The following is a 115,343-nucleotide window of genomic DNA, read 5'->3' as shown; positions in this document are numbered from 1 at the left end:
GGACGTTGGCCGCGACCGAACCCGCCCCTTGTGTCGACGGTTCCGTGACCTTGCCGGGGACAAGGATAGGGCGCGGCTGATGTGCGGCCGGTTGCTTCGCCTTCATGACACGTTGTGTAGGTTCGGTGAAGCGGTCTGATAATCGCAGGCAGGTGCGAATGTCGCACCAGTTTTGCCGCCTCAGCCGACGGCTGTTGTGCACTCGTTATGCCGGTGTCTCTTCCGGCCCTTCTGTCCCGTTCCGGCCTTCTTGCGGGCCGAATGATGTGAACCAGGCGGAATACGCTTCAAAAACCCATCAAAATGGGGCATTCTGCCACTGTGGCGATCTTGGATGTACGGCCCGAACTCCTCGACGCGCTGTCGGCGCTGCGCGGCTGCGTCGCGGACGCGCGCTTTCCGCTCCCCCTTCCCGGAACCGAGCGGGCCCGCCGCACACGACAGGAACTGCTGGCGCAGCTCGACGACTATCTGGTGCCCCGGCTGAAGGCGCCCGAAGCGCCGCTGCTGGCCGTGGTGGGCGGTTCGACGGGCGCGGGGAAGTCCACGCTCGTGAACTCGCTGATCGGGCGCCGGGTGAGCGACGCGGGCGTGCTGCGCCCCACGACGCGCACACCGGTGCTCGTGTGCCACCCCCAGGACCGCGCGTGGTTCGCCGATCCGCGGGTGCTGCCGGGCCTGGCCCGCGCCTGGGCGCCGCGGCCCCGGACCGCGGCCGACGCCGACGGGGCCGAGGGTGCGGACGGGAACGACGAGGAGCGCGAGGCGGAGGAGACCAGGCTGTGGCTACGCCTGGAGACCGACGACACGCTGCCGCGCGGCCTCGCCCTGCTGGACGCGCCCGACATCGACTCCCTCGTCTCCCGCAACCGCGAACTCGCGGCCGAACTGCTCTGCGCGGCCGACATCTGGATCCTGGTGACCACCGCGTCGCGCTACGCCGACGCCGTGCCGTGGCACCTGCTCCGTACGGCCAAGGAGTACGACGTCACCCTGGCCACCGTCCTGGACCGGGTGCCGCACCAGATCGCCGAGGACGTCTCCCAGCACTACGCGGCGCTGCTGACCCGCGCCGGGCTCGGGGACGTGCCGCGCTTCACCGTTCCGGAGCTGCCGGAGTCCGCCGGGTCCGGCGGGCTGCTGCCGCACACCGCGGTGGCGGCGCTCGGCAGCTGGCTCGCGCACTGCGCCGAGGACCCGGCGGCACGGCACCAGGCGGTGCGGCGCACCGCGTCCGGCGTACTCGGCTCGCTCGGGAACCGGCTCCCGGAACTGGCCGGCGCCTCGGCCGCGCAGCACGCCGCGGCGGTGCGCCTGACCCGTCATGTGGACGAGGCCTACGACGAGGCCGAATCGCGCGTCCAGGAGGCCGTCGGGGAAGGGGCGCTGCTCGCCGGTGAGGCCCTGGCCAGCTGGCGCGGCTATCCCGACTGCGGCCCGGCGGCCCTGGCGGCCGCCCTGGCCGACAGCCTGGCCGCGCTGCTGCGCACCGAGGTCGCGACGGCGGACGAGCGGACCCTCGACGCCTGGCGCGGCGACCGCGCCGGCGCCGTCCTGGCGGAGGACACCGAACCGGAGGCGGCGGCGGACGAGGCGGCCGAGCGGATCGAGGAGGCCGTCGACACCTGGGGGTTCACGGTGAACCGCCTGGCGCACAAGGCGGTGCGCGGGAGCGCCGAGGGCGCCGATCCGCAGCACGCGGCGGCGCTGATCGCCGTCGCCGTGCTCGGCGGCCGCAAGGGCACGGTCGCGGGGGAACGGCTTGCCTCCCTCGTCGGCGCGCACGCGGCGCTGCGGGCGGGCGACCGGGCGCGCGAGGAACTGGACCGGCTCGTCGGCGACGTGCTCGACGCCGAGCGGGAACTGCGGGTGCTCCCGGTGGAGGCCCTGGATGTGACGGCGGGCCAGCAGGCCGCGCTGATCGCGGAGCTTTCGGTCGTGCAGAAGTCGTACGGACTGCAGGAGAGGTGATCAGGTGCTCACGGAGCGGGTGGACGCGCTGTCGGAACTGCTCGGGCTGTCGCGCACCCGCGTGAGCCACGAGGCGCTCGACGGGGCGGGGGAGCTGCTGGAACGGGTCGGCGACCGGCGCCGGCTCTCCGCCGACCACACGGTGGTGGCGCTCGCCGGGGCGACCGGCAGCGGCAAGTCGTCGCTGTTCAACGCGCTGACCGGACTGGAGCTGTCGAGGATCGGCGTCCGGCGGCCCACGACCTCCGCACCCGTCGCCTGCGCCTGGGACCCCCGGGGCGCCTCCGGGCTGCTGGACCGGCTCGGCATCGCGCCCAAGGCCCGGTTCGCCCGGCACAGCGCCCTGGACGCGGTGGCGGAACGGACGGACGACGGGCCCGCCGGCCTGGTCCTGCTCGACCTGCCGGACCACGACTCGGCGGCGACCGCCCACCGCGACCAGGTGGACCGGGTGCTGAAGCTCGTGGACGTGATCGTGTGGGTGCTCGACCCGGAGAAGTACGCGGACGCCGCGCTCCACGAGCGCTACCTGCGGCCGCTGGCCGGGCACGCCGACGTGACGATCGTCGTCCTCAACCAGATCGACCGGCTCCCGGAGGAGGCCGTCGAGCAGGTCCTGGACGACCTGCGGCGCCTCCTCGACGACGACGGGCTCGCCGTCGGCGAGCACGGCGAGGACGGCGCCATGGTGATGGCCGTCTCGGCGCTGAGCGGCGACGGCGTCCCGGAACTGAGGGCGGCCGTCGGCCAGGTCGTGTCCGAGCGCGCCGCCGCGAGCCGGCGGCTGTCCGCGGACGTGGACGGGCTCGCCGAGCGGCTGCGCCCGCTGTACGTCGCGGAGGGGGTGACGGGGCTCACCGACCGGGCCCGCGAGGACTTCACGGCGAGCCTCGCGCATGCCGTCGGCGCCGCGGCGGCGGGCCGGGCGGCGGAGCGCGCGTGGGCCAGGGCCGCCGACGAGGCGTGCGGCACCCCGTGGCGGCAACTGCGCCGGGTCCGCGGCGGCGGGTCGGGCGACGACGCCTTCGACGGCCGCCGCCCGGCGCTGTCGGCGTCCCGCGCGTCGGTCGACGAGGCGGTGCGGTCGGTCGCGGCGGAGGCCGTGGCAGGGCTGCCCGCTCCATGGGCGCAGGCGGTACGGGAAGCGGCGCGCCGCGGTGGGCGCACGCTCCCGGAGGCGCTGGACACGGCGGTGGAGCGGGCGGCGCCCGACGAGCCGCTGCGTCCCCGGTGGTGGTCGGCGGTCGGCACGGCGCAGTGGCTGCTGGCGCTGCTCGCGACGGCGGCGCTGGTTTCCGGGACCGTGACGGCGGCGGGCGCGCTGCGGCTGCCGTGGTGGCTGCCGCCCGTGCTGCTGGCCGTGGGCGCTCTGGGCGGTCCGGTGCTCACCCGGGTGAGCCGGTTCGCGGCCCGGGGCCCGGCCCGGCGGCACGGTCAGGCCGCGGAGCGGCGGATGGCCGACGCGGCGGCCGACTGCGGGCGGGCGCGGGTGCTGGAACCGCTGGCGGCGGAATTGCTGCGCTACCGGGAAGTGCGGGAGCAGTACGGGGTGCTCACCGGAAACCACTTCCGGATGACGGAGTTGTCCACAGCGGGCCAGTAATCCACAGGTTGAATCCGATTCCTCCACGGGGGGCGCGGCGGGCGCACCATGGAGCCATCGCGGGGCCGGCGGCAGGGGGTCGCCGGCCGGCGACGGCAACGGGGGAGCATCGGCAATGAACGAGACACTGGTCACCGTCGTGGGGAATGTCGCCACCAGGCCGGAATTCCGCAAGACGCCCACGGGCGTCCCGGTCGCCAGGTTCCGCCTGGCCACGACAGCGCGCCGCTGGGACCGGGAGCGCGGCGGCTGGTCGGACGGGCACACCAGCTTCTACACGGTGTGGGCCTGGCGGCAGCTGGGGGAGAACGTGGTGGCCTCGGTCGGGGTCGGCGAACCGCTGCTCGTCCAGGGCCGCCTGAGGGTGCGTGAGGAGGAGCGCGACGGTCAGCGCTGGATCTCGGCCGACGTCGACGCGATCGCCTGCGGCCACGATCTGACGCGGGGCACCTCGGCGTTCCGGCGGCTGTCCGCGGCCCGGCCGGAACTCATGGTTCCGAATTCCGCGGCCGGCGCCGGGGAGTCGCCGGCCGGTGATCCACTGGCCGCACTGTCCGGATAAGCCGGACAGCTGCGCATTCGCCCTGCGGTAAAACGTCGATGATTTATCGACAATTTCACGTTCATGCCTACGCACGGGTAACGATTGCGATTCGAATTCTCGGGCGGCCGTGAATCCCGGTGGCTTTGGTGCGGTTGGTTCCTAGGATTCAGCGGTACCCCGGCTTTCCGCGGGGATCCACAGCTGACGGCGAGGCGTGCCCCCACGACCAGCCTCGCCCGGAGGGGAAATTCATGTTCACTGTACGGAGGCGGGGAGCTGCCCGTCTTTCCGTTGCGATGGTGGCCTCCGGCCTCCTCGCGGCGGGTTCCATAGCCGTTGCCGGGTCCGCCATCGCGGACGACGCGACCCCCACCGCGCCCGGTGCGACGGCGACGCTCGGCGGCCTGAAGACCGCCGACAAGGCCGTCATCAAGGAGGAGGGCAAGGCGGAGGAGCACGTCAGCGCCGGCCTCTTCGAGATGTCCGTCGACGGCGGCGGCACGATCCAGACGTACTGCATCGACATCAAGAACCCCACGCAGACCGAGGCGAAGTACAAGGAAGTCTCCTGGGACCAGTCGAGCCTGCACGACAACGACGATGCGGGGAAGATCAACTGGATCCTGCAGAACTCGTACCCCCAGGTCGACGACCTCTCCGCCCTGCAGAAGACGGCTGAGATCGAGGACGGCGCGCTGACTCCGGAGCTCGCCGCCGCCGGTACTCAGGTGGCCATCTGGCGCTTCTCCGACAAGGCCGACGTGACCGCGGTCAACCCGGTCGCCGAGCAGCTCGCGGACTGGCTGGAGGGGAACGCCAAGGACCTCAAGGAGCCCGCGGCGTCGCTGACCCTCGACCCGCCCGCGGTCTCCGGCAAGGCCGGTGACCTGCTCGGTCCGATCAAGGTCGGCACCAACGCCGCCACCGTCCAGGTGAGCCCCGCGCCCGGCAACCCCTCCGGCGTCAAGGTCACCGACAAGAACGGCACCGCGGTCACCTCCGCCAAGGACGGCGACGAGCTCTACTTCGACGTCGCGGCCGGCACCCCCGACGGCACGACCTCGCTGACCGCCACGGCCAACACCAAGCTGCCGGTCGGCCGCGCTTTCACGGGCGTCGACAGCACCACCCAGGTCCAGATCCTCGCCGGCTCCAGCGACAGCTCCGTCTCCGCGACCGCGACCGGCACCTGGGCCGCCAAGGGCCCGATCCCCGCGGTCTCCGCCGAGGTCAACTGCGCCAAGAACGGCCTGGACGTGACGGCCGCCAACGAGGGCGACCAGCCGTTCACCTTCAAGCTGGCCGACAAGGACTACACGGTCGAGGCCGGCAAGTCCGAGACCATCACCGTGCCGGTGGCCGAGGACCAGCACTACAAGGTCACCATCTCCGGCCCCGAGGGCTTCGAGAAGACCTTCGAGGGCGTTCTCGACTGCCAGACCGCCGGCAACGGCGGCGGCACCCCGTCCTCCTCGCCCAGCCCGGCCACGGCCGGCGGCTCCTCCGAGGGCACGGGTGACATCGGCTCCACCACCGGTGGCGACCTCGCCGAGACCGGGTCGAGCAGCGCCACCCCGGTGATCGCCGGCATCGCGATCGCCCTGGTCGTCGTCGGTGGCGGCGCGGTCTTCTTCCTCCGGAAGAAGAAGGCGGCCCCCTCCGCCGAGTGAACTGACCCCGCAGGCCGCTCCTGAGTGAAGGGGGCGGAGGTCGACAGACCTCCGCCCCCTTCGCAGTTCCCCGGCACGCCCGCCGTCGCCGGCGGGACCCGGCGGCAATCGATCCAGGCCGACAAGCCCTGGCCTCTTGCCCGGTAGGGTCTGCGCGGTCACCGACGCGTCAACTGCACGGCAACGGCAAGAGGACACCCCTGCATGGAGGATCGCGTGCGCAGAACGGCAATCAACCTTGCTCTCCTGGTCGTTGTGGCGGCCGGATCAGCCGTGACGGCCGGGTGCGACGCCCCCTGGGTGTCCAGGCCCGCCCCCGACGAGGTCATCACCGTCTCCACGCTGCCTCCCGACGACGACCCCGAGGCATCGCGGAAGGCCGCGCGGTCGTTTCTCCGCGAGCGCGCCGATGACGGCACCATCTATGCGCTGGCCGATGCGATCAAGGCAATCTCCGGAGGCTGGGAGAAGGGCACCGACCGCGCGTTCGTCGCCACGGACCTCAACGGCGCACGGGCCACGTCCGAGAACGGCAGGCTGATCGCCAACGCGTTCGCGAGCTGGACCAACAGCGAGACCGGGCGCGGGCGGGTCAGCGTCTTCGCCGAGAACGGCGAGCTGCTGTACGCGGGTCACTTCTGACGCGCGCCGCGGGCTCACGATCCGACCGTGCGGCCACGGCCACGGCCACGATCACGGCCCGGCCCGACCCTGGGCCGAGCCGGGGTCGTCCCGTACGGACCGGCGACGGCCGGTGACGACGGGGCGCCGGACGGTGGGGCCCAGGTCGCGGGCGTGAGGGACGTCGCCCGGGTACTCGTTTCCGCCCGGGGGTGGACGGCTGGCAAGATGGGGTGTATCTGCCCACACATCGAATGCCGGACGGTTTCTCTTGGCTGAGTTCATCTACACCATGCGCAAGACGCGCAAGGCGCACGGCGACAAGGTGATCCTCGACGACGTCACCCTGAACTTCCTGCCCGGCGCGAAGATCGGTGTCGTGGGACCCAACGGTGCCGGTAAGTCCACCGTGCTCAAGATCATGGCGGGTCTGGAGCAGCCGTCCAACGGCGACGCGTACATCTCGCCTGGATACTCGGTCGGCATCCTGCTGCAGGAGCCCCCGCTGGACGAGTCCAAGACCGTGCTGGAGAACGTCCAGGACGGTGTGGGCCCGGTCAAGGCCAAGCTGGACCGGTTCAACGAGATCGCCGAGCTGATGGCGACCGACTACTCCGACGCGCTGCTCGACGAGATGGGCAAGCTGCAGGAGGAGCTGGACCACGCCAACGCCTGGGACCTGGACGCCCAGCTGGAGCAGGCGATGGACGCCCTCGGCTGCCCGCCCGGCGACTGGCCCGTGGTCAACCTCTCCGGTGGCGAGAAGCGCCGCGTCGCGCTCTGCAAGCTGCTGCTGGAGGCCCCCGACCTGCTGCTCCTCGACGAGCCCACCAACCACCTGGACGCCGAGTCCGTGCAGTGGCTGGAGCAGCACCTGGCCAAGTACGCGGGCACCGTCGTGGCGATCACCCACGACCGGTACTTCCTGGACAACGTCGCCGAGTGGATCCTCGAGCTCGACCGCGGCCGCGCCTACCCGTACCAGGGCAACTACTCCACGTACCTGGAGACCAAGCAGTCCCGCCTCAAGGTCGAGGGCCAGAAGGACGCCAAGCGCGCCAAGCGGCTCAAGGACGAGCTGGAGTGGGTCCGCTCCAACGCCAAGGGCCGCCAGGCCAAGTCCAAGGCCCGCCTCGCCCGTTACGAGGAGATGGCCGCCGAAGCCGAGAAGATGCGCAAGCTCGACTTCGAGGAGATCCAGATCCCGCCGGGCCCGCGTCTGGGCAGCATCGTGGTCGAGGTGAACAACCTCTCCAAGGCGTTCGGCGACAAGGTCCTCATCGACGACCTGTCCTTCACGCTGCCGCGCAACGGCATCGTGGGCGTCATCGGCCCCAACGGCGCCGGCAAGACCACGCTCTTCAAGATGATCCAGGGCCTGGAGGCCCCGGACTCCGGGTCGATCAAGGTCGGCGAGACGGTCAAGATCTCCTACGTGGACCAGACCCGCGCCAACATCGACCCCAAGAAGACCCTCTGGGCGGTCGTGTCGGACGAGCTGGACTACATCAACGTGGGCCAGGTCGAGATGCCGTCCCGCGCGTACGTCAGCGCCTTCGGCTTCAAGGGCCCGGACCAGCAGAAGCCAGCCGGCATCCTGTCCGGCGGTGAGCGCAACCGCCTCAACCTGGCGCTCACCCTCAAGCAGGGCGGCAACCTGCTGCTCCTCGACGAGCCGACGAACGACCTCGACGTCGAGACCCTGTCCTCGCTGGAGAACGCGCTGCTGGACTTCCCCGGCTGCGCCGTGGTCGTCTCCCACGACCGCTGGTTCCTGGACCGGGTGGCCACCCACATCCTCGCCTACGAGGGCGAGTCCAAGTGGTTCTGGTTCGAGGGCAACTTCGAGTCCTACGAGAAGAACAAGATCGAGCGGCTCGGCGCCGACGCGGCCCGGCCGCACCGCGCCACCTACAAGAAGCTCACCCGGGGCTGATCGGCAGATGGCGCGTCACATCTACCGCTGCCCGCTGCGCTGGTCGGACATGGACGCCTTCGGGCACGTCAACAACGTGGTCTTCCTCCGCTACCTGGAGGAGGCCCGGATCGACTTCATGTTCCGGCTGGCGCCCGGGGAGGGCAGCGAGTCGTTCACCGGCGGGTCGGTCGTCGCCCGCCACGAGATCGACTATCTGCGCCCGCTGGTGCACCGGCACGAGCCGGTGACCGTCGAGACGTGGGTGACCAAGCTGACCGCCGCCTCCCTGACCGTCGCGTACGAGGTCAAGGACGCGGAGGCGGTCTATGTGCGCGCCTCCACGGTCGTGGTGCCGTACAACCTCGAGAAGGGCCGGCCGCGCCGGATCACGGCGGAGGAGCGGTCCTTCCTCGAGGAGTACTTCGACGACAGCGCGAGCGGCTCCGGCGCCGCCGGCAAGGAGGCAGTCGCCGCATGACGGCACCCCTGCGCCTCGTCGACGCCAGGGAGGCGGACGGTTTCGCCGCCTTCCTGGTCCGGCTGCTCCGCTGGGACAAGGCCGCCGTCGTCCGGCTGCGCGCCTCGGGCACGGTGCTCGCCGTGTTCGGGCAGCCGCCCTTCGGCGGCGGGGTCCTGGCCGTCCGTACCGCCGAGCTCGACGGGGCCGCCGGCGACCTGGACTCGACGGTCTCCGCCGGGCAGTTGCTCGACGGCATCGACGACGTGACGGGCACGGTCGCCGTGCCCCCGGCCGTCACCGGTCCGGCCTGGGCCGGGCTGCTTCCGCCGCGCGGCGGCTGGGAGCAGGTACAGGGGCTGCCGTCCGCGGAGGACGTACGCGCCGTGGCCGCTGCCGCGGTGACCGAGTTCCGCGACCGCAGCGAGGCGCTGCGGCCCGAGAGCCGCACCCGCGCGGAGCTGGACGCCATCGCCGACGACATCTGGTCCCGGCGGCTCGGCGCCACCGGTCTGCCGCTGCGGGTGGTGCACGCCGCCCACGCGCTGGGCTTCCTCCGCCCGGTGCGCACGGCCGTCCCCGCACCGCGCGCCGCCGAGCAGCCCGCGGTGCTGCTGCTCGCCGCGGGCCCGTGGCTGCGGCTGCGCACGCCGTACGGCTCGGTCGCCGTACGGCGCGGCCTGCCGGGGCTGTCGGTCAGCCCGATCCGCTAGGCCCGATCCGCTAGGCCCGGTCCGCGAGCCCCGGTCCGTCAGGGCGCGACGACCGTCGCGAGCCCGGTGAGGGCGGCGAGCAGCGAGGGCATGGGATCGCGGTGCTCCGGCGCACGGCGCGGCGGCTCGCCGCCGCCCGTCCGCGCGACGTCGGCGCAGAAGACGAGGGGCCGCCCGGGCTGCCAGTCGCTGCGGATCCGGCGCGGCAGGACCGCCGCGATGAGCATGATCAGGGCAGCCCCTCGACAGCAGATCGTCGCGCGGGCCGTGCTCGAGCCCGGCGGGACCAGGGACGCGGTCGCCGAGCGCCGCGCCGGTCGTCGCCCGCCCCCCGATCGCCCGTCGAGGGCACACCAGAACGGTCAGGGGAAAACGGTCCGTGCGGGCGCAGTCCCGGACAGTGACACATCCGGGCACATCCGGGGGCGGGATCAGCCCGCGGTGTTCACCATCGACGCCGCCGCGTACACCAGGTAGTCCCACAGCTGCCGCTCGAGGTCCGGCTCCAGACCGAGCTCGTCGATGGCCGCGCGCATGTGCAGCAGCCACGCGTCGTGCGCGGCCTGGTCGACGCGGAAGGGCGCGTGGCGCATCCGCAGCCGGGGGTGGCCGCGGTTCTCGCTGTACGTGCGGGGGCCGCCCCAGTACTGCATGAGGAACAGCCGCAGCCGGTCCTCCGCGGGGCCGAGGTCCTCCTCGGGGTACATGGGGCGCAGGATCGGGTCCTCGGCGACGCCCTCGTAGAAGCGGCGGACGAGCCGCCGGAAGGTCGGCTCGCCGCCGACCGCCTCGAAGAACGTCTGCTGCTCCAGGGTGCCCTGCGGGATCTCGTTCACGCCCCCCATGCTCTCAGACGGCCCGCGTTGTCCGGAGGGGGTCACCGTCGCAGAGTGGTCGTATGACGGATGGCGACCGGTACGCGGCGGCGGCGGTGCCGCTGCGGGCCCGGCTGGTGCGCCGGATCGCCGCGGCCGGCGGGCCGGCGGACCCGCGGTGGCGGGCGGCGTTCGAGGAGGTGCCGCGGCATCTGTTCGTGCCCGTCTACCACCGGCCCCGCTCGGACGGCGGGTTCACCCGGCTGTCGGCCGACGACCCCGATCCGCGCGGCCGGTCCCGCTGGCTGTCCGGCGCCTACGCCGATGTGCCGCTGGTCACCCTGGTCCGGGGCGGGGAGCCGGTCTCCTCCAGCAGCCAGCCCTCGCTGATGGCCGCCATGCTGGAGGCGCTGCGGGTGGAGGACGGGCAGCGGGTGCTGGAGATCGGCGCCGGGACGGGGTACAACGCCGCGCTGCTGGCGCAGGGCCTGGGCGCCGGGGCGGTGACCACGGTGGACCTCGACGCGGAGATCACCGAGGCCGCACGCGCGCACCTGGCCGCGGCCGGGCGTCCGGTGACCGTGGTCACCGGGGACGGGGCGCTGGGCTGCCCGGAGCGCGCGCCGTACGACAGGATCGTCGCCACCTGCGAGCTGCCGTCGGTGCCGCGGGCGTGGCCGCGGCAGTGCCGGCCCGGCGGGCTGATCCTCGCGCCCTTCGCGGGCGGGCTGATCGCGCTGCGCGTCACGGGCCCGGAGCGGGCCGAGGGGCGCTTCCTGCACACCCCCGCGTACTTCGTCTCGCTGCGGGGCGCCGGCGCGGCCCCGCGCCGGGAGGCCGCCGGCGCCGGCCCCGATGCCGGGCGCAGCCGTGCCGGCGACACCCCGCCGCGGGTCCTGGAGAACGAGCTGTTCCGCTTCCTGCTCGGCCTGTACGCCGGGGACGCCGAGGTCCACTGGACCGCCGGCGGTCCCACGGTCACCGCCGCCGACGGCTCGGTCGCGCACGCCGCCCCGGACGGCACCGTCCGGCTCTCCGGGCCGCGGGACCTGTGGGCCTGCGTCGAGGAGGCGTACGGCCTGTGGTGCGACGAGGGCCGGCCGGCCCGGGACCGCTTCGGCATGAGCGTGGCGGACGGCCGCCAGTGGACCTGGCTGGACCGCCCGGACGGGCCGCACCGCTGGGAGCTGCGGCCCGTGCCGGGAACGGACGGGGTCAGTCGCGGACGATCGTGATCGTCGTCCAGGCGCCGACGTGGACGCGGTCGCCGTCCGTGAGCGGGACGGGCACGAAGGGGTCGATGGGGTCCTCGCCGCCGTTGACCGTGGTGCCGTTGGTCGAGCCCTGGTCCACCACCGACCAGCTGCCGTCGGGCTGTTCCACCAGCACGGCGTGCTTGTGGGAGACCCCCGGGTCCTCGGGCGCCCGGGACAGGTCGATGTCCGGGGCCACGCCCGTGCTGTGCCGGCGGCGGCCGACGGTGACCTGCGGGCCCGCCAGCGGCATCCGCTGCTCGGGGGAGTACGAGGGGAAGTACAGCCCGCGTGCCTCCGGGCCGCTGCGGGCCATCATCCCGGTGAAGTACTCCCGGTCGGCGGCGATCACCGCGGTCCAGGTGCGCGGGCCCGCCTGCCCGGCGCCGGGGTCCGGCAGGCTCGGCGGTGTGAGCAGGAAGTCGCCCGAGCCGGAGGTCACCGACTCCGGGGCCAGCGGCTCCGCCGGGCGGTTGATCTGCGACGGGCGGGACAACTGCGACTCGTAGCGCTCGTACGGCGGCCCGTCCGGCGGGTAGCCGGGGGAGGAGGGCGGCGCCGACGGGACGAAGGTCGTCCCGGCCTGGGTGACGAAGTCGTAGCGGCACTCCTCGCAGAACTGGGCGTAGCCCTCGCGCGGGGTACCGCAGTTGGGGCAGGGCTCGGCCGCCGCGGTGGCGTCCGGGTCGTAGCCGAAGCCGCCCTGGCCGCGGCCGTACCCGGGGTCGTACGCCGGGTCGTAGGCGGGCTCGTAACCGGGCGTGTAGCCGGAGGAGTAGCCGCCGGAGTAGGGCGGCGGGGGCGGTGGCGGACCCGGCGCCGCGTACGTGGACGGTGGCGGCGGCGAGGCGGGGACGGAGGGGGACGGTGGCGCGGACATGCGCATTCCGCACACCTCGCACCAGTCGTCCGTCGCGGACTGGTGACCGTTCGGGCAAGTCGACATGTCGCTCTCTCCCCCTCTGCCCCGCTGTGTCCCGCTGCTCTATTTCTTCACACGGACGGTCTTCGTCGAACGTGTCTCGAGGGTCATCTCGTCGGCGTCGGCCACCCGGGCCTTCAGCCGCACAGTACCCGTCACCGCGTCCACCACGTCCACGACCTTGGCCAGCAGCTTGGCGGTGTCGTCGTTGCCGGAGGCGCTGGCCAGCTGAACCGCCCGGCCGAGCTTGGCGGTCGCGGAGTCGAGGTCGCCCTGCTTGCGGGCCTCCAGGCCCTGCTGGATGACCTGGGCCAGTTCCGCCTGCCCGGTGTAGTGGGCGACCTGCGGGTTGATCCGCGTCGAGGCCGCCATGTCGTCCGTCCACAGCGCCCGCACCAGCCCCTGGCCCAGGACGCGCGGCGTGCCGTCCGGCTGCGGCAGGACGAGGGAGATCCGGGCCGCGAGCATCTCCTGGCCGACACCGGCCGCCGGCACGACGACGTTGACGTGGTAGTCGCGCGACTCGTCGCCCCAGGAGCCCGTCGGGTAGTCACCGGCGCGCGGACCGGCCTCGGTGCGGCGGGCGGTGAGGTCCTCGACGGTCGGCGCGACCTGCTTGACGTACTGGATCTCCGCGCCCTGCGGGGTCCACACGCGCAGGGCCACGTCGGCGACCTCCTTGCCCATCGCGGTCTCCATCATCCGCCGGAAGTCCGCCTCCAGGCCCGAGGGGTCGGCGACGATGTCCACCGTGCCGAGCAGCGCGGAGGCGATCCCGGTCAGCTCCTTGACCTCCCAGTCGGTGCCGACGCCGCGCGCGTCGCAGGTGAAGCGGCCCGCGCAGGACTCCAGCGCGGCACGCAACTGCTCCGGCTTCTCGTGCTCGTTGCGGCCGTCGGTGAGCAGGATGCCGTGCCGTATGGACACCTCGGCCGTGGACAGCAGCCGGTTGGCCAGCCGCAGCCAGGAGCCGATCGCGGTGCCGCCGCCCGAACCGAGCCTGCGCAGCGCCTCCTTGGCCTGGTGCCGGGTGGCCGGGTCGGCGACGGCGAGCCCGCCGTTCGCCGGGTAGACCTCCTTGGCCTGGTGGGTGCCGGCGACCACGGCGAAGGCCACGCCGTCGCGGATGGTGTCGATGGCGGCGGCGGTCGCCTCGCGGGCGCTGCGCATCTTGGTCGGCGGGTAGTCCATGGAGCCCGAGCAGTCCACCATGATCACCACGGCGGCCCCGGGCGCGCCCGCCGGGGAGCCCGGCACGTCGCCGGGCCCGTGGGTGGCCAGCGGCAGCCCGCCGGTGGTGCCGCCGCCGGTGGAGGTCACGGTGACGATCGCGTTGACCTCGCGCCCGCCCTCCGGCAGGAACTCGTTCTGGTAGATGTCGACGGAGAACTGCGGCACGTTCGACTTCGAGAAGTTGGCCATCGGGTGCGCTCCTTGCGCTTGTGCAACCTTCGGAAGAGAGCATCAGGGAGAGGTCACGCGGCCGGGAACGGCAGCACGGCGACGGTGATGTTGTCGTGGCCGCCGCCGTCGATGGCGACCCCGACCAGGGTGCGGGCGCAGTGCAGCGGCCGGGTGCGGGCGTCCTCGGGCACCACGGAGGCAAGCTCCGCGGCCGACTCCGCGTAGTTCCACAGTCCGTCGGTGCACACCACCACTACACCCGGTTCGTCCGGTTCGAAGGAAGCGGTGTGCGGGTCCAGTTCCACGGCGTCCGCGCCGAGCCAGCCGGTGATGGCGTGGGCCCGCTCGTCCGCGTACGCCTCGGCCTGCGTCATCAGGCCCATCGACACCATGCGTTCGGCCCACGAGTCGTCCTCGGTCAGCCGGGAGGCGGGCGCGGAGCGGTCGTCGGGGATCCAGTAGGCGCGGCTGTCCCCGATCCAGCCCACGGTGAAGGTCTTGCCGGAGGTGATCGCGCTGACGCAGGTGCACGCGGGCGCGTTGTGGTGGCGCCGGGCCTCCTCCTCGGGGGTCTCGGCCGCCAGGTCCGTCACCGCCTGGGCGGCCACGAGCAGAGCGTCGCGCATCGCCTCCTCGGGGCGGGCGCCGCGGGCCAGGGAGCGCGCGAGGGAGCCGCTCGCGGTCCCCGCCGCCGCCTCCGAGGCGTCGTCGGGACGGTACGCCGAGGACACCCCGTCGCACACCACGGCGACGACGGCGGGCGTGCCGTCGGGCAGCGCGGTCGTGGCCAGCGCGAAGGCGTCCTCGTTGCGGTGGTGCCGCAGGCCCCGGTCGGTCACGGCGGCCACGCCGTCGAGCTCCTGCTCCTGGTGGTCGCGGGGCCGGGGCTGCGCGTGCCCGCAGTGCTCGCAGTAGCCGTCCGGGTCGACGTCGCCCATCCCGCAGGCGACGCACCGGGGCGAGGACGCCGAGGGCCCGCCCGCGGACGGGTCCAGCCGGGGATCGGTGATCCGCGCCCGGGGCAGGTCGGCGGTGCCCAGGCCGAAGGGGAGGGTGTCGGTGTCCCTGCCCGGCGGGGCCAGCTCGTACGACTCCGGCTCACCGCCCGGCGGTTCGGGTACGGCGGCGGGGTCGGGCGGCGCCAGTTCGTACGCGTCCGGTTGCCGGGGCGCGGACAGGTCGGCGCCGCAGACGCCGCAGAACTTGTCGTCGGGTTCCAGAGGCTCGCTGCACTCCGGGCAAACGGTCTCGTGCGGCATGGCGGTTACACCCACGTCCGGGGGCGGAGGCGGTTGGCGCGCTCCACCAGTTCGATCCTTGTGCGGCCCTGGTCGGCGAGCCGGGCCAGTACCCGGTACGAGTGTTCCAGGCCGAAGCGCAGCCCCCGTTCGTCCAGGTCCCGGCCCAGGAGCCCGGGCGTGGCGGATTCCGCGGACGGGACGGACGGGACTCCCGCCGCGCCCTGCTGCCCGGCCAGCACCCAGTCCAGCGCGCTGCCCAGCACCTCGGTGGAGAGCTGCTCGCGCAGCCGCGTGTCCAGGCCCAGCCGCTGCAGGTCCTCGACCTGCCGGGCCGCGGCCCGCAGGTCGTCCAGGAGGGGTTCCTGCGGGGCGCGTCCGCGCAGCCGGGCGCGAACGGCCGCCACCCGCGCGGCCGTGTAGTGGATCGAGGACTCGGGGACCGACTCCAGGGCGGCCACCGACCCCGCGCGGTCGCCCGCGGCGAGCAGCACGCGGGCCAGGCCGAAGGCCGCGCTCACAAAGCTCTGGTCGGTGGTCCACACGAGCCGGTAGTACTCGGCGGCGTTGTCCAGCTGGCCCAGGACCTCGGCGCAGACGCCCAGCGCCAGCTTGGGGGCGGGTTCGCCGGGGAAGGCGTCGTAGACCGCGTCGAACGACAGCGCGGCGGTGCCGTCGTCGCGGGTGACGAGCGCGGTCAGGCCGCGGTGCCACACCACGCGCCAGTCGTCGGGATGCTCCTCCTGCACTCTCCGCAGCTCCTCGACGGCCGCGGGCGCGTCGTCACTGTCGAGCCGGGCGCGCACCCTGCGCAGCCTCAGTTCGGGGGACTGCACCGGCGCCGCCTGGAGGGCGGCCACCAGCTCCGACGGGGCGGCGGCCGCGAGACCGGCCAGGAAACCGGCGTTGGGGTCGGCGGGGTCGACGTGCGGCACGGGCAGCGAGAGCGCCGCCGTCCTCACGTCGAGCGACGAGACGGCCGGCCCGGCCGCCGGGAGCGCCGGGCCGGTCCGCTGGGCGGGGACAGTGAACGGCGGGCCCGGCACGGCGGAGCCGTACCCGCCGGGGCCGGGCACCGCAGGCGACGACGGGGGCAGGACGGGCCCGGCCGGGCGCGCGGCGGGCAGGACCGGCGCGGCGCCCCTGCGCCCGCCGTTCGCGCCGCGGTCGCCCAGGGCCGAGGCGTCCTGGGCGGGCGCCAGCAACTCGGTGTCGGCCACCCGCAGTTCCGGGCCGAACAGGGTGGACAGCGCGGGCCGCGGCTTGCCGGAGCCGAGCGCCACGACCTCGCGCAGCACGCCCAGCAGTTGCTCGCTCATCTCCTCCGCGGAGGCGAAGCGCCGGCCCGGGTCGGGGTCGGTGGCCCGCACCAGCAGCCGGTAGAAGGACTCGTAGCGGGAGAAGACCTCGATGCCGTCCGGGTCCGGCAGGCTGTCCACGAACACGTTCGTGTAGCCCTGGAAGTCGAAGGTGAGCACGGCCAGCGTCCGCGCCACCGTGTACAGGTCCGAGGCGACGGACGGGCCGACCTCGGGCACCTCGGGCGCCTGGTAGCCGACCGTCCCGTAGATCGGGCTGTCCTGGTCGTCCGTCCTGCGGACGGCGCCCATGTCGATGAGTTCCAGCCGGTCCTCGGTCTGAATGGCGTTGTCGACCTTGAAGTCGCAGTAGAGCAGGTTGCGGCTGTGCAGGTGGCCGAGGGCGTCCAGGGCCTCGATGGCGTAGGCGATGGCCTGGTCGACGGGGAGCGGCTCGCGTCTGCCGTCGGGGCCCCGGCGCTCGTTGGCGATCTCCTTGAGGGACTTCCCGCCGACGTACTCCATGACGATGTAGCCGTCGAGGGTGCCGCCCCGCGGGTCGAGGTGCTCGACGAAGTTGTAGATCCGCACGATGTTGGGGTGCTCGATCTCGGCGAGGAAGCGGCGCTCGGAGACCGCCGCGGCCAGCGCGTCCTCGTCGCCGGTGTCGAGCAGGCCCTTGAGCACCACCCAGCGGTCGCTGACCGCCCGGTCCACGGCCAGGTAGATCCAGCCCAGGCCGCCGTGCGCCAGGCAGCCCACCACCTCGTACTGCCCGTGCACCACGTCGCCCGCCCGCAGCTTGGGGGTGAACGAGTACGGGTGGCCGCACTTGGTGCAGAAGCCCTCGGTGCGCCCGGGGTGGTCGCCGCGGCTGCGCCCGACCGGCGCGCCGCAGTCGCCCCTGCTGCAGAACCGCTTCCGCTCGGGTACCTGCGGGTCCTGCAGCACGGCGGCGGCCGGGTCGGGCCGGGGGATGGGCGGTACGTTCACCAGGCCGGCGCCCAGCTTGCCGCGGGTCGGGCCGCTGGAGCCGGAGCGCGAACTGCGCACGGAGACGGAGGCGGTGCTCGTGCCGCCGCTGAGCGAGCGGGACAGCCGCCCGGACACCGAGCGGCGCGAGGAGCGGGACGTGCCCGAGGTCCGCGAGGAGCGCGAGGAGGCGGCGGAGCCCGGGCCGGTCCCGGTGGCATGTGACGGCTGTGAGGTCGGTGACGGCTGCGACGAGCCTCCGGCGCCCCGGCCGGCGGCCGTCCCCGCCGCGGCGCCGAGCGGCGCCAGGCCGCAGGTGTCGCAGAACAGCTCACCCCCGCCGACGTCCTCGATCGTCCCGTCGCACCCCGGACGCTGGCAGTTCATCGTGCATCCCCCCTGTGGTCGGCAGGTTCCGCCTGCCCCGGCACCAGCAATTCGGCGACCGCCCGCTGATAGCGCAGCACCGCGTTCTCCGCGGCGCGCAGGTCGCACGGCGCGCTCCACAGCAGACGCCGCGCGTGGTCGTACCGCTCCATCAGGAGCGGGTCCTCGGCCATGCCGTGCCGCGCCACCTTCGCCCGGTAGGCGTCCAGCCGGCCGCGCAGTTCGGCGCGGACGGCCAGCGGCGCGGTGACCGCGGTCAGCGACTCGCGGGCGCGCAGCAGTTCCTCGTCGGCGCGCTGTTCGAGACCGTCCAGCAGCGGTGAGAGCCGGTGCCACTGGCCGGTCCTGCGGAAGTCGACCGCCGCGGAGAGCTGTTCGTGCAGTGCGACCGGCGCCCCGCTGACCGCGGGCACCTCCGAGGCCGCGATCTTGGCCAGCACCTCCACCCGGGCGCTGCGCGCCTCGGTGAGGGTGCGGTCGGCGCGCGACAGGACGTCCCGCAGCCGCATCAGCCGGTGGTCGGCGTCGTCGCGGACGTGCAGCACGGCCTCGACCTCGCGCCGTATGTCCTCCAGGGTCCGCCCGGCCCGGTCGTAGCGCCCCGTGTCGGGCCGGCCGCCAGACCAGAAGGCGAGCGGGTCGCAGACCACCTCGGCGCGCAGCGCCGCCAGCGAGTCCAGCATCCCCGCGAGGTCGTCGCCCGACGGATGGGTGCCGGGACGCACGCCGACGGACTCGGCGAGCGAACGGACCCGCTGCGCCTCCGCGACCAGCAGGTCGATACGGGCGGGCAGCGCCGACCACACCGCGTCGGCGGCGGACACCACGTCCATCACCCGCGCGTACCACTCGTTCATCCGCGCCAGCAGCTGCTCCAGGCTGATCCGCTCGCTCAGCCGGGCCGGACCCGTCAGGCCCCGCGCCGCCTCCGGCACGGCGCCGCCGGAGACGGTGACGCCGGAGCCGCGCAACAGCTCGGTCAGCTCCCGCAGTTCGCTCTGGGTGGGCCAGCGGCGGCGGCCGCGCAGCCCCCGGGCGGTGGTCAGGGCCTCGGTGTAGGTGTCGAAGTGCGCCCACAGCAGGGCGATCGCCTGCTCGGCCGCCGCCCAGCGCTCCTTGGTGGCACCGCTGAGCGCCGCGCCCTCCAGCAGCCTGCGGCCGGAGTGGTCCTGCAGCGCCAGCAGGGACGCCTCGATCGCGTCCCGCTCGTCACCGAGCCGTGCCAGGGCACGGTCGACGTCCTCACGGCTCATCGCCGGTCCGGATGGTCCCGCGACCGCCATCGCACCTTCCTTCTCTCCCGCCGGTCCCCGTGCTGCCCGTCAGTCCTTGTAGAGCGGTTCCGGCGGCCCCTCGATGCCGGGAAGGTCCGCCTCCAGCCAGGTACGGTACGCCTGCATCCAATGGCTGTCCGGGCCACCGCTGCGGTAGTCCTCCAGCACCTTGTTGACCCGGCGCACCAGGTCGGTGTCCTGCTCGTTCATCGCCACGCCGTAGTACTCGGTGGTGACCGGCCTGCCCACCAGCCGCACCGCCGGGTCCTGGGCGGCCTGGCCGGCGGCGAGCGCGTTGTCGGTGAAGACGGCGTCGGCCTCGCCGAGTTGCAGCATCACCAGGCAGTCCAGCTGGTTCGCCACGAGGAGGACGCGGGGCCGCAGCCGATCCTTCTCCTTGTCCAGCTCGGCCTGAGCGGTGCTCCCCTCGGCGACGCAGATCCGTTTCCCCTTCACGGAGGCGTCGAACCCCTTGACCGCCGAACCCTGACGGGGGACCAGCAGTTGCTGACCCGCCTTGAAGTAGGCGGTGGAGAAGGCGATGTGCTTCTCCTTGATCCGTTCGCAGGTGATGCTCACGGTGCGCACCAGCAGGTCCACGTCGCGGTTGTTGACGGCGTCGAAGCGCTTGGCGGTCGGCACCGTCTTGTAGAGGATGGCGTCCTCGCTGCCGAGGATGTCCTTGGCGATGGCCTTGGCCAGGTCGATGTCGAAGCCGACGATCTTCCGGGAGACCGGGTCGCGGTAGCTCCAGCGGTAGCCGTTCTGGTCGACACCGATGACGAGTTTGCCGCGCTTCCTGATCCGTTCGACCGCCGGACCGCTCGCGGAGGACGGCCGCAGGCTCGCCTCCGGGTGCCCGCCGCAGTCGTCGTCCGCCGACGCCTTCCCCGGCGCGGCGGCGGGTGCCCCCGTGGCCGTCGTCCCGGCCCGCGGCCCGCCGTCACCGTCCCTGCCGTCCTGCAGCGGCAGCACGGCGCCGGCCGCCGCGGCCGCGACCAGCGCCGCCGCCGAGACCACGGTCGCCCAGCCCCGCACGCGCCACCCACGCTCCTCGCGTCCCATCAGCGGCCTCCCCCCGCTCACCGGTACTCCGACAGCCGGCGCCCGATGCCGAGCACCGCGCCCGCGGCGCCGAGCACCGCCAGAGCCGCGGCCCCCGGCACCAGCCCGCCCAGCGCGCCGCGCCCGTCGGCGGCGGCCCGTTCGAACTCCTGCTGCTCATGGGCGACGGCACGTTCGAGGTTGGTGTCGACCTGGTCGAAGCAGAAGCCGGTGTACTGCTCGGGCCGCTTGCCGTCCTCGTACGTGCCGCCGATCGTCTGGGCCACGGCGTCCAGGTAGTTGCCCTCGTCGTCCTTCGTGCGGGCCTCGCCGTGCAGTCCCCACCAGGCTTTCGCGGCCTCCATCGCCGAGGTGATGCTCTTGCGGCCCCGGTCGTCGTCGGCGAGGTCGAGTGCCTGCGCCAGCAGGCCCGTCCTCCCGTCGGCGTCCGTGCCCGCCAGGCCCTGCAGTTGCTTGTCGTAGGCAGCGCTGTAGGCGTCCCCGCCGCCGCGGGCCACGAGCGTCAGATTCTCGTTGCCCCGGGCCTGCAGGGTCTGGATCCGGGCCTCGTTGAGGACCTGCAGCGACTGCGCCCCGTGCGCGTACGATTCGTCGAGCTTCGCGCGGGCGACGCCGTGCCCGGCGACCAGCCACAGCAGCACCACGGCGGTGGCCACCGTGCCGGCCACCATGCCCGGGTTGAACACCCGGTGGGTGCGCCGGTACGAGCGCCGCTGCGCCCACACCAGCGCGCCGAGCCCGACGGCGCCGAGCGCCCAGGCGGCCAGCGGCAGGGCCTTGGCGTCCTCGTAGTCCTCACCCAGCCGCGCGGTCTCGATCGTCCACAACTGCTTGGCGTCCGGGAGGATCTCCTCGTTCATCATCCTGTTGGCGCGCCGCAGGTACGCCCCGCCGACGGGGAAGCCCTGGCGGTTGTTGGCGCGGGCCCGCTCGACCAGGCCGGTGTAGACCGACAGCCGCTGGTTCAGCCGCTCCAGGCGGGCCCGCGCCTGGGCGGAGTCCTCGGAACTGGCCGCCGCTTCGGCGATGTTCCGCGAGGCGATCTCGATGTCCCGGGCGTACCGCTCGCGGTCCTGCTCGGGGTCGTCGCCGCCGGCGAGGAAGCCGCCGGCGGCGGTGGCGTCCGCGTCGGCGAGCGAGCGGTAGATGTCCGCGGCGCGGGCGCTCAGCGGCCCGCTGTGGTGGATCACGTCGTCGGCCGCGGCCGAGCGCTCGGTGATCTGCCAGGCCGTCACCGCGCCGAACGCGACGACGAGCAGGGCCAGCAGCGCGCCCACGATGCGCAGCCTGCCCGGTTCCGTGGTGGCCGCGGCGCGCCACGCGCGTGGTTGCTCCACCCACGCCCGTGGTCGCCTGCCGCCGGGTGCGGGGGTGTCCCCCCGCACGGTCGGCGACTCCGTCTCCATCGGCGTCCGTGTCACCTGCCGGCCCTCCCCCCGACCCGTTCGCCCGCGCGTACGCGCGACGAGCCCATGACCAGCAGTATGGCCGTCGTCACCGGCATCCACCCAGGGATTGCGTGGATCTTGCCGTCCGACACCGCCCGTCTGCCGCCCGTGGGGTCCCCCCGCGCGCCGCCCGCTCGCAGCTCACCACGCACGGGGGAGTGTGTTCGGTTCCCCCGGCGTGCGCGCCGGTCACGACACGGAGCCCACCGATTCGTAGTGCGCCCGCAGCCGCGCGTGCGCCTCGGCCGCCGCTCCGGTGCGGTCCAGGCCCAGCAGGGCGGCGCCCAGCACCGGCGGGGAGGTGACCACCTTGGGGACGGCCTTCGGCGCCGCAGCGGCCAGCAGGGCGGTCACGGAGTCCATCAACAGGGGGTGACGGGCGGCCAGCACACCGCCTCCGAGGACGACGTCGGCCTCCTCGTCGAGGAGGCCGAGCCGGCGCAGCGCGACCGTGGCCATGACCACGATCTCCTCGGCCTGCCGCTCCACGATCGCCCGGGCGACCGGGTCGCCGTCCTGTGCGGTAGCGAAGAGGACCGGCGTCAGCTCGTGCTTGCGGGAGACCGCGATACGGCCCAGGTGCACCGCCTCGATCAGCGCGTACATCGAGGTCAGCCCGAAGTGCGCGGGGAGCGCGGCGGCGAGCGCGGTGGCGCCGCCGCGGCCGTCCTCGGCGCGCGCCGCCCACCACAGGGCCTCGTCGGCAAGCCCCGCCCCGCCGCCCCAGTCGCCGGAGAGGTGGCCGATGGCCGGGAAGCGGGCCGTACGGCCGTCCGGGAGCATGCCCGCGCAGTTGATGCCGGCCCCGCACACCACGGCGACCCCGCGCGGCCCGTCGACGCCCGCGCGCAGCAGGGCGAAGGTGTCGTTGGCGACGCGGGTGCCCTCGCCCCAGCCGCGGGCGTGGACCGCGAGTTCGAGCTGCTGCTCCTCGACGGGCAGGTCGGCGTTGGCCAGGCACGCGGAGACGTGCCGCACCAGCGGCTCGCCGGGCCGCGGGGACAGGCCGGCGGCGTCCGCGGCCCGCTCCACGATGCGCGCGATCACCTCGACCGCCGCCTCGGTGCCGACGATCTGCGGCTGGAACCCGCCGCCGCGGGCGGTGCCGAGCACCGTCCCGTCGGCGGCGACGAGGGCCACGTCGGTCTTGCTGTTGCCGGCGTCGACGGCGAGCACGCCGTCGGCGACGAGAGGGTTCAGGCCCACGCGAGGTGCTCCCGGTTGTGCGCGATCAGACGGTCGGTCAGGGCCTCGGCGTACTCGTACTGGCCGACGAGGGGGTGCGACAGCAGGGCCTTGAACACCCGGTCGCGGCCGCCGTGCACGGCGGCGGTCAGCGCCAGGTCCTCGTAGGCGGTGACGTTCGCGACCAGACCGCCGAACAGCGGGTCCAGGGGCGGGACGGGCAGCGGGTGCGTCCCGTTCGCGTCCACGGTGGCCGGGACCTCGATGACGGCGTCGTCGGGGAGGAAGGGGAGGGTGCCGTTGTTGAGTGTGTTGACGACCTGGACGTCGCCGGTGTCCCGCAGGAGGGAGGAGGCGAGTGCCACGGCGGCCTCGGAGTAGTAGGCCCCGCCGCGCCGGGAGAGCAGCTCCGGCTTCTCGTCGAGGGTCTCGTCCCCGTACATCTCCAGCAGTTCCGCCTCGATGGCGGCCACCTCTGCGGCCCGGGAGGGCTTGGTCCGCATCTCCCGTACGACCTCGTCGTGGGCGTAGTAGTAGCGCAGGTAGTACGAGGGCACCACGCCCAGCCGGTCCAGCACCGCGCGGGGCAGGTGGAGGTCGCCGGCGATGCCGTCGGCGTGCTCGGCGAGCAGTTTCGGCAGGACGTCCTCGCCCTCGGGGCCGCCGATCCGGACTCCGCGTTCCCAGGTGAGGTGGTTGAGGCCGACGTGGTCCAGGTGGACCTGCTCGGGCGTCACGCCGAGCAGCCCGGCGAACCTGCGCTGGAAGCCGATGGCGACGTTGCACAGCCCGACGGCCCTGTGGCCGGCCTGCAGCAGGGCGCGCGTCACGATGCCGACCGGGTTGGTGAAGTCGATGATCCAGGCATCCGGGGCGGCCCGGCGGACCCGCTCGGCGATGTCCAGAACCACCGGCACCGTGCGCAGCGCCTTGGCGAGGCCGCCCGCGCCGGTGGTCTCCTGGCCGACGCAGCCGCACTCCAGCGGCCAGGCCTCGTCCTGCGCCCGGGCGGCCTGGCCGCCGACGCGCAGCTGCAGCAGTACGGCGTCCGCGCCGGCCACGCCCGCGTCCAGGTCGGAGGTGGTGGTCACGGTGCCGGGGTGGCCTTGCCGGGCGAAGATCCGCCGGGCGAGCCCGCCGACCAGCCGCAGCCGGTCCTCGGCCGGGTCCACCAGGACCAGCTCCTCGATCGGCAGCGTCTCCCGCAACCGTGCGAAACCGTCGATGAGTTCCGGGGTGTACGTGGACCCGCCGCCCACGACCGCCAGCTTCATCCCTTGACTCCCGTCAACGTCACGCCTTCGATGAAGGCCTTTTGCGCGAAGAAGAAGACGACGATCACGGGTGCCATGACCAGCACCGTCGCGGCCATCGTCAAATTCCAGTTGGTGTGGTGGGCGCCCTTGAAGGACTCCAGGCCGTAGCTGAGGGTCCAGGCCGCCGGGTTCTCGCTCGCGTAGATCTGCGGGCCGAAGTAGTCGTTCCAGCAGTAGAAGAACTGGAACAGCGCCACCGCCGCGATGGCCGGCTTCGCCATCGGCAGCACGACACGCAGCATCGTGCGCAGTTCGCCGCAGCCGTCGACCCGGGCCGCGTCCGTGTACTCCTTGGGGATGGTCAGCAGGAACTGCCGCAGCAGGAAGATGCTGAAGGCGTCGCCGAAGGCCATCGGGATGATCAGCGGCCACAGCGTGCCCGACATGTGCAGCTGCTTCGCCCAGAACAGGTACATCGGCACGATGACGACCTGCGGGGGCAGCATCATCGTGGAGATCACGAGCATCATCGACAGGTTGCGGCCGCGGAAGCGGAACTTGGCCAGCGCGTAGGCGACCGGCGTGCTGGAGACGACGGTCAGCACCGTGCCGAGGCCCGCGTACAGCAGGGTGTTGCGCCACCAGGTGAGGAACCCGGGGGTGTCCCAGACGGTGGTGAAGTTGCCCCACTCCCAGGTCCTCGGCCACAGGTCGCGGGTGAGGGCCTGGCTGTCGCTCATCACCGCGGTGAGGAAGACGAAGACGAACGGCAGGACGAAGAAGAGCGCGGCGGCGATGCCGAGGGCGTGCACCGCGATCCAGTGCAGCGCCGCCTTGCGGGCCGCGGCGCGCCGCGCACCGGAGGGGAGACCGGTGGCGGGCGCCGTGGCGGAGGGGGCGAGGGTGGCGTGGGTGGTCATGGGCGTCAGTCCTCCGCCGTCAGGAAGCCGCTGCGGCGGCGCATGAGGAGCGCGGTGAAGGCCATGGCGAGCGCGAAGAGCACGAGGGCGATCACACAGGCCGAGCCGGTGTCGAAGCGCTGGAAGCCGAGGTTGTAGACCAGTTGCGGCAGGGTCAGCGTGGACTTCTCCGGGTAGCCCGGCTCGAACTGCTGGCCGGAGCCGCCGATGACGCCGCTGGCGACCTTCCCCGCGACCAGGGGCTGTGTGTAGTACTGCATCGTCTGGATCACGCCGGTCACGACGGCGAACATCAGGATGGGGGAGATGTTCGGCAGCGTGACGTAGCGGAACCTCGCCCAGGGCCCGGCGCCGTCCAGCTCGGCGGCCTCGTACTGCTCCTTGGGCACGTCGAGCAGCGCGGCCATGAAGATGACCATGAGGTCGCCGATGCCCCACAGCGCCAGCAGCGTGAGGGCCGGCTTGGACCACGTCGGGTCGTTGAACCAGCCGGGCGTCGGCAGTCCGGCCTTGCCCAGCAGGTGGTTGACGGGTCCCGTGCCGGGGTTGAGCAGGAAGGCGAAGGCCATCGTCGCGGCCACCGGCGGGGCCAGGTAGGGCAGGTAGAAGGCGGTGCGGAACAGTCCCGCACCGGTCTTGATCTTCGTGATCAGCAGTCCGATCCCCAGACCGAACACGACCCGCAGGCTGACCATGACCACGACCAGCCACAGGGTGTTGCGCAGCGCCGGCCAGAAGAACGGGTAGTCGTTGAAGACGTACGACCAGTTCCTGACGCCGTTCCAGGTCGGGGCGGCGAACCCGTCGTACTTCATGAAGGAGAAGTAGACGGTCGAGACCAGCGGGTACGCGAAGAAGACGCTGAAGCCGATCAGCCAGGGCGACATGAAGGCGAGGATGCGAAGCGCCTCACGGCGGCGCTTCGCCCTCAGCATCGGGTGGACGGCGCTCATCAACGGGCCTGCGCGATGTCCTTGTCGACCTGCTCGTCGACGCCCTTGAGCCCCGCCGCCAGGTCGCTCTGCTTGCCGGCCTCGTAGGCGTAGCCGAAGTCCTGCAGGGTCAGCTGGTAGGTGCCGCCGTTGACGCTGGCGGGGGTGGTGGTGCTGTTCGGGTTCTGCGCGATCTCCACGAAGGTGCGGAAGAGCGGATCGGCGTCCAGGTCCGGCGACTTGAGCGCGGCGAGCGTGGACGGCACGTTGTGGATGGCGTTGGAGAAGGCCACCACCGCGTCGGTGTCGGTGGCCATGTACTTCACCAGTTCCCAGGCCGCGTTCTTCTTGGCGCTGGTGTTGGCGACGCCGATGATCGTGCCCGACAGGTAGCCCTTGCCGTAGGTGTCGGCCTGGTCGTCCGGCACGGGGAAGGGGGCGACGCCGATCTCGAACTTCGTGCCCGCCTCCTTTGCCATGCCGGCCCGCCACTCCCCGTCGATGGCCATGGCCACCTGGCCGGTGTGGAAGGGGTTCTTGGCGCCCCACTCGTCACCGAAGCCCGACCGGTACTTCTCCAGCTTCTTGAAGCCGCCGAGCGCCTTCACCATGTCCTGCTGCCAGGTGAACATGGCCGCGAAACCGGGGTCCTTGGCGACGTTCGACGTGCCGTCCGCGTCGAAGTACTTCGCGCCCCACTGCGCGGCCAGGTGCGTGGTGGTGGACTCGTAGCCGTGGAAGTTCGGCATGAAGCCGAGCTGGGAGTAGGAGTCGCCCTTGCTCTTGGTGAGCTTGACCGCGTCGGCCTTGAACTCCGAGAGCGTCTTGGGCGGGGAGGCGATCCCGGCGGCCTTGAAGGCGTCCTTGTTGTAGTAGAGGCCGTAGGCGTCGCCGAGCAGCGGCAGCGTGCAGCGCTTCCCCTCGAACTGGGTGTACTCCAGCATCGGCTTGGGGAAGGTGGCGGCCGGGTCGATGCCGGCCTTCTTCAGGAACGGGTCCAGGTCGGCGAAGGCGTTGGACGAGCAGAACTTGCCGACGTTGTCGGTGGTGAAGGAGGAGACGACGTCCGGGGCGTTGGGGCCGCCGGCCCGCAGCGCCTGGTTGATCTTGTCGTCGGTGATGTTGCCCTGCACCTTGACGTGGATGTTGGGGTGGGCCTTCTCGAAGGCCTTGACGTTGGCGTCGATCGCCTTCACCTCGCTGGGCGCGGACCAGCCGTGCCAGAAGGTGATGGTCACGTCCTTGCTGGGGTCGTCGCCTGCGGTGTTGTTGGCGGAGCCTGTGCACGCGCTCGTCAGCAGGGTTATCGCGGCGGCGGCCGCGACGGCGGCCGCGGCCGTCTTGGTGGAACCGGACACTTCGCTTCCTCCGGGGGACTTCGGGCGGTTCGAGGGTGTGCGAGACCGGCGGAGGGACCCGGGGCGGGTCCGTCCGCTGTGTGTGCGGGTGGGTGGGATGGGTGGGCTGTTGCGTTCAGCGGGAGGTGTCGAACACCTCGTCGCGGGTGGTGGCGAGGGCGCTCTGCAGCGCGCCGGACAGGACGGGGTCGTCCGGTACGCCGCCGAGCACCAGCCGGGGCCGGGGCACGGCCAGTTCGGCCAGTTCGGACTGGACCAGGGAGCGCAGCGGCTCCCCGCCCGCGGCGATCACCCCGCCGGCCAGGACGATCAGTCCGGGGTCGAGGACGGTCACCAGCGAGGCCAGCCCGATGGCGAGCCCGGTGGCGAAGCGTCTCAGCAGTTCCGCGTGCGCGCCGTCACCGGTCCCCGCCGCCGCGGCGAGCAGCGCCGAGGCACCCTCGGCCTGCGTCCCCCGCGGTACGGTCAGTCCCAGTTCCCGCGCGATGCGCAGCACCGCGTTGCAGCCGGCCAGTTCCTGGAAACCGCCGGCGTTGGCCTTGGCGACGTGCCGGACCAGGGGCGTCCCGGGCACTGGCATGAAGCCGACCTCGCCGGCGCCGCCGGTCCAGCCGCGGTGCAGCCGGCCGCCGATCACGATGGCCGCGCCGATGCCCTCCTCGTTCCACAGCAGGACGAAGTCGTCGTGGTCCCGGGCCGCGCCGAGCCGCTGCTCGGCGACGGCGGCGAGGTTCACGTCGTTGTCGTACTCCAGGGGGACGGGCAGGGCGGCGGCCAGCTCGTCCAGCAGGGTGGGGGAGTGCCAGCCGGGGAGATGGCTGGCGTAGCGCAGCCGGCCGGTGCTGGGGTCGAAGGCGCCGGGGGTGCCGACGACGATCCGGTGCAGGTCGGTGCGGTGCAGTCCGGCCGCCTTGACCGCGCCGTCGACGGCCTGGACGACCTGCTCGACGGCGCCGCCCTGCCCGCGCCGGCCGCGGCCGGGGGTGGCGAGCTCGAACCCGCCGGCCACCCGGCCGGTGATGTCGGCGACGGCGGCACGGATGCGCTCGGTCGTCACGTCGAGGCCGGCGACGTGCGCGGCCGCGGGGTTGACCGCGTACAGCTGTGCGTTGGGGCCCGGGCGTCCGGCGGTCGTGCCGGTGGCCAGGACCAGCCCGGCCGCCTCCAGGCGGGCGAGCAGCTGGGAGGCGGTGGGCTTCGACAGGCCGGTGAGCTTGCCGATCCGGGTCCGGGAGAGCGGGCCGTGTTCGATGAGCAGGTCGAGCGCGGCACGGTCGTTCATCGCCCGCAGTACGCGCGGTGTGCCGGGGGTGCCAGGTGTGCCTGGGCTTCCGGGGGTACCGGCCACGGTCTCGTCCTCCCTCGTCGTGACGGCTCGCGCCGCAGGCTACGGCACGGGGCTGGTGGGCTGGGTGGGGTCAGAGGGGCGGGTGTGCCCCCTGTTGGTAGTTAGGAAACTTTCCTGTTGGTGAAAGGCAAGGTAGGCGCCCGTAGCCGGAGCGTCAAGGGCGGTTCGCGAGGTCGCCGCCAAAGCGTTACCGGTCGCGCGGGGACACGGAAAAGGGGCGCCGGGCGGTGCCCGGCGCCCCTGGGGGGGCGGCGTTCGCTACTTGAGGGTGCTCGGCTGGGAGGACGCCTGCGCGGGGGTCAGCGGCTGGGCCGCCAGGGCCTGCGGGGAGGCGGGGTTGGCGAGCGCCGACGGCGGGGCGACGGCGGCCGAGGGGTCGGCGGGCTCGTCCTCCTCCACGGCCTGCGGGGTGCCGCCGACGATCGCGATCCCGGCCGCGTCGAAGGCCCGCTTGATCCGCCAGCGCAGCTCCCGGGCGACCGCCGCCGACTTGCCCGGCATGGTCTTGACCTGCGCCTGGATCAGGACCGAGTCGGAGGTCACCGACTCCAGGCCCAGCACCTGGACCGGCTCCCAGAGCACCTCGTCCCACGGCTGGTCCTTGGCCATCGCGGCCGCGGCCTCCTCGATCACCGTGCGGGCCCGGTCCAGGTCCTCCCCGTAGCCGACCTGGACGTCCACCACGGCCGTCGCCCAGCCCTGGCTGAGGTTGCCGATCCGCTTGACCTCGCCGTTGCGGATGTACCAGATCTCGCCGTTGTCGCCGCGCAGCTTGGTCACCCGCAGCCCGACCTCGACCACGGTGCCGCTGGCGACGCCCGCGTCGATGACGTCCCCGACGCCGTACTGGTCCTCCAGGATCATGAAGACGCCGGAGAGGAAGTCGGTCACCAGGTTCCGCGCGCCGAAGCCGATGGCCACACCGGCCACACCCGCGCTGGCCAGCAGCGGAGCCAGGTTGATCTTCAGTACGGACAGCACGGTCAGCGCCGCCGTCCCCATGATCACGAACGAGGCCACGCTGCGCAGCACCGAGCCGATCGCCTCGCTGCGCTGCCGCCGCCGCTCGGCGTTGACCAGCAGTCCGCCCAGCGCGCTCGTCGCCGCGACCTCGGCGCCGCGGTTCATGCGCTCGATGAACTTGGTGATCATGCGGCGGACCACCGACCGCAGCACCAGCGCGATCACCAGGATCAGCAGGATGCGCAGCCCGGCGGACAGCCAGTCCGCCCAGTTCTGGCTGATGTAGTCGGCGGCGTCGGTAGCGCTCTTCTGGGCGTCGTCGATCGTCGTGGCGGTGGACGGCGATGGGGGCACGGGCGGAAACCTCCGGGTTGGGCAGGCTTCCCACACTAACGGGGGAGGCGATGTGTCCCGTTGTGCTGTTCGAGCGCGACGTGCGGTGATTCAGGGCATGTAGAGGGGGTGTGGTTGAAAACACCCTCGCTCCGTTACCCGGTCATGGTGGCGCCGTGACCGGGCTTCCGGAGAGACTGTGGGCAGATCGTCCCGGCGCGAGCCACGCGCCGCCGGCGTAAAAGGAGGCACCCGTGCCGCATGTCCTGGTCCTCAACGCGTCGTACGAGCCGCTCGGCGTCGTACCGCTCCGCCGCGCGCTCATCCTCGTGCTGAACAAGAAGGCCGTGTGCCTCGAGGAATCCGGCGCCTATATGCACAGCGCGACCTGTACTGTCCCCGCCCCGAGTGTCGTCAAGCTCACCAAGTTCGTCCGAGTCCCCTTTCGCGGCCCCGTGCCCCTGACCCGGCGGGCGCTGTTCGCCCGGGACGGCGGCCGGTGCGCGTACTGCGGAGCCGTCGCAACCAGCGTCGACCACGTGATCCCGCGCAGCCGCGGAGGCCAGCACACGTGGGACAACGTGGTCGCGGCATGCCGCAGGTGCAACCATCTCAAGGCCGACCGCCATGTCGCCGAGCTCGGCTGGCGGATGCGCCACCAACCCGCCCCGCCGTCGGGCCTCGCCTGGCGGATCATCGGGACGGGGCATAGGGACCCGCGCTGGCTGCCATACCTGCAGCCATTCGGCGCGGAGGACGCCATGGCCCGGATCGACGGCATATCCGCCTGAGACCGGGCCTTCGTGTTGTCCTGAACCGTCCCGGACCGGGCTCAGGGCCCCGGACCGCACCCCCGTGCCGGTCCGGGGCCCCTCTCCGCGCCCCGCGCGCCGCTACTCGTAGCGCAGCTGCGCCGGGTGGACGCTGTAGCGCAGCAGCGGCAGTGAGGCGGCCGTGGCCAGCAGGGACGCGGCCAGCAGACCGCCCGCGAGCAGCGCGGCCTCCAGCAGGGGACGCGCGCTCCACGCCCGGGCGACCAGAAACGGGCCCGTGACCGCCAGGCCGCAGGCCGCACTGAGCACGATCGCCGGTGCCAGGGGCAGCGCGGTCTCCAGCAGCACCGCCCGGCGCAGCACCTTCCGCGGGGTCCCGGCCGCGGCCAGTGCAGCCAGCGTCCGGCGCCGGGCCGTCAGCGACTCGGCGACGCTCACCGCCAGCCCGCTGATGGTGACGGCGACGCCGATGAGCAGCGCGAGCCCGGCCAGGTTGTACCCGCCGACGTAGAAGGCGAGGTCGGGGTGGTGCTCGGGCTCGGCCCGCAGCGCGTCGAGGGCCACCCGCCGTACGGTGAGGTACCCCACCCCGATCAGGGCCGCGAGCATCACCGCCGTGTGCGCCCGGGACGCCGCCCACGGGTCCGCCCGCAGCCGCTTGCCGGCGATCATCAGGGCCGGGCGGCCGGACCGCGAGGCCAGCCGCCCCATGGCGGCGGCCATCCCGGCGGAGCTGGTCAGCAGCCCGAAGAGGTACAGGGGCAGGACGAGGCCCGTGGCCGCGAAGAACGGCGTGTCGGGGCCGAGCTTCCTGGACATCGCCATCAGCAGGAGCCCGGTGGCCGCCAGCAGGGCCAGCGGGCCCGGCAGCAGCCTGACCCTGCGGAAGCGCCGCGGGCGGCGCCGCCGCACGGCCGCCCCCAGCGGATCGGTGGCCGCCCGACGCAGGGTGAACCACGCCTCCAGGGTCGCCAGCAGGGGCAGGCCCAGCACCACCGCGAGGAACGCCGCCCACGGCACCGGTACGTCGGTCGGCCAGGTCAGGGCACGCTGCTGCGGGCCGCCGTCCCCGCCGCCGGCTTGCTGACCCGCGTGCAGGACCAGCCGCAGCGCCAGGAAGCCGGTCAGACCCGCCAGCGACCCGACGCCGCACGCGGCGGCCGTCTCCAGGGCGCCGATCCGCCGGACCTGGCGCGGGGTGGCCCCGGCCAGCCGCAGCGCGGCGAACCGCCGCTCGCGCTGCAGGGCGCCGATCCGTGTGCACTGCCCGACGAAGGCCAGCACCGGCACGATGAGCAGCAGCAGGGCCGTGATCACCCCCGGCCGCAGGCCGCCCTCGTTGAGCAGGCCGTTGGTGTACGAGGGAGGCCCGCCCCCGTACCGGGTGCCGATCACCGCCACGACCGCGGCCGCGAGCGCGAAGCCCGTTCCCAGGGCCGCGCCCAGCCCGGTCAGCGCGAGGCGCCACCGCTCGCTGCGCGGGGAGCCGCGCAGCATGGCCCAGGCCAGGAGGGCGTCCGAGCGCAGCGCGCTCACCGGGTCACCTCCGCGGCGGGCTCGTCCTCGGTCTCGACGACGCCGTCCCGGACGGTCGCCTCACGGTCCGCGTACGCCGCGATCTGGGCGTCGTGGGTGACGAGCAGCACGGAGGTGCCGGACTCGCGGGCGGCGTGGACGAGGGCGGTCATGACCTGCTCGCCGGCCAGGGAGTCCAGGGCACCGGTCGGCTCGTCCGCGAAGACCGCCTTGGGCGCGGTGACCATGGCGCGGGCCAGGGCGACGCGCTGGCCCTGGCCGCCGGACATCTCACCGGGGCGCAGTCCTGCCTGGCCGAGGACGCCGAAGCGCTCCAGCCAGGTGCCGGCGCTCTTGTGGGCCGCGGCGCGCGAGGTCCCGGCCAGCAGCAGCGGCAGGGCCACGTTGTCGAGGGCGGTCAGTTCGCCGACCAACTGCCCGAACTGGAAGACGACGCCGAAGTCGGTGCGCCGCAGGGTGGAGCGGCGGTTCTCGCCCGCCTGGTCGAGGCGCTCGGCGCCGTAGCGGACCTCGCCCTCGTCGGGCCGGACGATCCCCGCCATGCAGTGCAGCAGGGTGGACTTCCCGCTGCCGCTCGGTCCGGTGACGGCCAGCACCTCCCCGGGCAGCAGGCGCAGCGAGGCGCCGCGCAACGCGTCGGTGGTGCCGTACCGCTTGACGAGGCCGCGGGCCTCGATCAGAGGTGTCGTCATGCTGAGGTGACCTCCTCGGCCAGTGCGCCGAGGCGCTGCGCGGCGTTGTCCATCCAGCGCAGGTCGGCGTCGAGATGGGTGAGGGCGTAGTCGGCGGAGAGCACGGCCGACAGCGGGGCGCCGGCCACGGTCTTCACGGCGGTGAGCTCGCGCATCCGCGCGAGGTGGGCGGCGCGCTGGAGGCGCAGGAAGGCGGCCGGGTCGCCGAAGCCGGAGGCGATGATCGCCGTGACCTTGGCGAAGATCTCGTTGGCCGCGCTGACGGGCGCGGGCGGTACGGGTTCGCCGAGCCAGGTCCGCAGGGTCAGCGAGCCCCGCTCGGTGAGCCGGTAGGTGGTGCGCTCCGGGCCGCCGTCGCTCTCCGTGGCGTCGACCTCGGCGAGGCCGTCGCGCACCAGGCGCTGCAGGCTCGTGTAGACCTGTCCGTACGCGAGGGGGCGGGCTTCGGGGAAGCGTTCGTCGTGCCGCCGCTTGAGGTCGTAGCCGTGGCCCGGACCGGCGGCGAGCAGACCCAGCAGGACGTTGCCGGTGCTCATGCGACGTCCCCCCTTCTATTCACTCAATACATGTACTGAGTGAATAGTGACACCCGCGCGTCCGTAGCGCAACGGCCCCCGGAGGGCGGCGGGTTGGGAAGGGCGGACGGTGCCGGGTCAGCCGGTGACGGCGTACGCCTGCATCGAGTACAGCGAGTAGCCGTACTTGGTGCCGCGCTCCAGCCCCTGCACGCGGATGAAGCGCGCGTCGGACGGGGCCTCCAGCCGTACGGACTCGGTGCCGCCGCGGCCGTCGGAGACCACCGCCGCGGTGTGCCAGCTCTGCCCGTCGGCCGAGGTCAGGACCGTGTAGCGGGAGGCGTACGCGTCCTGCCAGCGCAGCACGACCCGGCCGACCCTGGTGGCCCGCGGCAGTTCGGCCTGCACCCAGGCGTCGTCCTGCACCGGAGAGGACCAGCGGGTCGCGGGGTCGCCGTCGGTCAGCGCCGAGGCCGGGAAGTCCGCCGTCTCGTCGCCGGAGGAGGTGGCCGGGGCGCCCGCTGCGAGGTCCGGGCCACCGGTGCGCGGATAGGCGTGCACGGTGACGGTCTGCCGCACGGTGCGGCCCTCGGCGCGGAACGCCAGCGGCACCTCGTACACGCCGGGCACGCCGTCCACGGGCAGGGAGAGCCGCACCGGCACCACGACCTTGCCGCCGCGCGGCAGTTCGACCTCACCGGGTGTCACGGCCTCGACGCCCTTCGGGGCCTCGGCGGTCAGCGACACCGTGGCCGCCGAGGGCGAGGCGTCGGTCAGCTCCGCCGTGACGGTCGCGGGGGCGCCGCCGAGTTCGAGGTCGGTCTCCGTGCGGTCCAGCGTCATCCGGGCCGCGGGCCGGTCCGCGTACCAGGGCACGACTTCGTGCACGACCGGCGGGTGGGCCCCCGCCGAGGGGGTGACCCGGACCGCCTCGGCCCGCAGGCCCTGCGCGGGCAGTTCGGTCCAGCCGCCGCCCAGCGCACCGAGCCGGCGCCAGCCCTGGCCGGGCACCCGCACCTCCACCGACCCCGCGGCCCCCGGCCCGGTGTCGGTGAGCACGGTCAGCGCCTCCAGCGGGCGGGCCGAGCCGTACTCCAGGGTCAGCCCTTCGGCGGGCACGCGGACGGTGGTCGTGGCGTCGCCGTCGGAGGCCGCCAGGGCCGAGGGGTCGGCCGCGTAGACACCGGAGGCGCCGTCGTCCTCCGTGGTGACGGTGAACTCCCGTACCGACACGGCGTTCTCCTGCGGCGCGGTCGCGCGCAGCCGCACGTACCGGGCCCGGGTGCCCTCGGGCAGCCGCGCGGTCACCGTGCGGTCGTCGTTCACCGTGGCGGCGGTCCGCCAGCCGCCCTCGTCGCCCGCCGAGTACTCCAGCACCGCTTCGCGCAGGTAGTCGTCGCGCTCGGGGCCGGGCTGCTCGGCGCCCATGGCGACGCGCACGCTGTGGATCGTGCGGGTGGCGCCCAGGTCGACCCCGAAGGTGTCGTCCCGCTGCGGCGGGGCGTCGCTGGCCCAGGCGGTGCCGTCCTTGCCGTCGGTCATCAGCGACAGGTCGGTGGAACGCGCCGAGCCCAGGGTGGCGGTGGCCTTGCGGCCTGCGGTGCGCACGCCGGTCCACGCGTCCGCCGTGGCGAGCGACTTGGCCAGGAACGGGTCGAGCACCCCGTGGCCCACGGTCGCCGGGCTGTTCGCTATCCGCCGGCGGGCGCGCTCCAGCGCCAGGCGGTCCTTCCACGCCCCGGTGCCGTCGCCGGCGCGCAACGCGACCAGCATGTCGACGGCGTGCTCGCCCGCCGAGCCGTACCGGGCCAGCTGGCTCAGCCACGGCCGCACCTCGCCGCCGAAGGAACCGCCCGCCAGTCCGTCCAGGCGCTCGGGGGCGCCGCGCATCGTGGTGAACGCCTCGCGCAGCCGGGCGGCCGCCTTCTCCACCCGTTCCCGGCCGCCGCCGGCATAGGCGTCCAGGAACTCCGCGATGAGCGGCCGAAGATACGCCGACTCACCCTCGTCCAGCGCCGAGGAGGCCTGGTTGCCCGCCAGTGCGTGCAGCGCGTCGCGCGCCCCGGGTTCGGGGCCCGCCAGGTCGTCGATCGCGGCGCGCCAGGAGGCCGCGCGGTCGTATCCGCGCGGGTTCCACGCGTAGTCGGCCACGGTGAACAGCGCGATCCGGGACGCGGCGGGCTGGCGCATCGCCGTGGCCAGCAGACCCGCCGAGGCGGTCGCGACCGCGGGCTCGCGCCCGGTGTAGGGGCCGAGGAAGATCCGGTCCTCGGCGAAGTCGTTGACCGGGTAGTTGTCCATCGTCAGCAGCGGGTGCTGCAGCGCCGCCCGCGCGTCGGCGACCTGCCGCCCGGTGATCTCCCCCGGGACGACGCCGACGCCCGTCCACGCCACCTCGACCCCCGGGTCGAGCACCCGGGCCAGCTCGCGGCGGAACTCGGTGGCGCCGTCCTGGTAGTACTCCGTCGGCAGCAGCGACAGCGGTACGACGGCCCCGTGGCGCTCCGCCAGGTGGGCGGCGAGCACGCCGGCCACGTCGGCCTGCGCCCGGGCCGCCGCCTCGGGGCCGTTGCCGTAGGCGTCCGCGTCGGCGTCGCAGTGCCACTCGCTGTAGCTCACGTCCTGGAACTGCAGCTGGAAGGCGCGGAATCCCAGGGCCCACATCGCGTCGGCCTTGCGCAGCAGCGCCCTGCGGTCCTCCCGCGAGGAGAAGCACAGGGCCTGGCCCGGCGACAGGGCCCACGCCGGCGTCACATGGTTGGCCCGGGCCCGCTCGGACAGTTCGCGGAACTCCGCGCGGCGCTCGGCGGGGTAGGGCTCGCGCCAGCGTTCCTGGCGGTAGGGGTCGTCGCCGGGGGCGTACAGGTAGCGGTTCTGCTTGGTGCGGCCGAGGAAGTCCAGCTGGGCGAGCCGCTGCTCCCGGGTCCACGGTTCGCCGTAGAAGCTCTCGGCGACGCCGCGCGTCGCGGCCGCGGGCCAGTCGCGGACGACGACGCCCGGCAGGCCCTCGGCGGTCGTCAACTGGCGCAGCGTCTGCGCCGCGTGGAACAGCCCGTCCTCGCCCGCCCCGTCCAGCGCCACGACGTCGCGGCCGCCGGTGCGGCCCACGGCCAGCCGGTAGCCGCCGGAGGGCAGGTCCCCGATGGGAGCCGCGCCCAGGGCGCGCAGCGCGGAGTCGGCCGGTGCGCCGCCGGCGTACACCACCAGCCCGCGCGGCTTCGCCGCGTCCTCGTGGAGCGTGGTCACGCCCGCGCCGCGCAGGATCGCGCGGAGGGCGGAAAGGGCGTAGGGGTCGGTCCCGGGCCCGGCGACGAGGGTCGCGGTGTCCGGCACGGCGACGGCGGCACCGCGATGGCGCAGCGACTGCGGCCGGGGGTGGACGGCGGGTGCGGTGCTTGCCGCCGCGGTGTCGTCCGCGGCGCCGGGCGCCGTCGCCGGGGTGACGGGCGGGGCGGCCAGGGCGGCCGGCGCGGTGCCGAGCACCCCGCCGACGACGGCGGCGACGAGCGCTGCCGTGTGGGTCGCGGCGGTTCTCCTGCCCGGGGTCATGGTCCGACAGCCCATCACCCGCACGGAGGGCGTGTCAACGTGCGGACGCGCCCCTTCCGCCCCCTGCCCGTGCCCCTTTCGCCCCCTGCCCGCGCCCCGTACCGCCGGTAGCCGGCGGCGGCCGGGGACACGACCCGCCCGTCGAGGGAAAACCCCCGGCCGTTCCACCCCCGCCGCGTGCGAGGATGGCCGAAAACCCGACGAAGGAGACGGACACGTGCCCGGCACCAACCTCACACGTGAGGAGGCGCGGCAGCGAGCGCGCCTGCTCACCGTGGACGCGTACGACATCGAGCTCGACCTGAGCGGGGCGCAGGAGGGCGGCACCTTCCGGTCGGTGACCACGGTGCGCTTCGACTCCGCCGAGGCGGGTGCCTCGACCTTCATCGACCTGGTCGCCCCCACGGTCCACGAGGTGGTGCTCAACGGCACCGCGCTGGACCCGGCCGAGGTCTTCGCGGACAGCCGCATCGCCCTGCCGTCGCTGCAGGCCGGCGCCAACGAGCTGCGGGTCGTCGCGGACGCGGCGTACACCAACACCGGCGAGGGCCTGCACCGCTTCGTCGACCCGGTCGACAAGCAGGCCTACCTCTACACCCAGTTCGAGGTCCCGGACGCCCGCCGGGTCTTCACCTGCTTCGAGCAGCCCGACCTCAAGGCGACCTTCACCTTCACCGTGAAGGCCCCGGCCGGATGGACGGTCGTCTCCAACTCCCCGACCCCGGAGCCGGCCGGCAACGTTTGGAGCTTCGCGCCCACCCCGCGCATCTCCACGTACATCACCGCCCTGATCGCCGGCCCGTACCACGCCGTGCACAGCACCTGGGAGGGCGAGGGCGGCCGCAGCGTGCCGCTGGGCCTGTACTGCCGTCCGTCGCTGGCGGAGTTCCTCGACGCCGACGCCATCTTCGCGGTCACCCGGCAGGGCTTCGACTGGTTCGAGGAGAAGTTCGACTTCCCCTACCCCTTCGCCAAGTACGACCAGCTCTTCGTGCCGGAGTTCAACGCCGGCGCCATGGAGAACGCGGGCGCGGTCACCATCCGCGACCAGTACGTCTTCCGCTCCAAGGTGACCGACGCGGCCTACGAGGTGCGCGCCGAGACGATCCTCCACGAGCTGGCCCACATGTGGTTCGGCGACCTGGTCACCATGGAGTGGTGGAACGACCTGTGGCTGAACGAGTCGTTCGCCACCTACACCTCCATCGCCTGCCAGGCCTACGCGCCCGGCAGCAAGTGGCCGCACTCCTGGACGACCTTCGCCAACTCCATGAAGACCTGGGCGTACCGGCAGGACCAGCTGCCGTCCACCCACCCGATCATGGCGGAGATCAACGACCTGCAGGACGTCCAGGTCAACTTCGACGGCATCACCTACGCCAAGGGCGCCTCCGTCCTGAAGCAGCTGGTGGCCTACGTCGGCATGGACGCGTTCTTCACCGGCGTCCAGGCGTACTTCAAGCGCCACGCCTGGAAGAACACCCGCCTGACCGACCTGCTGTCCGCCCTGGAGGAGACCTCCGGCCGCGACCTGAAGACCTGGTCGAAGAAGTGGCTGGAGACCGCGGGCATCAACATCCTCCGCCCGGAGATCGAGACCGCCGCCGACGGCACGATCACCTCCTTCGCCGTGCGCCAGGAGGCCCCGGCGCTGCCGGCCGGCGCCAAGGGCGAGTCGATCCTGCGGCCGCACCGCATCGCGGTCGGCGCGTACGAACTCCAGGACGGCAAGCTGGTCCGCGTCCAGCGCGTCGAGCTGGACGTCGACGGCGAGCTGACGTCGGTGCCCGAGCTGACCGGAGTGAAGCGCCCGGCGGTCGTGCTGCTCAACGACGACGACCTGTCGTACGCCAAGGTGCGGCTCGACGAGGTCTCGCTGGCCACCGTCCGCGAGCACCTCGGCGACTTCACCGAGTCCCTGCCGCGCGCCCTGGTGTGGGCCTCCGCGTGGGACATGACGCGCGACGGCGAACTCGCCACCCGCGACTACCTGGAGCTGGTGCTCTCCGGCATCGGCAAGGAGTCCGACATCGGCGTCGTGCAGTCCCTGCACCGCCAGGTGAAGACGGCGCTGGAGCTGTACGCCGCGCCCGAGTGGCGGGAGACCGGCCTCGCCCGGTGGACCGAGGCGACCCTGGAGCACCTGCGCGCGGCCGCGCCGGGCGGCGACCACCAGCTCGCCTGGGCCCGCGCGTTCGCCGCGACGGCGCGCACCAAGGAGCAGCTGGACCTGATCGCCGGGCTGCTCGGCGGCACGGAGACGATCGAGGGCCTCGCCGTCGACACCGAGCTGCGCTGGTCCCTGCTGGAGCGGCTGGCCGCGACCGGCCGTGCCGACGAGGAGGCCATCGCCGCCGAGCTCGGCCGGGACGCCACGGCGGCCGGCGAGCGGCACGCGGCCACCGCCCGGGCGGCGCGTCCGACGGCCGAGGCGAAGGCCGAGGCGTGGGCCTCGGTCGTCGAGGCGGAGACGCTCACCAACGCCGTCCAGGAGGCGGTCATCGGGGGCTTCTCCGAGCCGGACCAGCGCGAGCTGCTGGCGCCGTACACGCAGCGGTACTTCGCGGCGGTCTCGGACGTGTTCTCCTCGCGCAGCCACGAGATGGCCCAGCAGATCATCGTCGGCCTCTACCCGGCGCTCCAGGTGTCCCAGGACACCCTGGACGCCACCGACGCCTGGCTCGCGGCGGCCGATCCGGCGCCCGCGCTGCGGCGCATGGTGACGGAGTGCCGTGCCGGGGTCGAGCGCGCCCTCAAGGCCCGCGCCGCGGACGCGGCGGCCGGCTGATCCGCAGCCGCACCGGAGAGGCCCCCCGCGGCGTCACGCCGCGGGGGGCCTCGCGCTTTCCGCGCTCCGGAGGCGTGGCGGGACCACTGCGCCGTTCGGGGGAGCCCCGCGCACTGCCGCGGCACCGGTCGCCGCCGACGTACGGGCGTACGGGCCGGCGAGGGGAACGCCTGAAGCCGGGCCGCGGTACTCCGCGGCCCGTTCAGCGAGGTGGGTAGAGGATCAGCTCTGGGTCTTGCGGGACTTGTCGGTCGCGACGACCAGGCCCGCGATGACCAGGAACAGGACGATCGGCAGGACGAGGTAGAGGCCGAGCGTCTCGACCACGCTCAGACCGGGACCCGGGTCGTCGCCGTCGTCGCGAGTGTTCGCGAACGCAGGGGACGACATCAGCAGCATCAGCGCCGTGCCGGCCGTGACGGCACCGGCGCGCAGGGCGTTCTTGTTGAGCTTGTCCACGGTCTCAAAGTAGCGAACGCTCCCGCGGCCCGCGCGCCCGGGGGTGGTCTCAGGGTCCGTGGGGCCCCGCCATCGCCGTCCGCACCTCGTGCGCCAGCGCGTGCAGCCGCGGCGAGGCCGTCAGCTGCTCCAGGGTGAGCGGGCGTCCCTCCGCGTCCGCGACCGGCAGCCGCCAGTTGGGGTACTGGTCCCAGGTGCCCGGCAGGTTCTGCGGGCGGCGGTCGCCGACCCCGTCCGGCAGCCACACACCGACCATCCGGGCCGGCGTGCGCGCCAGGAAGCGGTGGACGGCCTTCACGACGGCCTCCTCGTCGCGGGCGCCCTCCGGCAGCATGCCCAGCCGGCCGAGCAGCGCCAGCCACTCCGCGACCTCCACCGCGTCCTCGGCCTGCTCCACCTCCAGCGGCCGGGTCAGCAGCCCCAGCCGGTGCCGCAGAACGACGTGCTCCCCGGTCAGCCGGGCCGCCGTCGTGGGCAGGTCGTGGGTGGTGACCGTCGCCAGCGCGTCCGCCCGCCAGGCCGCGGGCGGCAGCGGTCTGGCGCGCGCGGAGCCGTGCGCCCCCTCCCAGTCCCGCTCGAACCAGAGCACCGACGTGCCGAGGATGCCCCGGTCGGCCAGCTCCTCGCGGACGCCCGGCTCGACCGTGCCGAGGTCCTCCCCTATGACCACGGCACCGGCGCGCTGCGCCTCCAGCGCGAGGATCCCGAGCATCGCCTCGGCGTCGTAACGGACGTACGCACCCTGCGTCGGCGGCTCGCCCTCCGGCACCCACCACAGGCGGAAGAGCCCCATCACATGGTCGATGCGCAGGCCTCCCGCGTGCCGCAGCACATTGCGCAGCAGGTCGCGGTAGGGGGCGTACCCCGTGGCGGCCAGGGCGTCCGGGCGCCACGGCGGCAGGCCCCAGTCCTGGCCGTGGGCGTTGAAGGCGTCCGGCGGCGCGCCGACCGACATCCCGTGGGCGAGGGCGTCCTGCAGCGCCCAGGCGTCGGAACCGGAGGGGTGCACCCCGACCGCGAGGTCGTGGACGACGCCGACCGCCATGCCCGCGTCCCGCGCCGCACGCTGCGCCGCGGCCAGCTGGGCGTCCGTCAGCCAGGCGAGCCAGCAGTGGAAGTCGACCTGGTCCAGCCGCTCGCCGCGGAGCCGCGCGACCTGCCCCGAGCGCGGGTCGCGCAGCCCCGCCGGCCAGCGGCGCCAGTCCGGGCCGTGCAGCTCGGCCAGCATCGACCAGGTGGCGTGGTCGTCCAGCGCCTGCCCCTGGTCCGCGAGGAAGTCGCAGTACGCGGCCCGCCGCCCCGGCGACAGCGGCACCCTGCGGACCAGCGCGAGCGCCTCGCGCTTGAGCTCCCACACGGCGTCACGGTCGATCAGGGCGTCCTTCAGCAGCACCGAGTCGCGCAGCACGGCCGCCTTGCGCAGCAGGTCCGCGGCGCGGTCGCGGTCGTCGGGGCCCAGGTAGGCGAACTCGGGGATCTCCTCCACCCGCAGGTACACCGGGTCGGGGAAGCGCCGGGAGGAGGGACGGTAGGGCGAGGGGTCCGTGGGATGCCCGGGCACGGCCACGTGCAGCGGATTGACCTGCAGGAAGCCCGCGTGCAGCGCCCGGCCCGTCCAGGCCGCGAGGTCCGCGAGGTCGCCGAGGTCGCCCATGCCCCAGGACCGCGAGGACAGCACGGAGTACAGCTGCGCCATGAAGCCCAGGACCCGTTCCGGCGGGCCGGGCAGCCGTTCCGGGGCCACGACGAGCTGTGCCTGCGCGGTGCGCCCGTCGGGGGCCTGCGCGCGCAGCACGTGCCGCCCCACGGGCAGGGGCGCGCCGCCGTCCCAGGAGGTCTCGGTGCCGTCCTCCGTCGTCAGCCGCAGCACGGTGCCCTCGGGCAGCCGGTGCCCGAGCGGACGGCCGGTCCGCAGGACGACGCTGCGGGGGAGCAGCCGGCGCCCGGCACGGTGCTCGTGCTCCGCCAGCGCGTTCCGTACCGCCGCCGGGGTCGAGGCGTCGACGCCGAGCGCGGCCAGCACCGCCACGACCGTCCCGTCCGGCACGCGCACCTCGCGGTCCGGCGACGGGCGGTAGGTGACGTCCACGCCGTGCAGCGCGGCGAGTCTGTCCCGGTCGGCGGCTTCGGTCATGGGATGCCCTCCCGGGGCGTCATCGCGGGCGCGGGTTCTCCGGACAGCCTCAGCCATACCCACTGCGTGGCGGCGCAGTCGCATTCCGTGCACGCGCTCCCACCCAGGAGTGGCGGCACGTCGTGATCCTGTGTTGTGCCGCGAAGCCGCCGGGGGACCCCCATCCCGGGGACGGTCGGTGCGGGTCCGCGCGCGGTTCGGTGGGTGGGCCGGGGGCGGCTCCGACCAACGGCCGGAGAGGGGTGACAGGGCGCTCCGGGGTTGCCCCGAGTGCCTCACTCACCCCCCACCGGCCGTTATGCCCCCCATACGACCGGAGGGGGTGTGGCGGGGTGCCCCCGCAGGGGGCGAGCGGGGAACCCGGCGCCGAATGATGTGGGCGTAGACCGCGAGCCCCGAAGTGGGGGTCCCCCCGGCCGAAGGCCGGGGGGAGGGCGGGAGGGCGGATGATGCCCGCCGCAGGCGCAACAAAGCCGCACACGAACAACCGGGCCGCACCCAGGTCCGCCAACGCTCACCCGAACGGCAGGTCGAACGCGCGAGCGGTACGCGCCAGCCAGGGAGACGCGGCCTCCAACTGGGCGGCGAGGGCGAGCAGGGAGCCCTCCTCGCCGTGCCGGGCGCCGAGCATCATGCCGATGGGCAGCCCCGCCGGGGACCACTCCAGCGGCAGCGACACCGCGGGCAGCCCGGCGATGTTCCAGGGCGCGGTGAAGGGCGTGAACGCCAGTTGCGCCGCGAAGTCGGCCTCCGGGTCGGCGTCGTCGCGCAGGGCACCCACCGGGGCGGGGAGCTGCGCCAGCGTCGGGGTGAGCACCGCGTCGTACGGCTCGGCGGCCTCGGCCAGTTTGCGGCCCACGCCCTGCATCACCCCCAGCGTGCGGGCGTAGTCGAGCCCGCCGACGTCCTGCCCCTGGGCGCGCAGCCAGCGGGTGAGCGGCAGCAGCTCCCGTTCCCGTTCCGGCGCCACGGGGGTCAGCGCGGCCAGCACGGCCCACACCGGGGTGAACGCGTCGCGGTCGCCGGGGGCGAGCGGCTGCGGCACGTCCACGACCTCGTGCCCGAGCCCGGCCAGCAGCGCCGAGGTGCGCTCGTACGCCGCCAGCACCTGCGGGTCGACCTGCACGCCCGCGACGTCCGGCACCGCCCAGCGGGCGATCCGCAGCCGCCGCGGTTCGTGCTCGCACCACCGCAGGAACGAACGCTCCGGCGGCGGCAGCCGGAAGGGGTCGCCCGGCGCGGGCACCGCCAGTACGTCGAGCAGGGCCGCGGTGTCCCGGACCGTGCGCGCGATGGGGCCGTTGACGGCCAGTCCGCTTCCGTCGCCCCAGGGCGCGGGGCTCACCCGGCCCCGGCTCGGCTTCAGCCCGACGACCCCGCAGCAGCTCGCCGGGATGCGGATCGAGCCGCCCCCGTCGCTGCCGTGCGCCGCCGCCGCCAGCCCGGCCGCCACGGCCGCGGCCGCGCCCCCGCTGCTGCCGCCGGCGCCGCGCGCGAGGTCGTACGGGGTGCGGGCCGGCGGGCCCGCGGCGCTCTCGGTGTAGGCGGGGAGCCCGAACTCCGGGGTGCTGGTCTTCCCGGTCAGGACGGTCCCGGCGTCCCTCAGCAGCCGGACGAGGTACGCGTCCCGGTCGGCGACCCGGTCGGCGAAGACCGCCGACCCGGAGGTGAAGCGCACCCCGGCGACCGGCGTCAGGTCCTTCACCGGTACCGGTACGCCGAGCAGCGGCGGGAGCGGCCCGCCCTCCTTGAGCACGCGTTCGGCGCGCCGCGCGTCCTCCAGGGCGCGTTCGGGCGTGACGGTCAGATAGGCCCCGAGCGCCGGGTCGAGCCGCTCGATCCGGGCGAGGTAGTGGGCCGTCAGCTCCACGGGCGACAGTTCGCCCGCCCGGACGGCCGCGGCCTGTTCCAGCATCGTCAGTTCATGAGGGGCGGACACACCGCCAGGGTAGGACCTGGCCCCGGAGCGCAGGAGGGGTGAACGTTTTCCCCCGCTGCCGCGTCATAGGGGAAATCGCGGAAGGGGTGGGGTGTGGCGCTGCTGAGACGGAGGTCCCGGCCGGGGGAAGGGGACGACCCCCTCGCGCCGGAGCACCTCGACCGGGTACGGGCCGTGCTGGCGCTCGGCGGGGTCCCGGCGGGCGACCTGCCGGACGGGGTGCAGCAGGTGCGGCTGAAGCTGCTGGAGCACCGGGCGGGCGGCCGCGAGCCGCTGCGGGACCCGGGGGCGTGGGCGGCCGTCGCCGCGTCCAACGTGGCGATGGACTGGCACCGTTCGCGACGCCGGCAGGAGCGGCTCGGCGAACGCCTGGCGGCCCTGACCCCCCGGGACGAGGCCGGGCACGGCGGGGGAGAGGCGCATGTGCTGGCGCTGGCGGTCGCCGACGGGCTCCAGGAACTCCCGCCGCGGCAGCGGCAGGTGCTGACGCTGCGCTTCTACGCCGACCTGCCCGTGGCGGAGATCGCCGCGGCGCTCGGCGTCCCGGAGGGCACGGTCAAGAGCCGGCTGCACGCCGCCGTCCGCGCGCTGCGCGGCCGGCTGCACACGAAGGAGGTGGTGTGACGATGAGCGGGAACGAGCAGGGCGCGGGCGAGGCGGACGCGGCGCTGGCGGCCGCCCTCGCGGACGTGCCGCCGGACGGCGCCGCGGGCGGGGAGGAGTACGCCGCCGCGCGCGCCGACGTGGACCTGCTGCGCACCCAGGTGCGGCTGATCGGCGACGCCCTCGCCGCGCGGCCCGCCCCGCCCGCGCAGCGCCGCCCCCGCGGGCGCAGGGCGCTCGCGTGGTGCCTGGCCGCCGTCGTGGCGGGTGTGGTGGGGATCGGCGGGGTCGTCCTGGCGCGGAACGCCGCCCTGGGCGGGGACTCGGCGGCGGGCGACGCGAAGCTCACGGCGGAGGGCGTCGTCGCCTGCGCGAGCGACATCGCCGAGGGCACCGTGCGCGAGGTGACGCCCACCGGAGAACCGGGGGACCTGCGTGTGGTGATGGACGTGGACCGCCGCCTCAAGCCCGCCGGGGGCGCTCCCCGGCTGGCGTTCACGATCCACATCGACGACGACCACGACGACGTGGCCCCGCCTCCCGAACCCGGGTCCCGCGTCCTGGTGATGGTCTCCGTCCTCCCGGGGGAGCCGGTGGACCTGTACGAGGGCGCCGAGGACATCGCCTCCGCCCGCGCCTGGATGGAGAGGGCACTCACGGCCTCCCGGGAGCTGCCGTGCGAGAGCGACACCGCATGAGGGGAGCACAGGACATGGGACGCAGGACGGGACCGGCCCTCGCCGTGGCGGCGCTGCTCGCGCTCGCCGCGCTCGCCGGCTGCGGGGCCGGCGGCGGCGAGGCCGAATCCGACTCGGTCCGCAGCACCGACGCGGAAGTGCTGGCCTGCACCGAACTCGTCGCCGAGGGAACGGTGCTGCGGGTGACGCCGGGGGAGGCAGCGGACCGCGTGTCGGTGCGGATGGAGGTGGACCGCTACCTCAAGGGCGGGCACGGGGACCGCCGGCTGACCTTCCCCGTCGACCGTGACGAGGAGGGGGAGCCCGAGATGGCCGTGGGGAGCCGTGTGCTCATCAGGGTCGGGCTGCGGCCCTGGGGCTCCACCTTCGTCCACCAGGGCGAGGACATCGCCCGGACGCGGGAGTGGGTGGAGCGGGCGCTGCCCCGTTCACGCTCGCTGCGCTGCGGGGAGCAGGAGTACGAGTGGCGGCAGAGCTGAAGGGGCGGGCGCTCCGGGGAGCGCCCGCCCCTTCAGGCGGTGATCAGGCCGTGGCCGCGGGTCAGCCCGCGTTGACCTTGTCGATCAGCACGCTGCCGGTGCCGGCGGCGGTGCCGTCGGCGTTGAGCAGCTGCACCTCGCCGAAGAACTGACGTCCCTCGGGGGCCGGGGCCGCGACCAGGACGTTCGCCGCGACGTTCGCGGAGGCGCCGTTGGCCAGCGGCACGGACGCCGCCTCGTCCACGACGACCGAGCCCAGCGTCGCCGAGTAGAAGACGTCGCGGTAGTCGTACTCGGTGGTGCCGGCCGGGACCGAGTAGCCGTCCACCTGGATGGTGTACGTGCCGGCCGCCGGGTTGGCGATGCTCACGGCCTCCTCCGAGTCGCCGTCCGCGGACTGGCCGACCTGCGTGCCGTTGAGGAACACGGTCAGGTCGAGGTCGGCGGAGGTGTCGGAGGTGCCGCCGATGGCGACGTCCAGCCGGGACGCGCCCGCGGGGACGACGACCGTGCTGGTGACGCTGTCACCGTCGGCGATCGTCTTGCGCGAGGCCGCGGCGGAGCCGAGCGCGCCGCCCTTCAGCTTGCCCTGCACCGGGGCGTAGCCGTTGGTGACCTTCCAGGAGACCGGGGCGGCGGTGCCGACCGTGGCCTCCTCGACGGTCTGGACCTCGGGGTCGAAGGAGACACCGAGCGCGGTCGCGGTCAGGTTGTACGGGTTGTTCAGCACCGGCGAGGTACGACGCGCCTCGACCTCGATCTCCCACACGCCCGGGATCGGGTCGGTGTAGGAGCGCAGGTCGGGACGGCACCCGTTGGTGGTGGTGTAGTTCGGGTAGCAGAACGTCGTGGTGGTCGGGTCCGCCGGGATGCCCCACGGGGTGATCGCGATGAAGCGGGTCTGGCTGCCGGTGGCGAGGCCGCCCATCTTGATCTCGAGCGTCTTGGCGCCCTCGGGGACGGTCACGAAGTAGGACTTGGTGCCGTTGCGCTGCACCGAGCCCGAGGCCTTGACCGCGAAGGACGGCTTGGCCTGCGAGGTGGCGACGACCACGGTGTTGAGGATCTGCTGGTCGGTGCCGCGCGTCGCCGGGTCGTCGACCGTCAGGATCGCGCTGTGCAGACCGGTCGAGCCGGGCTTGGCCTTGACGCGCACGGTCACCGGCTTGTTCAGCGGCAGCCACACGTTGTCGTAGTCGGCGAAGCGGAACGTGCCGTCGTTGTTCACCCACTCCAGGTCGTGCCGGATGGACCGGTTCGGACCGGTGGTGCGGGTGATGGTGACGTCGTACGTCTTGGTCTGACCGGCCTTCAGGCCGCCCTCGCGGTCGTAGATGCCGGTGCCGTAGCCAGGCGTGGCGAGCGCGGACGAGAAGAAGGTGCTGACCGGGGCCTTGACCGTGTAGGTGTGGGCGCTCGCGCCCGCCTTGATCAGGCGCCAGGCGTCGACGATGTCGATCAGACCGGAGCCCTGGGCGTACGCCGGGACGTCCTTGATCTTGTTCGCCGTGCTGGTCAGCGCGGTGCGCAGGGTCGCCGGGGACAGCGGGACGCGCGCCTGCTTGGCCGCGGACAGCAGCAGCGCGGAGGCGCCGGCCGCCTGCGGGGACGCCATCGACGTGCCCTGCAGCATGGCGTAGCCGGGCGGCAGGCTGTAGCCGGCCTCGGCGACGGGGCCACCGGGCTCCCAGGTCGGGATGGTGTTGATGGAGGCACCGGGCGCGGAGATGATCGGCGCGAAGCCGCCGTCCTCACGCGGACCGCGCGAGGAGAAGGGCATCATGTCGTACGCCTTGGTCACCTGCGAGCCGTAGTTGGCCGCCCAGGTCTCCTTGGAGACGGTGGCACCGACGCTGAGGACCTTGTCGGCCAGGCCGGGGTCGCCGATGGTGTTGGCGCCGGGGCCGCTGTTGCCGGCCGAGATGACCAGCTGCACGCCGTACTCGTCGATGAGACGGGTGTACGTCTGCGCGCGGGCGTTGTTGCCGTCGTTCAGCGGGGGCAGGCCGCCGATGGACATGTTGACGATGTCCACACCGCGGTTGACCACGAGGTCGATCATGCCCTCGGTCAGCGCCACGTTGGTGCAGCCGCCGGTCCAGGTGCAGGCGCGCGACGAGACGATCTTCGCGCCCGGCGCGGCGCCGTTCATCTTGCCGCCGAACAGGCTGTTGGCGGCGGTGATGCCCGCCACGTGGGTGCCGTGCTCGGACTCGATGACGCCGATGTTGACGAAGTCGGCCTTCTTGCCGACCCAGGTGCCGCCGTACGGGTCCGTGGGGACGTCCTTGCGGACCTGCACCACGAAGGGGATCCGCTCGGAGATGGCGGTGGCGGGGTTGTCCGTGCCGAAGTAGCCGATCTGGAAGCCGTCCTTGTACGGCTTCATCTCGGCGTCGTCGGAGAAGTTCCCGTTGTCGTTCAGGTCGAGGCGGACGGTGCCCTTCGCCGGGTCGTACAGGACGCCCCAGTAGTCGGTGGTGTCACCGTCGCGGTTGAGGTCACCGGCCATGTCGCCACCGGTGGTGGCGGACTCGAAGAAGACCGTGACCTGCTGCGTGGCCTCGGGGGCGGACCAGGTGCGGCCCTGGTAGGTGACACTCGGGCCGTTGGTCATACGGCGCCAGGTGGCGTCGCCGTCGGTGATCGGGTCGGTGGCGGTGACCCAGTCGACGATCTTGCGCTCGCCCGTGGTGGTCTTCTGCAGCGCCGGGTGGCCGAGGTCGACGCCCGAGTCGAGGATGCCGATGGTGACACCGCGGCCGTCGGCCTTCGGGTTGTCCTTGACGAAGTCCACCGCGCCGGTCTCGAACGCCGGCTGGTAGGGGTTCTTCGCCGGGGTCTTCGCGTCGGGAGCCGGGTACGTGGTGGACCCGTTCCCATGTCCGTGGCCGTGGCCCTTCGAGGAGCCCTTGCCGCCGTCGGCCGACGGGGACGGGTCGTCGAGGACGATCTCCTGCTTGAGGTCGATCGCCTGCACCGAGGAGAGCTTCTGCGCCGCCGCGATCGCCGCGTCCGCCTTGCCCGTCGGGACGGTGGCGCGGACGTAGCCGAGGCTGTCGTAGGTCCGGTCCACCGAGGCGCCCTTGAGCGCGTCGAGCTCGTCCGAGACCTGCTCGGTGGAGCCCTTCTTGGTGGCGATCATGAGGGTGACGTTCTTGTCGCCGCCGGCCTTGGCCTCGGCGAGCAGTTCGGCGTCGGCCGTTCCGAGCTTGTCGTGCGCGGTCTTCACCGCCGCGTCCGCCGGGTCGCCGGTCGTGTCGGCGAAAGCGGTGGAGGCGGAGATTCCGGTCGTCGTCAGCGCGGCTACCAGACCCGCCGCGAGCGCGACTCGGACCACGCGTCTCTTCCCGCGTATGTGATCGAGAGACATGGGCATCCTGTTCAAGATTTGGGCGCCAGTTGACCGACACATTGCGCCATCTGTGGGGTTGTTGGGGAGTGCCGTAGATGGCGTAAGACCGACATGACGCGAATACGTCAACACGCCGGGACCCGGGGCGGGGCGCGAAGCGTGCCGAACCGGTCCATTGCGTCCGGGCTGCCGTCGCGCCCGCGCTCCGGCGGCCCCGACGCCGCGCGCCGCCACGGCGGTTGGTGAACACCGGATGAGCGTCCGGCCACCTGCGGACAGGCCGCCGGTGACCCGCGGGAGGACTGCTGATCCACGTCCGCAGATGGGTGCCGGACGTTCCGCCCGCGTTGCACCGCAGGCCACCCCGGGTGCCAACGATCCGGTGAGGAGCGGCAGCACAGTGCCGCCGCAGCCACCGTCCACCGGGGGAACCCGCCATGCCTGGTCCCGTGTCCGCTGCCGCCCTCAGCCGCCGCAACATCCTGATCGCCTCGGGTGCGACCGCCCTCGGCGCGGGACTCGGTTTCGCGCTCGTCCCCGGTTCGGGCGACGCGACGGCCGTGCCCCCGCTCGCGGAGCCGGTCACCGGACCCGCGTCCGGCCCTCCGGCCGCCCCCACGTCGCCCGCCGGGCCCGCCGCGGCGCGGCCCTACACCGCGGGCACCACCCTGCACTCCGTCGCGGCCCCGCGCGGCAGGGGAGGCTACCGCCGGCTCGGCGACGGCCCCGGCTGGAAGCGGGTCACCCGCACCGAGCTGGCCGCCGCCGGGAGCGGCCGCGCCGCGCGCCGTACGAGCCTGTCCTGCTTCGTGCAGTTCACCGACCTGCACCTGACGGACGTGCAGAACCCGCAGCGCTACGAGTTCCTGCGCTCCGCCGCCCCCGCCGGCTGGCGTCCCCAGGAGGCGCTCACCAACGCCGGCGCCGTCTCCCTGGTCGAGCGGGTCAACGCCCTGCGGTACGGGCCCGCCACGGGCACGCCCATCGGATTCGTCATGACCACCGGCGACAACACCGACAACAACTCGCGGATCGAACTGGACTGGTTCCTCGCGGTGATGAGCGGCGGACGCTTCACCCCCGACTCGGGCGACGCGGGCCACTACGAGGGCGTGCAGGACTCCGGCCTGAAGGGTTTCTGGCAGCCCGACGCCGCGCTGCGCGACCTCGACAAGGCGGCCGGCTACCCCCGCCTGCCCGGCTTCCTCGCCGCCGCCGTCCGCGAGCTCAACAGCCCCGGCCTGAACGTCCCGTGGTACTCCACCATCGGCAACCACGACCAGCTGTACGGGGGCTCGTACGCCGCCTCGTCCTTCTTCCACGACCTGGCGCTCGGCTCACGCAAGCTGTTCTGGCTGCCCCGGGCCGAGGCCGAAGCCGTCAACGCGTTCCTGCGCCAGGGACCCGACCCCCAGGGCACCCGCTTCCGCGAGGCCTGGAACCGCTACAAGAGCAGCGCCCGCACCGTCACCCCCGACGGGCGCCGGGCACCGGTCACCCCGCGCGAGTACATCGCCGCCCATCTGGACCCGGCGCACGCCGGGGCCGGTCCCGTCGGTCACGGCTACACGACGGCCGAACTCGACTCCGGCCGGCTCCACTACGCGTTCCGGATCTCCGACGGCGTGCTCGGCATCAGCCTCGACACCACCGACCGTGGCGGCGACTACCGCGGCTCCCTCGGCACGGACCAGCTGAACTGGCTGGACCGGACGCTCACCGCGCACGCCGACGACACCGTGCTGGTCTTCAGCCACCACCCCAGCTGGTCGATGACCAACCTGGTCCGGGACCCCGCCCGCCCCGGGGAGCGGCGGCACGGCGGCGACGAGGTGCTCGCGCTGCTCGGCCGGCACGCCAACGTGGCCGCCTGGATCAACGGACACAGCCACAAGAACAGGATCGTCCCGCACGGCACCTTCTGGGAGGTCTCCACCGCCTCCCACGTCGACTATCCGCAGCTGGCCCGGATCATCGAGCTGACCGACAACCACGACGGCACGCTCTCGCTGCTCTGCACGCTCGTGGAGTCCGCCGCCCCCTACCGCACCGACCTCTCCGACCTGTCGCAGACCGGGCTCGCCGCGCTCTACCGCGAGCTCGCGTTCAACGCGCCGGGCTCCCGTGCGACGCTCTCCGGCGAGCCGGGCGACCGCAACGTGGAACTGTTGCTGAAGAAGCGCTGACCGCCCGGGTCACCGCGGCAGCACCACCACCCACGACGCGGGGTTGCGGTCGGCCGCGGCCATCAGGGCCGTGCGGACGACGGTGGCCTGCTGCTCCAGGGACTCCCGGAGCTTGCGCGGCGTGATGTGCACGACCGAGATGCCGAGCCGCTCCAGGTGCTCGCGCTTGCGGGCGTACTCGGCCCACAGGGCGTCGTCCTCCTGCCGGGGCACGCGGGCGTCGAGCTCGACCGCGACCGCGTGCTCCGGCCAGTACGCGTCGACGCCGCCGAGGTGCGGGCCGCCCGGCAGCCGCAGGTCCACGTTCCACAGCGGGTCGGGCAGCCCGAAGCAGCGCACCATCGTGTACAGCCGGTTCTCGGCGATCGCGCGGCCCTCGGCCACCAGCGCGTCCACCGCCTCCACCACGTGCGGCCGGGACAGCAGACGGGCCCGGCTCAGCTCCGCGACCAGCGCCGACGCCTCGCAGTGGCCGCCGCGCACCGCCTCGGTCAGCACCTGGCCCACCGCCCGGGCGTCGTCCAGCTCCTCCACGGCGTCCGCCAGCGCCCGGGGCAGCGGCGCGCACGGCACACCCTGCACCTCCCGCGGCCGGGGCAGCGCGGGGGTGCGCACCAGCCCCACGTCGCCGACCGCCCGCAGCCGCCGCTGCCGGGTCACCAGCAGGTCGATCCGGTCCAGGCCGACCAGCGGCGGCACCGACGAGAAGCGGTGCAGGGCGAGCGCCGCGAGCCCCGTGACCATCGCCTCGCGGCCCGCGTAGAGCAGCGCCGCCCGGACCCGCTCGTCGCCGGTGGGCCGGCCGCGGTGGAGGACGTACACCCGGGGCAGCACCTCCTGCCAGGGACCGCCGGGGCGGCAGCGCTCGGCCAGCGTCTCCGGGGCGACGCCGTGCTCCCGCAGCTGGCGGGCCGACAGCACGGTCGGCCGGGTGCGGGAGAGGTGGTCGAGGGGGCGGGGGCTGAGGGGGATGTTGTGGTTCATGGCGGGTGGATTCCCGCATCCCTCAGGGGGCCTAACGGCTGTTACCGTACCGTCGACAAATGCGGACATCACCGCACTAAAGTTCAGACGTTCGGTTGCCGAGAGCCGTTTTTCACCTATTCGAGTGACCGACCTCTCCCCACCTGCGGGCCGGCCCCGGCGATGCTGCCGCACCACCGGGGCCGGGCGGTACCCCGCGTACGCCATTGGGGTGACCGGTCACCTGTTCCCTTCCGGGAGGGCCGCCTCAGACGGCCCCCGCCGCCGCGTCCCGCTCCTGCGCCCGAAGCGCCCGCGCGAGGTCGTCACGGCACTCCGCGACCAGCCGGCGCAGCGCCGGCGGTGCGTCCGCGTGGGCGCCCAGCCAGGTGTCGGCGGCGTCGAGCGTGGCGGGCCGGTCCTGGTGGTGCGGGAAGAGCCCGCGGACCACGGCCATGCCGATCTCGATCGAGCGCTCCTTCCAGGTCCGCTCGATCACCTCGAAGTAGCGGTCCGCGTACGGGGCGAGCAGCTCGCGCTGGCCCGCCTGGTCGAAGCCCGCGATGGTGGCCTCCACGAGCGCGTTGGACAGCGCGTCGGACTCCACGACCGACGCCCAGCACTGCTCCTTGACGGCCGCGGAGGGCCGCGCCGCCAGGCAGCGCACCTGGTGCCGCTTGCCGGAGGCGGTGTCGTCGCGGGCCAGCTCCGCCGCGACGGCGGCCTCGTCGGCCCGGCCCCCTGCCGCCAGGGCCTCCAGGAAGGTCCAGCGCAGCTCCTGGTCGACGTCGAGCCCGTCGATCTTCTCGGTGCCGTCGAGCAGCCCGCGCAGCACGTCCGCCCCGGCGTCCCCGGAGGCCACGGCCGCGTGGAAGCGGGCCCAGGCCAGCTGGTGGCCGCTGCCCGGGACCGCCGCGCGCAGCTCGCGCAGCGCGCCGTCGGCCAGCTCGCGCCCGCCCTGCTCGCGCCAGGCCGGCGCCGCGTAGTCGTTCAGGGCCGTACGGGCCTGCATGTGCAGCCCCTGCAGGACGCCGATGTCGGTCTCCGCGCCGGCGAAGCGCAGCACCAGGCCGAGGTAGTCGCGGGCGGGCATCAGCCCGTCGCGGGTCATGTTCCACACCGCGGACCAGGCCAGGGCGCGGGCCATGGGGTCGGTGAGCGAGCCCAGGTGCTCCCGCACCGTGGCGAGGGAGTCCTCGTCGAAGCGGATCTTGCAGTAGGTCAGGTCGTCGTCGTTGACCAGCACCAGGTCGGGACGGTCCGCCCCGGCGAGCTCGGCCACCACCGTGCGCGGGCCCGCGACGTCGGTCTCGACGCGCGCGTAGCGCTCCACGGCGCCCTCCGCGGTACGCCGGTAGAGCCCCACCGCGACCCGGTGCGGCCGCAGCTCGGGGTGCGAGGGCGCGGCGTCCTGCACCACGGCCAGCTCGGCGATCCGCCCGTCGGCGTCGTACGTCACCCGCGGGGTCAGCGAGTTGACGCCCGCGGTCTGCAGCCAGGACCGCGACCACCCGGCCATGTCGCGCCCCGAGGTCTCCGCAAGCACCGACAGCAGGTCGCCCAGCTCGGTGTTGCCGTAGGCGTGGCGCTGGAAGTAGCGGCGCGCGCCCTCCAGGAAGGCGTCCCGCCCGACGTACGCCACCAGCTGCTTGAGCACGCTGGCGCCCTTGGCGTAGGTGATGCCGTCGAAGTTGAGCTTGGCGTCCTCCAGGTCGCGGATGTCGGCCGTGACCGGGTGGGTGGAGGGCAGCTGGTCGGCGCGGTAGGCCCAGGCCTTGCGGCGGTTGGCGAAGGTGATCCAGCCCTCCTTGTAGCGGGTGGCCTCCACCAGCGAGAACGCGCCCATGAAGTCGGCGAAGGACTCCTTGAGCCACAGGTCGTCCCACCACCGCATGGTGACCAGGTCGCCGAACCACATGTGCGCCATCTCGTGCAGGATGACGTTCGCCCGGGCCTCGTAGGACGCCTGGGTGACCTTGCCGCGGAAGACGTACTCCTCGCGGAAGGTGACCAGCCCCGGGTTCTCCATCGCGCCGATGTTGTACTCGGGCACAAAGGCCTGGTCGTACTTCCCGAAGGGGTACGGGTAGCCGAAGTGGTCGTGGAAGAAGTCCAGGCCCTGCTTGGTGACGGTGAAGATCTCGTCGGCGTCGAAGTACCGGGCGAGGCCCTTGCGGCACAGCGCGCCCAGCGGGATCTCCAGCTCGGAGCCGTCCGGCAGCGCGCGCCGGTAGGTGTCGTGGACCATGTGGTACGGCCCGGCCACGACCGCCGTGATGTACGTGGAGATCGGGCGGGTCGGCGCGAAGTGCCGCGTCTCGCCGCCGTCGAAGACCCCGGTCACCCGCTCGTTGCCGAGCACCACCCAGGACTCGGGCGCGGTGACGGAGAAGGTGAACGGCGCCTTCAGGTCGGGCTGCTCGAAGTCGGCGAAGACCCGGCGGGCGTCGGCCGGCTCGTACTGCGTGTAGAGGTAGACCTCCCCGTCCTCGGGGTCGGTGAAGCGGTGCATGCCCTCGCCCGTCCGGCTGTAGGCGCACTGCGCGTCCACCACCAGGACGTTCTCGGCGGCGAGGCCGTCCAGCGTGATCCGCGTCCCGTCGAAGACCTCCGCGGGGTCGAGCTCGCGGCCGTTGAGTGTCACCGACGTCACGGAGGGGGCGAGCAGGTCCGCGAAGCTGGACGCGCCGGGCTCCGTGCAGCGGAACCTGACCGTGGTCACCGACCGGAACGTCCGCTCCTCCGGGCGCAGCGCCGACCGGAGGTCGAGGGCCACCTCGTAACCGTCCACGGCGAGCAGCCGTGCCCGCTCTCGGGCCTCGTCACGCGTGAGGTTCTCACCGGGCACGGGGTCTCCATCCTTCGCACGCCGTCGGGGGTCGTCTTGTGGACGCCACGCATCTTCGCACGTCGGCCCTGACGGCGGCGCACGGGAATGGGGATGGCACCTGGGGCGTTGCCGGTTCCGGACGACGTGTCACCGCATCATGTCCCGAGGAGAGAAACGTGACCGAGACCACAACCACGCCCACCCCGGTGGACTTCTGGTTCGACCCCGCCTGCCCCTGGGCGTGGATGACCTCCCGCTGGATGCTGGAGGTGGAGAAGGTGCGACCCGTCGAGGTGCGGTGGCACGTGATGAGCCTCGCCGTCCTCAACGAGAACCGCGACGAGCTGCCCGAGGAGTACCGGGAGTTCCTGACCACGGCCTGGGGCCCGGTCCGCGTCTGCATCGCCGCCGAGCAGAAGTACGGCAGCAAGGTGCTCGGCGCCCTCTACACCGCGCTGGGCACCCGCATCCACAACCAGGGCCTGGGTCACAAGGACCACGACGTCATCGTCGCCGCCCTGGAGGAGGCGGGCCTGCCCGCCGAGCTCGCCGACTTCGCCCGCAGCGACGCCTACGACACGGAGCTTCGCGCCTCCCACCAGGAGGGCATCTCCAAGGTCGGCCAGGACGTCGGCACCCCGGTCATCGCGGTCCCCGGCGCCGACGGCGAGCAGATCGCCTTCTTCGGTCCGGTCGTCACCCCGGCGCCCAAGGGCGAGGCCGCGGCCCGCCTGTGGGACGGCACCCTGCTCGTCGCGTCGACCCCCGGCTTCTACGAGATCAAGCGGACCCGCGACCAGGGCCCCGTCTTCGACTGAGCCCGGCCGGTCCGGTCAGAAGTGCCGGAGCAGTTCGGGGAAGGCCGCCAGCCGCAGCACCCGCTCGTCGGCCGGGTCCAGCTCGGACTGCTCCAGCACCCAGGTGTTCTCGTTGGGGATGAACACCGCGCTCATCCCCGCCTCGCGCGCGGGCAGGATGTCCGACTTCGGGGAGTTCCCGATCATCCAGCTCCTGCCCGGCTCGAAGCCGTACTCCGCCAGCAGCGCACGGTAGGTGCCCGCGGCCTTCTCGGGCACGATGTGCACCCCGCGGAAGCGGTCCGCCAGCCCCGAGGCCGCCACCTTGCGCGCCTGCTCCTCCTCGTCGCCCTTGGTGAGCAGCAGCAGCTCGTGGCGGGTGCCCAGCTCGTCCAGCGTGCTCGCCACGCCGGGCATCAGATCCACCCGGTGCTCCACGAAGGCCACCGCCAGCTCGTCCACCCGCCGCAGCTCGGCCTGCGTGACCGGCCGCTCCCGGAGCCGCTCCAGGAGTTCGCCGAGGCTGCGCAGGAAGACCTTGCTGCCGTAGCCGTGGACGACCGCGTTCGCCGCCTCGATCTCGTTGAGCAGTGCCCTGATCTGCGTGCGGTCCAGGACGGGATGGTCCACCCAGTCCAGGAAGTCCTCTATCACCCGCTCGAAGACGACGTTGTTCTCCCACAACGTGTCGTCCGCGTCGAAGACCAGTACCTGCCCTGTCAGCCGTGCCTCGTCCATCCCGCGAGGGTAACCACAGCCCGCGCCCGCCGGCCGCGCATTTTCCGCGGGGCGTCAGGCGTGCCGTGCGGCCAGGGCCGCGTCGAGCTCCGCGCGGGACGGCGGATCGGCGCCCACCCGCGTGCAGTTGATCGCCGCGGCCGTGACGCAGCGCTCCAGCGCGGCGGCGAGGTCGTCGCGCGTGGTGGGGACGCCGCCACCGGCGATCGCGTCGAGCAGCGCGGCCTGGAAGGCGTCGCCGGCCCCGATGGTGTCGACGACGCCGACCTCGGGCGCGGCCACCCGTACGAGGGCGTCCTCGGTCACCGCGAACGCGCCCTGCGCGCCCAGCGTGACGACCGCGAGCCGGGGCCCCTCTGCGAGCAGCGCCCGCGCCGCCTCCGGCGGGGCGAGCCGCGGGAAGAGCCAGGCGAGGTCCGCGTCGCTGGCCTTGACCACGTCCGTCACCCCGGCCAGCCGCAGGCACGCCCGGCGGTAGGCGAGCCGGTCGGGCTGGACGGCCGGCCGCACGTTGAGGTCGGCGACGACGGTGCGCCCCGGTACGGCGTGCAGTTCGCGGCAGAGCTCCAGCACCCGCGCCGCACCCGGTTCCACCACGGCGGCGAGCGAACCGGTCTGCAGCACCGCGGTGTCCGCGGGCAGCGACAGCTGCTCGGGGTCCCACGCGGCCAGGAAGTCGTACGAGGCTGAGCCGTCCCGGTCGAGGTAGGCCATCGCCAGCGTGGTGCGCCCGGCCGGGCTCGCGGCCCGTACGACCTCGACCCCGGTGGACTCCAGATGCGCCCGCACCAGTTCGCCGGGCGGGTCGTCGCCCCACGTGGTGACCAGGGTGGTGGGCCGCCCCAGCCGGTGCAGGCCGACCGCGACGTTGGCCGGGCTGCCGCCGGGCACCGGTGTGACCTGCCGCTCCCCGGAACGCCACAGCAGGTCGACGAGGACCTCGCCGACGACGCCGACGCGGGAGGGGGAGGACGGAGCGCTCATGCGGGCAGCATAGGAGGCCGCCGTCCGGCCGCCGGAGCCGTGTCGCGGCCGGCCGCCGGCGACGACACGGCGGCGCTCCGGCGGTGATTGGAGAAACCCCACTAAGGCCCGGGTGACGAAGCTCACGCCCTGTCCGGCTTCCTTGTAGGAAGGCGACCAAGGCCGTGATCAGGCCTTTGTGATCGGCGGACGATGATCGGCGAGGGCGAGGCGGGTTAACGTCACGGTGTCCCGAACCGACCCTCACCTCGCGGAGTCACCCGATGGCCAGCGCAGTTCCCGCCGCTTCCGCCGTAAGGACCCACCCGGTCCTCGCCGACCTCATCCCCGCGTCGCGGCTGCGCGACGTGGCCCTCGTGACCGGCGGTGCCGTACTGACCGGCCTGGCCGCGCAGTTGTCGGTGCCGGTCCCCGGGTCGCCGGTGCCGGTGACGGGCCAGACCTTCGCCGCGCTGCTGGTCGGCACCGCCCTCGGCGCGCGCCGCGGCTTCCTGGCGCTCGCGCTGTACGCGGTGGCCGGTGTGGCCGGTGTGCCGTGGTTCGCGGAGGGGTCGTCCGGCGCCGCGGCGCCGAGCTTCGGCTACATCCTCGGCATGGCGCTGGCGTCCGCGCTCGTGGGTGCGCTGGCCCGGCGGGGTGCCGACCGCAGCGTGTGGCGGATGGCCGGCGTCATGGTGGCCGGCAGCGCCGTCACCTACGCCGTGGGCGTCCCCTACCTGGCGCTGGCCGCGCACCTGACGACCGGCCAGGCCGTGGCGCTGGGCCTGACCCCCTACCTCATCGGCGACGCGCTGAAGGCCGCCCTCGCCATGGGCGCGCTGCCCGCCGCATGGAAGCTGGTCGGCCGCCGCGGCTGACCGCACACGACGTACGACGCACCCGGGTGGGGGCGGGGCGCAGGCCCCGCCCCCACCCGTTCCGCGTCAGTGCCGTGGCGCCGGCCCGCGCCGGGTCAGCCACAGCCCGGCGCCGCCGGCGGCCAGCAGCAGGCCGCCGCCCAGCAGCAGGACGGCCGTGCGGCCGGTGGCGCCGGTGTCCGGCAGGGTGCCGGGTGCGGAGGGACTCGCGCTCGCGGAGGTGTCGGGGCCGAAGGGCACGTTGTCGGTGCCCAGCAGCAGCGGGGTGTCGGGGGCGTTCGGCGTGGGCTTGCCGGTGCCGAACGGGACCGGTCCCTGCTGCCACAGCAGGGTGCCGGTGTCGCCGAGCATCACGGGCAGGCAGATCTTGCCCTTGCCCTGGAGGTCGTAGGTCGCGGAAACGGTGTAGTTCCTGCTCTTTCCCGCCGCCAGTTTTCCGACGGCGCAGCTGAATCCGCTGTTGGAACCGTCCGGGAGCTTCCCTTCCGGAATCGGGTCGCAGCCCTCCACCGCGGTCACCTCGAGGGCGTCGAAACCCACCACCAGGAGCCGCAGGTCCGGGGACTCCTTGTCGCCCTTGTTGACCACCCGGGCGGTGATCGAGGTCTTCTCGGTCTTGTTGTCGACGGAGATCCTGGTCGGCAGTTCGGTGTTGACCTTCACCCCGGCCGGGGCGCTCGGGCCTGGTGTACCCCCCTGGCCGCTGCCCGGAACGGGCTCGGCGCCGTACACGGGTCCGGCGAACGCCAGCGCCAGCACCGCGGCCGCCGCGGCCGATTTCCGAACATGAATTCGCCGATTGAAAAGACGCATTGCTCTTCCCCCTTCTGCACCGCATCAGCGGTATCTGAAGAGGTACCACAAGATTCCGGGCAACTATGCTGTGATGGTGGCAAGTTCATACTTCTGTCCTGGTTCCCGCGTGAATTGCGGGCCACCGGACAGGAATTGGTGGGCATGGGGAATTCTTCCCGCAGTGGGGAGTCCGGGCATGGTGGGAAATGCGGGCGGTGAGGTGCGCGGCCGGCTGGTGGCGGGCCGCTACCGGCTGGGGGAGCCGATCGGCCAGGGCGGCATGGGCCGTGTCTGGCGGGCGGTCGACGAGGTGCTGGACCGGCAGGTCGCGATCAAGGAGATGCGCCTGGACGACACGGAGGCGGAGGGCGCCCGGGTCCGTCGTGAACGCAGCCTGCGGGAGGCGCGCGCCACGGCCCGGATCGACCATCCGAACGTGGTCCGGATCTACGACGTGGTCCGGGAGGACGACCGGCTCTGGATCGTGATGGAGCTGGTCGACTGCCGTTCCCTGGAGCAGGTGCTGGTCCGGGACGGCCCGGTCGACGTGGCCGAGGCCGTGCGGATCGGGACCGGACTGGCCCGCGCGCTGCGGGAGGTGCACGCGGTCGGCGTGCTGCACCGTGACATCAAGCCCGGCAACGTACTGATCGACACCCGGGGCAGGGTCGTCCTCACCGACTTCGGCATCGCGGCGATCCAGGACGCCACCGCGCTGACCATGGCCGGGATGCTGGTCGGCTCGCCCGACTACATGGCCCCCGAACGCGTCGAGGGCCGCCACCAGGGACCGCCGTCGGACCTCTGGTCCCTGGGCGCGACCCTCTGCGCCGCCCTGGAGGGCACGTCGCCCTTCTCCCGGGCCACCACCCTGGCCACCCTGCACGCGGTGCTCCACGAGGAGCCCCTGCTGCCCGCCGGCGCCGGGCCGCTCCACGGCACCCTGGCGGCCCTGCTGCGCAAGGACCCCGCGCAGCGGATGACCCTGGACGGCCTGGACGAGGAACTCGCCGCCCTCGGCACGCCGCCGGGCGGTCCGACCGTCGTCACCCGGCAGGCGCCGCCGCCCCCGGAGGAGGGACGCACCCCGACGCTCGCCGTCGGAAGGGCCGCCCCGGTGCCGGAAGCCGGACCGGTGCCGGACCCCGAACCGGAGGACGCCGTCCCGCCGGGCTGGGAGCGCCGCACCCCGGCACCACCCGCGCCCGAACCCGCTCCTGAACCCGAGCCCGAGCCTGAACCCGCTCCTGAACCCGAGCCCGCCGTGCGGACCCCCTCCCGCCTCCGCCGGGCGGCCCTGCTGACCGCCGCGGGAGCGGCCGCCGCGGCCCTCGCCGTCACCGTCGTCCTGCTGACCGCGCCGCGCACCGGCCACCGCGAGGGCCCCGTCGTCGCGGGCACCAGCCGTCCCCCGTCGACCGGCGCCACCTCGCCCGCCGGTCCGTCCACCGCCACGTCCGCCCCCGGGGAGCGCGACGAGACCGGCTTCGCCTGGCAGCCGCCGCGGGGCTGGACGCGCAGCGCGAAGAGCCCGTCCAACGTCCACTACCACGCCCCGGACGGACAGCAGGAGATCGCCGCCTCGTACGCACTCGCACGGGGCGGCGATCTCCTGGAGCAGTGGCGCGCCTTCGAGGCCGGCTCCCACGACGTGCCCGGCTACCGCAGGACCCGGCTGGAGCGGACGTCGTTCCGCGGACGCCCCGCGGTCGTCTGGGAGTACTCCTTCACCCAGGCCGGCGCGCCCTGGAAGGCGCGGCAGCTCGGCTTCACCGAGGGAGGCAAGTCGTACCAGCTGAACGTCTGGTACGCGGCTTCGGCCGGGTCCGCCGCGCTGGCCGCCTACGACCGGGTGGGGGAGTCCTTCCGGCCCTTGTGAAGCAGCTGGCGCACCACCGCGACAGCGACGACGCCGAGTGCCGCCAGCACCGAGACGACCACCTGGTCCCGGCCGCCGCCGTCGGCGGTGTCGGTGAGCATGTAGCCGAGCACGAACACGATCATCGCGATCGTCGCCCAGGTCAGGTACGGGTACAGCCACATCCGCACCCGCAGCCGCTCCGGGGCCTCCGCCAGGATGATCTTCCGCATGCGCAGCTGAGAGAAGCAGATCACCAGCCACACGAACAGGGCGATCGCACCCGAGGCGTTGAGCAGGAAGAGGAAGACGGTGTCGGGGTACCGGTAGTTGAAGAAGACCGCGACGAAGCCGAAGACGACCGAGCCCAGGATCGCCGCCTGCGGCACACCGCGCCCGGTGGTGCGCGCGAACGCCTTGGGCGCGTCACCGCGCCGGCCCAGGGAGAAGGCCATGCGCGAGGCGGTGTAGAGACCGGAGTTGAGGCAGGACAGCACCGCCGTGAGCACGATCACGTTCATGATCTGGCCGGCGTGCGCGATGCCCATCGAGTTCAGCGCGGCGACGTACGAGCCGTCCTTGGCGATCGACGGGTCGTTCCACGGCAGCAGCGCTACCACGATGAAGATCGAGCCCAGGTAGAAGACGCCGATCCGCCAGATCACGCTGTTGGTGGCCTTGGTGACCGCACGCCGGGGGTCGGCGGACTCACCGGCGGCCAGCGTGACGATCTCGCTGCCCATGAAGGAGAACACGACCAGCAGCACACCGGTGAGGATCTTGCCGGGGCCGTTGGGGAGGAAGCCGCCGTGCGCGGTGAGGTTGGCCAGACCGACGGCGTCGTCGTGGCTGCCGGGCAGCACCCCGAGGACCGCGAGCGCGCCGAGCACGATGAAGCCGGCGATGGCCACGACCTTGATCCCGGCGAACCAGAACTCGAACTCGCCGTAGGAGGCCACCGAGGCCAGGTTGGTCGCGGTGAGCACGACCATCACGATCAGCGCCCAGCCCCACTGCGGGACGGCCGGGACCCAGCCCTCGAGGATCTTGGCCCCGGCGGTCGCCTCGACCGCCAGCACCACGACCCAGAAGAACCAGTACAGCCAGCCGATGGAGAAGCCGGCCCAGCGGCCCAGCGCGCGGTCGGCGTAGGCGGAGAAGGACCCGGAGGTGGGGTTGGCGGCGGCCATCTCGCCCAGCATGCGCATGACGAAGACGACCATGACGCCGACGAGCGCGTACGACACGAGGATGCCGGGGCCGGCGGCGGCGATGCCTGAGGCGGAGCCGACGAAGAGGCCGGCGCCGATCACACCGCCGATCGCGATCATCGACAGGTGGCGGTTCTTGAGCCCGGCCTTCAGGCCCGGGCCATCCTGCTGCTCCGTCGCGGCCTCGTGGGCCGGAGCGGTGGAGTCGGCCGTTGGGGTGGGGGGACGTGTACTCATGGGGTGGCATGAAACACGGCCCGGCGCGATCGGGGAACCTTTGATTCCGTTTCGTTGTCCCACCCTCAGCGCACGCTCAAATTCCCCTCACGGAACACCCACGGCATGTCGCCCAGCGTGCCCGTGCGACACTCGTCCGTATGCGCGTGTACCTCGGTTCCGACCATGCCGGCTTTGAACTCAAGAACCACCTGGTGGAGTGGCTCGAGGCCAACGGGCACGAGCCCGTCGACTGCGGCCCCCACGTCTACGACGCCCAGGACGACTACCCGCCGTTCTGCCTGCGCGCCGCGGAGCGCACCGCCGCGGACCCCGGCTCCTTCGGCATCGTGATCGGCGGCTCGGGCAACGGCGAGGCCATCGCCGCCAACAAGGTCAAGGGCGTGCGGTCCGTGCTGGCGTGGAGCCAGGAGACCGCGACCCTCGGCCGCGAGCACAACGACGCCAACGTGATCAGCGTCGGCGCCCGCATGCACACCACGGACGACGCCACCAAGTTCGTCGAGGTCTTCCTCGGCACGCCCTACTCGGGCGAGCCGCGCCACACCCACCGCATCGACATGCTCACCGCGTACGAGACCACCGGCGAGCTGCCCCCGATCCCCCCGCACCACCCGCAGGAGGGCTGATCCGGGCATGCCCGAAGGGCATACGATCCACCGCCTCGCCGCGGACCACGGCGAACGCTTCGCCGGCCGCGTGGTCCGCGCGAGCAGTCCGCAGGGCAAGTTCTCCGACGGCGCCGCCCTCCTGGACGGCACCGTGATGGAGTCCGCGGAGGCCCACGGCAAGCACCTCTTCCTGGGCTTCGGCCCGGTCGGCTGGGTCCACGTCCACCTCGGGCTGTACGGGAAGTTCGGCTTCGGCACCGGCCCGGGCGCGGCCCCCGTCGGCCAGGTCAGGCTGCGCCTGGCCACCGAAGGGCACCACGCCGACCTGCGCGGGCCGACCGCCTGCGAGCTGATCACCGGGGCCGAGAAGCAGGCGATACACGAGCGGCTCGGCCCGGACCCGCTCCGGCCGGCCGACACCGGGGAGGCCGCCTGGGCCCGCGTGTCGCGCAGCCGCACCAGCGTCGCCGCGCTGCTCATGGACCAGAAGGTCGTCGCGGGCGTGGGCAACGTCTACCGCGCCGAGGTCCTCTTCCGGCACGGCGTCGACCCGTACCTGGCGGGACGGGACCTGGACCGCGCGCGGTGGGACGCGATCTGGGCCGATCTGGTGGCCCTGATGCGCGAGGGCGTGCGGAACAACCGCATCGACACCGTCCGCCCCGAGCACACCCCCGAGGCCATGGGCCGCCCGCCGCGCGTCGACGACCACGGCGGCGAGGTCTACGTCTACCGCCGCGCCGGTATGCCCTGCCACCTCTGCGGCACCGAGGTGCGCACCGCCTCCCTGGTGGCGCGCAACCTCTTCTGGTGCCCCTCCTGCCAGCCCGCCCGGAGCTGACGCCGCCGGCCGGAGGCACCCGCGTACGGGAGCACCCCGGCCGGGGAACGGCCGCCGCCCTGGAACCGGAACTAGAAACCGTGCGGCAGCCAGGGGGCGACGTCGCCGCCGAAGGCCACCGCGGCCTCCCGCAGCGCGCCCTGCCGCAGCTCCCGTACGCGTCCGGCCCGCGCCAGCGCGGTCAGCGAGACGTCACCCAGGTAGGCCGCGCCAAGCTCGCGCACCGACAGCGCCAGGTCCGCGGCGTCCGTCGTCCGCTCGCACGTGGCGCCCTTGGCGTCGCCGCCGAGTCGCCAGCGGCCCTCGTTCCACGGGCAGAAGGGATCCGAGACCTCCAGTACGACGTCGAGCGGGGCCGCGTAGGTACGGGCCGACAGGGCAGCGCCCACCTCGACCGGGCGCAGCAGCAGGCCTTCCCTGACGCGCACGCCGCAGCGCCGTACGTCGTCGACCAGGTGCAGGACCGGGTCGTCGGCGGGACGGTTGCGCGCCGTGATGCGGCAGGTGAGGTCGATGCCGAACAGGTAGCGCCACAGCGCGGCATATGTGTCCGGATCCAGTGCCTCCAGGTCGCGCAGCACCACCGTTCCGTCCGGTCCGGCCGCGTTCCAGGAGGACTTCACCGCGTACCGCGTGTAGCCCCGCACCTCGCCGTCGCGCTCGGCGACCACGCAGAGCAGTTTCGACGCGCCGTCCCGGAACGCCTCCGGGTCGAGCACGCCCTTGCGCTCCCAGTTCGGCCGCCGCTCCAGCATGCCCGGCCGGGTGGGCACCCGCCGCGCGTAGACCTCCTCGCAGGCCGCCAGTGCCTTCTCCGGGTCGGCGAAGCGCAGCGTGACCCCGTCGGCGCCCGCGGGCACGGTGAGGCCGGCCCGCAGGGTGTCGACCTCCAGGGTCGTCTGGCGGGTGGCGACCTCGTAGCCGTACCGGCCGTAGATCGCCGGCTCGGACGCGGTGAGCACCGCGAGGGGCTCGCCCAGTTCGTGCACCTCGTCCAGCTGCCGCCGCATCATCGAGGTCAGCAGCCCGCGCCGGCGGTGCGTCGAGGCGACGCTGACCATGGTGACGCCCGCCGCCGGGACCACGGCGCCGCCCGGCACCGCCATGCGGAAGGAGAACGCCCCCGCGGTGCCGACGACCTCCGCGCCGTCCCAGGCCGCGATCGACCGGGAGAACTCGGTCACCCCGCGGTCGAACTCCCGCTCCTCCACCGGCCAGACCGCGCTGCCGAACGCGCGTTCCAGCGTGCTGAACCACTCGTCCCACTGTTCGGACTCGAGAACCCGCAACTCCACCGTCATGTGCCCTGCCTATCAGCCGCCCCGGGGGCGGGCGACCGGTTTTCGCCGGTCGCGGCGGCGAATCGGCGCACCATGAGGGGCACCTCCGATGCGGAGAACGGGTGAGGGTGGATAGGGTCGCCGGGAAGATGGCACGACGCCCGGTAGGAGACGGATTCAGGGCCCGGTGGCGCAGGACGGTCCACCGGGCCCGGGTCGGCCTGCGCAAATCCGCCGTGGACTACTTCCGCGGAGACGCCGCCGACTGGCTCGCACTGACCGTCCTGACGATCAGCGTGCCGCTGATCGCCTGGGGCACGGTGCTGGCGCCGCAATGGTGCCCGCCCACCACCCTGGTGCTGCCCGTCCTCGTCGGCGGCCTGCTGCTGCGCCCCTCCAGCCTGCTGCTGCTGTACGGGGCCAGCGCCGCCGCGATGGTCGTGGAGTCGGCGGTCCTCGGGCCCTACCGCGACGGCGTGGGCCGGGTGACCCCGGGCACCGTGCTCGTGGTGGCGGCGGTGGCGCTGGCCGGGCTGATCGTCGCGCAGTTCCGCGCCCGGGTCGGCGTGCCCTGGATGCGCGGCGGCACGATGCTCTTCGACCTGCGCGAGCGCATCCGGGTGCAGAGCAGGCTGCCGCGGCTGCCCGACGGCTGGCACGCCGAGATGGCGCTGCGGCCGGCCGGCGGCCAGTCCTTCTCCGGCGACTTCGTGGTGGCCACCCGCACCTCGGGCGGGCGGATCCTGGAGGCCGTCCTCACCGACGTCTCGGGCAAGGGCATGGACGCCGGCTCACGCGCGCTGCTGCTGTCCGGCGCCTTCGGCGGCCTGCTCGGCTCGCTGCCGCCGCACGCCTTCCTCACCGCCGCCAACGGCTACCTGCTCCGCCAGAACTGGGACGAGGGCTTCGCCACCTCCGTCCACCTGGTGCTGGACCTGGAGACCGGCGACTACGAGCTGCTCTCCGCCGGCCATCTGCCGGGCATGCAGCTCAGCGCGGGCACCGGCCGCTGGGAGGAGAAGGCGGCCGAGGGCCCGCTGCTGGGGGTGTACGACGGTGCCGAGTTCCACAGCGTGAAGGGCACCCTGCGCTCCGGCGACGTCCTGCTGCTCTTCACCGACGGCCTGGTCGAGGCCGCCGGCCGCGACCTCACCGAGGGCATCGACCGGCTCATCGGCGAGGCCGACCGGTACGTCGCGCACGGCTTCCGCGGCGCGGCCTGGCAGCTGATCGAGGCGGTCGCCAAGGACGTCAACGACGACCGCGCCCTGCTCATCGTGTGCCGGGACTGACCGCGGGCCGGAACGCCCAGCGCATCCTCGGCTCCACGGCGAAGCGGAACATCCGCTGCACCGGCGGGGTGCACAGCGCGGTGACCACCACGACGGCGATCGCGGTGATCGCGACCTGGCCCAGCGGGGTGTGGATCCACTCGTGGTCGTACCAGCGGCCGAAGCGCGAGCCCTTGGCGATGAAGCCGTGCAGCAGGTAGCCGTAGAGCGTGCCGGCGCCCAGCGCCGTGAACCACGTGCGGCGGCGCGGCACCCAGGCGAAGAAGCACACCGTCAGGGCCAGGGAGCAGCAGAACAGCGCCAGCGTCATGACCGGCCCCGTCCACCAGGGAGCGCCCAGTTCCTGGGCGCTCGTGCGGTGGTAGAGCCAGGCCCGGTCCATCCGGGGCACCACCCAGTAGGAGACGGCCAGCGCGGTGAGGCCTACCGGGACGGACAGCACGCGCACCACGCGGCGCCGCGCGAGGCGGAAGTGCTCGGCCTTCAGGCACATGCCGAGCACGAAGAAGGGCAGGAACTGCAGGATGCGCTGGAGTTCCAGGTCGTCGCCGATGGTCGGGGAGATCGACGCGAGCGCCGCGATCACCAGGGCGACCGCGACCGGCTGCCGGACGACCCGCCAGATGGGCGCGGTGAGGCGCCAGATGAACAGGGCGGCGAGGAACCAGGTGAGGTACCAGGGGTCGAGCAGGCTCAGCGGCTGGGGCGCGGCGTCGTCCGCCCAGTTCCTGAAGAGCGAGTAGGCGGCCTCGAAGAGCAGGTACGGGACGGCGACGCCGGTGAGCAGTCTCCTGACGCGGTCCGGACGGGCGTCGAAGCTCCTGGAGAAGTGGCCCGAGATGACGATGAACGCCGGCATGTGGAAGGCGTACACGAGGATGTAGAGCGCGCTGGCGGCCCTGCTGTGTCCGGTGAGGGGTTCCCAGGCGTGGCCCATCGCGACCAGGACGATGGCGAGGTACTTGGCGTTGTCGAAGAACGGGTCGCGCCCGGCGGCGGGGGCGGAGGACGCGGCGGGGGCGGAGCTCTCCGCCGGGGCGGCCGACCCGGGGCCGCGGGAGGCCTCCTTGCGCGGGGCGGGGAGAACGGAATTCCCGGTCTGGGTCCTGCCGGGGGACAGGGTGTTCGTGCGGGGGAGCTGGAACATTTGATGCACCATAGCGGGCGCCTCTGCCTGAGTAAATTTTCGGCCGGAATGGCGGACGCCACGCTGCTACCCGGGAATGCAACTGCCATGCCGCTGTCCGTTCCATGCCGCTATGGGCGGTCATATAAGGGTTGAACAGGGCATATCGCCAGAAGGTTTGGCGGCTGTGCAGGTTTTTTGATGATCCTTTGTGTGGCAAGTGGGTGTGTGGGGAAATAGTTTGAGGGAAATTCACTCGAACGTGCCGTGGAATTGCGAGATTCGCCTCGACCGGAGTGATCGGAAACGATCGCGATGTCATGCGTCACAGGTGTGCGACCCCGGCGTGCGGGGAAGAGGTGTCCCGCGGGGTCACGGTGTCGGTGGCAGGTGGCACGATGGACGTCGCGGGGGTGCGGCTGCCGGTGGCTCTCCCCGGAACGGTGAGGCGTCAGACCGAGGATGTGATCCCCAGTGGCCATCTCCCTGTCCGTGGTCCTGTTGTTGGCGATCATCATGGTCGTCCTGATAAGAGGCAAGTCGCTCAAGGTCGGCCCGGCCATCATCGCCGCGCTCTTCGGCTTCTTCCTTGCCTCCACGGGCATGGCGCCGTCGATCAACAAGTTCCTCGACTCGCTGGCCGACACCATCAACCAGATAAACCTCTGACCGGTCCCCGGCGCGGAGCGCGCCACGGGTCACCGGTCGGCGGGCACAGGTCGCAGTCACCCGTCACCCGGCGCGGTGGCCGCGCCGGGTGACGGGGAGTCAGGCGACGGCCGGCGTGCGGTCCTCGGCCGTCCCGATGATGCGGCGCAGCGCGGCGGCCCGCTCTCCGGGGCCCTCCGCGGACATCAGCGCCGCGAGTACGGCGATACGGGCCTGCCCCGCGCGCAGCGTCCCGGCCAGCACACCGCCGGCCGCGGCGAGGTCCACCGCGCCGCCCCCGGTGTACATCGGGGCCACCGGCCCCGCCGCCACCCGGGTGCTCACGGCGACCAGCACGCCGGCGTCCACCGCGCGGCGCACCGCCGCGACGAAGTCGGGCGTCGCGTTGCCCGCCCCGGTGCCGACCAGCACGATGCCCTGCGCCCCCGCGCCCAGCGCGGCCTCGAAGAGCACCGGGTCGGCGTCCACGTGGTGCATCACGACGTCGACGCGCGGTGCCTGCGCGCCGGGGTCCGGAAGCGGCAGCGCCGCGGCGCGCGGCCGCGGAGCGCCCCAGGCGATCTCGCCGAACTTCACCCGGCCCAGCGGGCGCCCCGAGGGGTCCGCGAAGGCCTGGACGTCCAGGGTGTGCGCCTTGACCGTGCCCCGGGCCGCGTGCACGAAGCCGCCGAAGGCGATGACCACGCCGATGTCCCGGCCGGTCGCGGCGGTCAGCAGCGCGTCGTAGAGGTTGCCCGGCGCGTCGCCGTCCACGGAGTCCAGCGGGAGCTGGGCGCCGGTGAGGACCACGGGGCGCCGGTCGTCGTGGTGGAGGTCGAGGAGGAACGCGGACTCCTCCATGGTGTCGGTGCCGTGCGTCACCACCACGCCGTCCACGGCCGGGTCCGCCAGCACCTCGTGGACGGTCCGCAGCAGCTCCATCTGGTGGGCGGAGGTCAGCCGTGAGCTGTTCACCGTGAACAGGTCGCGGACGGTCACCTCGACGCCCTCGGGGACCGCGCCCGCCGCCAGCACCTCGTGGCCGGCGGCCTCGGCCGCGTACCCGGCACCCTGCCACCGGCTGGCGATCGTGCCGCCGGTGCCGATCACGACGATGTGCTTCACGTTTCCCTCGCTCGTGCGTTCGCCCGATCCTCCCTGGCAAGGATATGCGCTGAACCCCGGCATCGGATTGCCAATCAGCCCGCGTAGACCAGCCGGGCGTGATATCTATCGCCCTTGTGGACGCCATCGACAGAAGAATCTTGCGTGAGCTCCAGGCCGACGGCCGGCTCACCAACCAGGAGCTGGCCGCCCGGGTCGGCCTCACCCCTTCCCCGTGCCTGCGCCGGGTGCGCCAGCTGGAGGAGGACGGGGTGATCCAGAGCTACCGGGCCGTCGTCGACCCGGCCGCCGTCGGCCGCGGCTTCGAGGTCTTCGCCTCCGTCGAGGTGCGGCGGGACCGCGAGTCCGTCGCCGCCTTCGAGGAGCGGGTGCAGGCCATCCCCGACATCGTCGAGGCCTACCGGCTCTACGGCGCGCCCGGCTGCCTGCTGCGGATCGCGGTGGCCGACAGCGACGCCTACGAGCGCTTCTGGACGGAGAAACTGATCGCCCTGCCGGGCGTCAGCGAGGTGAACTCCCAGATGATCATGAAGCGGATCAAGGGGCCGCAGGGCGTGCCGGTCGGCTAGGGCCGGAGGTTCGACGGCGGCCATCGACGAGGCCCTCGCGGAGCCCCGCCGTCATCCCCGCCCTCGCGGCCGCCGGGGCCGTGGCCGTCCCCAAGGTCGCGGAGCCCCGGTCGTCACCGGCGCCGCGGGAGCCGCGCATCCGGCGGTGGCGGCCTCGGAGGCCGCCCACGCGCGCGGCTTCCCCGCCCGGTACGGACCGCGCGCCGACCGCAGCCGCCTGCTGTCCCCCAGCGACGCCGAACGCCTGGGCACCGTGCTCACTCGCGGCACCCACGACTCCGCGGGGAGTTCGCCCACCGCGCCGGCCTGCCCGGCAAGGCGGCGTCGGCGGGGCCGTCCGCGCCGCCCTGCCGGGCCGGGGTGCCTTGTGCGCCGGGAGCCCCGGCCGCGGAGCTCTACGCGGGGTTCCCGGCGCTTCCCGGGACGCGCCCGAGGGCGTCCCGTACCGCCCCCTCGGAGCGGGCGACCACCGCCGTGCCGTCCTCGGCGGTGATGATCGGCCGCTGGAGCAGCCGGGGGTGCGCCGCGAGCGCCCCGATCCAGCGCTCCCGCTCACCGGGCTCGCGCGGCCACTCCTTCAGCCCCAGCTCCTTCGCCTCGGCCTCCTGGGTCCGCACGATGTCCCACGGCTCCAGCCCGAGCCGCTCCAGCACCGCGCGGATCTCGTCCGCGTCCGGCGGGTCCTCCAGGTAGCGGCGCACGGTGTACTGCGCGCCCTCCTCGTCCAGCAGGTGCAGCGCGGAGCGGCACTTCGAGCACGCGGGGTTGATCCAGATCTCCATGCCGCCAATGTAGTGAGGCGTTCAGGGGTCGTCGCGCCCGTCGTCGCGCAGCCTGCGCCAGATGCGGGTGCGGTGCAGCACGTAGACGGCGATGACCAGGACGAGCGCCTGCAGCCCCACGGCGAGCAGCCAGAAGACGTCCCTGCTCTCCAACTCGTCGGTCATGTAGGTGAAGTTCATGCCGAAGAAGCCGGTCAGGAAGGTCAGCGGGAGGAAGATCGTCGAGACGATGGCCAGCCGGTTGATCACGCCGTTCTGCTCGCCGGACACAAGGGAGGAGTAACTGGCGAAGGCCCGCCGTGCCGCGTCCTGGAGCGACTCGATGCTGGCGAGTACCATCCGCGCGGCCCGCTGGTACGAGGCCGCGAGCCGTTGCCGCTCCTCCGGGAAGCTGCCGCTCATCATCCGCCGGGTGATGGTCTCGTCGGCCGCCTGCAGATAGGGCAGCAGGGCGTGGTGCAGCATGGCCGCCCGCCGCCGCAGCCGCGCCAGCCGGTACACCTGCTGCGGGTGCCGGCTCTCGAACATCTCGTCCTCGAGGTCCTCCACCTGCAGCAGCGCCTCCACGGCGGACCTGCGGAAGGTCTCCAGGGCGTCCTCCAGCAGCAGGAACAGCGTGGCCGTCGCGTCCGCGGGCCGTTCGTGCGGCAGCCGGGTGACGAACCGCCCGACCAGGGTGTTCGGCCCCCGGTGGACGGTGACCAGGTACCGCTCGGTCACGAAGACATGGACGTGGACGACCTTGCCGTCGTCGATGACGGGCACGACGAACCGGGCGTTGTCCCCGTGGAACTCCGCCCGCGCCGTCTCGCCCTCCCTGCCCAGCCACGCCAGGTCCTCGGCCGCCAGGCCGAGTTCACGGGCGATCGACAGCTCGTCGGGCCGTTCTTCCCCGGGCACCTCGACGTCCACGAGCAGGAACCGGCACGTCGCCAGCCGCTCACGCGCCTCCGACACGGCGGCACGGGCGGCGATGCCCTCGGGCATCGACACCACCGTAACGATCATCGTTCCTCACCGTGGATCACCGGCACACCTCCCAGCCTGCGCAGACTCCGGCGTCCACGCATGCGGAGGCCCCCGGTCCAGGGGGTACGCGGGTCCCGGCGGTCCCGCCCGGGGGTTCCGGGGAGGTCCGGAAAGTGGTATTGAATGATACGGTTACGAACACAACCATAGGATCCAGCTGTCGCGATGGGTGTGGCCCGTTGTCGTTCCTCTCGTGCAGCGACGAGAGGGCAGGAGCAGACATGAAGATCGCAGTTGCCGGCGGTACCGGGGCGGCCGGACGGCTCGTCGTGGAGACCGTGCGCGCCCGCGGACACGAGCCCGTGGTGCTGTCGCGCGGACAGGGCGTCGATCTGGTGAGCGGATCGGGGCTGGACGCGGCGCTGACCGGGGCCGAGGTGGTCATCGACGTCAGCAACGTGACCACGAATCGCAAGTCGGTGGCTGTGGGCTTCTTCGACAAGGCGGGACGGAATCTCGCCGGGGCGGCCGAGCGCGCCGGGGTCCGGCACCTCGTGACGCCGTCGATCGTGGGGGTCGACCGGGTCGGTCACCCCTACTACACGGGCAAGTTGCGCCAGGAGGAGATCATCCGGGGCGGCGCGGTGCCGTGGACCATCATGCGGGCGACGCAGTTCCACGAGTTCGTGGGCCAGGCGCTGGGCGGCGTCCCCGGGCCGATCGCGCTGGTGCCGACGGCACCGGTCCAGCCCATCGCCGTACGGGAAGTGGCCGAGGCCCTCGTCGACCTCGCCCTCGAACCGCCGCAGGGGATGGCCCCCGAGCTCGCGGGCCCGCAGGTCGAGTCACTGGTCGCCCTGGCCCGGACCCTCATCGCCGCGGGCGGCGCACGCCGGCGCCCGGTCTGCCCCCTGTACTTCCCCGGCGGGATGAGGAGCGGCGGCCTGCTGCCGACCGGCCCGGGCCCCCGCGGCACCCTGACGTTCGCCGACTGGCTCAAGCAGCAGGGCCCGGCGACGTCCTGACGACGACGGCCGGGATTCCTCCTCAGCGCCGGCGGCGAACCCGGGCCGCCCGTTCGGGTGACGGACCCGGGGCGTCAACTCGGCGTGCCCGCCGACGGCGTTGACCCCGACGGGCGCCCGTTCGCACCGGAGGGCCCACCCGGTGAACGCAAAGGCCCAGGTCAGCGGAATCACTCCCCGACCTGGGCCTTTGCCTGCAGTGGGGGCGACGGGAACGGACCCGCGTAGCCGGTGCGCAGGACCAGCGGTCCGTCCGTCCTGCCCATCAGGCCCGTGACCGCGGACGTGTTGCGCCCGGTGAGGCTGCAGGCCGTCCGTGTGAGGGCGACGTGGTCCGGCCACTCGGCCGTGTACCAGCCGCTGCGGCCCGCGCTGCCCGGGCTCCGGATGGTGTTCCGCCCGACCGTGACCAGCGGGAGGCAGCCCTCTTCCGGGCCGGTTCCGCGGCCTTCGACAGGGTGAGTCGACCGGTCTGCGTCGTCAAGACGCCGACCTCGACCACGGCACGATCCGCGTACGCCGTTCGGTCGCCGAACCGACGCGCGGAGAACCGGTGTACAAGCCTCCAAAGAGTGAAGCGGGCAAGCGCACGACCGCCATTGCGGGCGGTGTCCTTCCGGTGGCCGCCTCGCACATGGGGACCTCCGCGGAGACCGGAGCCGCCGGGCGTGTCCCCGCCGATGCGACGAACGCCGTGATCGCGAAGGCCGTGCGGCGCGGATCCCGCCGACAGGGGCACGCGGCGGGCACGAACGGCTGATCCTGCCGGGGAATGACAAGGCCCAGGTCGGGGGAGATACCCCTGACCTGGGCCTATGCCTGCAGAGCGGGCGACGGGAATCGAACCCGCGTAGCCAGTTTGGAAGACTGGGGCTCTACCATTGAGCTACGCCCGCAACGGCCAGTCAGTCTGGCACATCAGATCGTAGCCGATCGACCCGGCTCCCACGCACGTCATATTTGGCCGTCAGGGTGTGCGGAGGCATGTACTCTACGTGTCGCACCGACGGGGTGTGGCGCAGCTTGGTAGCGCGTCCGCTTTGGGAGCGGAAGGTCGTCGGTTCGAATCCGGCCACCCCGACCAGTGCTCGGCCGCCCCTGTGCCGAGCAGGCCCGGCCGCAGGATTGTGGTACCGGTAGGATGGGTCGTCGGCCACGCGATACGCGGAAATGCCAGGTCGAACACCAGCCGCCCCGCATGATCGCCGAGCGGCCGCCCATCAACGTAAAGCCCCCAAGGAGACCCAACCGTGAAGAGCGCCGTCGAGACTCTGAACCCGACCCGGGTTCGACTCACTGTCGAGGTGCCCTTCGAGGAGCTCAAGCCCAGCCTCGACGCGGCGTACAAGAAGATCAACCAGCAGGTCACGGTGCCGGGCTTCCGTAAGGGCAAGATCCCCGCGCGCGTCATCGACCAGCGGTTCGGCCGTGGCGCGGTCCTCGAAGAGGCCATCAACGACGCCCTGCCGAAGTTCTACACGGAGGCGGTCAACGAGGGCGAGCTCAACGTCCTCGGCCAGCCCGAGGTGGACATCACCGAGTTCAACGACGGCCAGGAGCTGAAGTTCACCGCCGAGGTGGACATCCGTCCGGTCATCGAGATCCCGGACTACTCCGGCATCGAGGTCACCGTGGACGCCATCGAGGTGTCCGACGAGGACGTCGACAAGGCCCTGGAGCAGCTGCGGGAGCGCTTCGCCTCCACCACCGTCGTGGAGCGCGCCGCCGCCGACGGCGACGTCGTCGTCGTCGACCTGGAGGCCTCGGTCGAGGGCGAGGTGCTGGAGGACGGCGTCGCCGCCGGCGTCACCTACACCATCGGCTCCGGCCAGCTGCTCGACGGCATCGACGAGGCCGTCATCGGCCTGGAGGCCGGCGGTTCGGCCACCTTCACCTCCGAGCTCAAGGGCGGCTCCGCCGCGGGCAAGGAGGCCCAGGTCAAGGTGGACGTCACCACCGTCCAGGCCCGTGAGCTGCCCGAGCTGGACGACGACTTCGCCCAGCTGGCGAGCGAGTTCGACACCCTCGAGGAGCTCCGCGCCGACGCCGTGAAGCGCCAGGAGCGCATCAAGCAGTACGACCAGGCCACCCAGGCCCAGGAGAAGGTCCTGGACGCCCTCCTGGAGCTGGTCGAGATCCCGCTGCCGGAGAAGCTGCTCAAGGACGAGATCGAGACCCGGGTCCACAACCTGGAGCACCACCAGTTCCCGGCCGCGGGCCTGGACTGGGACTCCTTCCTCGAGAACGAGGGCAAGACCCGCGAGGAGTACGACCAGGAGATCGAGGGGCAGGCGAAGAAGGGCATCAAGACCCAGTTCGTCCTGGACGAGCTCGTCTCCACCGAGAAGCTCTCGGTCAACCAGGAGGAGCTCACCGAGCACCTCATGCGCCGTGCCGCCTCCTCGGGCATGAGCCCGGACCAGTTCGCCCAGGCGGTCGTCGAGGGCGGCCAGGTGCCGCTGCTCGTCGGCGAGGTCGCCCGCGGCAAGGCGCTGGCCCTGGTCGTCGAGGCCGCCACGGTCAAGGACACCAACGGCGAGGTCGTCGACCTGGAGGACGAGGAGGACGAGACCGGCGAGACGGTCCAGGCCACCTCCGAGGACGCGGACGCCGAGACCGCCAAGGGTGAGGGTTCCGAGGCCTGAGCCTCGCCCCCCGCAGCGACATCCGACGGGCCCGGACGACCAGTGCGTCCGGGCCCGTTCTGCTCCTTTTCGCTCTCCGCTTACACCCTCCCTGCGCTGACAGCGAACAGTTCCGCGTGAGGGATTGCCGGGCCCCACCTGCGCGTTAGGGTCCGTAAGTACGAGGGCCCGTGCCCTACGAGAAGACCCTGTGACGGCGTCCGCGCCGTCCGACAACGAGCAGGTGGATACGTGACGACTCCGATGCCTTCCGCCGCCGGCGAGCCGACCATCGGTGGCCTCGGCGACCAGGTCTACAACCGGCTGCTCGGCGAGCGGATCATCTTCCTCGGCCAGCCGGTGGACGACGACATCGCCAACAAGATCACCGCGCAGCTGCTCCTCCTTGCCGCCGAGCCGGACAAGGACATCTACCTCTACATCAACAGCCCCGGCGGCTCCGTGACGGCCGGCATGGCGATCTACGACACCATGCAGTTCATCAAGAACGACGTCGTCACCATCGCCATGGGTCTGGCGGCCTCCATGGGCCAGTTCCTCCTGACCGCCGGTACCCCCGGCAAGCGCTTCGCGCTGCCGAACACCGACATCCTGATGCACCAGCCGTCCGCCGGCCTGGCCGGCTCGGCCTCCGACATCAAGATCCACGCCGAGCAGCTTCTCCGTACGAAGAAGCGGATGGCCGAGCTCATCGCGGAGCACTCGGGCCAGAGCGTCGAGGCGATCACCCGCGACTCCGACCGCGACCGCTGGTTCTCCGCCGACGCGGCCAAGGAGTACGGCCTGATCGACGACGTCATCACGCACGCCGTGAACGTGCCGGGCGGCGGCGGCACCGGGGCCTGACCGGGCCTGACGCCCGTGCAGCCCCGCAGGACCGACCCCAGCCCAATGCTCATCTCAGGACGGTGAACGTGACCACCCAGAACTTCCCCGGCAGGGGCATCTACGACCGTACGAACGCGGCCGAGGCCCGCTACGTCGTGCCGCGCTTCGTCGAGCGCACCTCCCAGGGCGTCCGCGAGTACGACCCCTACGCGAAGCTCTTCGAGGAGCGCGTGATCTTCCTCGGGGTGCAGATCGACGACGCCTCCGCCAACGACGTCATGGCGCAGCTGCTGTGCCTGGAGTCGATGGACCCGGACCGCGACATCTCGGTCTACATCAACAGCCCCGGCGGCTCCTTCACGGCGCTGACGGCCATCTACGACACGATGCAGTTCGTGAAGCCCGACATCCAGACGGTCTGCATGGGCCAGGCGGCCTCCGCCGCGGCCGTGCTGCTCGCCGCCGGCACCGCCGGCAAGCGGATGGCGCTGCCGAACGCCCGCATCCTGATCCACCAGCCGTACAGCGAGACCGGCCGCGGCCAGGTCTCGGACCTGGAGATCGCCGCCAACGAGATCCTGCGGATGCGGGCCCAGCTGGAGGAGATGCTGGCCAAGCACTCCAGCACCCCGATCGAGAAGATCCGCGACGACATCGAGCGCGACAAGATCCTCACGGCCGAGGAGGCCCTCTCCTACGGTCTGGTCGACCAGATCGTCTCGACCCGCAAGAGCTCGTCGGTCGCGGTCTGACGCCTGGCAGGGCATTCTGCGACAAGAAGTCCCCTCTTGGAGCCACCGGGTTGTGCAGGTCACGGCCCAGTAGCTCCAAGGGGGGCCCGCACTGGGGGCGCGGCAAGGTACCGTCGATAGGCAAGCACCAGGACTCGTCGAACTGACGGGACCCAGGCGAAGGGGAAGCACCTCGTGGCACGCATCGGTGACGGCGGCGATCTGCTCAAGTGCTCGTTCTGCGGAAAGAGCCAGAAGCAGGTGAAGAAGCTCATCGCAGGACCCGGTGTGTACATCTGCGACGAGTGCATCGATCTCTGCAACGAGATCATCGAGGAGGAGCTCGCCGAGTCCTCCGAGGTGCGGTGGGAGGACCTGCCGAAGCCGCGCGAGATCTACGAGTTCCTCGAGAGCTACGTCGTCGGCCAGGAGCCGGCGAAGAAGGCGCTCTCCGTCGCGGTGTACAACCACTACAAGCGCGTGCAGGCGGGTGAGAACGGCGGCGGCCGCGGCCACGACGACGGCATCGAGCTCGCCAAGTCCAACATCCTGCTGCTCGGCCCCACGGGCTCCGGCAAGACCCTGCTCGCCCAGACGCTGGCCCGCATGCTGAACGTGCCGTTCGCCATCGCGGACGCCACGGCGCTCACCGAGGCCGGGTACGTCGGCGAGGACGTCGAGAACATCCTGCTCAAGCTGATCCAGGCGGCCGACTACGACGTCAAGAAGGCCGAGACGGGGATCATCTACATCGACGAGATCGACAAGGTCGCCCGCAAGAGCGAGAACCCGTCGATCACCCGGGACGTCTCCGGCGAGGGCGTGCAGCAGGCCCTGCTGAAGATCCTGGAGGGCACCACGGCCTCGGTGCCGCCGCAGGGCGGGCGCAAGCACCCGCACCAGGAGTTCATCCAGATCGACACCACCAACGTGCTCTTCATCGTCGGCGGTGCCTTCGCCGGTCTGGAGAAGATCATCGAGTCCCGGGCCGGCGCCAAGGGCATCGGCTTCGGCGCGACGATCCGCTCCAAGCGCGAGATCGACTCCGCCGACCAGTTCTCCGAGGTCATGCCGGAGGACCTGGTGAAGTTCGGCATGATCCCCGAGTTCATCGGCCGTCTGCCGGTCATCACCAGCGTGCACAACCTCGACCGCGAGGCGCTGCTGCAGATCCTGGTCGAGCCGCGCAACGCCCTGGTCAAGCAGTACCAGCGGCTCTTCGAGCTCGACGGTGTCGAGCTCGAGTTCGAGCGCGGCGCCCTGGAGGCCATCGCCGACCAGGCCATCCTCCGCCAGACCGGCGCCCGGGGCCTGCGCGCCATCATGGAGGAGGTGCTGATGTCGGTGATGTACGAGGTGCCCTCGCGCAAGGACGTCGCCCGCGTCGTCATCACCGAGGACGTCGTGCACTCCAATGTGAACCCGACCCTGGTCCCGCGCGAGCCCCGCATCATCGGCAAGGGCGAGCAGAAGAGCGCGTAGCGCGAACCCACCCGCACATGTGAAGGGGGCGCCCGGCGAATACCGGGCGCCCCCTTCACATGTGCGGGTGGGTTACTTCTTGACGCGGACGTCGTTCCGGAACTTCGCCGTGGTCTCCGCGAAGTCGGAGACGGAGGGGGCGTCGGGGATGGTGCCGGAGCCGGCCGCCTCCGTGGAGGGGGACCAGATCAGCAGGGCGATGGTGCTGTCGTCACCCCAGACGCAGAACGGGGACTTGAAGACGCCGTAGTCCTTCTCGCCGCACTTCATCACGTCGCCGTCGAAGCCGGCCGGGTGCTGCTCGTCGGCCGTGCTGCCCGACAGGGCCGCCGAGATCATCTTGTCGACCGCGGCGCCGGGGTCGTCGATCCCGCCGTAGGCGCCGCCGAACCCGATCTGCTCGTCGGCGCTCGTGTAGGCGGCGGAGATCGAGGTGCCGTTCGAGATGTACTTGTCGCTGCCGGACTCGGACTCCGCGAGCTTCTGGTCGGACTTGCTGTACTTGCCGTCCACGACCGTCGCCGGCGTCGTCAGCTTGTAGTCGCCGCCACCGCCGATGCCGCCGCCGCTCGAGAGGGCGAAGACGCCGCCGCCGATCACCGCGGCGGCGACCACGACGCCGACGACGATGCCGATGATCTTGCCCTTGCCGCCGGAGGCCGGGGGCGGCGGCGGGGCACCCCAGGCGCCGGGCTGCTGGCCGTACGGGCCCGGCTGCTGGCCGTACGGGCCGGGGGGCTGGGGCTGGCCGTAACCGGGGACAGGCTGCGGGGCCGCGGGCTGCTGGGGGTAGCCGTACCCGGGCGCGGGCTGCTGGGGCGGGCCGGGCGGGACCGGCGGCTGCTGGGGCTGGCCTGGCTGGCCCCCGTAGCCGGACTGGCCGCCGTAACCCGGCTGCGGCGGCGGCTGGTTGAAGCTCATCGGTGAGTCCCCTCGTTGAACTGCTGTCTCCTCGTACTCATCCTTGCGGATTGTTTAAGCCGTCTTTACATCGGAGTCGTCAGGACTTGGTAACAAGACGATGCAGATGCCCGGTTGATCACCGTGCCCGCCCGTCCGACCGGAATCACGCCTACCCGTCCCGGTGCCGAGTCACCCTCAGCTCCGCTCCGCCGGTGGGCCGTTCGGGCGGCGGCCCGTGCTCCGGGGCGCGGCGGGGGGTGCCGCCTGCCGGGCCCGGCCGCCGCCGCGCCCGGTGCGCGGGCCCGTGGGTCGCCCGGACCCGGCGGCGACGGCGGCGCCCCAGGCCGGCCCCGCGGCGGGCGCACGGCGGGCGCGCGTCCACCGGGGCCCGGGGGCCGCCCCTCGCGCCCGGGCACCGGCGGATTCGTTAGGGGGCCCGCCCCGCCCGTAAACTGAGCGCCGTGACCGACAACACTCAGCAGGCCGCCGCGAGCGGGCCGAACAGCGAGACCCCCGAACTGCCGACCCAGTACGCGCCGGCCGAGGTAGAGGGGCCCCTGTACGAGCGCTGGGTAGAGCGCGGTTACTTCGAGGCCGACGCCAAGAGCGACAAGAAGCCGTACACCATCGTCATCCCGCCGCCGAACGTCACCGGCAGCCTCCACCTGGGCCACGCCTTCCAGCACACGCTGATGGACGCCCTCACCCGCCGCAAGCGGATGCAGGGCTACGAAGCCCTGTGGCTGCCCGGCATGGACCACGCGGGCATCGCCACCCAGAACAAGGTCGAGCAGCAGCTCGCCGAGGAGGGCAAGTCCCGGCAGGACCTGGGCCGCGAGGCCTTCGTCGAGCGCGTGTGGCAGTGGAAGGAGGAGTACGGCGGCAGGATCCTCGGCCAGATGCGCCGCCTCGGCGACGGCGTCGACTGGTCGCGCGAGCGCTTCACCATGGACGAGGGCCTCTCCCGCGCCGTCCAGACGATCTTCAAGAAGCTCTACGACGACGGTCTGATCTACCGCGCCGAGCGCATCATCAACTGGTGCCCGCGCTGCCTGACCGCGATCTCCGACATCGAGGTCGAGCACGAGGACCGGGACGGCGAGCTGGTCTCGATCCGCTACGGAGACGGCGAGAACTCCATCGTCGTGGCCACCACCCGCGCCGAGACGATGCTCGGTGACACGGCCGTCGCCGTCCACCCGGACGACGAGCGCTACCGGCACCTGGTCGGCACCGAGATCGACCTGCCGCTCACCGACCGCCGGATCCCGGTCGTCGCCGACGAGCACGTCGACCCCGAGTTCGGCACCGGCGCCGTCAAGGTGACCCCGGCGCACGACCCCAACGACTTCGAGATCGGCCGGCGCCACAACCTGCCGTCCCTGACGATCATGGACGAGCGCGCGCGGATCACCGTCCACGGCCCCTTCCAGGACATGGACCGCCTCGAGGCGCGTGACGCCGTGGTCGGCGCGCTGCGCTCGCAGGGCCGGATCGTCGCGGAGAAGCGGCCGTACGTCCACGCGGTCGGCCACTGCTCCCGCTGCAGGACGATCGTCGAGCCGCGGCTGTCGCTGCAGTGGTGGGTCAACGTCGACCCGCTCGCACAGGCCGCCGGCGACGCGGTCCGCGACGGCCGGGTGAAGATCCACCCGCAGGAGATGTCCGGCCGCTACTTCCAGTGGGTCGACAACATGCACGACTGGTGCATCTCGCGCCAGCTGTGGTGGGGCCACCGCATCCCGGTCTGGTACGGCCCGGACGGCGAGACCGTCTGCGTCGGCCCGGACGAGCAGCCGCCCGCCGGCGAGGGCTGGACGCAGGACACCGACGTCCTGGACACCTGGTTCTCCTCCGGCCTGTGGCCGTTCTCCACCCTGGGCTGGCCGGACCGCACCGCGGACCTCGAGAAGTTCTACCCGACCGACGTCCTGCTGACCGGCCACGACATCATCTTCTTCTGGGTCGCCCGGATGATGATGTTCGGCCTGTACGCCATGGACGGCCAGGCCCCCTTCCACACCATCGCCCTCACCGGCCTGGTGCGCGACGAGCGCGGCAAGAAGATGTCCAAGTCCTTCGGCAACGTCGTGGACCCGCTGGACTGGATGGACAAGTACGGCTCCGACGCGCTGCGCTTCACCCTCGCCCGCGGCGCCAACCCCGGCACCGACGTGCCGATCGGCGAGGACTGGGTCCAGGGCGCCCGCAACTTCACCAACAAGATCTGGAACGCCACGCGCTTCGCGCTGATGAACGGCGCCACGGTCGAGGGCGAACTGCCCGCGCCCGAGGAGATGTCGGCCACCGACCGGTGGATCCTGTCCCGGCTGAACGCCACGGTCGCCGAGACCGACGCGCTCTACGACGACTACCAGTTCGCCAAGCTCAGCGACGCCCTCTTCCACTTCGCGTGGGACGAGGTCTTCGACTGGTACGTCGAGCTGTCCAAGACCACCTTCCTCGCGGGCGGCCGTCCGGCCGAGGTCTCCCGGCGGGTGCTGGGCGAGGTCCTGGACAAGCTGCTGCGGCTGCTGCACCCGGTGGTCCCCTTCGTCACCGAGACGCTGTGGACCACGCTCACCGGGCGCGAGTCGGTCGTCGTCGCCGACTGGCCGGCCGACTCCGGTTTCCGCGACGCGGCCGCCGAGAAGGAGATCGCGGCGGTGCAGTCGCTGGTCACCGAGGTCCGCAGGTTCCGTGCCGACCAGGGCCTGCAGCCGGGCCAGAAGGTCCCGGCCCGGCTCGACCTCGGCTCCACCGGCCTGGAGGCCCACGAGGCCGCGGTCCGCCAGCTGCTGCGCCTGCAGCCGGAGGGCGAGGCCTTCACCGCGACGGCGACCCTCCCGGTCGCGGGCGCGACGGTCGCGCTGGACCTGTCCGGGACGATCGACGTCGACGCCGAGCGGAAGCGGCTGGCGAAGGACCTGGCCGCGGCCGAGAAGGAGAAGGCGCAGGCCACGGCGAAGCTGGGCAACGAGGCGTTCCTGGCGAAGGCGCCGGAACCGGTCGTCGCCAAGATCCGCACCCGCCTGGAGGCGGCCGAGGCGGACATCGCCCGCATCACCGCGCAGCTGTCCTCGCTGCCGCAGGGCTGACGCGCCGGGGGTGGGCAGGCGGAAACGCCTGCCCACAACCCGGATCTACCTGGCCGCTTCGTACAATGTGGTCGTGAGCAACCCGCGCCCCGAGAACGACGAGCCCCTTTCCGATCCGCTGGCCGCGATGGGTCTGGGCGGCGACGAGGACGAAGCCGACACCGACCCCGGCCGCGAGGCCGATCTGGCGGTGATCGAGGCGGGCAGCCGTACCCTCCGGGCCGGGGGACCGGTGCCGCAGGACGACGGCGTCCCGGCCCGCCCCACCGACCCGGAGGTCGACAGGGCCCTGCGCGAGGTCGAGGCGGAGCTCGCCGGCCGTTGGCCGGAGACGAAGCTGGAGCCGTCCCTGGACCGGATGACCGCGCTGATGGACATCCTGGGCGAGCCGCAGCGCTCCTACCCCTCGATCCACATCACCGGCACCAACGGGAAGACCAGCACCGCCCGCATGATCGAGCAGCTGCTGCTCGCCTTCGACCTGCGCACCGGGCGCTACACCAGCCCGCACGTGCAGTCCGTCACCGAGCGGATCAGCCTCGACGGAAGGCCGATCGCGCCGGAGAGGTTCATCGAGACGTACGGCGACCTCAAGCCGTACGTGGAGATGGTGGACGCCTCCCAGCCGTACCGGATGTCGTTCTTCGAGGTGCTGACCGGCATGGCGTACGCCGCCTTCGCCGACGCCCCGGTGGACGTGGCCGTCGTCGAGGTCGGCATGGGCGGCAGCTGGGACGCGACCAACGTGGTGGACGGCACGGTCGCCGTCGTGACCCCGATCGACCTGGACCACACCGACCGCCTGGGCGGGACGGCCGGCGAGATCGCGGTGGAGAAGAGCGGGATCGTCAAGAAGGACGCCACCGCCGTGCTGGCCCAGCAGCCCGTGGAGGCGGCCCAGGTGCTGCTGAAGCGGGCCGTCGAGGTGGACGCGACGGTCGCCCGGGAGGGCATGGAGTTCGGCGTCGCGCACCGCGAGGTGGCCGTCGGCGGGCAGATGCTGACCCTGCGCGGCCTGGGCGGGGAGTACGAGCAGGTCTTCCTGCCGCTGCACGGTGAGCACCAGGCCCACAACGCGGCCGTGGCGCTCGCGGCGGTGGAGGCCTTCTTCGGCATCGGCACGCTGCACGCCCGCACCCTCGACGTGGACACCGTCCGCACCGCCTTCGCCAACGTCACCTCGCCGGGCCGGCTGGAGGTCGTGCGCCGCAGCCCCACCGTGGTGCTGGACGCGGCGCACAACCCGGCGGGAGCCCGGGCGGCGGCCGCCGCGGTGGGCGAGGCCTTCGGCTTCACGCACCTGGTGGGCGTGGTCGGACCGAGCGGCGACAAGGATGTACGGGGCCTGCTGGAGGCCTTCGAGCCGGTCTTCGCCGAGGTCGTGGTGACCCGGAACTCCACCCACCGCGCGATGGACGTGGACGAGCTGGCCGCGCTGGCGGTCGAGGTCTTCGGCGAGGACCGCGTGCAGGTCGAGCCCCGGCTGGACGACGCCATCGAGGCGGCCGTCACGCTCGCCGAGGAGCAGGGGGAGTTCTCCGGCTCCGGGGTACTGATCACCGGTTCGGTGATCACCGTGGGAGAGGCCCGGCTGCTGCTGGGCCGCAAGTGACGAGCGGGAAGCGAAGCCAAGCGGATGCGGACCCTGTGCGCGAGCACCCTGATCGGTGAGTTCTTCGTGATCGGCTTTGCCGGTCTGGTGGCGATGAAGCAGCCGGAGCTGACCGCCGGCACGGTGTGGACGGTCAGCGGCATCGCCATGGCCCTGTGCGTGCTGCTGTGCGGCATGCTGGGGCGGCGCGGCGGGCTGGCCGTCGGCTGGCTGCTGCAGGTGGGGCTGATCGCGAGCGGCTTCGTCGTCCCGGTGATGTTCTTCCTCGGCGTGGTCTTCGCCGGGCTGTGGTGGGCCGCCGTCCACTTCGGCCGGAAGGTCGACGAGGCCAAGGCGGCGCGTGCGGCGCAGCCCGCCTGACCGCGCGGTTCACACCCGGGCCGAGGGGGTGCCGTGGGTCCGGGGGATCCCCGGTAATGTCGTCGTACCCGCACCCCGCACATAGGAGTCACACCGTGTCCCAGCGCACCCTCGTCCTTCTCAAGCCGGACGCCGTACGTCGCGGCCTGGTCGGCGAGATCCTCGGCCGCATCGAGCGCAAGGCGGGCTGGAGCATCACCGCGCTGGAGTTGCGCACGCTCGACCGCGCCATCCTCGAGCAGCACTACGCCGAGCACGTCGGCCGGCCGTTCTACGAGCCGCTGGTCGAGTTCATGGCGTCCGGTCCGGTCGTCGCCCTGGTCGTCGCGGGGGAGCGGGTCATCGAGGGGCTGCGCGCGCTGGCCGGCCCGACCGACCCGATCGCGGCCGCCCCCGGTTCGATCCGCGGTGACTTCGGCACCATCGTCCGGGAGAACCTGATCCACGCCTCGGACTCCGAGGAGTCCGCCGAGCGGGAGATCAAGATCTTCTTCCCCGGCGTAGCCTGATCCTCCGCGACAGTTCGCCCCGAATTCGCCGCTGACGCCCGATCAGCTCAACGGGCGGCCGGAAATTTCCCGGCCGCCCGAAGGCATATGCCGGGGGTTCGGGGGAACCAATTCCGCCGACACGGCGTCACCATTGCAGAGGACAGCTGTGTGTTCTGATGACAATGGCGGCGGAACCCTGACCCCGTGCCCTGTCGGGCGCGACTACGATGGAATCTCCGCTCCTCCGGCTCGGCGCACAGCAGCGCATCCGCCGTGCTCACCCCCACATCGCTCCAGCTCGGGAAGGCCAGACGTATCCTCATGGCGAACAACATGTCGTTCATCGGCCGTGACATGGCTGTCGACCTCGGCACCGCCAACACGCTGGTGTACGTCAGGGGTCGCGGGATCGTCCTCAACGAGCCGTCCGTCGTCGCCATCAACACCAATACCGGCGGCATCCTGGCGGTCGGCTCCGAAGCGAAGAAGATGATCGGCCGGACCCCCGGCAACATCGTCGCGGTCCGTCCTCTCAAGGACGGGGTGATCGCGGACTTCGAGATCACCGAGCGCATGCTGCGCTACTTCATCCTCAAGATCCACAAGCGTCGCTACCTGGCACGACCCCGCGTCGTGGTCTGTGTCCCCTCCGGCATCACCGGAGTCGAGCGCCGTGCCGTCATCGAGGCCGCCACCCAGGCCGGCGCGCGCCAGGTGCACATCATCGAGGAGCCCATGGCCGCCGCGATCGGCGCCGGGCTCCCCGTCCACGAGGCGACCGGCAACATGGTCGTCGACATCGGCGGCGGCACCACCGAGGTCGCCGTCATCTCGCTCGGCGGCATCGTCACCGCGCAGTCCATCCGGGTGGCCGGCGACGAGCTGGACAACGCGATCATCCAGCACATCAAGAAGGAGTACAGCCTCCTGCTGGGCGAGCGCACCGCGGAATCGATCAAGCTCACCATCGGCTCGGCCTTCGCGGTCGACAACGAGGAGCACACCGAGATCCGCGGCCGCGACCTGGTCTCCGGCCTGCCCAAGACGGTGGTCGTCTCGGCCGCCGAGGTGCGCAAGGCGATCGAGGAGCCGGTCAACGCCATCGTCGACGCGGTCAAGACGACCCTCGACAAGTGCCCGCCCGAGCTGTCCGGCGACATCATGGACCGCGGCATCGTCCTGGCCGGCGGCGGCGCGCTACTGCGCGGCCTGGACGAGCGGCTGCGCAACGAGACCGGCATGCCGATCCACATCGCCGAGTCCCCGCTGGACTGCGTGGCCCTCGGCGCCGGCAAGTGCGTCGAGGAGTTCGAGGCGCTGCAGCAGGTCCTGGACGCGCAGCCGCGCAGATGAGTCCTCACGTTCCGTCGTACGGGTGAAGTCCCGCCCGTACGCCGGATCGTTCTACCTCCCGGGCGGGCCCATCGGGCCCACGGGCTCACACGCTCTGACGAGGAAGGCACGGACTGGCCCCCGTGAGGGACACACGAGAGAGCCGGCTTCTGCTGGTACTGCTGGTGGCGATCGCATTCGCGCTGATCACCGTCGACATCCGCGGCGGTGAGGACTCACCGCTGGACGGCACCCGGTCCGCCGCGGCCGCCGTCTTCGGCCCCGTGGAGAACGGGGTCGCGGCCGCGGTCGATCCGGTGGACAACGCCGTGGACGCGGTACGGGACTCCGGCGACCGCAGCAGCCGCATCAGCGAGCTGGAACGGGAGAACGCCGAGCTCAAGCAGCAGCTCGGCAGCAAGGACGTCACGCGCGAGCGGGCCCGCGAACTCGACAAGCTGCTCAAGCTCGCCGGCGCCGGCCAGTACCGCGTCAAGGGCGCGCAGGTCATCGCGATAGGAGCGGCCCAGGGCTTCTCCTGGACGGTCACCATCGACGCCGGCGCCAACGACGGCATCCAGCGCGACATGACCGTGGTCAACGGGGACGGCCTGGTCGGCCGGGTCACCACCGTCGGCCCCTCCACCTCGACCGTCCTGCTCGCCTGCGACCCGGACTTCACGGTCGGCACACGGCTGGAGAAGTCCTCCGAGCTCGGCTTCGCGACCGGCCAGGGCAACCGGCCGATGCGGGTGCAGCTCCTCAACGGCAAGGCCCATGTGCAGAAGGGCTCCCGGCTGGTCACCTTCGGCTCGCAGGCGGACAAGCCGTTCGTCCCCGGCGTGCCGGTCGGCACGGTCGTCAAGGTCGACCCCGCGGGCGGCGGCCTCACCCGGACGGTCGAGGTCACCCCGTTCGTCGGCTACACCAAGCTCGACATCGTCGGTGTCGTCGTCCAGGGCCCGCGCAAGGACCCGCGTGACTCGGTGCTGCCCGCCGGACCGAAGCCGGTCCCCACGGTCACCGTCACCGCGACCCCGAGCGTGAACCCCTCTCAGTCCCCGCTCTACGGACAGGAGGAGGTCCGATGAAGCGCATCCTGCTCTCCACCGGCCTCGTGGTCGCCGGCATGATCCTCCAGGTGTGCGTCCTGGCCCGCCTCCACCTGCCCGGCGCCGTCCCCGACCTGCTGCTGCTCGTCGTCCTCGGTCTCGCACTGACGTACGGTCACGTGGCCGGCTGCCTCATCGGCTTCGGCGCGGGCCTGCTCGCCGACCTCGCCCCGCCCGCCGACCACGCCGCGGGCCGCTACGCCCTCGTGCTGTGCGTCGTCGGCTACATCGCGGGCCTGGTCAAGCCCGACGGCGGCCAACTGCGCTCGGCCACCCGGCCGATGCTGGTCGTGGTCGGCGCCGCCATCGGCTCCACGGTGCTGTACGCGGCCGTGGGCGCCCTCGTCGGCGACACCGCGGCCCAGCACGTGGGCCTGGGCAAGCTGCTGTTCACCGCCACCCTGTACGACCTGCTCCTCGCGCCGTTCACCGTGCCGTGGATCATGGCACTGGCCCGCAGGTACCAGGGCGACGCGCTCGGGGAGGACGCCTCCGGCCCCGGCTTCGGCGCCCGTATCGGCGGCCAGCGCTCGAGCCTGCTGGGCCGGGTGGGGAGCGTCGCCAAGGGAGGACGGCGGCTTTGAGCAACATCCCCGAGACGGGTCGGACGCCGCGCGTCACGATCCGGTTGGTGGTCCTGCAGATCCTCGTCCTGTCCCTGCTGTTCACCCTCGGCGGGCGGCTGTGGTTCCTGCAGATCCGCAACGGCAGCGAGTACACGGCGCAGGCCAACAGCAACAACGTCCAGGAAGTCGTCGCGCCCGCCGTCCGCGGGTCGATCCTGGACGACAAGGGAGTGGCGCTCGCCGACAACGAGACCCGGCTGGTGGTCTCCGCGAGCCGCACCGACCTGCTCAAGCAGAAGGACGACGGCAAGACGGTGCTCACCCGGCTCGCCGGCGTCCTGCACATGAAGCCGGAAGAGGTCCTCGGCAAGGTCCGGCTCTGCGACTCGCAGACCCCCAAGCCCTGCTGGAACGGTTCGCCGTACCAGCCGATCCCCATCACCGACGAGGCCACCACCCAGCAGGCGCTGCAGATCATGGAACGCCGCGAGGACTTCCCCGGCATCACCGCCGAGCCCACCGCGGTGCGCCGCTACACCGCGCCGTTCGGGTCCAACACCTCCCAGGTCCTCGGCTACCTCTCGCCCGTCACGGACGACGAGCTGACCGCCGCGGAGAAGAAGGGCCGGTCGCTGCTGCGCTCGGACCAGATCGGCCGCTCCGGCCTGGAGCGCACCTACGACAGCGAGCTGCGCGGAAAGGCCGGCGTCACCCGCTACGAGGTGGACAACCTCGGCCGGGTCATCGGCAAGGCGGGCGAGACCGCCGCGGAGCCCGGCAGCCATCTGGTCACCAGTATCGACGCACGCGTCCAGAGGGTCGCCGAGAAGGAGCTCGACGAGGCGATGAAGGTCGCCCGGAAGACCTTCGACAAGGTCACCGGCAGCCTCTACAAGGCGGACTCCGGCGCGGTCGTCGTCATGGACGTGCACACTGGCCAGGTCATCGCGATGGCCAGCGCGCCCACCTACGACCCGAACGTCTGGGTCGGCGGCATCTCCGGCAAGGACTACGCCAAACTGACGGGCAAGAAGTCCAACTTCCCGCTGCTCAACAGGGCCATACAGGGTCAGTCGGCCCCCGGCTCGACCTTCAAGGCGATCTCCACCTCGGCCGCCGTGAAGGCCGGCTACGACATCAACGGGCGCTACCCCTGCCCGTCGTCGATGACCATCGGCGGCCGGGTGTTCAACAACTTCGAGGGGGAGAGCGCGGGCTCCATCACCCTCGCCCACGCCCTGGAGATCTCCTGCGACACCGTCTTCTACGGCCTGTCGTACGACCAGTGGCTCAAGGACGGCGGCACCAAGCCCAAGAAGCACCCCAAGGACTGGTTCTACAAGACCGCCAAGGAGTACGGCCTCGGCTCGCTGACCGGCATCGACCTGCCCTCCGAGGTCACCGGACGGATCCCGGACCGGCAGTGGAAGCGGGACTACTACGAGGCCAACAAGAACTACTGGTGCAAGGTCGCCAAGAGCGACAAGCAGGACTACGCCAGCCAGATCGCGCGCGAGAACTGCGTTGACGGCTACGTGATGCGCGCCGGTGACTCCGTCAACTACGCCATCGGCCAGGGCGACACCCTCGTCACCCCGATCCAGATGGCCAACATCTACTCGGCCATCTCCAACGGCGGCACGCTCTACCAGCCGACCATCGGCAAGGCGATCATCAGCGCCGACGGCAAGAAGGTCACCCGCATCAAGCCGAAGGTGAACGGCAAGGCCCCGGCCACCAAGAACACCCTGAAGTACATCAACGAGGCCCTGGAGGGCGTCGTCACCCACGGTACGGCCGCGTGGCGGTTCGGCGGCTGGCCGCAGGACAAGATCCCGCTGCACGCCAAGACCGGTACCGCGGAGGTCGCCGGGAAGCAGACCACGTCGTGGTTCACGACGTACAGCAAGGACTACGCGATCGTCATGACGATCTCCCAGGGCGGTACCGGTTCCGGCGGTTCCGGCCCGGCCGTCCGCAAGATCTACGAGGCCATGTACGGCGTCCAGAAGGACGGGGCGATCGACAACAAGAAGGCGCTGCTCCCGCACCCCCTGAGCAAGCTGCCGAAGATCGACGCCGACGGCACCATCAAGATCACCAAGGCCGCCTGGGCCGACGCGCCGCAGGGGCCCGCCGTACCGCAGGACACCGTGCTGGCGGCCGCCGCGCTTCCCCCGGACCGCACCGGGTACCTCCTGCCGGGCAGGAGGTACCGGTCATGAGCGCACACAGCTACGCGGCGCGGCGCTTCACCCCCGAACGCGGCACCCTGGGCAAGCTCCTGGCCCGGGACTCGATACTGCGCCGGATGGACTGGCTGCTGCTCGGCGCCGCCCTCGCACTGTCCCTGATCGGCACGGCGCTGGTGTTCTCCGCGACGCGCAACCGCACGGAGCTCACCCACGGGGACCCGTACTACTTCCTGCTGCGGCACATGCTCAACACCGCCATCGGTTTCGCCCTCGCCGCCGGCACGGTCGCCCTGGGCCACCGCCGGCTGCGGGGCGCGGTGCCGGTGCTCTACGCCATCTCGGTGCTCCTGGTGACCGCGGTGCTGACCCCGCTGGGCACCACGGTCAACGGCGCCCACGCGTGGATCGTGCTGGGCGGCGGCTTCTCGCTGCAGCCGTCCGAGTTCACCAAGATCACCATCATCCTGGGCATGGCGATGATGCTGTCCGCGCGGGTGGACGCCGGCGACCGGCTCTTCCCCGATCACCGCACGGTCGCCCAGTCCCTCGGCTTCGCCATACTGCCGATGGCGATCGTCATGCTGATGCCCGACCTCGGCTCGGTGATGGTGATGGCGGTCATCGTGCTCGGCGTGCTGCTGGCCTCCGGCGCCTCCAACCGCTGGGTCCTCGGACTGATCGCCGCGGGCGCGGGCGGCGCGATCGCCGTCTGGCAGCTCGGCGTCCTGGACCAGTACCAGATCGACCGCTTCGCCGCCTTCGCCAACCCCGCGCTCGACCCGGCGGGCGTCGGCTACAACACCAATCAGGCGCGCATCGCCATCGGCTCCGGCGGACTGCTCGGCAAGGGCCTGTTCGAGGGCAGCCAGACCACCGGCCAGTTCGTGCCCGAGCAGCAGACCGACTTCGTCTTCACCGTGGCGGGGGAGGAGCTCGGCTTCGTCGGGGCGGCCCTGATCATCGTGCTGCTGGGCGTGATCATGTGGCGCGGCTGCCGCGTCGCACGGAACGCCACCGACCTGTACGGCACGATCATCGCCGCCGGCATCGTCGCCTGGTTCGCCTTCCAGTCCTTCGAGAACATCGGCATGACCCTCGGCATCATGCCCGTGGCGGGTCTGCCGCTGCCGTTCGTCTCGTACGGCGGATCGTCGATGTTCGCGGTCTGGATCGCGATCGGGCTGCTGCAGGCCATCCATATGAAGCGGCCCATGTCGGCCTGAACCCGTCCACCGGGTGAACGCACCATTGCGGCCGGGCGAACCCGCGATTAGGTTCCTGACATGGGGAAGCGTGTCGCGGAGACCGAGCGTAAGTACGAGGCCGCCGAGCAGACCGGTGAGCCCGATCTCGAAGGTCTGCCCGGGGTCGCGGCGGTACGCGTCCTGGAACCCGCCGAACTGGACGCCGTCTACGTCGACACGTCCGACCTGAGACTGGCCACCCACAAGATCACCCTGCGCCGCCGCACCGGCGGCGACGACGCCGGCTGGCACCTGAAGCTGCCGAGCTCGCAGGCCGACACCCGCACCGAGGTGCACGCGCCCCTCGGCAAGCAGGGCCGCAAGGGCGGCCCCAGGGTGCCCAAGCCGCTGCTCGCCGAGGTCGCCGCGATCGTCCGCGACCGGGAACTCGTCCCGGTCGTCCGGCTGCGCAACACCCGCAAGCGGGTGCACCTCGTCGACGACGCGGGCGCGCCCCTGGTGGAGATCGCCCACGACCACGTCCGCGCCACCGTCCTCGACCACGGCGACGGGGCCGAGAGCGCCTGGACCGAGGTCGAGACCGAACTCCTCGACGGCGACACCGCCCTGCTCGACGCCCTGGAGAAGCGGCTCCGCGCGGCAGGCCTGCGGCGCTCGAAGTCCCCCTCCAAGCTCGCCCACGCCCTCGGCGACCGCCTGACGGCCGCCCCCCGGCCGCCGCAGCCGCCGTCCTCGATCCGCACCGCCGGGGACACCGCCCTGGCCTACGTGCACGAACAGGTCACCGCGATCATCGGCTGGGACCCGGCGGTCCGCCGCGACGAGCCGGACTCCGTCCACCAGATGCGGGTCTCCACCCGCCGGCTGCGCAGCGCCTTCAAGTCCTTCCGCCGCGAACTGGACCGCGGGGTGACCGACCCCATCGGCGACGAACTCAAGTGGCTCGCCGGAGTCCTGGGCCTGGAACGCGACCGCGAGGTCCTCGCCGACCGCCTCCGCGACCGCCTCGCCGAACTGCCGGAGGAACTCGTCACGGAGGTCCTCACCGCGCGCATCGGCGGTGACGCCCCCGTCCACGAGGGCGCCCGCAAGGAACTCCTGCGCGAACTGGGAGGCGGCCGCTACTTCCGCCTCCTCGACACCCTGGAGTCACTGCTCACCGACCCGCCGCTGCTCGACGGCGCCAAGGCCCCCGCGGCCGGAGCCGTCGCCAAGGCCGTGGCCCGCGACCACAAGCGACTGCGCCGGCGCGTCGAGCCCGCCCTGGAGATGGAACCCGGCCACGAACGCGACATCGTCCTCCACGACGCCCGCAAGGCCGCCAAACGGGCCCGCTACAGCGGTGAGGCCGCCCAGGCCGTCCCGGCGCTGCGCAAGCCCGCCAAGAAGCACACCAAGCGCATGAAGGCCGTCCAGCAGCTGCTCGGCGAGCACCAGGACAGCGTCATCTGCCGCGACGCCGTGCTCCGCCTCGCCTCCGACGCCCGCGAGGCCGGCGAGGACACCTTCGCGTACGGCGTGCTCTACCAGCTGGAACGCGACCTCGCCGCCGCGGCCGAGCGGCAGGTGCCGAAGGAGTGGCCCAAGGCGGACCGCGGCCGACTGGCCGGCTGAGCCGCCCGGCACGGCCCTCAGGGGGCGCCCGGCCCGCGCGCAGCGCGGCCGGGAAGCCCTCTGTGACGCGTTACGCTGAATGGTCACCCTTGCCAGCTCACGAAAGACACCTCTGATGCCTGTCGAGTCGGTCTTCCCCCAGCTCGAGGCCCTGCTGCCGCATGTGCAGAAGCCGATCCAGTACGTCGGCGGGGAACTGAACTCCACCGTCAAGCCCTGGGACGAGTGCGACGTCCGCTGGTCCCTGATGTACCCGGACGCCTACGAGGTCGGGCTGCCCAACCAGGGCGTCATGATCCTCTACGAGGTGCTCAACGAGCGCGAGGGGGTCCTCGCGGAGCGCACCTACAGCGTGTGGCCGGACCTCGAGGCACTGATGCGTGAGCACGGCGTGCCGCAGTTCACCGTGGACGCGCACCGCCCGGTCAAGGCCTTCGACGTGTTCGGCCTCAGCTTCTCCACGGAGCTCGGCTACACCAACATGCTCACGGCCCTGGACCTCGCGGGCATCCCGCTGGAGGCCCGGGACCGCACCGAGGACGACCCCATCGTGCTCGCCGGCGGCCACGCGGCCTTCAACCCGGAGCCCATCGCGGACTTCCTGGACGCGGCCGTGATCGGCGACGGCGAGCAGGCCGTCCTGGAGATCACCGACGTGATCCGCGCCTGGAAGGCGGAGGGCCGCCCCGGCGGCCGCGACGAGCTGCTGTTCCGGCTGGCCCGCACCGGCGGGGTGTACGTACCGAAGTTCTACGACGTGGAGTACCTGGCCGACGGCCGGATCGCCCGCGTCGTCCCCAACCGCTCCGGCGTGCCGTGGCGGGTGTCCAAGCACACCGTCATGGACCTCGACGAGTGGCCGTACCCCAAGCAGCCGCTGGTCCCGCTCGCGGAGACGGTCCACGAGCGGATGTCCGTGGAGATCTTCCGCGGCTGCACCCGCGGCTGCCGCTTCTGCCAGGCCGGCATGATCACCCGCCCGGTGCGCGAGCGCAGCATCACCGGCATCGGCGAGATGGTCGACAAGGGCCTGAAGGCCACCGGGTTCGAGGAGGTCGGCCTGCTGTCGCTGTCCTCCGCCGACCACTCCGAGATCGCCGACGTCGCCAAGGGCCTCGCCGACCGGTACACGGAGGACAAGATCGGCCTGTCCCTGCCCTCCACCCGCGTCGACGCCTTCAACATCGACCTGGCCAACGAGCTGACCCGCAACGGCCGCCGCTCGGGTCTGACCTTCGCCCCGGAGGGCGGCTCCGAGCGCATCCGCAAGGTCATCAACAAGATGGTCTCGGAGGAGGACCTGATCCGCACCGTCGCCACCGCCTACGGCAACGGCTGGCGCCAGGTGAAGCTGTACTTCATGTGCGGTCTGCCCACCGAGACCGACGAGGACGTCCTGCAGATCGCCGACATGGCGAAGAACGTCATCCAGAAGGGGCGCGAGGTCACCGGCCAGAACGACATCCGCGCCACGGTCTCGATCGGCGGCTTCGTGCCCAAGCCGCACACCCCGTTCCAGTGGGCCCCGCAGCTCGGGGTCGAGGAGACCGACGCCCGCCTGGAGAAGCTGCGCGACGCCATCCGCGGCGACAGGAAGTACGGCCGCAACATCGGCTTCCGCTACCACGACGGCAAGCCGGGCATCATCGAGGGCCTGCTCTCCCGCGGCGACCGCCGCGTCGGCGCCGTGATCCGGGCCGTCTTCGAGGACGGCGGCCGCTTCGACGGCTGGCGCGAGCACTTCTCCTACGACCGCTGGATCCGCATGTGCGAGAAGGCGCTCCCGGAGCAGGGCGTCGACCTCGCCTGGTACACCACGCGCGAGCGTACCTACGAGGAGGTCCTGCCCTGGGACCACCTGGACTCAGGCCTCGACAAGGACTGGCTCTGGGAGGACTGGCAGGACGCCCTCGACGAGACCGAGGTCGAGGACTGCCGCTGGACGCCGTGCTTCGATTGTGGGGTGTGTCCTCAGATGCAGACCTCCATTCAGATCGGCCCGACGGGCAAGAAGCTGCTCCCGCTGACCGTGGTGAAGTAACCCGACGCGGACACGAGGCCCCCGCCGCACGGCGGGGGCCTTCGTGCGTACGGGGGAGCGGAACGACCGTCAGGCCGGCTTCGCGGCAGGGCGGTTGGTGCCGGGGCCGGGGAGCGTCGTCCCGCGCCGCCCGCGGGGAGGCCTGCTTCCGTCCCCGGGAGGGGGGAAGGCGCGCTTCCGGGCGTACGGTTCGGGCATGCGGGAACGGGGGGACGCCGGCGGGTACGGCGAGAACGGGGACGGCTGCCTGACGGTGGCGATCAGGATGCCGGCGCGGATCGTCGCGCTGGTGGTGGTGCTTCCGCTGCGTATCGCGTGGGACGCCCTGACGGTGGCGGGCCGCGCCCTGGGGCGGTTCGGGAAGTGGCTGGTCCGGGTGCTCGTGGTCGCCCCGGCGGTGGCGCTGTGGCGGTATGCGCTGGCGCCGGCCGGGCGGGCCCTCGGGTGGGCGGTGCGGGGGCTGGTCCGGTACCTGGCCGTGGTCCCGGCGGTGGCGCTGTGGCGGTACGTGCTTGCGCCGGCCGGGCGGGCCGTGGGGGTCGCCGTGGGGTGGGCGGTCTCCGTGCTGGTCGTCCTGCCGCTGGCCGCGCTGTGGCGGTACGTGCTCGTCCCGCTGGGCCGGGCGTCCGGCGCGGGGGCGGGGTGGGTGCTCCGGACGCTGCTGGTGGCGCCCTTGGCGGCGCTGTACGGCCGTGTCCTGGTGCCGGTGGCGGCCGGGGCGGTGTGGTTGGCCCGGTGGGCGGTGCGGGTGCTCGTCGTGGTTCCGGCGGTCGCGCTGTACGGCTGTGTCCTGGTGCCGGTGGCGGCCGGGGCGGTGTGGTTGGCCCGGTGGGCGGTGCGGGTGCTTGTCGTGGTTCCGGCGGTCGCGCTGTACGGCTGTGTCCTGGTGCCGGTGGCCCTGGGGGTGGCGTGGCTGGTGCGGTGGGTGGTCGTGGCCCCGCTGCTCTTCCTGTGGCGCCGGGTGCTCGTGCCGGTCGCCCGGGAGGTCCGGGACGCCCTGCTGGTGGCCTGGCGCGTGGCGGGGTACGTGTCGCGCGCCCTGGGGCGGGCGCTGAAGTGGCTCGTCACCGTGGTCCTGGTGGTTCCGGCGGCCTGGGTGTGGCGCGCCCTGGTGCTGCCCGTGTGGCGGCCGGTGCGGCGGGCTGCGGCCGAGGGGCGCCGGGCGGTGCGCCACGCGCTGGCCACGGTGCGGGAGACCGTGCGCGGGGTGCGGGCCGATCTGCGTGCCGCGCTGACGGGCGCGCCGCGACCGGTGGAGCGCGGCGGGCGGCGTGGGGAACCGGAAGGCCGGAACCCCCAGTAATCTGGAAGACGACAAGCGACCCCGTCCGGGGTCACCAGACGCACGAGGGACTGAACGACACTGGGCAAGCGACAGCCCGAAGGCCCGCCGCCCGCACCCGCGGTGCAGCGCATCCGACTGCGCTACACCAAGCGCGGCCGCCTCCGGTTCACCAGCCACCGTGACTTCCAGCGCGCATTCGAGCGGGCGCTGCGCCGCGCCGAGGTGCCCATGGCGTACTCGGCGGGCTTCACCCCGCACCCCAAGGTGTCGTACGCCAACGCCGCACCCACCGGCGTCGCGAGCGAGGCCGAGTACCTGGAGATCGCGCTCAGCGAGGCCCGTGAGCCGGAGAAGCTGCGCCTGCTGCTGGACGAGTCACTGCCGGACGGCCTGGACGTGGTCGACGCCGTCGAGGCCCGTACCTCGGGGCTCGTCGAGCGGCTCGAGGCGTCCGTGTGGCAGCTGCGACTGGACGGTGTGGAGCATGCCGCGGCCGAGCGGGCCGTGGCCGCGTTCCTCGCCGCGGGGGCCGTCGAGGTCCAGCGCATGACGAAGAACGGCGTGCGGACTTTCGACGCGCGCGAGGCCGTCGCCCGGCTCGAAGCGGTGGATCCGCAGGTGGCCGGGGCGCAGGACGGTATGTTCGAACAGGGTGCCGATAGGCCGACACCAGCAGCTTGTGCGATACTGCGGCTGGTTGTTCGGCATGTGACACCTGCCGTACGACCCGACGACGTCCTGTCCGGCCTCCGTGCGGTGGCCGACCTCGCGCCGCCGGTCCCCGCTGCGGTGACCAGGCTGGCGCAGGGGCCGCTCCACGAGGAGACCGGTACGGTGACCGATCCGCTTGCGCCCGACCGCGATGCCGCGGCGGTGCCGGAGGGTTCCGCCTAGGACCGTCGTCGTTGTGCGGCCGACGCATCTGGGGAAACCCGGGTCCGGCAGCACACATCAGACGAGACTTTCGTCGGCCCGTTTGGGCGGTGCCGACGAGCGATACGACAGCTCCCGTGTGGCGCCCGCGCCCCCGGGCGGTGGAACCGCGAGGACGCGGACCGCCGCGAACCGGATCAGGGTGCGGCGCCCGGGAGCGTGACGGGAGATATGCCCGCATGCTCGAGCAGAACGAGCCGAACGAGGCGCCCGAGAACGGCGCCACCGAAGCCGCCTCCGGCGGCACCGACACCGAGGCGACGGCCGCTCCGCGCCGCCGTCGCCGGGCGGCGAGCCGTCCGGCGGGTCCGCCCGCGGCCGGCGAGGCCGCCCAGGACGTGACCTCCGCGACGGCGGCCGCCGAGCCGCCGGCCATACCGGCCGAGGCCCCCTCCGGCGAGGCCGAGGCCGCCCCCGCGCGGACCCGGCGCCGGGCGACCCGCAAGGCCGCCGCCCCGGAGCAGCCGCCGGCCGGGTCCGAGCAGGAGACGGCCGAGGCCGCCCCCGCCCCGGCCCGCCGTCGCGCGACGCGCAAGGCCGCCGCCCCGGCGACCGCCCCCGAGGCTCCCGCCGCGGAGACGCCTGCGGCCGAGGCCGCCGAGACCCCGGTGGCGGAGCAGGCCGAGCAGCCGGCTGCTCCGGCCCGTGGGCGGCGTCGTGCCACGCGCAAGGTGACCAGCCCCGAGCCCGTCCCGGCCGCTGAGGAGACGAGTGGCCCCGTGGCCGCCGCCGACACGCAGGCCAAGGAACTTCAGGCCGATCTGCCGCTGCACGCCGAGGCCGCCCCCGTGGCGGAGCAGGCCGAGCAGCCGGCTGCTCCGGCCCGTGGGCGGCGTCGTGCCACGCGCAAGGTGACCAGTCCCGAGCCCGTCCCGGCCGAGGACGCGGCCGTGGCCGTGGCCGCCGCCGACGCTCCGGCGAAGGCCCTCCAGGAGGAGCCCGTCGAGCGTCCGAAGCGCGGGAAGGCCGACAAGCCCCAGGCGGAGAAGTCCAGGGCCACCCGTTCGCGGCGGCGTACCGCTCCGGCCGCCTCCTTCCTCGCCGCCGACGACGGCTCGCGCCGTCTGAAGCCGGGCGCGCTCGCGCCGCGTGAGGAGGCGACGGGCGAGGCCGGTGGCGAGGCCGCCGCGACCGCCGCCCCGGAGCGGCGCACCTACACGGCCAAGGCCGTCCCGGACGGTTCCGGCTGGGCCGTCGAGGTCGAGGACGCCTACGAGATCCGCGGCTACGGCGACACCGTCGACGAGGCCCGCGTCGCCGCGGTCGCGGCCGTCGCGGAGGCGTTCGGCGTTCCCGCCGACACGATCGTCATCGAGGTGCAGGAGGCGCAGGGCGCCGAGTTCGAGCCCGAGGTCGCGCCCGAGCCCGAGGCTGCCCCCGAGCCCGAGGCTGCCCCCGCGCGCGGCCGTCGCCGGGTCGTGCGCCCGCCCGTGGCCGTGTTCCAGGCGCCGGTGTTCCAGGCCCCCACCGCCGCGCAGGCGGCGCAGGCCGTTCAGCCCGCGGAGCACGAGGAGCCGGAGGAGCCCGAGGCGGAGGCCGAGGAGCACGCCGGCGGACGCCGCCGTCGCCGCCGTCGCCGTGGCGAGCCCGCGGAGGCCGTGGAGGTCGCGCAGACCGCCGTCACGGAGCACGCCGACGAGGAGCCCGAGGCCGCCCACGAGGACGAGGCGGAGGCCGAGGAGCACGAGGCCGACGAGCACGAGGACGAGGGCGGCGAGCGGATCTCCCGCCGGCGCCGTCGCGGAGGCCGTCGTCGTCGTCGCGGTGAGGCCGCCGACGGCGACGAGACCGCAGGCGAGGACGAGGAGGCCGAGGACGAGGGTGCCTCGGACGAGGCCGAGGACGACGAGGAGCAGGACGCCGAGAGCAGCAGCACCAGCCGCCGCCGGCGCCGCCGTCGCCGCCGCGGTGGTGACGGTCCGGCCGAGGAGAGCCTGGGCGAGGACGCGCCGGAGCGCACGGTCGTCAAGATCCGTGAGCCGCGCAAGCCGTCGGAGCCGGTCGACGAGGTGCAGTCCATCAAGGGCTCCACGCGCCTGGAGGCCAAGAAGCAGCGGCGCCGCGAGGGCCGCGAGCAGGGCCGCCGCCGGGTGCCGATCATCACCGAGGCCGAGTTCCTGGCCCGTCGTGAGGCGGTCGACCGTGTGATGGTCGTCCGTGAGAACGGCGACCGGACGCAGATCGGCGTGCTGGAGGACGGCGTCCTCGTCGAGCACTACGTCAACAAGGAGCAGGCGACCTCGTACGTCGGCAACGTCTACCTGGGCAAGGTCCAGAACGTGCTGCCGTCCATGGAGGCCGCGTTCGTCGACATCGGCAAGGGCCGCAACGCCGTGCTGTACGCCGGTGAGGTCAACTTCGAGGCGCTGGGCATGGGCAACGGCCCGCGGCGCATCGAGGCTGCCCTCAAGTCCGGCCAGTCGGTGCTGGTCCAGGTCACCAAGGACCCGATCGGCCACAAGGGTGCGCGTCTGACCAGCCAGGTCTCGCTGCCCGGCCGCTACCTGGTCTACGTGCCCGAGGGCTCGATGACCGGCATCAGCCGCAAGCTGCCCGACACCGAGCGGGCCCGGCTGAAGCAGATCCTCAAGAAGATCGTCCCCGAGGACGCGGGCGTCATCGTGCGCACCGCCGCCGAGGGCGCGAGCGAGGACGAGCTGCGCCGTGACGTCGAGCGGCTGCAGTCGCAGTGGGAGGACATCCAGAAGAAGGCCAAGACCGGCAACGCCCCGTCGCTGCTCTACGGCGAGCCGGACATGACCGTCCGGGTCGTCCGCGACATCTTCAACGAGGACTTCGGCAAGGTCATCGTCAGCGGCGACACCGCCTGGGAGACCATCCACGGCTATGTCTCGCACGTCGCGCCGGACCTGGCGGAGCGGCTGGGCCGCTGGACCTCCGAGGTCGACGTGTTCGCCACGTACCGGATCGACGAGCAGCTGCTGAAGGCGCTGGACCGCAAGGTCTGGCTGCCGAGCGGCGGTTCGCTGGTGATCGACCGGACCGAGGCGATGGTCGTCATCGACGTCAACACCGGCAAGTTCACCGGCCAGGGCGGCAACCTGGAGGAGACGGTCACCAGGAACAACCTGGAGGCGGCCGAGGAGATCGTGCGCCAGCTGCGGCTGCGCGACCTGGGCGGCATCATCGTGATCGACTTCATCGACATGGTGCTGGAGTCCAACCGCGACCTCGTCATGCGCCGGCTGCTGGAGTGCCTGGGCCGGGACCGCACCAAGCACCAGGTGGCCGAGGTCACCTCGCTGGGCCTGGTGCAGATGACCCGCAAGCGGGTGGGCCAGGGCCTGCTGGAGTCCTTCTCCGAGACCTGCGTGCACTGCAACGGCCGCGGCGTCATCGTCCACATGGACCAGGCCACGGCGACCGGTGGCGGCGGCAAGCGCAAGCGCCGTCGCGGCGGCGCGGCGGAGGAGCACGCGGTCGCGGAGACCGCCGCCGTCACCGAGGCCGAGGAGGCCGCGGAGGAGGCTCCCGAGCTGGAGCCTGTCGCGGTCACCGAGGCCGAGCTGGTGCCCGCGGTCGGCGGGGACGAGGAGTGGTACAGCAGCCCGGCGGAGGCCGAGGCTGCGGTCGGCCGGCGTTCCCGGCGGCGGGCCTCGCGACGGGTCACCGCTCCGGTGAGCTCGCCGGACGCCACGGCCGAGATCGTCACCGTCGTCCCGGCGGTCGCGCCGGTCACCGAGCCCCAGGCGGCGGAGGCCGCGACGGCCACCGCCGTCGAGACGCCCGTCGCCGTGGGCGCCGTCGAGCCGGCGGAGGAGCCCGTGGCACCGGTCCGCGGCCGGCGCCGCGCGACCCGCAAGGCCACCGCGCCGAGCGCGCCCGCCGGTGAGGCCGCCACCGTGGTGGTCTCCGCGGCGGAGACGGCCGTCCCGGCACCGGCCCCCGAGCCGGAGCCCGTGGCGGAGGTCCAGGAGCCGGCCGCGCCGGTCCGCCGTCGTGCCACGCGCCGGGTGTCCGCCCCCGCGGGCGCGCCGTCCTCCGGCGAGGAGGCCGCGGTCGTGGTCGTCCCCGGTGCCGAGGCGCCGGAGCAGACCCCGGCGGCCGAGGCGGGGACGGTGGAGGCGGAGACCGCCGAGGCGGAGCCGAAGAAGCGCGCCGCGCGCAAGACGGCCGCGAAGAAGGCACCGGCGAAGAAGGCCGCCGCGAAGAAGACGGCCGCGAAGAAGACCGCTGTCAAGAAGACCGCGGCCAAGAAGACGACGGCGAAGAAGGCCGCCGCCAAGGCCACGGCCGAGGCGCCCACCGAGGCGTCCTGACCCGGGGTCACCGTCCGCGGGCCGTTCCCCACCGGGGGACGGCCCGCGGTGCGTCCGGGGTCGCGCAGGCGCCGGTTTGACCCGGTCGGGGACGCCCCGTAACCTTGACCTTCGGCGTTTTGACGCCCATTCCTGAGCACCTTCCTACCGGCCACGGCCGGCAGAGGCCCCCCAAGCATCGCAGGGACGGCTGGCGTCAGGAGTGACGATCCGAGCGAGAGAGTGAGTTACGCGTGTACGCAATCGTGCGCAGCGGTGGCCGCCAGCACAAGGTGGCCGTCGGCGACGTCGTCGAGGTTGACAAGATTTCCACTGGCAAGGTTGGCGACGCGGTCGAGCTCTCGACGCTGCTCGTCGTCGACGGCGACGCCGTCACCAGCGACCCGTGGGTGCTGGCCGGGATCAAGGTCCAGGCCGAGATCGTGGACCACCACAAGGGCCAGAAGATCGACATCCTGCGGTACAAGAACAAGACCGGCTACCGCCGTCGTCAGGGTCACCGCCAGCAGTACACGGCGCTGAAGATCACCGGCATCCCCGCCGCTGCGAAGTAAGGGACTGAAGAGAGATGGCACACAAGAAGGGCGCATCGTCCACCCGGAACGGTCGCGACTCCAATGCCCAGCGGCTCGGCGTCAAGCGCTTCGGCGGCCAGGTCGTGAACGCCGGTGAGATCATCGTCCGCCAGCGCGGCACCCACTTCCACCCCGGCGCGAGCGTCGGCCGTGGCAAGGACGACACGCTGTTCGCCCTCGCCGCCGGTGCGGTCGAGTTCGGCACCAGCCGTGGTCGCAAGGTCGTGAACATCGTCCCGGTCGCCTGATCGGCCGCGATACGACTTCATCGAGGGCGGATCCTGTTTCCCGGACGGGAAGCAGGTCCGCCCTCGATGCGTTGAAGCCCAAGACATCCCGTACGTATCTGGAGGAACATCCGCATGACCACCTTCGTGGACCGCGTCGAGCTGCACGTCGCCGCGGGTAGCGGAGGCCATGGCTGCGCCTCCGTGCACCGGGAGAAGTTCAAGCCGCTGGGCGGCCCGGACGGCGGCAACGGCGGCCGTGGCGGTGATGTGACGCTGGTCGTCGACCAGTCGGTCACCACGCTCATCGACTACCACCACCACCCGCACCGCAAGGCCACCAACGGCAAGCCCGGCGAGGGCGGCAACCGTTCGGGCAAGGACGGCACGGACCTGGTCCTGCTCGTCCCGGACGGCACCGTCGTCATGGACAGCCGCGGCAACGTGCTCGCGGACCTGGTCGGCCACGGCACCACCTTCATCGCCGGCCAGGGCGGCCGCGGCGGCCTCGGCAACGCGGCGCTGGCCTCCGCGCGCCGCAAGGCGCCCGGCTTCGCGCTGCTGGGCGTGCCGGGCCAGAGCCGGGACCTCGTCCTGGAGCTGAAGACGGTCGCCGACGTGGCGCTGGTCGGCTATCCGAGCGCGGGCAAGTCCTCGCTCATCTCCGTGCTCTCGGCCGCCAAGCCGAAGATCGCGGACTACCCCTTCACCACGCTCGTCCCCAACCTGGGCGTGGTCACGGCCGGTTCGACGGTCTTCACCGTCGCCGACGTCCCCGGACTCATCCCGGGCGCCAGCGAGGGGCGGGGCCTGGGCCTGGAGTTCCTGCGGCACGTGGAGCGCTGCAGCGTCCTGGTGCACGTCCTGGACACCGCCACCCTGGAGTCCGACCGCGACCCGCTGAGCGACCTCGACATCATCGAGGCGGAGCTGCGGGCGTACGGCGGTCTTGAGGACCGTCCGCGCGTCGTCGTCCTCAACAAGGTGGACATCCCCGACGGCCAGGACCTCGCCGACATGGTCCGCCCCGACCTGGAGGCGCGCGGCTACCGGGTCTTCGAGGTGTCCGCGGTGGCCCACAAGGGCCTCAACGAGCTGTCCTACGCCCTCGGCGGCATCGTGGCCGAGGCGCGGGCCGCCCAGCCGGTCCAGGAGGCCACCAGGATCGTCATCCGGCCCAAGGCCGTGGACGACTCCGGCTTCACCGTCACCGCCGAGGAGGGCCTCTACCGCGTCCGCGGCGAGAAGCCCGAACGCTGGGTGCGCCAGACCGACTTCGCGAACGACGAGGCCGTCGGCTACCTGGCCGACCGGCTCGCCCGCCTCGGTGTCGAGGAGGAACTGGTCAAGGCCGGCGCCCGGGAGGGCGACGAGGTCGTCATCGGCCCCGAGGACGACGCCGTGGTCTTCGACTGGGAGCCGTCGGTGGCGGCCGGCGCCGAGATGCTCGGACGCCGTGGCGAGGACCACCGCTTCGACACGCCCCGTCCCGCCGCGCAGCGCCGCAAGGACCGCGACGCCGAACGGGACGACGCGCAGGAGCAGTTCGAGGGCTTCGACCCCTTCGAGTCCTGAGCCGCGGCCACCTGTGACGAGGGCCGGTCCCCCCGCGATCAGCGGGGGGACCGGCCCTCGTCGTCGTGCCGTGCGGTTCAGCTCATGGACGTCTGGAGCGGGGTCGCGCCGTCCTCGGCATCCTCGGCCCCGTCCTGTTCCCGGACCTGCGTCCCGAGCTGCGCCATGACGCCCTCGAAGTCGCGGGTGGAGAGCAACAGCTTGTAGATGATGGCGAGTTCGAAGGCCAGCAGCAGCACGGCCGCGCCGATCGTGACGCCGACGATGGCACCGGTCAGCGGGGCGATGATGAAGACCGCCATCTGGAACTCGATGCCGCTGATCAGGTGCGGCCGCACGCGGTGCTTGACCAGGAAGTCGCGGAACCTCTCGTAGGGGCCGAAGCGCTTCTTGAAGGTCTCCTGGAGGTCGATGACTCGCTCCGGGCCGTCCTCGTCCGTGTCGCCCGCGTCGCCCGTGCCGGCGGCGTCCGCCGTGGCCGGCACACGCGCCGTGGAGGTGTCGGGGCCGTTCCACTGCGCGGGCACGTTCCGCGGGCCCGGCTTGACGGCGCCGCGCACCTTGGCCGCGGCCTGGGCGTCCGCCTCGGCCTGCGTCTCGTCGTCCTCGCCGCGCTCGCGCAGCAGGTCCTCCATGAAGGCGGTGGGCTTGGCCTCCTCGACGTCCTGCAGCCGCTTCTGGATCTTCTTGCGCATCCCGGCCCGCACCTTGAAGATCTGCAGCGCGTCGAGGTAGCGCAGCGCGTCCAGGAAGATCACCGCGAGGGCGAGCCACATGTAGACGGGGTCGTCGGTGCGGTAGAACTGCCCGCCCATCAGGGCCGCGGCGCAGCCGACCACGCGGATGCGGTCGAAGATGTAGTCGAGCCAGGCGCCGAACTCGGAGCCCTTGCCGGTGAGCCTCGCCAGCTTCCCGTCCATGCAGTCGAGGATGAAGCTGACGTGGTACAGCACGGCGCCGATGATCAGCCACTTCCAGTCGGCCATCGCGAAGCACGCCGCGGCGCCGAGACCGAGGACGAGGGCGCCCCAGGTGATCTGGTTGGGAGTGACGCGCGTCCACCTGGCCGTCCAGCGCACCAGCGGGGTCGCCACGGGATCGACCAGGAACACGGTCCACCAGGCGTCCCGCTTCTTCTCGGTGAGGCGCCGTACTTCCGCGAGCGGCGGTATTTCCATGGACCAGGAACCTTTCGGGGCTGAACGGGGGGGCACCGAACCGGCTTCCGGTCCGGCTGGGGGGCGGGAGGGCGGCGCGTCCGTCACGGACGGCTCTTGCATCCACCGCAGGTACGACACCCGGCAACGCACTATGGTTGCACGGGTGAATGGTGAGTAAATAAAAAGTTGTCGAATGGTATCCCTCGGCCAGGGCCGCTGTGAACCGGGTCACCGGCGCCGGGACGCAGACGGAGGAGGCCTCCGGAGGAACGGGATCGTTCCTCCGGAGGCCTCCTCCGTCGTGCGGTGCGCCGCTGTCAGACGGCTCCGGCGCGCTGCCGCGGGACGGCCTGGGAGGTGCCGCCCGCCGCCTTGGCCCGCCGCTCGTCCACGCGGGCCGCGAGGGCGTGCACGGCCTCCTGGAAGCGTTCCGCGGAGGTCGGCGCGGCCGGGCCCAGCAGGTGCGTCCGCAGCTCCTCACGGGCCGTCGCCAGGGTGTCGTCGTGGGTGCCGCGCGCGACGCCCAGCAGCTCGTCCAGCCCCTTCGCCGTCGCCGTCAGCACCGTGCCGGCGCGGACGGTCGGGAAGGCCTCGCGGAAGGCCCCCTCGGCGAGGTCCGTGGTGTTGGTGACCGCGTAGGGCTTGCCGCTCACCATGAACTCGGAGATGACGCTGGACACATCCGTGATCAGCACGTCCGAGTGGTTGAAGCAGGAGTAGAGGCCGGGCCTCTCCCCGGTGAGCACCTGGTGCTCCGTCGCGGGCAGCGCCGTCCAGTAGACGCCCTCCCACTCCTCCGTCGCCCGCCGCATCGCCTCGGGGACGGTGAGGTCCCCGGACATGCCCTTGTCGGCCATGCGCTCCAGGTCGTCCGCGGACGACAGCGACCAGGCGGCGGTGAGCCGGTCCAGCTCGCGCTGGGTCCGCTCCAGCGCCTCGCGCTGCTCGGGCGTCGCCGCGGACTGCGGGCCCGCGCCGCGGGCGGCCTCGATGAGCCCGATGATGCGGCGGTTGGCCGCACCGGCCCGCGGGTCCACCGAGCCGGTCAGGGGGTGGGGGCGGTAGAGCAGCCGTACCCCGGGGTCGGCGAGCAGCCGGCGGACGATCGTCTCGCCCGCCAGGACGATCGAGGTGTTGCCCGGGTCGTCGGTCCACCCTTCCCAGGTGGGCGCGTACAGCACGGTGACCGGGGAGCCGGCCGGCACCGGACCGGAACCGCGCTCGACGCCGGCCAGCTGGGGCCGGCCGACCTCCACGACGTCCTCGTCCGCCACTCCGACCGCGGCGAGGGCGTAGCGCTCGCGGGCGGCGGGGCCCGCGACCCAGACCTCGTCGTAGGCCTTCGCGTACGGGTTGCAGCTGGACAGCTTGTCGCTCTCGCCGTGGTTGACGAAGGTGTGCATGATCGACGGGATGCGCAGCACCTGTGAGGTCTTCGGGGCGTTGGCCGGGTGCAGCAGCACCTTGAGGCTGGAGTCACCGAGCCGCATGAGGTCGGCGACCCTCGGCAGGCACACGATGGGGAGGTCGGTGGGGCCGATGCGCGGCACCATCGCGCGCTCGCGCAGCACGATCACCGGCCGGCCCTCGAGCTTCTCCAGAGCGGACAGCCACATGTTCGCCTGGTACGCGGAGCTGCTGCCGCCGGAGAAGTACATGCCGACGGTCGGCCGGTGGTCCCGCAGCCACTCGTCGAACCACTCCATGACCTCTTCCTGCCGCGGGGCGCGCCGGCCCGGCAGGAAGGCGAGCGCGAGCATCGTCAGGGCCGCGGCCGACAGGACGGCTGCCAGGACGACGCCACCGAGGGCCCAACCGGAGTGCCCGCCCGCAGCGGTGACCGACAGCCCCGCGACGGCGGGGAGCTCGGCGAGGAGCAGTCGCAGCCCCGGGCGGCGGGTGATCACGGCCGGGGGCGCGGAGGGCAGCCTGAGACCGGAGGTGTCGATGTTGCGGGTCACGACCGGCAGCTTCCGGCTCCGCTGCACCAGGACGGTGCCGGCCTGCAGGGCGACGTGCGCACCGTGCACGAACAGCAGTCCGCCGAGGCAGACCAGCAGGAACCCGGTCGACGGTCCGTCCTCCAGCCGCAGCAGCCCGGCCACCAGCAACAGGTCGCGCACCGCCTGCCGGGTGACCGCTTCGGCGTGCAACTGACCGAGGACCCTGGGCGGGGCGGTCCGCCCGGCGTGCATGACGAGATCGGCCGCGTAACCGAGCGCCGCGGCACCGACGAGCAGTGCCGTGCCCGGGAGTGCGACCCCCACGATCTGGGCGATCAACGCGCAGGCCTGCAGCAGCAGCAACGCGAAGTGGAATGTCTCCGGCCTGGTCCCAATGGTGCGTTTCACAGCGGGCAACCTACCATCCAAAACTGTGGGGACACTTGGCTCGAACGGGCGTCCAAATACCCTGTGCAGGAGGCCTGGTGGTAGCCCTGGCGGCCAGGAAGCGGAATCTGTGCGCGGGCTTTCCCGGGAGAGACGTCACAGGCGAATCTTCCTCTTGGCCGCTTGAGCGGCGTATGCGCGGTCTGTCGGCTTCGAACGCAAAATCCCATGCTACGCGGGTACCCCGTGAAGGCCTCCGGGTACTTGGTCCCGTACCACCGGTTCTTTCGGCCCGTCCGGTGGGTGGAAGCCGGCGGCACCGGGCCGCCTCTCTGCCGTAGATTGCGAAGCCGGGAGAGGAAAGGGACGGACGTGGCGAGCGCGAGGCAGGACGTGGCGGAGGCCCGGCGGGTCGTGGTCAAGGTCGGGTCGAGTTCGCTGACGACGGCGGCCGGCGGCCTGGACGCCGACCGGGTGGACGCTCTCGTGGACGTGCTGGCCAAGGCGTGCGGGACCCAGGAGGGCGCGGCGCAGGAGGGCGTGGCCGCCAAGGAGGTCGTCCTGGTCTCCTCCGGTGCCATCGCCGCGGGCCTGGCGCCGCTCGGGCTGGCCCGGCGGCCGCGGGACCTGGCCCGGCAGCAGGCCGCCGCCAGCGTCGGCCAGGGCCTGCTCGTCGCCCGCTACACGGCCTCCTTCGCCCGGTACGGCGTAAGGGTCGGCCAGGTGCTGCTCACCTCCGACGACATGAGCCGCCGGGCGCACTACCGCAACGCCTACCGCACGCTGGACAAGCTGCTCGCCATGGGCGCCATGCCGATCGTCAACGAGAACGACACGGTGGCCACCGACGAGATCCGCTTCGGCGACAACGACCGCCTCGCCGCGCTCGTCGCCCACCTGGTCCGCGCCGACCTGCTCGTCCTGCTCTCCGACGTCGACGGCCTCTACGACGGCGACCCCGCCCTCCCGGGCACCTCGCGCATCGAGGAGGTCCACGGGCCGGGGGACCTGGAGGGCGTCTCCATCGGCAGTGCGGGCAAGGCCGGCGTCGGCACCGGGGGCATGGTCACCAAGGTCGAGGCCGCCCGGATCGCCGCCGGCGCGGGCATCCCGGTCGTGCTCACCTCCGCCTCGCGGGCCGCGGACGCCCTGGCCGGACGGCGCACCGGCACCCTCTTCCACGCCACGGGCAAGCGCTCCGCCGACCGGCTGCTGTGGCTGGCCCACGCCTCCGCCCCGCTCGGCGCGCTCATCCTGGATGACGGCGCCGTGCAGGCGGTCGTCAAGCGCCGCACCTCGCTGCTGCCGGCGGGCATCGCGGCCGTCGAGGGCCACTTCGCCGCAGGCGACCCGGTGGAACTGCGCGACACCTCCGGCCACGCCGTCGCGCGCGGCCTGGTGAACTTCGACGCCAAGGAACTGCCGCGGCTGCTCGGACGCTCCACCCGCGAGCTGGCACGGGAGCTCGGGCCCGCCTACGAGCGCGAGGTCGTGCACCGGGACGACCTCGTACTGCTGCACCACTGAGGCGGACCTCCTTCGTGGTTACTTCGTGAAAACGGCCCCGCGGCCGCTCCGGGGCTGCTGGACTTTGAGGGCGGAGGACGGAATCCGGCCAGGGACGTGACGACAGGGACGACAGGGAGGCCGCCGGTGAGACGAGGGCGCCCGGGGGCATCGTCGTCCCGAGGGACGGCGGAGCGGACACTGGTGAGCGTGACGAGCGACGACACCGCCCCGCCGGCGCGGGAGCGCCCCGTGTCCCGGCTCTGGCACGTGACGCTCAGCGTCTCCGGGCCCGAGGCCCCGCTCGCCGAGGTCCGGCGCGCGCTGGAGCAGCTCGCGAACGACCATCCCTTCCTGCTCACCAGCCGGTACGCGGCCGACCACGCCGAGATCCGGTACTGGGAGGAGGCCCGTGACCTGCACGACGCCGCCGCCATCGCGCTGCGGCTGTGGGGCGAGCACCGCTCCTCCGCGAACCTGCCGCCCTGGGAGACGGTCGGCCTGGAGGTCATCGACCGCGAGACCTACCACCAGCGCCTCGCGGAGGGCTACGGGCCGCCCCCGGCCGCGCCCGTCGGAGTGCACCCCTACTGAGCGGAGGCGCCCTCCGCGCCGTGCGCCGCACGGATCTCACCCCCCGGAAAGCCGCCCCGTCCCGTGGCGCCCACGCCGTACCCTGGCGGCTATGAGCAGCCGCAGCCACAGCAACGACGACCTCGCCGCCTCCCTGCCCTCGCCGTGGCCGAAGAGCCCGGTGCTGCAGGCCGCCTACCGCGCCCGCTCGGCCGCCGCCGACCTCGCGCCGCTGCCGCGCTCGGTGAAGGACGACGCGCTGCTGGCCATCGCCGACGCCCTGGTCGTCCGCACGCGGGAGATCGTCGAGGCCAACGCCGCGGACGTCGCCCGCGCCCGCGAGGCGGGAACGGCCGAGTCGATCGTGGACCGGCTGACGCTGACCCCCGAGCGGGTCCGGGCCATCGCCTCCGACGTGCGCGACGTGGCCGGCCTGCCCGACCCGGTCGGCGAGGTGGTGCGCGGCTCGACGCTGCCCAACGGGCTGGACCTGCGCCAGATCCGGGTGCCGCTGGGCGTGGTCGGCATCATCTACGAGGCCCGGCCCAACGTCACCGTGGACGCGGCCTCGCTGTGCCTGAAGTCCGGCAACGCGGTGCTGCTGCGCGGCTCCTCCTCCGCCCTCCACTCCAACTCCGCGCTGGTGACGGTGGTGCGCGACGCGGTCGGCGGCGCCGGACTGCCCGCCGACGCCGTGCAGTTGGTGCCGGGGGAGAGCCGGGAGTCTGTGCGCGAGCTGATGCGTGCCCGCGGCATGGTCGACGTGCTCATCCCGCGTGGCGGCGCCTCCCTCATCAAGACGGTCGTCGAGGAGTCCATCGTCCCGGTCATCGAGACCGGCACCGGCAACTGCCATGTGTACGTGGACGCGCAGGCCGACCTCGACATCGCCGTCGCGGTCCTGCTCAACTCCAAGGCGCAGCGCCCGAGCGTGTGCAACGCGGCGGAGACGCTGCTGGTGCACCGGGACATCGCCGCCGACTTCCTGCCGCGTGCCCTGGACGCGCTGGCCGCGGCCGGGGTCACCGTGCACGCCGACGACCGGGTGCGGGAACTGGCGGGCGCGTGCGGCACCAAGGCCACCGTCGTCCCGGCCACCGCGGAGGACTGGGAGACCGAGTACCTGAGCAACGACATCGCCGCCGCCGTCGTGGACTCGCTGGACGCCGCCGTGCAGCACATCCGGCTGTGGTCGTCCGGGCACACCGAGGCCATCGTCACCACCTCGCAGCCGGCCGCCCGCCGATTCACCCAGTTGGTGGATTCCGCGGCCGTCGCCGTCAACGCCTCGACCCGGTTCACCGACGGCGGCCAGTTCGGCTTCGGCGCGGAGATCGGCATCTCCACCCAGAAGCTGCACGCCCGCGGCCCCATGGGCCTGCCGGAGCTGACCTCGACCAAGTACGTCTTCACCGGGGACGGTCACGTACGCGGCTGACCGGCGGAGGCGGACGGAGAGAGTTTTCCGGCGGCCTGCCCAATCCGCGTCATCGGCCCTATTCTGGACGGGTGCCGGACGAACTGGGGGGCAAGCCGTTCCCGGACGGCGAGGACCACGGTGGCGCGGATGACGAATTCGCGTCCGTGGTGCTCGACGAGGCCTTCATACGGGCGGCGGCCTTCCATGAACCCAGCGCCCACGAGCGCATGCTCGCCGCCGCCACGGCACAGGCCGAGGCCGAGGCGACCCGCCCCCGTGTCCTGGGCGGGGAGGACGGCGCCGCTCCGTACGACCAGGAGGACGCCGGGCCCTCCACGGAGGACGAGGAGTACGAGGACCTCTACTCCCAGCGCAGCCCCTACCGGGGCAACGGGCGCTGGCACCGGACCGTGGCGTGGGTGCTCGCCGTGGTGATGGGCATCGGCGTCGTCGCACTGACGTTCGCGGCGGTCTACCGGGGTGCCGGAGGGGGCCGCCAGCCCTCCGTCCCGCCCTCCCCGACGGGCCGGATCGGAGCCCCGTCGCTCCCCCCGGTGGCGGTCAGCCACAGCCCCTGAGCGTCGCCCGAACTTGTCTCGTACCAGGACGTTTTAAAGGGCCCTGACAGACCTACGCTTGTTGTATGGCCGGGCCTGGAGACCCACCGGAGGGGAACCCCGAGGGCTCCCCGGGAGGTGGCGAGGACGAGTACCGATCCGTCGTCTTCGACGAGTCGTTCGTGCGGGCTGCCCGGATACAGGAGTTCTCCGCGCGGGAGCGGCTGGACGGATCCGCCCGCTCGGTGCGCACCCGCCGCCTCTGGGCCCGCGGCGGCGCCCCGCGGCAGGCGCTGGTCCTCGTCCTTCTGATCGCCGTGGCCTTCGGTACCGCCGTCTACCTGGGCATACGCAACCCCTACGACCCGCCCGCCCCTCCCGTGGCGGAGCCGCTGCGGATCACCCTGCTGCCGCTCGCCCCCACGGCCGCGGTGGCCGCCGTGGACCGCGCCCGGCCCTTCGCCGGGCAGCGCGCCGAGCACTACCGGGCCGGCGGGGACGGCTACGCGCTGCCTCCGGCGCGCCGCACCGCGCACTTCAGCGAGAGCCAGGTCATGCAGGCCCTGGTCTCCGCCAAGGAGTACCTGGTCGCCTCCTCCGCGGATCCCGATGCCCTCACCGGCGGGGACGTCCGCACGGTGCGCACCATGCTCGACCCCGGCCAGCTCGACCAGTTCGACCACAGCCTGGAGCGCCCGGCCGACGACGGGCGCCACGCGGCGACCGGCTGGCTGGTGCGTTTCGACCCGGGCCGGATCGCCCTCGCCGACGACGAGGTCAGGGTGCGCGGCACCATGACCGTGGCCGAGGCGGGGGAGGAGGCCCTGGAGGTCGTCACCGACCACACCCTGGTCTACGCCGTGCAGTCCGCCGCCGGGGGCAGCGGCCAGGCCTCGCTGTTCACGGTGCGGCGCGAACTGCGGCTGCGCTTCGACCGCGCGGACCTGCGCGACAAGCACGTGGAGGTGCTGCAGGCCGCCGTCGAGGCCGGGCCGCTGTCCTGCGTGGGCGCGCCCGTGGCGCACTTCCTGCCGCTGCTGGCCGGGCAGCGGCCGCCGGTGCAGCCCGGGGTCGACCCCCACGACCACCGCCACGAGATCAGCTCGGTGTGCGGGGTGCTCGCCCCGGCCCCGGCGGCCGGACCGGGGATCAGCCCTCCTGCGGCGGGTCCTGCGAGTCCTTCGGCGGGCGCCCCGAGGAGTCAGGGCCCGAGCCCGGCGTCCCGGTGAAGCGGTCGCGCAGCCGGCCACCGATGTCGCCGGCCCCCGACCCGATGTCGGAGAGCAGCTTCATGAGCGGGTCCTTGCTCGTCTTCACCGTTTCGGCGTAGTGGCTCGCGGATTCCTTGAACGAGTCGTAGACCGAGGTGTCCTTGTCCTCGCCGCGCCGCGGGTAGTGGCCGTCCATGATGCGCTGGTGGTCGCGGCTCGCGGCCCACTTCTTCAGCTCCGCGGCGCGCACGGTGGTGAACGGGTGGCTGCGCGGCAGGACGTTGAGGATCTTCAGCACGGAGTCGCGCAGGTCGCCGGACTCCTCGTACTCCTCGGCCTGCTTCAGGAAGGCGTCCACGTTCATCTCGTGCAGGTGGTTGCCACCGGCGATCTTCATCAGACCGCGCATGGACGCCTGCAGGTCCTGGCCGACCAGGAGCCCGGCCCGGTCGGCGGAGAGCTCCGACTTGCGGAACCACTCGCGCAGCGCGGTGACGATCGCCATGATCGCGAGGTTGCCGAGCGGTATCCACGCGACCCGCAGCGCCAGGTTGGTCAGGAAGAGCAGGATCGTGCGGTAGACGGCGTGGCCGGACAGCGCGTGGCCGACCTCGTGGCCCACGACGGCCCGCATCTCCTCCTCGTCCAGCAGCTCCACGAGCCCGGTGGTGACGACGATGATCGGCTCGTCCAGGCCGATGCACATCGCGTTGGGCCGCGGGTCCTGGGTGACGTACATCGGCGGGACCTTGGGCAGGTCGAGGATGTAGCAGGCGTCCCGCAGCATGTCGTTGAGGTGCGCGAACTGCTGGTCGCTCACGCGCACCGAGTCCGAGAGGAACAGCAGCCGCAGCGAGCGCTCCGGCAGCAGGCCGCTGAGCGCCTTGAAGACGGTGTCGAAGCCGCTCAGCTTGCGCAGCGCCACCAGCGCGGAGCGGTCCGCAGGGTGTTCGTAGGCGCGCGAGGAGATCCCCTCGAAACGCCGCCGGTTGCGTCCGGGCAGCCGCTGCCCGTCCTTCCCGCCGCCGTTCGCACCGCTCGAATCGTTCGGACCGGACATATGTCCTCGCCCCCCTGCTCGCCCGTCGGGTACGTAGTGAGGACGCGCGGAGCCACCGCGAAGTTCCACCCGCACCGCCCGTACGATGTTGCCCGAGTCCTCCGCCCGTCGACAGACCCGAAGCCACCAAGGGACGCCGAATGACCTCCTACGCGACCGCCGCCGTTCTGACCACGCTCGCCGAGGGCGAGGGCGGCGGCAACCACGAGAGCCTGAGCCCGTACCTCACCGGTGGCGGCGCGCTGTTCGCGCTGCTGCTCCTGCTCTTCATCACCACGCGCTTCAACCGCGACCGCTGAGCTCGATCAGGCGATGCGGGTAGGGTCTATCCGCATGAAGAAGCGAATCGGTGTGATGGGTGGGACGTTCGATCCCGTCCACCACGGCCACCTCGTGGCGGCCAGCGAGGTGGCGCACCTTTTCCAGCTGGACGAGGTGGTCTTCGTGCCCACCGGCCAGCCCTGGCAGAAGAGCACCCAGAAGGTGTCGGCGGCCGAGGACCGCTACCTGATGACGGTGATCGCCACCGCGTCGAACCCGCAGTTCTCGGTCAGCCGCAGCGACATCGAGCGCGGTGGCCGCACGTACACGATCGACACGCTCCGCGACCTGCGGGCCGAGCACCCCGAGGCGGAGCTGTTCTTCATCACCGGGGCGGACGCGCTGGCCCAGATCTTCTCCTGGCGCAAGGCCGAGGAGCTGTTCTCCCTGGCGCACTTCATCGGCGTCACCCGCCCCGGGCACACCTTGTCCGACCCCGGCTTCCCGGCCGGCGGGGTCTCCCTGGTGGAGGTGCCCGCCCTGGCGATCTCCTCGACCGACTGCCGTCAGCGGGTCGCCAAGGGGGAGCCGGTCTGGTATCTCGTGCCCGACGGCGTCGTGCGCTACATCGACAAACGCAGGCTGTACCGGTAAGTGATCAGCGGCTGATCGGCAACTGGAGGGGTCCCCAGTGAACGACTACCCCCGATGGCAATACGCCGAGGGAACACCCGAGCAGGGCGGTCAGGACCCCTACGGAGAGGACCCCTACGCACAGCAGCAGGGCGACTACGCAAACGGTTACGGCAACGAGTACGGGCAGTACGACCCGTACGCCCAGCAGACCGGCCAGCAGCAGGCCTACCAGGGGCAGCAGGCCCAGCAGCAGGGTCAGCAGGGCTACACCGGCCAGCAGCCGTACTACCCGCAGGATCAGCAGCAGCAGTACCAGCAGCCGCAGCAGCACCCCCAGCAGTCTCAACAGCCCCAGCACACGCAGCAGTACCAGGGGTGGATCCCGCAGCAGCCGCAGTACCAGGAGCCGTACTACGAGGAGCAGCAG

92 protein-coding genes and 2 tRNA genes (1 of these 94 only partly in view) are annotated in these 115,343 nt (G+C 72.7%); 54 read left to right on the top strand and 40 right to left on the bottom strand.

The genetic code is table 11. From position 1 onward, the window contains the following. The first annotated feature begins 330 nt into the window (after window positions 1-330). The 8 genes from CHF15_RS29740 to CHF15_RS29705 all read left to right on the top strand — a co-directional run bounded on the left by CHF15_RS29740 (window position 331) and on the right by CHF15_RS29705 (window position 9,497). Window positions 331-1,971, top strand: a complete 1,641-nt coding sequence (locus tag CHF15_RS29740) for a dynamin family protein (RefSeq protein WP_179280020.1) — start codon at window positions 331-333, stop codon at window positions 1,969-1,971. A 4-nt stretch (window positions 1,972-1,975) separates the two neighbouring features. Beyond that, on the top strand, window positions 1,976-3,574 hold the full coding sequence (locus CHF15_RS29735) for a GTPase (protein ID WP_089226978.1): 1,599 nt from the start codon (window positions 1,976-1,978) through the stop codon (window positions 3,572-3,574). A 115-nt stretch (window positions 3,575-3,689) separates the two neighbouring features. After that, window positions 3,690-4,136, top strand: coding sequence for a single-stranded DNA-binding protein (locus CHF15_RS29730; protein ID WP_089226977.1), 447 nt, complete (start codon window positions 3,690-3,692; stop codon window positions 4,134-4,136). 233 nt (window positions 4,137-4,369) lie between these two features. Then, the gene (locus CHF15_RS29725) at window positions 4,370-5,788 is read left to right on the top strand and encodes an LAETG motif-containing sortase-dependent surface protein (protein WP_089226976.1); all 1,419 of its coding nucleotides are present in this window, start codon (window positions 4,370-4,372) and stop codon (window positions 5,786-5,788) included. A 204-nt stretch (window positions 5,789-5,992) separates the two neighbouring features. After that, window positions 5,993-6,430: a hypothetical protein gene (locus tag CHF15_RS29720; RefSeq protein WP_143681656.1), complete on the top strand. Its 438-nt coding sequence runs from the start codon at window positions 5,993-5,995 to the stop codon at window positions 6,428-6,430. Window positions 6,431-6,680: 250 nt separating this feature from the next. Continuing rightward, window positions 6,681-8,345: an energy-dependent translational throttle protein EttA gene (gene ettA / locus CHF15_RS29715; protein ID WP_089226974.1), complete on the top strand. Its 1,665-nt coding sequence runs from the start codon at window positions 6,681-6,683 to the stop codon at window positions 8,343-8,345. A gap of 7 nt (window positions 8,346-8,352) precedes the next feature. Continuing rightward, on the top strand, window positions 8,353-8,805 hold the full coding sequence (locus tag CHF15_RS29710) for an acyl-CoA thioesterase (RefSeq protein WP_089226973.1): 453 nt from the start codon (window positions 8,353-8,355) through the stop codon (window positions 8,803-8,805). Beyond that, window positions 8,802-9,497, top strand: a complete 696-nt coding sequence (locus CHF15_RS29705) for a hypothetical protein (RefSeq protein WP_089226972.1) — start codon at window positions 8,802-8,804, stop codon at window positions 9,495-9,497. Before CHF15_RS29710 ends, CHF15_RS29705 begins: the two co-directional genes overlap by 4 nt. Window positions 9,498-9,535: 38 nt before the next feature. Here the strand turns inward: CHF15_RS29705 and CHF15_RS29700 are convergent, their stop codons facing one another. Next, window positions 9,536-9,724 (bottom strand): hypothetical protein, encoded by a 189-nt coding sequence (locus tag CHF15_RS29700; RefSeq protein ID WP_089226971.1) that lies wholly within the window; start codon window positions 9,722-9,724, stop codon window positions 9,536-9,538. A 204-nt stretch (window positions 9,725-9,928) separates the two neighbouring features. Then, on the bottom strand, window positions 9,929-10,333 hold the full coding sequence (locus tag CHF15_RS29695) for a globin (RefSeq protein WP_089226996.1): 405 nt from the start codon (window positions 10,331-10,333) through the stop codon (window positions 9,929-9,931). Window positions 10,334-10,395: 62 nt separating this feature from the next. Between CHF15_RS29695 and CHF15_RS29690 the strand changes: the two genes are divergently transcribed. Beyond that, window positions 10,396-11,547: a methyltransferase domain-containing protein gene (locus CHF15_RS29690; protein ID WP_089226970.1), complete on the top strand. Its 1,152-nt coding sequence runs from the start codon at window positions 10,396-10,398 to the stop codon at window positions 11,545-11,547. Here CHF15_RS29690 and CHF15_RS29685 read toward each other — a convergent pair. The 14 genes from CHF15_RS29685 to CHF15_RS29620 form a co-directional block, all read right to left on the bottom strand. Further along, window positions 11,528-12,451, bottom strand: coding sequence for an FHA domain-containing protein (locus CHF15_RS29685; RefSeq protein ID WP_375818753.1), 924 nt, complete (start codon window positions 12,449-12,451; stop codon window positions 11,528-11,530). The two genes, CHF15_RS29690 and CHF15_RS29685, sit on opposite strands and share 20 nt — an antisense overlap. Before the next feature lie 99 nt (window positions 12,452-12,550). Then, window positions 12,551-13,909 (bottom strand): VWA domain-containing protein, encoded by a 1,359-nt coding sequence (locus CHF15_RS29680; RefSeq protein WP_089226968.1) that lies wholly within the window; start codon window positions 13,907-13,909, stop codon window positions 12,551-12,553. 53 nt (window positions 13,910-13,962) lie between these two features. Then, complete coding sequence (locus tag CHF15_RS29675) at window positions 13,963-15,150, bottom strand: PP2C family serine/threonine-protein phosphatase (RefSeq protein WP_089226967.1); 1,188 nt, start codon at window positions 15,148-15,150, stop codon at window positions 13,963-13,965. A gap of 5 nt (window positions 15,151-15,155) precedes the next feature. Then, window positions 15,156-17,786 (bottom strand): serine/threonine-protein kinase, encoded by a 2,631-nt coding sequence (locus tag CHF15_RS29670; RefSeq protein WP_089226966.1) that lies wholly within the window; start codon window positions 17,784-17,786, stop codon window positions 15,156-15,158. Then, window positions 17,783-19,039 carry a hypothetical protein gene (locus CHF15_RS29665; protein WP_089226995.1) on the bottom strand — a complete coding sequence of 419 codons (1,257 nt, stop codon included), beginning with the start codon at window positions 19,037-19,039 and terminating at the stop codon, window positions 17,783-17,785. Before CHF15_RS29665 ends, CHF15_RS29670 begins: the two co-directional genes overlap by 4 nt. A 69-nt stretch (window positions 19,040-19,108) precedes the next feature. Beyond that, on the bottom strand, window positions 19,109-20,125 hold the full coding sequence (locus CHF15_RS29660; RefSeq protein ID WP_089226965.1) for a glutamate ABC transporter substrate-binding protein: 1,017 nt from the start codon (window positions 20,123-20,125) through the stop codon (window positions 19,109-19,111). Window positions 20,126-20,142: 17 nt separating this feature from the next. Continuing rightward, window positions 20,143-21,531, bottom strand: a complete 1,389-nt coding sequence (locus tag CHF15_RS29655) for a hypothetical protein (protein WP_179280019.1) — start codon at window positions 21,529-21,531, stop codon at window positions 20,143-20,145. A gap of 231 nt (window positions 21,532-21,762) precedes the next feature. After that, window positions 21,763-22,779, bottom strand: a complete 1,017-nt coding sequence (locus CHF15_RS29650) for an N-acetylglucosamine kinase (RefSeq protein ID WP_245939095.1) — start codon at window positions 22,777-22,779, stop codon at window positions 21,763-21,765. Beyond that, window positions 22,770-24,032, bottom strand: coding sequence for a 6-phospho-beta-glucosidase (locus CHF15_RS29645; protein WP_089226964.1), 1,263 nt, complete (start codon window positions 24,030-24,032; stop codon window positions 22,770-22,772). The genes CHF15_RS29650 and CHF15_RS29645 overlap by 10 nt, the downstream gene beginning before the upstream one ends. Beyond that, window positions 24,029-24,934 (bottom strand): carbohydrate ABC transporter permease, encoded by a 906-nt coding sequence (locus CHF15_RS29640; RefSeq protein WP_089226963.1) that lies wholly within the window; start codon window positions 24,932-24,934, stop codon window positions 24,029-24,031. Before CHF15_RS29640 ends, CHF15_RS29645 begins: the two co-directional genes overlap by 4 nt. A 5-nt stretch (window positions 24,935-24,939) precedes the next feature. After that, window positions 24,940-25,887: a carbohydrate ABC transporter permease gene (locus CHF15_RS29635; protein ID WP_089226962.1), complete on the bottom strand. Its 948-nt coding sequence runs from the start codon at window positions 25,885-25,887 to the stop codon at window positions 24,940-24,942. Then, window positions 25,887-27,224, bottom strand: a complete 1,338-nt coding sequence (locus CHF15_RS29630; RefSeq protein ID WP_089226961.1) for an ABC transporter substrate-binding protein — start codon at window positions 27,222-27,224, stop codon at window positions 25,887-25,889. The genes CHF15_RS29635 and CHF15_RS29630 overlap by 1 nt, the downstream gene beginning before the upstream one ends. Window positions 27,225-27,339: 115 nt before the next feature. Beyond that, window positions 27,340-28,506, bottom strand: coding sequence for an ROK family transcriptional regulator (locus CHF15_RS29625; protein ID WP_089226960.1), 1,167 nt, complete (start codon window positions 28,504-28,506; stop codon window positions 27,340-27,342). A gap of 324 nt (window positions 28,507-28,830) precedes the next feature. Next, a complete protein-coding gene (locus CHF15_RS29620) occupies window positions 28,831-29,889 on the bottom strand; it encodes a mechanosensitive ion channel family protein (protein ID WP_089226959.1) in 1,059 nt (352 codons plus the stop codon). Between the two features lie 233 nt (window positions 29,890-30,122). Between CHF15_RS29620 and CHF15_RS29615 the strand changes: the two genes are divergently transcribed. Then, window positions 30,123-30,659 carry an HNH endonuclease gene (locus tag CHF15_RS29615; RefSeq protein ID WP_089226958.1) on the top strand — a complete coding sequence of 179 codons (537 nt, stop codon included), beginning with the start codon at window positions 30,123-30,125 and terminating at the stop codon, window positions 30,657-30,659. Window positions 30,660-30,761: 102 nt separating this feature from the next. Here CHF15_RS29615 and CHF15_RS29610 read toward each other — a convergent pair whose 3' ends face one another. The 4 genes from CHF15_RS29610 to CHF15_RS29595 form a co-directional block, all read right to left on the bottom strand. Next, the gene (locus CHF15_RS29610) at window positions 30,762-32,177 is read right to left on the bottom strand and encodes an ABC transporter permease (RefSeq protein ID WP_245939094.1); all 1,416 of its coding nucleotides are present in this window, start codon (window positions 32,175-32,177) and stop codon (window positions 30,762-30,764) included. Further along, on the bottom strand, window positions 32,174-32,869 hold the full coding sequence (locus CHF15_RS29605; protein ID WP_089226957.1) for an ABC transporter ATP-binding protein: 696 nt from the start codon (window positions 32,867-32,869) through the stop codon (window positions 32,174-32,176). Before CHF15_RS29605 ends, CHF15_RS29610 begins: the two co-directional genes overlap by 4 nt. Beyond that, entirely contained in the window at window positions 32,866-33,405 is a 540-nt protein-coding gene (locus tag CHF15_RS29600) for a PadR family transcriptional regulator (protein WP_089226956.1), read from the bottom strand. Before CHF15_RS29600 ends, CHF15_RS29605 begins: the two co-directional genes overlap by 4 nt. A gap of 117 nt (window positions 33,406-33,522) precedes the next feature. Next, complete coding sequence (locus tag CHF15_RS29595) at window positions 33,523-36,933, bottom strand: beta-N-acetylglucosaminidase domain-containing protein (RefSeq protein ID WP_089226955.1); 3,411 nt, start codon at window positions 36,931-36,933, stop codon at window positions 33,523-33,525. A 217-nt stretch (window positions 36,934-37,150) separates the two neighbouring features. Here CHF15_RS29595 and pepN (CHF15_RS29590) point away from each other — a divergent pair, with 217 nt between their 5' ends. Continuing rightward, complete coding sequence (pepN, locus tag CHF15_RS29590; protein WP_089226954.1) at window positions 37,151-39,721, top strand: aminopeptidase N; 2,571 nt, start codon at window positions 37,151-37,153, stop codon at window positions 39,719-39,721. Window positions 39,722-39,943: 222 nt separating this feature from the next. Here pepN (CHF15_RS29590) and CHF15_RS29585 read toward each other — a convergent pair whose 3' ends face one another. The 3 genes from CHF15_RS29585 to CHF15_RS29575 all read right to left on the bottom strand — a co-directional run bounded on the left by CHF15_RS29585 (window position 39,944) and on the right by CHF15_RS29575 (window position 44,253). Then, on the bottom strand, window positions 39,944-40,180 hold the full coding sequence (locus CHF15_RS29585) for a hypothetical protein (protein WP_089226953.1): 237 nt from the start codon (window positions 40,178-40,180) through the stop codon (window positions 39,944-39,946). A 49-nt stretch (window positions 40,181-40,229) separates the two neighbouring features. Beyond that, window positions 40,230-42,314 (bottom strand): 4-alpha-glucanotransferase, encoded by a 2,085-nt coding sequence (gene malQ / locus CHF15_RS29580; protein WP_089226952.1) that lies wholly within the window; start codon window positions 42,312-42,314, stop codon window positions 40,230-40,232. 514 nt (window positions 42,315-42,828) lie between these two features. Next, window positions 42,829-44,253 carry an amidase gene (locus CHF15_RS29575; protein ID WP_220093338.1) on the bottom strand — a complete coding sequence of 475 codons (1,425 nt, stop codon included), beginning with the start codon at window positions 44,251-44,253 and terminating at the stop codon, window positions 42,829-42,831. A gap of 99 nt (window positions 44,254-44,352) precedes the next feature. On the opposite strand from CHF15_RS29575, the gene CHF15_RS29570 reads away from it, so the two are divergent. The 3 genes from CHF15_RS29570 to CHF15_RS29560 are packed head-to-tail and all read left to right on the top strand — an operon-like array spanning window position 44,353 to window position 46,033. Further along, the gene (locus CHF15_RS29570) at window positions 44,353-44,877 is read left to right on the top strand and encodes a sigma-70 family RNA polymerase sigma factor (protein WP_375818754.1); all 525 of its coding nucleotides are present in this window, start codon (window positions 44,353-44,355) and stop codon (window positions 44,875-44,877) included. 2 nt (window positions 44,878-44,879) lie between these two features. Beyond that, the gene (locus CHF15_RS29565) at window positions 44,880-45,554 is read left to right on the top strand and encodes a hypothetical protein (protein WP_089226950.1); all 675 of its coding nucleotides are present in this window, start codon (window positions 44,880-44,882) and stop codon (window positions 45,552-45,554) included. A gap of 14 nt (window positions 45,555-45,568) precedes the next feature. Then, complete coding sequence (locus tag CHF15_RS29560) at window positions 45,569-46,033, top strand: hypothetical protein (RefSeq protein ID WP_089226949.1); 465 nt, start codon at window positions 45,569-45,571, stop codon at window positions 46,031-46,033. 61 nt (window positions 46,034-46,094) lie between these two features. On the opposite strand, the gene CHF15_RS29555 is transcribed toward CHF15_RS29560, so the two are convergent. Continuing rightward, entirely contained in the window at window positions 46,095-49,412 is a 3,318-nt protein-coding gene (locus CHF15_RS29555; protein WP_410169666.1) for a S8 family serine peptidase, read from the bottom strand. A gap of 413 nt (window positions 49,413-49,825) precedes the next feature. Between CHF15_RS29555 and CHF15_RS29550 the strand changes: the two genes are divergently transcribed. Then, on the top strand, window positions 49,826-51,574 hold the full coding sequence (locus CHF15_RS29550) for a TIGR03767 family metallophosphoesterase (RefSeq protein ID WP_089226947.1): 1,749 nt from the start codon (window positions 49,826-49,828) through the stop codon (window positions 51,572-51,574). A gap of 9 nt (window positions 51,575-51,583) precedes the next feature. On the opposite strand, the gene CHF15_RS29545 is transcribed toward CHF15_RS29550, so the two are convergent. Both CHF15_RS29545 and pepN (CHF15_RS29540) read right to left on the bottom strand, forming a co-directional pair. After that, entirely contained in the window at window positions 51,584-52,558 is a 975-nt protein-coding gene (locus CHF15_RS29545; protein WP_089226946.1) for a hypothetical protein, read from the bottom strand. Window positions 52,559-52,805: 247 nt separating this feature from the next. Beyond that, on the bottom strand, window positions 52,806-55,385 hold the full coding sequence (gene pepN, locus CHF15_RS29540) for an aminopeptidase N (protein ID WP_089226945.1): 2,580 nt from the start codon (window positions 55,383-55,385) through the stop codon (window positions 52,806-52,808). Window positions 55,386-55,543: 158 nt separating this feature from the next. Here pepN (CHF15_RS29540) and CHF15_RS29535 point away from each other — a divergent pair, with 158 nt between their 5' ends. Further along, window positions 55,544-56,185 carry a DsbA family oxidoreductase gene (locus CHF15_RS29535; RefSeq protein ID WP_089226944.1) on the top strand — a complete coding sequence of 214 codons (642 nt, stop codon included), beginning with the start codon at window positions 55,544-55,546 and terminating at the stop codon, window positions 56,183-56,185. 15 nt (window positions 56,186-56,200) lie between these two features. Here CHF15_RS29535 and CHF15_RS29530 read toward each other — a convergent pair whose 3' ends face one another. Both CHF15_RS29530 and CHF15_RS29525 read right to left on the bottom strand, forming a co-directional pair. Beyond that, complete coding sequence (locus CHF15_RS29530) at window positions 56,201-56,902, bottom strand: HAD family hydrolase (RefSeq protein WP_089226943.1); 702 nt, start codon at window positions 56,900-56,902, stop codon at window positions 56,201-56,203. A gap of 54 nt (window positions 56,903-56,956) precedes the next feature. Next, window positions 56,957-57,886 carry a carbohydrate kinase family protein gene (locus tag CHF15_RS29525; protein WP_089226942.1) on the bottom strand — a complete coding sequence of 310 codons (930 nt, stop codon included), beginning with the start codon at window positions 57,884-57,886 and terminating at the stop codon, window positions 56,957-56,959. A gap of 263 nt (window positions 57,887-58,149) precedes the next feature. On the opposite strand from CHF15_RS29525, the gene CHF15_RS29520 reads away from it, so the two are divergent. Next, window positions 58,150-58,743, top strand: a complete 594-nt coding sequence (locus CHF15_RS29520; RefSeq protein WP_089226941.1) for a biotin transporter BioY — start codon at window positions 58,150-58,152, stop codon at window positions 58,741-58,743. A 66-nt stretch (window positions 58,744-58,809) separates the two neighbouring features. Here CHF15_RS29520 and CHF15_RS29515 read toward each other — a convergent pair whose 3' ends face one another. Further along, window positions 58,810-59,556: a hypothetical protein gene (locus CHF15_RS29515; RefSeq protein WP_245939093.1), complete on the bottom strand. Its 747-nt coding sequence runs from the start codon at window positions 59,554-59,556 to the stop codon at window positions 58,810-58,812. 178 nt (window positions 59,557-59,734) lie between these two features. Between CHF15_RS29515 and CHF15_RS29510 the strand changes: the two genes are divergently transcribed. Continuing rightward, a complete protein-coding gene (locus CHF15_RS29510) occupies window positions 59,735-61,417 on the top strand; it encodes a serine/threonine-protein kinase (RefSeq protein ID WP_089226940.1) in 1,683 nt (560 codons plus the stop codon). Here the strand turns inward: CHF15_RS29510 and CHF15_RS29505 are convergent. Further along, window positions 61,381-62,844, bottom strand: coding sequence for an amino acid permease (locus CHF15_RS29505; RefSeq protein WP_089226939.1), 1,464 nt, complete (start codon window positions 62,842-62,844; stop codon window positions 61,381-61,383). The two genes, CHF15_RS29510 and CHF15_RS29505, sit on opposite strands and share 37 nt — an antisense overlap. Before the next feature lie 140 nt (window positions 62,845-62,984). Between CHF15_RS29505 and CHF15_RS29500 the strand changes: the two genes are divergently transcribed. Together CHF15_RS29500 and CHF15_RS29495 are read left to right on the top strand one after the other, a co-directional pair. Beyond that, the gene (locus CHF15_RS29500) at window positions 62,985-63,473 is read left to right on the top strand and encodes a ribose-5-phosphate isomerase (protein WP_089226938.1); all 489 of its coding nucleotides are present in this window, start codon (window positions 62,985-62,987) and stop codon (window positions 63,471-63,473) included. Window positions 63,474-63,480: 7 nt separating this feature from the next. After that, the gene (locus CHF15_RS29495) at window positions 63,481-64,296 is read left to right on the top strand and encodes an Fpg/Nei family DNA glycosylase (protein WP_089226937.1); all 816 of its coding nucleotides are present in this window, start codon (window positions 63,481-63,483) and stop codon (window positions 64,294-64,296) included. Window positions 64,297-64,367: 71 nt separating this feature from the next. Here CHF15_RS29495 and CHF15_RS29490 read toward each other — a convergent pair whose 3' ends face one another. Next, the gene (locus tag CHF15_RS29490; RefSeq protein WP_089226936.1) at window positions 64,368-65,597 is read right to left on the bottom strand and encodes a GNAT family N-acetyltransferase; all 1,230 of its coding nucleotides are present in this window, start codon (window positions 65,595-65,597) and stop codon (window positions 64,368-64,370) included. Window positions 65,598-65,725: 128 nt separating this feature from the next. Here CHF15_RS29490 and CHF15_RS29485 point away from each other — a divergent pair, with 128 nt between their 5' ends. Then, window positions 65,726-66,868: a PP2C family protein-serine/threonine phosphatase gene (locus CHF15_RS29485; protein WP_179280013.1), complete on the top strand. Its 1,143-nt coding sequence runs from the start codon at window positions 65,726-65,728 to the stop codon at window positions 66,866-66,868. On the opposite strand, the gene CHF15_RS29480 is transcribed toward CHF15_RS29485, so the two are convergent. Continuing rightward, window positions 66,849-68,015, bottom strand: coding sequence for an acyltransferase family protein (locus CHF15_RS29480; RefSeq protein WP_089226934.1), 1,167 nt, complete (start codon window positions 68,013-68,015; stop codon window positions 66,849-66,851). The genes CHF15_RS29485 and CHF15_RS29480 overlap by 20 nt on opposite strands. A gap of 453 nt (window positions 68,016-68,468) precedes the next feature. Between CHF15_RS29480 and CHF15_RS29475 the strand changes: the two genes are divergently transcribed. Beyond that, window positions 68,469-68,663 (top strand): hypothetical protein, encoded by a 195-nt coding sequence (locus CHF15_RS29475; RefSeq protein WP_018556560.1) that lies wholly within the window; start codon window positions 68,469-68,471, stop codon window positions 68,661-68,663. A 99-nt stretch (window positions 68,664-68,762) separates the two neighbouring features. Here the strand turns inward: CHF15_RS29475 and CHF15_RS29470 are convergent, their stop codons facing one another. Beyond that, window positions 68,763-69,767, bottom strand: a complete 1,005-nt coding sequence (locus tag CHF15_RS29470; protein WP_089226933.1) for an asparaginase — start codon at window positions 69,765-69,767, stop codon at window positions 68,763-68,765. A gap of 116 nt (window positions 69,768-69,883) precedes the next feature. On the opposite strand from CHF15_RS29470, the gene CHF15_RS29465 reads away from it, so the two are divergent. After that, window positions 69,884-70,336, top strand: a complete 453-nt coding sequence (locus CHF15_RS29465; RefSeq protein WP_018556562.1) for an Lrp/AsnC family transcriptional regulator — start codon at window positions 69,884-69,886, stop codon at window positions 70,334-70,336. 395 nt (window positions 70,337-70,731) lie between these two features. Here the strand turns inward: CHF15_RS29465 and CHF15_RS29460 are convergent, their stop codons facing one another. Continuing rightward, window positions 70,732-71,118 (bottom strand): arsenate reductase family protein, encoded by a 387-nt coding sequence (locus tag CHF15_RS29460; protein ID WP_089226932.1) that lies wholly within the window; start codon window positions 71,116-71,118, stop codon window positions 70,732-70,734. A gap of 21 nt (window positions 71,119-71,139) precedes the next feature. Then, the gene (locus tag CHF15_RS29455) at window positions 71,140-72,126 is read right to left on the bottom strand and encodes a magnesium transporter CorA family protein (protein ID WP_179280012.1); all 987 of its coding nucleotides are present in this window, start codon (window positions 72,124-72,126) and stop codon (window positions 71,140-71,142) included. 242 nt (window positions 72,127-72,368) lie between these two features. Here CHF15_RS29455 and CHF15_RS29450 point away from each other — a divergent pair, with 242 nt between their 5' ends. Continuing rightward, entirely contained in the window at window positions 72,369-73,112 is a 744-nt protein-coding gene (locus CHF15_RS29450; RefSeq protein WP_089226931.1) for an SDR family oxidoreductase, read from the top strand. 825 nt (window positions 73,113-73,937) lie between these two features. Here the strand turns inward: CHF15_RS29450 and CHF15_RS29440 are convergent. Further along, window positions 73,938-74,008, bottom strand: a tRNA-Gly gene (locus CHF15_RS29440). 111 nt (window positions 74,009-74,119) lie between these two features. Here CHF15_RS29440 and CHF15_RS29435 point away from each other — a divergent pair. The 5 genes from CHF15_RS29435 (at window position 74,120) to clpX (ending at window position 78,798) form a co-directional block, all read left to right on the top strand. Next, window positions 74,120-74,196 (top strand) — tRNA-Pro (locus CHF15_RS29435). Between the two features lie 166 nt (window positions 74,197-74,362). Then, on the top strand, window positions 74,363-75,757 hold the full coding sequence (tig, locus tag CHF15_RS29430; RefSeq protein WP_089226929.1) for a trigger factor: 1,395 nt from the start codon (window positions 74,363-74,365) through the stop codon (window positions 75,755-75,757). A gap of 243 nt (window positions 75,758-76,000) precedes the next feature. After that, window positions 76,001-76,603, top strand: a complete 603-nt coding sequence (locus tag CHF15_RS29425; protein ID WP_018556566.1) for an ATP-dependent Clp protease proteolytic subunit — start codon at window positions 76,001-76,003, stop codon at window positions 76,601-76,603. Between the two features lie 62 nt (window positions 76,604-76,665). Further along, window positions 76,666-77,337, top strand: a complete 672-nt coding sequence (locus CHF15_RS29420) for an ATP-dependent Clp protease proteolytic subunit (protein WP_375821639.1) — start codon at window positions 76,666-76,668, stop codon at window positions 77,335-77,337. Window positions 77,338-77,511: 174 nt separating this feature from the next. Then, window positions 77,512-78,798 (top strand): ATP-dependent Clp protease ATP-binding subunit ClpX, encoded by a 1,287-nt coding sequence (gene clpX, locus CHF15_RS29415; protein ID WP_018556568.1) that lies wholly within the window; start codon window positions 77,512-77,514, stop codon window positions 78,796-78,798. A gap of 72 nt (window positions 78,799-78,870) precedes the next feature. Here the strand turns inward: clpX and CHF15_RS29410 are convergent, their stop codons facing one another. Then, entirely contained in the window at window positions 78,871-79,719 is an 849-nt protein-coding gene (locus CHF15_RS29410) for a hypothetical protein (RefSeq protein WP_089226928.1), read from the bottom strand. A gap of 443 nt (window positions 79,720-80,162) precedes the next feature. On the opposite strand from CHF15_RS29410, the gene CHF15_RS29405 reads away from it, so the two are divergent. The 17 genes from CHF15_RS29405 (at window position 80,163) to obgE (ending at window position 104,202) form a co-directional block, all read left to right on the top strand. Then, window positions 80,163-82,799 (top strand): valine--tRNA ligase, encoded by a 2,637-nt coding sequence (locus tag CHF15_RS29405; RefSeq protein WP_089226927.1) that lies wholly within the window; start codon window positions 80,163-80,165, stop codon window positions 82,797-82,799. Between the two features lie 127 nt (window positions 82,800-82,926). Continuing rightward, entirely contained in the window at window positions 82,927-84,411 is a 1,485-nt protein-coding gene (folC, locus tag CHF15_RS29400; protein ID WP_089226987.1) for a bifunctional tetrahydrofolate synthase/dihydrofolate synthase, read from the top strand. A 24-nt stretch (window positions 84,412-84,435) separates the two neighbouring features. Continuing rightward, on the top strand, window positions 84,436-84,771 hold the full coding sequence (locus CHF15_RS29395; protein WP_089226926.1) for a DUF4233 domain-containing protein: 336 nt from the start codon (window positions 84,436-84,438) through the stop codon (window positions 84,769-84,771). Window positions 84,772-84,866: 95 nt separating this feature from the next. Then, entirely contained in the window at window positions 84,867-85,280 is a 414-nt protein-coding gene (gene ndk / locus CHF15_RS29390) for a nucleoside-diphosphate kinase (RefSeq protein WP_089226925.1), read from the top strand. 315 nt (window positions 85,281-85,595) lie between these two features. Next, window positions 85,596-86,615, top strand: coding sequence for a rod shape-determining protein (locus CHF15_RS29385; protein WP_026250531.1), 1,020 nt, complete (start codon window positions 85,596-85,598; stop codon window positions 86,613-86,615). Between the two features lie 122 nt (window positions 86,616-86,737). Further along, on the top strand, window positions 86,738-87,685 hold the full coding sequence (mreC, locus tag CHF15_RS29380) for a rod shape-determining protein MreC (RefSeq protein ID WP_089226924.1): 948 nt from the start codon (window positions 86,738-86,740) through the stop codon (window positions 87,683-87,685). Then, window positions 87,682-88,290 (top strand): rod shape-determining protein MreD, encoded by a 609-nt coding sequence (gene mreD / locus CHF15_RS29375; RefSeq protein WP_089226923.1) that lies wholly within the window; start codon window positions 87,682-87,684, stop codon window positions 88,288-88,290. The genes mreC and mreD overlap by 4 nt, the downstream gene beginning before the upstream one ends. Next, window positions 88,287-90,497 (top strand): penicillin-binding protein 2, encoded by a 2,211-nt coding sequence (gene mrdA / locus CHF15_RS29370; protein WP_089226922.1) that lies wholly within the window; start codon window positions 88,287-88,289, stop codon window positions 90,495-90,497. Before mreD ends, mrdA begins: the two co-directional genes overlap by 4 nt. Beyond that, a complete protein-coding gene (gene rodA / locus CHF15_RS29365) occupies window positions 90,494-91,690 on the top strand; it encodes a rod shape-determining protein RodA (RefSeq protein WP_089226921.1) in 1,197 nt (398 codons plus the stop codon). Before mrdA ends, rodA begins: the two co-directional genes overlap by 4 nt. Window positions 91,691-91,750: 60 nt before the next feature. After that, the gene (locus CHF15_RS29360; RefSeq protein WP_089226920.1) at window positions 91,751-93,286 is read left to right on the top strand and encodes a CYTH and CHAD domain-containing protein; all 1,536 of its coding nucleotides are present in this window, start codon (window positions 91,751-91,753) and stop codon (window positions 93,284-93,286) included. A gap of 115 nt (window positions 93,287-93,401) precedes the next feature. Next, entirely contained in the window at window positions 93,402-95,327 is a 1,926-nt protein-coding gene (locus CHF15_RS29355; RefSeq protein WP_089226919.1) for a TIGR03960 family B12-binding radical SAM protein, read from the top strand. A 196-nt stretch (window positions 95,328-95,523) separates the two neighbouring features. Further along, entirely contained in the window at window positions 95,524-96,630 is a 1,107-nt protein-coding gene (locus CHF15_RS29350; RefSeq protein WP_089226918.1) for a hypothetical protein, read from the top strand. A gap of 102 nt (window positions 96,631-96,732) precedes the next feature. Beyond that, the gene (locus tag CHF15_RS29345; RefSeq protein ID WP_089226917.1) at window positions 96,733-97,506 is read left to right on the top strand and encodes a TIGR03936 family radical SAM-associated protein; all 774 of its coding nucleotides are present in this window, start codon (window positions 96,733-96,735) and stop codon (window positions 97,504-97,506) included. Window positions 97,507-97,724: 218 nt separating this feature from the next. Further along, on the top strand, window positions 97,725-101,825 hold the full coding sequence (locus tag CHF15_RS29340; RefSeq protein WP_089226916.1) for a ribonuclease E/G: 4,101 nt from the start codon (window positions 97,725-97,727) through the stop codon (window positions 101,823-101,825). Window positions 101,826-102,058: 233 nt separating this feature from the next. Beyond that, the gene (gene rplU / locus CHF15_RS29335) at window positions 102,059-102,379 is read left to right on the top strand and encodes a 50S ribosomal protein L21 (RefSeq protein ID WP_089226915.1); all 321 of its coding nucleotides are present in this window, start codon (window positions 102,059-102,061) and stop codon (window positions 102,377-102,379) included. A 14-nt stretch (window positions 102,380-102,393) separates the two neighbouring features. Continuing rightward, window positions 102,394-102,648, top strand: a complete 255-nt coding sequence (gene rpmA, locus CHF15_RS29330; protein ID WP_018556585.1) for a 50S ribosomal protein L27 — start codon at window positions 102,394-102,396, stop codon at window positions 102,646-102,648. 114 nt (window positions 102,649-102,762) lie between these two features. Beyond that, window positions 102,763-104,202 (top strand): GTPase ObgE, encoded by a 1,440-nt coding sequence (obgE, locus tag CHF15_RS29325; protein WP_089226914.1) that lies wholly within the window; start codon window positions 102,763-102,765, stop codon window positions 104,200-104,202. Window positions 104,203-104,279: 77 nt separating this feature from the next. Here obgE and CHF15_RS29320 read toward each other — a convergent pair whose 3' ends face one another. Together CHF15_RS29320 and CHF15_RS29315 are read right to left on the bottom strand one after the other, a co-directional pair. Further along, the gene (locus tag CHF15_RS29320; protein WP_089226913.1) at window positions 104,280-105,380 is read right to left on the bottom strand and encodes a CDP-alcohol phosphatidyltransferase family protein; all 1,101 of its coding nucleotides are present in this window, start codon (window positions 105,378-105,380) and stop codon (window positions 104,280-104,282) included. Window positions 105,381-105,679: 299 nt separating this feature from the next. Next, complete coding sequence (locus tag CHF15_RS29315) at window positions 105,680-107,713, bottom strand: hypothetical protein (RefSeq protein WP_245939092.1); 2,034 nt, start codon at window positions 107,711-107,713, stop codon at window positions 105,680-105,682. Between the two features lie 351 nt (window positions 107,714-108,064). Here CHF15_RS29315 and proB point away from each other — a divergent pair, with 351 nt between their 5' ends. The 5 genes from proB (at window position 108,065) to CHF15_RS29290 (ending at window position 112,977) form a co-directional block, all read left to right on the top strand. Continuing rightward, window positions 108,065-109,219 carry a glutamate 5-kinase gene (proB, locus tag CHF15_RS29310; RefSeq protein ID WP_089226912.1) on the top strand — a complete coding sequence of 385 codons (1,155 nt, stop codon included), beginning with the start codon at window positions 108,065-108,067 and terminating at the stop codon, window positions 109,217-109,219. Window positions 109,220-109,345: 126 nt separating this feature from the next. Continuing rightward, window positions 109,346-109,792 carry a hypothetical protein gene (locus tag CHF15_RS29305; RefSeq protein ID WP_089226911.1) on the top strand — a complete coding sequence of 149 codons (447 nt, stop codon included), beginning with the start codon at window positions 109,346-109,348 and terminating at the stop codon, window positions 109,790-109,792. A 91-nt stretch (window positions 109,793-109,883) separates the two neighbouring features. Next, window positions 109,884-111,209: a glutamate-5-semialdehyde dehydrogenase gene (locus CHF15_RS29300; protein ID WP_179280011.1), complete on the top strand. Its 1,326-nt coding sequence runs from the start codon at window positions 109,884-109,886 to the stop codon at window positions 111,207-111,209. Between the two features lie 71 nt (window positions 111,210-111,280). After that, complete coding sequence (locus CHF15_RS29295; protein ID WP_089226910.1) at window positions 111,281-111,769, top strand: SCO2584 family spore wall biosynthesis protein; 489 nt, start codon at window positions 111,281-111,283, stop codon at window positions 111,767-111,769. Window positions 111,770-111,834: 65 nt separating this feature from the next. Next, window positions 111,835-112,977: an SCO2583 family membrane protein gene (locus tag CHF15_RS29290; protein WP_245939091.1), complete on the top strand. Its 1,143-nt coding sequence runs from the start codon at window positions 111,835-111,837 to the stop codon at window positions 112,975-112,977. Here CHF15_RS29290 and CHF15_RS29285 read toward each other — a convergent pair. Next, window positions 112,898-114,019 carry a M48 family metallopeptidase gene (locus CHF15_RS29285; RefSeq protein WP_089226909.1) on the bottom strand — a complete coding sequence of 374 codons (1,122 nt, stop codon included), beginning with the start codon at window positions 114,017-114,019 and terminating at the stop codon, window positions 112,898-112,900. The genes CHF15_RS29290 and CHF15_RS29285 overlap by 80 nt on opposite strands. Before the next feature lie 140 nt (window positions 114,020-114,159). Here CHF15_RS29285 and CHF15_RS45110 point away from each other — a divergent pair, with 140 nt between their 5' ends. The 3 genes in view from CHF15_RS45110 to CHF15_RS29275 are tightly spaced (at most 37 nt apart) and all read left to right on the top strand, a layout consistent with a single transcriptional unit that may run on beyond the window. After that, window positions 114,160-114,318: a hypothetical protein gene (locus tag CHF15_RS45110; protein ID WP_018556595.1), complete on the top strand. Its 159-nt coding sequence runs from the start codon at window positions 114,160-114,162 to the stop codon at window positions 114,316-114,318. 34 nt (window positions 114,319-114,352) lie between these two features. After that, window positions 114,353-114,934 (top strand): nicotinate-nucleotide adenylyltransferase, encoded by a 582-nt coding sequence (gene nadD, locus CHF15_RS29280; protein WP_089226908.1) that lies wholly within the window; start codon window positions 114,353-114,355, stop codon window positions 114,932-114,934. Between the two features lie 37 nt (window positions 114,935-114,971). Next, a protein-coding gene (locus CHF15_RS29275) for an LCP family protein (RefSeq protein ID WP_089226907.1) crosses the window boundary here: on the top strand, window positions 114,972-115,343 show its start. It continues 1,404 nt past the right edge of the window; 372 of the gene's 1,776 nt are visible here — the first part of the coding sequence; the start codon lies at window positions 114,972-114,974; its stop codon lies off the right edge, out of view.

This window comes from Actinacidiphila glaucinigra (genome assembly GCF_900188405.1).
Taxonomy (GTDB): domain Bacteria; phylum Actinomycetota; class Actinomycetes; order Streptomycetales; family Streptomycetaceae; genus Actinacidiphila; species Actinacidiphila glaucinigra.
The sequence above is the reverse complement of the archived record's forward strand: the minus strand, read 5'-3'. Positions and strand labels throughout refer to the sequence as shown.

What these genes read in the sequence shown, in the direction of transcription:
- CHF15_RS29690 (WP_089226970.1), top strand. Translation starts at nt 10,396, where the DNA reads ATGACGGATGGCGACCGGTACGCGGCGGCGGCGGTGCCGCTGCGGGCC.
- CHF15_RS29655 (WP_179280019.1), bottom strand. Translation starts at nt 21,531, where the DNA reads ATGGAGACGGAGTCGCCGACCGTGCGGGGGGACACCCCCGCACCCGGC.
- CHF15_RS29670 (WP_089226966.1), bottom strand. Translation starts at nt 17,786, where the DNA reads ATGAACTGCCAGCGTCCGGGGTGCGACGGGACGATCGAGGACGTCGGC.
- CHF15_RS29700 (WP_089226971.1), bottom strand. Translation starts at nt 9,724, where the DNA reads ATGCTCATCGCGGCGGTCCTGCCGCGCCGGATCCGCAGCGACTGGCAG.
- CHF15_RS29520 (WP_089226941.1), top strand. Translation starts at nt 58,150, where the DNA reads ATGGCCAGCGCAGTTCCCGCCGCTTCCGCCGTAAGGACCCACCCGGTC.
- CHF15_RS29410 (WP_089226928.1), bottom strand. Translation starts at nt 79,719, where the DNA reads ATGAGCTTCAACCAGCCGCCGCCGCAGCCGGGTTACGGCGGCCAGTCC.
- CHF15_RS29505 (WP_089226939.1), bottom strand. Translation starts at nt 62,844, where the DNA reads ATGAGTACACGTCCCCCCACCCCAACGGCCGACTCCACCGCTCCGGCC.
- CHF15_RS29710 (WP_089226973.1), top strand. Translation starts at nt 8,353, where the DNA reads ATGGCGCGTCACATCTACCGCTGCCCGCTGCGCTGGTCGGACATGGAC.
- CHF15_RS29625 (WP_089226960.1), bottom strand. Translation starts at nt 28,506, where the DNA reads ATGAACGACCGTGCCGCGCTCGACCTGCTCATCGAACACGGCCCGCTC.
- obgE (WP_089226914.1), top strand. Translation starts at nt 102,763, where the DNA reads ATGACCACCTTCGTGGACCGCGTCGAGCTGCACGTCGCCGCGGGTAGC.
- CHF15_RS29635 (WP_089226962.1), bottom strand. Translation starts at nt 25,887, where the DNA reads ATGAGCGCCGTCCACCCGATGCTGAGGGCGAAGCGCCGCCGTGAGGCG.
- CHF15_RS29565 (WP_089226950.1), top strand. Translation starts at nt 44,880, where the DNA reads ATGAGCGGGAACGAGCAGGGCGCGGGCGAGGCGGACGCGGCGCTGGCG.
- CHF15_RS29425 (WP_018556566.1), top strand. Translation starts at nt 76,001, where the DNA reads ATGCCTTCCGCCGCCGGCGAGCCGACCATCGGTGGCCTCGGCGACCAG.
- CHF15_RS29285 (WP_089226909.1), bottom strand. Translation starts at nt 114,019, where the DNA reads ATGTCCGGTCCGAACGATTCGAGCGGTGCGAACGGCGGCGGGAAGGAC.
- CHF15_RS29480 (WP_089226934.1), bottom strand. Translation starts at nt 68,015, where the DNA reads ATGTTCCAGCTCCCCCGCACGAACACCCTGTCCCCCGGCAGGACCCAG.
- CHF15_RS29510 (WP_089226940.1), top strand. Translation starts at nt 59,735, where the DNA reads ATGGTGGGAAATGCGGGCGGTGAGGTGCGCGGCCGGCTGGTGGCGGGC.
- CHF15_RS29460 (WP_089226932.1), bottom strand. Translation starts at nt 71,118, where the DNA reads ATGGAGATCTGGATCAACCCCGCGTGCTCGAAGTGCCGCTCCGCGCTG.
- CHF15_RS29495 (WP_089226937.1), top strand. Translation starts at nt 63,481, where the DNA reads ATGCCCGAAGGGCATACGATCCACCGCCTCGCCGCGGACCACGGCGAA.
- CHF15_RS29340 (WP_089226916.1), top strand. Translation starts at nt 97,725, where the DNA reads ATGCTCGAGCAGAACGAGCCGAACGAGGCGCCCGAGAACGGCGCCACC.
- CHF15_RS29490 (WP_089226936.1), bottom strand. Translation starts at nt 65,597, where the DNA reads ATGACGGTGGAGTTGCGGGTTCTCGAGTCCGAACAGTGGGACGAGTGG.
- mreD (WP_089226923.1), top strand. Translation starts at nt 87,682, where the DNA reads ATGAAGCGCATCCTGCTCTCCACCGGCCTCGTGGTCGCCGGCATGATC.
- CHF15_RS29290 (WP_245939091.1), top strand. Translation starts at nt 111,835, where the DNA reads ATGGCCGGGCCTGGAGACCCACCGGAGGGGAACCCCGAGGGCTCCCCG.
- CHF15_RS29350 (WP_089226918.1), top strand. Translation starts at nt 95,524, where the DNA reads ATGCGGGAACGGGGGGACGCCGGCGGGTACGGCGAGAACGGGGACGGC.
- CHF15_RS29525 (WP_089226942.1), bottom strand. Translation starts at nt 57,886, where the DNA reads ATGAGCGCTCCGTCCTCCCCCTCCCGCGTCGGCGTCGTCGGCGAGGTC.
- CHF15_RS29725 (WP_089226976.1), top strand. Translation starts at nt 4,370, where the DNA reads ATGTTCACTGTACGGAGGCGGGGAGCTGCCCGTCTTTCCGTTGCGATG.
- CHF15_RS29665 (WP_089226995.1), bottom strand. Translation starts at nt 19,039, where the DNA reads ATGAGCCGTGAGGACGTCGACCGTGCCCTGGCACGGCTCGGTGACGAG.
- CHF15_RS29530 (WP_089226943.1), bottom strand. Translation starts at nt 56,902, where the DNA reads ATGGACGAGGCACGGCTGACAGGGCAGGTACTGGTCTTCGACGCGGAC.
- CHF15_RS29355 (WP_089226919.1), top strand. Translation starts at nt 93,402, where the DNA reads ATGCCTGTCGAGTCGGTCTTCCCCCAGCTCGAGGCCCTGCTGCCGCAT.
- CHF15_RS29675 (WP_089226967.1), bottom strand. Translation starts at nt 15,150, where the DNA reads ATGCCGCACGAGACCGTTTGCCCGGAGTGCAGCGAGCCTCTGGAACCC.
- CHF15_RS29705 (WP_089226972.1), top strand. Translation starts at nt 8,802, where the DNA reads ATGACGGCACCCCTGCGCCTCGTCGACGCCAGGGAGGCGGACGGTTTC.
- rpmA (WP_018556585.1), top strand. Translation starts at nt 102,394, where the DNA reads ATGGCACACAAGAAGGGCGCATCGTCCACCCGGAACGGTCGCGACTCC.
- nadD (WP_089226908.1), top strand. Translation starts at nt 114,353, where the DNA reads ATGAAGAAGCGAATCGGTGTGATGGGTGGGACGTTCGATCCCGTCCAC.
- CHF15_RS29385 (WP_026250531.1), top strand. Translation starts at nt 85,596, where the DNA reads ATGTCGTTCATCGGCCGTGACATGGCTGTCGACCTCGGCACCGCCAAC.
- malQ (WP_089226952.1), bottom strand. Translation starts at nt 42,314, where the DNA reads ATGACCGAAGCCGCCGACCGGGACAGACTCGCCGCGCTGCACGGCGTG.
- folC (WP_089226987.1), top strand. Translation starts at nt 82,927, where the DNA reads ATGGGTCTGGGCGGCGACGAGGACGAAGCCGACACCGACCCCGGCCGC.
- CHF15_RS29395 (WP_089226926.1), top strand. Translation starts at nt 84,436, where the DNA reads ATGCGGACCCTGTGCGCGAGCACCCTGATCGGTGAGTTCTTCGTGATC.
- CHF15_RS29555 (WP_410169666.1), bottom strand. Translation starts at nt 49,412, where the DNA reads ATGCCCATGTCTCTCGATCACATACGCGGGAAGAGACGCGTGGTCCGA.
- CHF15_RS29680 (WP_089226968.1), bottom strand. Translation starts at nt 13,909, where the DNA reads ATGGCCAACTTCTCGAAGTCGAACGTGCCGCAGTTCTCCGTCGACATC.
- CHF15_RS29605 (WP_089226957.1), bottom strand. Translation starts at nt 32,869, where the DNA reads ATGACGACACCTCTGATCGAGGCCCGCGGCCTCGTCAAGCGGTACGGC.
- CHF15_RS29515 (WP_245939093.1), bottom strand. Translation starts at nt 59,556, where the DNA reads ATGCGTCTTTTCAATCGGCGAATTCATGTTCGGAAATCGGCCGCGGCG.
- CHF15_RS29595 (WP_089226955.1), bottom strand. Translation starts at nt 36,933, where the DNA reads ATGACCCCGGGCAGGAGAACCGCCGCGACCCACACGGCAGCGCTCGTC.
- CHF15_RS29450 (WP_089226931.1), top strand. Translation starts at nt 72,369, where the DNA reads ATGAAGATCGCAGTTGCCGGCGGTACCGGGGCGGCCGGACGGCTCGTC.
- CHF15_RS29360 (WP_089226920.1), top strand. Translation starts at nt 91,751, where the DNA reads ATGGGGAAGCGTGTCGCGGAGACCGAGCGTAAGTACGAGGCCGCCGAG.
- CHF15_RS29660 (WP_089226965.1), bottom strand. Translation starts at nt 20,125, where the DNA reads ATGGGACGCGAGGAGCGTGGGTGGCGCGTGCGGGGCTGGGCGACCGTG.
- CHF15_RS29300 (WP_179280011.1), top strand. Translation starts at nt 109,884, where the DNA reads ATGAGCAGCCGCAGCCACAGCAACGACGACCTCGCCGCCTCCCTGCCC.
- CHF15_RS29485 (WP_179280013.1), top strand. Translation starts at nt 65,726, where the DNA reads ATGGCACGACGCCCGGTAGGAGACGGATTCAGGGCCCGGTGGCGCAGG.
- CHF15_RS29730 (WP_089226977.1), top strand. Translation starts at nt 3,690, where the DNA reads ATGAACGAGACACTGGTCACCGTCGTGGGGAATGTCGCCACCAGGCCG.
- CHF15_RS29455 (WP_179280012.1), bottom strand. Translation starts at nt 72,126, where the DNA reads ATGATCGTTACGGTGGTGTCGATGCCCGAGGGCATCGCCGCCCGTGCC.
- rodA (WP_089226921.1), top strand. Translation starts at nt 90,494, where the DNA reads ATGAGCGCACACAGCTACGCGGCGCGGCGCTTCACCCCCGAACGCGGC.
- CHF15_RS29645 (WP_089226964.1), bottom strand. Translation starts at nt 24,032, where the DNA reads ATGAAGCTGGCGGTCGTGGGCGGCGGGTCCACGTACACCCCGGAACTC.
- CHF15_RS45110 (WP_018556595.1), top strand. Translation starts at nt 114,160, where the DNA reads ATGACCTCCTACGCGACCGCCGCCGTTCTGACCACGCTCGCCGAGGGC.
- CHF15_RS29600 (WP_089226956.1), bottom strand. Translation starts at nt 33,405, where the DNA reads ATGAGCACCGGCAACGTCCTGCTGGGTCTGCTCGCCGCCGGTCCGGGC.
- CHF15_RS29685 (WP_375818753.1), bottom strand. Translation starts at nt 12,451, where the DNA reads ATGCGCATGTCCGCGCCACCGTCCCCCTCCGTCCCCGCCTCGCCGCCG.
- CHF15_RS29560 (WP_089226949.1), top strand. Translation starts at nt 45,569, where the DNA reads ATGGGACGCAGGACGGGACCGGCCCTCGCCGTGGCGGCGCTGCTCGCG.
- CHF15_RS29500 (WP_089226938.1), top strand. Translation starts at nt 62,985, where the DNA reads ATGCGCGTGTACCTCGGTTCCGACCATGCCGGCTTTGAACTCAAGAAC.
- CHF15_RS29320 (WP_089226913.1), bottom strand. Translation starts at nt 105,380, where the DNA reads ATGGAAATACCGCCGCTCGCGGAAGTACGGCGCCTCACCGAGAAGAAG.
- CHF15_RS29640 (WP_089226963.1), bottom strand. Translation starts at nt 24,934, where the DNA reads ATGACCACCCACGCCACCCTCGCCCCCTCCGCCACGGCGCCCGCCACC.
- CHF15_RS29545 (WP_089226946.1), bottom strand. Translation starts at nt 52,558, where the DNA reads ATGAACCACAACATCCCCCTCAGCCCCCGCCCCCTCGACCACCTCTCC.
- CHF15_RS29550 (WP_089226947.1), top strand. Translation starts at nt 49,826, where the DNA reads ATGCCTGGTCCCGTGTCCGCTGCCGCCCTCAGCCGCCGCAACATCCTG.
- CHF15_RS29720 (WP_143681656.1), top strand. Translation starts at nt 5,993, where the DNA reads ATGGAGGATCGCGTGCGCAGAACGGCAATCAACCTTGCTCTCCTGGTC.